The organism is Alsobacter sp. P4_H11, assembly GCF_056400925.1.
In genome coordinates this window covers 1-115,343 of record NZ_JBFUKI010000007.1, presented here as the reverse complement: position 1 = coordinate 115,343, position 115,343 = coordinate 1, and the positions used below count along the sequence as shown (strand labels likewise).

Here is a 115,343-nt window from a genome sequence, read left to right as displayed (position 1 = left end):
GAGCCATCAATCGTGTGACCACCTGCGAACGTGGTGCTCTCTTCAAACCTGTTAGTAGGCAGGCTTTGGCCAGCGGAATGGTGGGGGCGGAGATGAGCACAGCCGCCGTCCGGTTGCCACTGAGAGCCGGAGCGAGATGTCGGAGGCTCGTTACATTGGCCATGATACATTCCTCCGTTTCCGGATGTCCTGGGAGAGCCTCTCGCATCACAACAGCGGCTTGATGCTGCCAATTTGGCCGCCCGGATCGGGCTGATGCTGGTTCAGTCTCGAATCAAAATTTTTGACTGGTTGTCCGGTTCGATCATTATTTCTGATCAATTTTAAATAATCCCGGTATTCCTTGGTGTTCGAAGCCGACTGGTATGTGGATCTACGTATGCGGATACGAGGCCTTTTCTTTGGGTTTGGCTTGGAAGGCCTCGAGAAACACTGTCGAACCGGTCGATCTATGCCGAAGGTGAACGGCTGAGCTACCTTTAACATCCTTCCTAACAGATCAACTTTCATTCCAAATGCCCAGCGCTTTCGCTGGAACCAGATCACTGACTTAATTTCGGCGACATCCGCGACGAGGAGGCGGGAGAATACATCTCCTCTCGTTCAATGATGCCCCCCGTAATATCTATCATTATCGTCCACCTTTGCGGGTCTGGCCTGCCTCACCGTCGTTGTTCTCAGTTGGTTCAGGTCCATCTTCGATAAATAGGAGGTGGATATGAGCGGGGACTTGTAGCAGTGGGGTACTCGTCCTCCTTAAAAGTTCGGCGCGGCTGATCCGCCGGTGCAATCCCGTTGGGGTACGACTGGAGTGAGCGAAATACTGTCCCGAGGTTCCCGCCCAGCGGGACCTCGGGACGATGCCAGCATGGCTGTTTGCGGTAACCGACGCGTTGCAAGCCCAGCGCGCTTGGTTGGCGAAACGCCTTGTTTGGCCGCACGACTTGGGAGGAAAGACCCCAACCAGTAGCTTTCAGGCAGGCCGGGCATCCGGCGGCGGCAGCTTGAGCAGTCGCGAGCCCCGCTACCGGAGCCATGGCGGGAAAGAAGGGCCAGCTCGGGTTGGGTGAGGTCAACCATGATCAGTCTACTTTCCGCGACATGAGGGCAAAGATGCAGGGAAGCGGGACAGCGGGTCGAGACCGCGAAGGCACTGCCGAAGTTTGACCAGTGATTTCGCTTCAAAGACGTCATCGTCCCGAACGTTGGCGTAATGCCCATCTCGTTCGTTGATCACGAACGTGCAACCGAACGCTGCGGCCAGATCTGCATTCAACGAGAGATCCAGGACAATGAGGTTGCTCCCAGGAACGATCGCCATCCAGACACGGTCGGAATCGTCGTTGTAGGGGTATGGCTCCCACAGGAGTGGCCACCACCAGCTATCGTCGGCGTCCGCCACCACTAAGCCCCCGCCCAGCGGCGCTGTTTTTTACCCAAGCCTCGGGCTATGAACTGGATTTCAGCCACTACGGTAAGGCAGGATTTGTATCGAAACACGGTCATATCTGGCTTCCGCCTTATCTAGCCGGATTTTTTGACGGGGGGTGCCCACCCTCTGCACTGCATGATGCGACTGATGGTGCGGTACATAGCGACGCTCCTAAGCAGGACTGCGCGGCCGCCCTACAAAGAAAAATAGTGCGCCCATGTAGTTCGGGAAGACGTGGAGTGGTGCGAAACTGAGCGGCTCAGCTATCGCCCGCATTTCGGCCGTCGCCCACCCCCGTGCGGAGCTTGCTCCGCCACCGCCTCCGACAGATTGTAGGCATTCCGGAAAAGTCCAGCGAAGCGCCACATCCTCCGGACTGAGCACATGATGATTACCAGACGGCAGAGACGTGCCGTCTGTGAGGCGTAACGGTGGAGGATGACATGGAGGCAGAAGCTAAGAACTATAGGGGTACCCCGGTTCTCATCAAGCAGGGGAACCATTCCTGCAGGGGGCTTTCCGGAGTCTTGCGGCAGCTTGGGCTGGAAAGGGTCGGCCGCATAGCGGTTCAGGCTCCGTTCCCAGTCTTCGAGATCGACAAGGAAGCGCGCCAACGGGTAGGCTCCGTCTATGTCTGGGCAATCGCTGACCAGGAGGGCATCAAGGAGGTGCTCTACGTCGGCAAGGCAGGTCGCCAATTTATCAGCCGTTGCAAGCAGCACCAGGGCGGGTTCCGGTATAGCAACACGGGCAAGCACAATCTCGCCCGCATCCTTGTAGAGCACGAGGCGGGCAACTCGATCGAGGTCTATGCCCGGCAATCCCCAACGGCGGAGGTGCTTGGCGAGATGGTCTCGATGTGCGGTGTGGAAGAAGACGCTCTGATCAAAAAGCTGCAGCCGACGCTCAACGGCTACAAGGGCGCTTTCCGCACAAAACAACAGGGGGCGTGAATGGCTCAACAAGCTGCTTGGACAGTCAAATTCAAGCTTCCAGGTGACCAGGTGCGGACACCGCGCCAAGAAACGGTGCACGCCGCCACACCCTTCGACGCTGAGAAGGTGTTCAAGGCAAGGTATCCCACCGCGACGGTGCTGGGGCAGCCGCAAAGAGCGCGCTAAATCCCGCCATCCGACGCACCAAGAAGGAGATCACGCCGGAAATCAGTTCTGATTTCCGGCCGCTGACGATCACGAAGTGGGGGGCGCCTCGATGACAGGCTGATCCGGTAACGGCGTCTCGAACTTCTTCGCCTCCTTGCGAACGCTTTCCTCGTTCCACTCCTTGCCCGTCTTGGTCGGAATGCCTCTGATTTTCAGTGCTTCCGCGATCAGGCGGTAGCGTCTGTCTCCCTCGTATTGCTGGAGCATGATCGGCATCACCAGAGCGATCATCTCTGTGCGGTCCCGGCTGCTCTCGCGGTCCCTCTTGCGCCACTCGGAAAAATGTTCGGCGGGTTCGAACCTTCGCCCGTCGAGCAGAATGCCCTCGGCCGGCAGATCCCGGTTGGGTATTTGCAGTTCTCTCATCATTGCGCCCATGGAATTATGAGCGCGCCAGCGCGTGGAATCTCTGAAGTTGATCCACAGCAGCACGGCCGAATGCTTGTCGCAGCTCTTCTTCGCCGCAATCAGCGCGTCCCTGACGTACTCAGTCCCGCGATCCGGGCGCAATTCCATGAACACGACTTCATCCACCAGTTCCGCGTTAAATTCGCTTGCGTAAGCGCGGGCCAAGGCACGTTGATACCTGATGGTCGTGCTTTCCCGAGCTGCTCCGTCCGCATCCGGTGCAATGTTCGTGAAGCCCGCCCAACGGACCGGCAACGTCCAGTAGAACCCTACATACCGCCGTTCATCCATGATGCGCTCCCCACTCGAAGCCGTAAGAAAGCACGCCCGCGGGAAATCCGGAAAACTCCGACATCAAACCACGCCCGGCCGGCGATGCGCGAAGGTGTCTCCATCAACCAGGGAGATGCCAATGACGCACCAGACCGCCTCCACCTCCGCCGACAACACGCTCCGCATTGATGCCGTCCCCGCTGCACGGGGCTCTATCGGGATCACGTTCGCCCCCGGCAAGAAGCAGTCCAACGGCCTCTCGGGCGCGCACCGGCGCGACCTTGACGCAGACCTCGACGTGATCGCCGGCTGGGGCGCCTCCACCGTCGTCACCCTAGTCACGCAGTCAGAGTTGCGGATGCTCGGCATCTCGGATCTTGGCACAAAGGTCCGCCAGCGCTTCATGACCTGGCGCCACTTCCCCGTCGAGGACGTCCAGACCCCGACAGCGGCGGACGAGCCTGCGTGGGAGCTGCTGTCGCAGGATCTCCGCGACCTGCTCTCGTCCGGCGAACGTATCTTGGTGCACTGCCGCGGCGGCATTGGTCGGGCCTGCATGGTGGCTGGCCGGCTGCTCGTAGAAATGGGTGCAGACCCGGAAAAGGCGATCACTGCCTTGCGCCAGGCTCGCCACCCGAACGCGGTCGAAACCCGGGAGCAGGAGGACTGGGTTCGCGCGGGCCAGACTATGGCCATAAAGTCCGCCCTGCGCGGGATCGACGCTCGGGATCGGGCGCTCGGATCCATGCTCGGGTTGGCCGTGGGCGACGCGGTCGGCACCACACTGGAGTTCTCGGCGAAGCCGCGGCAGCCCGCTCTCGAGGACCTCGTCGGGGGCGGCCCGTTCAGTCTCAAGGCCGGACAGTGGACCGATGATACGGCCATGGCGCTCGCGCTAGCGGACAGCCTGATCCACGAGGCCCGGCTCGATCCGTACGATCTGATGGACCGCTTCGTGGACTGGGCTCGGAACGGCAGCTACTCGTCCACGGGGACCTGCTTCGACATCGGCGTCACTACCGGCCGAGCGCTTAACGCGTATCTTCGGTCCGGAAACCCGCTGGCTGGCTCCTCCGACCCCGAGCAGGCTGGCAACGGCTCCATCATGCGGCTCGCGCCGGTCGCGGTACGACACTGGAACGACCCCGCCGAGCTCGATCGGGTGGCGCGCCTGCAGTCCCGGACGACCCACGGCGCCGACGAGGCGGTCGAGGGCGCCGCGACGCTAGCCGCGCTTCTCGCAGAGGCCATCGCGGGCAGGAGCCTGCCGGAGCTCGTCGAAGACCATGGACCCAAGGTCCGCAGCTACCGGCCCGCTCAGCCGCGCCACGAGGTACGCGGAACGGGCTATGTGGTTGCCTGCCTGCACGCCGCGTTGTGGGCGGTGGCCCGGACCAGCAACTTCCGGGATGCTGTCCTGATGGCGGCGAACCTCGGCGAAGACGCAGACACCACGGCCGCGGTTGCCGGACAGATCGCCGGCGCGATCTACGGCCGGTCGGGGATCCCCGCGGTATGGCTTGAAAAGCTCGCTTGGCGCGAAGAAATCCAGGCGAAGGCGGCGGCGCTGTTCTCAGCCACCCAGTCAAAGCCGATCTAACACCGCATTGGAAGCGGCTCTTCAGGTGCCCTTGGACACCCTGGCCGGGAGCGGGTGAAAAGTTTCCAGGTAAGCAGCTCCGCTGCATAGACCGTCTCGAAACTAAGATTTCAGGGCCGACCACCCGAACGTATGTCGGCCGCTCGGTCACATGCAGGGGACCCGCTTCCGCTTACACCGGCGGTGAAACTCCAGCACTGCAAAGCTGGGGCCGAGTAGTCCGGGCCGGCGGCGGAGACTTGGGCCTCCGGCTACTGCAGCGGGGTAGTGGGCAACGCCGTGACCTTCGGCTCACTATTCAAAATCTGTCCACCTTCTGGTGGCGACCACGGTGAAGCCAAGCAAGTGAGCTAAGCCACGCGCAGCGGCCGGGGCTGCTCAAAGGGGGAGGAGATCGAGATGGGCGAGATCCCTTCCTGGGCCATGGTCGGTTGAAGACAGCGACGGCATGTTCCGGGTGAACTCGCCTGGCTACGCGCTCGCATGCGTCCACTAAGCCGACCGCCCGGCAGGGGATCTCACGTGCGACGAGGCGCGGCTGATAACCTGGATAGCGCGGTTGCCAGCATCATCCTAAGCTTGATGGTAAGCCCGGGATCCGAATGGCTGACACAAGCGAGCTTAACGAAGATAGCCGTGCAAATCTCAACACAGGGTAGGTCTATGGCATCGAATCGAAATCAGATCGCCTTGCTGTTTAAACAGGTTTCCCAAGCCTACACGGCCGACATGGAAAAGGAGGGCAGGCGCTTTCCGATTCAAGAAAAACAGCTTCAGAAGCTATTTTCAGCAGAATTGCACAGCCGAAACATCCCCCACGAGCGTGAGATTACCTATTCTGGCAATGGCCGTATGCGCGTTGATTTTCGGGTCTACGGCGCATCCGCTATGGAGGTCGAGCTCGAGTGGGAAGCCAAACAAACAGATGGCTTCGCAAAGCGCACCTTCGAGGATCTCCGCAAGCTAGATCACCTTCAGCCTGGTGAATGGGGTATGTTTTTAGCACTCAACATTGGCAATAAATATGCAAGGGTAGACGAAGAACAAATCTATCGAAGCCCAGCATCCTTTTCGATCTCGCCTTCGGGCAGGAAAACGTACCTGACCGGTGAATGGGAGAGATCCCAGACGGGAGATTTGCTCCGCTGCAACCCAAAATTTTGGCGCTGGTCGCACAACGCGGATCACTGCGCGACTGTGCTCTCGTGTTACGGGCTGAAAACCGCAGCCGGTGGTTGGGTCTCGGCAGGCTAAAAGCCAGTCAGAGGAACGCCGATCCGGCATGGCCTTTGAACATGTTCGCCCGGCGGATGTAGCCGCGGACGGTGCAGGTGCCCTAGTGCCGGGTCACGTCCATGATGCGCTCGCTCACGTCGCGATCGGCGGCGGTGGTGACGAAACCGGCGCGCAGGCTGTGCGCCCCGAAGTCTGAGGCGTCAAGCCTGACCGTTTCGGCGCGGCTCTTTACGATTGTTAGCAACCGAGCCGTCTGTCAGGCGAGCGCCCTGGCGCACATGGTCGGAACGATTGATCGGCGGATCACGGAGTAATCCCGGCTGCGAGAGCCATTTCTTAACGAGCGTGACAGGCTTGATGTACCGGCCGTGGGTGCAGGGACCTCCTGGCCGGCCGCTTCCTGATCGGTCTTGCTATGCGGGATAATAATGCGCAAGCCGTCGCGATCGTCGACAAGGTCGGCGACCTCGAGCGCAACCAGCTCTGGCCTATTCGCCCGTGCTGCAAACACATGATCGAATTTGATAATAATCCATTAACGCGGGCAATTCTCCGGTGAGCACCTTTGCATTGAAAATTGCCTTCAAACGATCGTGTTCTCAGAGTGTCGGACGGAGAATTCAGGGAGTGTTGCTGCGCAGCGCAACCGTCACTGTTGCCATCCCCTGTAAACCTGTTCACGATCAAGGCCTCGACTTATGCCCTCCGCGCCGATCAGGTTCTCTGGAAGCACCAAGTCAGTTCGGGAGGGTACAAGTGTCGTATGTCGCTGCCTATGAGCGTCCCCGTTGGCTTCGGGACTTGTCGCGGTTCCTGCCGCTGAAGTCGCAATTCGTGATTTCCGGGAACGTTCGCGACCTGCAACTATCCGAGATTGCGGCGGGCAGCATTGCGGCCGTCCCCCTCGGTGCAAGCATCGCCGCTGAGTTGAGGCAGGCGGGATATGCGCATGTGATCGGCTATGATCCCGTGACGGGCTTCCGCGTCATTCAAAGTCCTGGCGAACCTCACACGGGTTCACGCGAAATTCTGTCTCAGCTCGGGCTCCAGGCGGGATCGGATGGAAATTGCCCCGCAGGATTGGAGCTGTTTTCCGAGGTTCTGCAACGCGTCGTGACTTGGAGTGGTCCTGCGCCCATCGCGCTTCTGGCCGACTTCGCGTCACGTATGGTTGTAAGAAATGACGTGCTTACGGGGGCTGAGCACCAGGCGTTCACGCGCGCCCTTGTCCTGTCGCACCAGGCGAAGCCTCGCCCATTTGGAACGCCCCCACGTCCGTTCTTCAACTCGGTCATTTGGGTAGTCGACAAGGAGGGTGATCTTCCGGATTGGCTCGTGGTGGATAATCCGCGTGTCCGACATATTCCTATTTCGAAGCCTGACCACAGGATCAGGCACCAGCTCGCCTCAACACTTGTGCGAAACCTTGAAGGCGGGAGGGATGCTACGGCCGAGCAAACGGCCCAGTCGCTTTCGGACCTGGTCGAGCAGACGGAAGGACTACTGCTGCTCGACCTGCTGGCTATTGCGCAGTTCGGCAGAACCGAGGGACTGAGCCTTGATCGCATCGGTGATGCAGTGCGCCGGTACAAAGTTGGTGTCACTGACGACCCTTGGGCGAGCATAGACCGGGAGAAAATCAGGGGCGGTAAAGAATACGTTCACACCAGGGTCAAAGGGCAGGATCATGCAGTGACCCATGTAATGGATATTGTGAAGCGCGCCGTCACGGGTGTCGGCGGCAGCAGGCGAGGGGGCCGCCCCCGAGGTGTAGCGTTTTTGGCTGGGCCGACCGGCGTGGGAAAGACCGAACTTGCAAAGACGCTGACGAGCCTTCTTTTCGGAGACGATTCCGCCTACATCCGTTTCGACATGTCGGAATTTTCCGCCGAGCACTCGGACCAGAGGTTGATCGGCGCTCCTCCTGGCTACCTAGGTTACGATGTTGGCGGGGAACTGACCAACGCCATCCGTGAAAAGCCCTTCTCAGTTGTGCTGTTCGATGAAATCGAGAAGGCGCACCCCCGGATACTCGATAAGTTCCTCCAGATCCTCGATGACGGCGTCCTAACGTCCGGTCGCGGCGACCGAGTCTACTTTTCCGAAGCCTTCATCGTGTTCACATCGAACCTTGGAATTTATCGGCTTGAAGCGGATGGCTCGCGGGTGGCGAATGTTTCGCCATCTGATCCTTTCCATGATGTCCAGACGAGGGTCCGCTCCGAGATCGATAGGTACTTCAAAACGGTGATCAACCGACCCGAAATCCTGAACCGCATCGGTGACAATGTGCTGGTCTTCGACTTTATCCGGCCCGAGATTGCGTCGGCAATCTTTGAAGGAATGGTTAGCGGGATCCTGGCGGACATTGCAGCTACACAAGACATTAAGTTGACCCTCACGGGGACCGCACAATCGCAACTGGCGCTTAATTGCATTGCGGATCTCTCCAACGGTGGGCGCGGGATTCGCAACAAGGTCGAGACCCACCTGATAAATCCCTTGGCGCGGGCGCTGTTCGACTCCGGTGCCCGCCGGGGTGACCAGTTCTCAATCGAAAGCCTCCGGTCGGATGCCGCCGGTCCTACGACTCTGGTTCTCCGTGCAGCCGCGGGCGCGGCCGACCTATGATTGCCACAGTCATCAGGCTCTCCCGCCTACATTTTCCCGTCACCACCCTTGGCCCTGGTGATCGGATCGGGATTTGGCTGCAGGGCTGCTCTATTCGGTGCCCAGGCTGCGTCTCGATGGACACGTGGGACGTTCAGCGTGGCGGAACCACCGTAGAGAGCGTGCTGGACGCAATGGGGGATTGGTTTAGCCACGCCAACGGTGTCACCATTTCCGGAGGGGAGCCGTTTGACCAGCCCGACGCCCTTCTCGTGCTGCTCCAGGGCCTTCGTGACCGCCATTCCGGCGACATTCTCGTTTACTCTGGGTATCCGCTGGAGAGCCTGCCACTTCAGCGGTTTTCTGGATTGATTGATGCAGTGATCTCGGACCCGTTCGATGTAGATGCACCCCAGTTGCTCGCTATTAGAGGCAGCGACAATCAGCGTCTCACGGCGCTCACGCTCTTAGGGCGTGAGCGGTTCGGCCTATTGGCCGAGGCTTCGGATGACGGTTCTTCACACCTTGATCTCTTCTTCGACAACGAAGCCGGCGAAGTCTTTATTGCCGGCGTTCCGCGCAGGGGCGACCTCCTGCGCCTTCAGCGCCTCCTCGTGGAGGCCGGGCATCGCGCCGCCACGACCGAAGATCCCCGGAACTCATGACCTTACACACCAAATACCTGTTTCGCCGCTGCTCCAATTGCGGATCGAAGCGGCCCGTAACGGAAAACGTCTGCGAGCAACCTCTTGACGGTCAGCTATGTGCTTGGCCCCTCACAGAACTTGAGATCCTGGAGGAGGGTGCAGAAGAGCAGGAGCTTCCCGCTCCTGCTCACCGCCGTCGCTCGCTGGAATGTCTCAACGGCCATCCGTTAGAAGATGGAGACGAGATCTGTCTCGTCTGCGGGTCCGATGTCGCTGCGACCAGCAGGCCTGCTGACTCGGCGCAGGCTACGCGGATAGGCAATTGGGAAGTTGTTCGCGAACATATAGTCCCATCAGAAGACCCACCGGTCCGCACTTTCGACGCGCGGGGCTCCGATGGACGAGTGGCACTGCTTACGCTTTACAGGCCTGGCGCGGAGCCCGACCCCGCGGTGCACGACGTGCTCAGGCGGATGGCTCTTGATCACATCCCGGAAATAATTGAAACGGGACGATACGAGGGCCAGGCCTATGAGGTAGTTGAGAGGATTGACGGCGGCTCTCTAGCGGACGCTGGCTTTGTTGTGTCGGGTTCTCTCGATAGATTGAGACGCATCGTAGACGAATTAGGCCGTGCACTGGCGAGCTTCGCTGAGGTCGGCCTTCGGCACCGGGACCTCAGCCCTGGGACAATCCTGCTGCGTTCAGCCGATCCTCTCGATCTCGTTATCACCGGCTTCGGTTCAGCCCGCTTGTCCGACTTCGACCTCGAGGCCGTCGCCCCTCTGGAGTTGACGCGTTACTCCGCGCCCGAAGCGATTGTCGGGGCGGTGAGCGCATCCTCGGACTGGTGGTCCCTCGGAATGATTATTTTGGAGCAGGCGACAGCAGGCCGCTGCTTCCAGGGTATCGACGACCAGGCATTCCGACTCCACGTAGTGACGCGTGGTGCCTCGCTACCGGAGGACCTGGACCCGCAGGTCAATCTGCTGCTCCGCGGTCTTCTTGCGCGTGACCCGCTTAGGCGTTGGTCCGCGGTTGAAGTGAGGGCGTGGCTTGCTGGCGAAGCTGTTGAAGCTCCCGAGCCGGAAGCACGCGCCGGAGAGGCTGACGGCCCGACATTGTCTTTGGCAGGTCGCGACCATTCACGTCCCGAAATCTTCGCCTTAGCTGCAGCCGAGGCAGGATCGTGGGATGCGGCCACACATCTCATTCTGCGCGGTTCCGTCACGACATGGCTAGAGGAGCGCCAATCCGACACGAAGCTAGTTGCCGAGGTAAGAAGGCTGGCGGCCGACGAGGCTCTCGAGGATGACTTGCGTCACGCTCTCGTTCTGATGGCCATGAACACTGCTCTGCCGCTGATCCTTAGGGGAGAGATTGTTACGCCCGCCTGGCTTCTGGCCCATCCGCTCGAAGGCTATCGGATCGTCACGGGAGACGTCCCACGCCATCTCCAGCGCATGGGGCGAGAGCAGTGGCTGATCCGGTTGCGAACACGTGCGGAGGCTGTCCGGGAACGAGCCAGGATTCTCGAGGTAGAGCTCGACGAGGAACGCGCCAGGATAGCGTTGTTGGCAACGTCTCGTGCCAATCTAGAGGCCGAACGGGACGCGATCCGCAAAGTTTATCCAGATTCCGACCACGCTGGGCTCGCCTCGATTATTGAGCGGGGGAGATTGAGCGACGAAGATCTGATTGTCCTAGTCGGCGCCGCGTCACACCAATTCATTCCGCTCGCCTCCCTTATAGCAGCAACGTCTGATCTCGCCACGAAGACCGGCGTGGTCTTGAATGCTGAAGTCACCGAAAGCCTCTTCTCGAACTCGCGGCGCGAAGCGTTCGCCAGGGTAGACGATCGGACCGCGAACTTCGCCCGCTGCGGAGTGCAGCGGGTCGACGAGTGGGCGGATTCGTTTCGTGTTGAGAGACGCATGTCGTTGCCGCGGGCTGCAGTTTTGCTGTCTGTCCCTGCGGAGCGCTGGAAAGAGCCGCCGAAGCAGCAGTATGTCGCCACGCTTCTCGCCCATTTCGAGAAACGGGTGTCGGGCGCAGTCACCAGAGGACCTCTGGCGCGTTTCACAATCGGAAAGACAACCCCGAGGCTGGACCTCGTGGAGCTAGGGACTGCAATAAGACCTGCCGAAGCTATGCTTAACCACGTTCTTTCGAGAACTGAAGTTCCCATTCAACTCGATCCCCAAGGCTACCTTTCGGACGAAAACAGGGAGAGCCGCCTTCGTCGGCTGGTGAGCCATGCTGCGACTTTCCGGCGCGACACGGGCCTGGACGGACGCACTTTAGGATTTCCTTTTCTCGTCGCACGCGACGCTAGGGCAACAACTGAAAACGAAGCGAGGCCTCGGGTGGCGCCGGTACTGCTTTGGCCGGTGATCCTGGACCTCCAGCCCGGGGCGGGAGCTGGACTCCTTGCGTTCGATCGAGAAAGGGAAGAGGTGCGCCTCAACCCAGCGCTGGAAGGAATACTTGGTGCCACCGTTTTCCAGAGATGGCGGTCAGCCCGCGATGAACTCCTAGGGCGTTCGTCCATCAGGTTTAGCGACGTGATCGACATATTCGGCGCTCTCGCGACACCTCGATCACGTACTCTCATGCGCCTCCCGCCCAAGGAAGCGAAAGTGCCTCCCGGCACCTTTGAACTCGTCGCTGCGGCAGCCGTATTCAATGCGGAGTTTAGCGGGCAGTCTGTGGCCGAGGACTTGCGTCAGATGGCCCGGATGCCGCCCGGCGGAACTGGGCTCGATGCAGCGCTCCGGATTTCAGCGGAACCTCTTGCGACTTCGCCGCTGCCTCGTTTGCGCGAGCGTGATCGGTTCATCGTGGTCGAGAGCGATCCGTCCCAAGACGCTGCAGTGCAGCGTTCCCGCATCACACCCGGACTTTTGGTCGAGGGGCCTCCGGGCACGGGCAAGAGCCAGACCATCGTCAATGTCGTGGCCGACGCCATCGGACGAGGAGAGAGCGTTCTTGTCGTCTGCCAGAAACAGGCTGCTCTTAAGGTGGTCAGGAAACGTCTCGATGCAGAGGAGCTTGCGGATAGGCTCTTCATGGTTGTCGATGTTAACCGAGACCGGGAAGCGCTCCTCCGCGAGTTGCGCGACCAACTCACTGCGGCTCGTCAACACCCCCGCGACCGGGTTGCCGGCCTAAATCGCCAGCGCGACGACGTCGCTGCAAGCATTGAGGTTCTCGAAGGTGAACTGGACAGTCACCATGAGGCCAGTCGCTTCCTTGATCAGGCCACAGGTCTGAGCTATCGCGACTTGTTGGCGGACCTCTTGGCCATTGATGAAGCCGGCTCGACAATTGATGCGGCGGGGCTCCGCTCGGTCCTTGGGCACCTCGACGGTGGAAAGCTGTCAGGCATTGAACAAGTTTGCTCGTCCCTCTCTCGGCTATGGCTTGAATCCGGCTACGAGGACAGCCCGCTAGTTGTGCTGAAACAGTTTCAGGTCGACACCTCCACTGCGCAAACTCTGCAGGAAGACTTCAAAACGCTGCTCGGTTTAGAAGCAGAACGGCAGACGGTTTTGTCTGAGCATGCCAACAGCTTCGATGTTGCCGATCCGGCCGCTCACGCCGCCTGGCTGCAGGTGCACGGCGCTATGCTTGAGAAATTGTCGGAGCCTATGCGCAAGGTCGTGGCCGCTTGGTTCGACCTATTTCGCCCTGTGTCAGGCGGCGCAACTGGGACGAAGGCAATAACAGAACTCGAGAATGTCGGGTCTGAGGTTGCGGCTCTAGTCACCGACGGCCAGGGCAGAGGGCTGTATGAGGCCCTCGTTAAGGAAACCACGGCCTCGCTTACAATTCTTCGCGCGGATGCCGAAAATGTGAGCGCGCCCCTAACACTCTTTGGCCGGCTGAGTTTACGCCGTTGGCGCGGCCGCCGGCGCATACTGAAGTACCTGGTAGGGATCGGAGAGGCGCAGGACGATGCTCGAATTGTCGCGTTGAGAGACGCGGCGAATTTAGAGCTACAGCTCCGACCGCTCAGGCAGCGAGTGATCGCGGTGCGCGATACGTTTCGGCTCCCAAAGTTGGCAGATCAAACCACAGCGTTAGAGCTCGCCCGCGACGTCCGCTCTCTCCTTGGAGGCCTGCAGCGGATTGCAGCGGCCTGTGCTGCGGTTCTCTGCTGCCCACAACCTCTGGAAGCAGAAGCGGCCGCTCGCGGGGGCAGTGTGGACGCTTTCCAAGCGCTGCGCCGACAATTCGAGGCTGCCTTCAAGCGCTACGAAGCTCGCGAGCGAAGCAAGGCGTCTGTGCAAGCATTGGCTGGCTGGTTCAAGGAAGATTGGGTTACGCAGGTTCGAACCACCATTGACGGCAACGGCGACAATCTCCCTATTTTGAACAAGATCGCGGCGGCGATCAGCAGGTTGACCGCCTATCAGCGCTTTAGAGCGCGCGCCGGTCAGCTCGATCCTGATGTTCTTCACACCTTCCGAATTTTGCGCAAGCAGGAGGCCCGTTTGTATCCGCTCGATCCGCCCGAGCTAACCGGCGTTGTGCAAAGGACCATCCGACGTGAAGCGCTTCTCGCCTGGAAAGGGCGACTGGAAAACGCCGCGCCGGAGCTCTCTTTCGAGCGAGAAGAGATAGAAGGAAAGGTCCACAAGCTCGCCACTCTTGATCTCAGTATACGCAGGCTCAACAAGGACCTGCTGCGATACAACATTGACTCTGCACGCCTTGGCACGCCAACCGCATGGGACGACATCACGCGGCTACGCGGGCCCAGGGCACGCCGCTTGCGTGAAATCATCGACCAGGGGGCGGACCTTGGCCTAATGCATTTGCGTCCGGTGTGGTTGATGAACCCTGATGTCGCCAGCCGCATCCTGCCGCTCAAGGCAGGCCTCTTCGACCTTGTGATCTATGACGAGGCGTCGCAGATGCCCGTTGAGTACGCAGTTCCGACCCTGTTCAGGGCGAAGCGGATACTTATCGTCGGCGATGAAAAGCAGATGCCGCCCTCGAATTTTTTCTCCGGACGCATCGATGAGGATGAGGACGAGGCGAGTGACGAAAGCTTTGATGACGGAATCACCGAGGCCGAACGCGCGGCTCGCGAAGAGACCTGGAACCGCCGCGAGGTGAAGGATTGCCCAGATCTTTTGCAACTCGGGCGTGGCGTCCTGCCCGCTGCGACCCTGCAAATTCACTACCGCTCTAAGTATCGCGAGCTCATCCGCTATTCCAATGCAGCCTTCTACAAGGGTGGGCTGAGCGTGCCCGCGCGGCACCCGGATGCAGAAGTCCGGCGTGCCCGCCCGGTCGAGGTCGTGAGGGTCGATGGAAAGTATGAAAGCCAGACAAACCGTGCGGAAGCTGAGCGGGTCGTCGAGTGGCTGTCCCAGGCCTGGGCTAAGATTGAAGAGCCTCCGAGCATTGGCGTTGTCACCTTCAACCGGAAGCAGGCTGATCTCGTCGAGGAACTCGTTGAGAAGCAGGCCGAAGCAGACCCCGCCTTCCTTCGCGTTTATCGCCGCGAACGCGACCGGAAGCAGGGTAGCGAAGATATGGGCTTTTTCGTCAAAAACGTCGAGAACGTGCAGGGGGACGAGCGGGACGTGATTGTATTTTCGACGACCTTTGGTCGGGATCGGCATGGCACGTTCAGGCGGAACTTCGGCGTGCTCGGGCAAAGCGGAGGCGAGCGCCGTCTGAACGTGGCCGTCACCCGCGCAAGAGAGAAAGTCGTGCTCGTAACGTCGATGCCGGTTGGTGATGTGTCCGACTGGGTTGCGAGCGGCCGGGCCCCGGACAAACCCCGGGACTATCTCCAGGCCTATATGGAGTATGCAGAGCGTATGAGCGCTGGTGACGTCTCGGCAGCGCAGGGCATCGCGGGACGCTTGGCGGCTCCCGCGTCTAGTCGGGCACGGGTGCACCACGCTGCTGACGATGGTTTTGTGCGGTCGGTCGCCGCCTATGTGGGAAGCCTCGGCTACTCTCCCGTCCCTGCGTCGGATGGGGACGCATTCGGAATCGATTTAGCGGTCGAGGATCCCCGTACTGGATTGTTCGGGATCGGGATTGAATGCGACTCGCCGCGGCACGAGTTGCTCGAGCGGGCGAGAGCGCGGGAAATCTGGCGGCCAGCGGTCCTGCGACGCGCGATTCCCGTCATTCACCGCGTATCTCCCCATGCCTGGTATCACCGGCCCGACGAGGAGCGTGGGCGATTGAATACGGCATTGCGCACTGCCCTAGCTTGAGGAGACCGACATGTCTGGACCGAAAGTCGTTCGTATCGTGACTCGAGAAGAGGTCGAGGCGGTCTGCCGGCGGGAAATCGCATTCGCACGCGCGGCGGCCGACGATCTGATGCGGGTATATGATCGCGGTGGACGCCTCACTCCGGAGGTAGAACAGGGAATCCGGGCCAGCATCGGGCGACTAACCACGCTTCTGTCCTCCGGGCGCTACCTCGAAGTTCAGAAGCAGGCACCGGAGGTTGCGGCGTTCTTGAAGTCGGAAGCTGAACGCGTGACGCGCGAAGCGATCTCGGCAGCCGAGACAGACCGTCAGCGCCGGCGGCGGCTTGCTGATTCAGCGACGAGCTTAATCCAGGCCTTCATGGCTGCCGGCAAAGATGTTCCGGCCGAACTCTCGGCAGTCCCTCAGAAAGTCGGAGGCGCAGATGAGGCTGCGCTGTCAGAGCTCAGGACATTGCTCGACAGATGGCTGCGAGATTTGGCGGCCGTCCCACGTCCGGATCAGCGCACGAGCCCGGATCTCGAGCAGCTCGCGGCCCGTCTCGGCAATGCCGGTCCGCCGGTCACGCTAGATCAATGGACGGCGGCGAACGCTCCCGCACACCCCAACGACGCTCGGATCGACATCGCACTCGCAACGATTGATGCGCTCGGCGATGTCGAGCTCGTCGAGGCCCTGCGAGTCCGGCTTGAAGCCGTACGTGCCGCTCCCGCAGACAGGCGTGCCGTCCTAACCGATTCCCTACTTCTTGAAGCATCCCGGGAAGCTCAGCGCGTTCGAAACGAGGGTACCCTCCGTGCTCGGCTGCGTCAGATGTTGGCTGGCCTCGAGGCCATTGGCACGAAAGCATGTCTGGTTCAGGCTGGGGAACTCAAGGCGATGCTCGGAAACGGCGATTTATCCACCGCGGAAGGCCTGCTTATCGAGGCGAGCGCCGTGTCGGAGCGTGAAGTGGCCCAAGTGGCGGCCGACGGCCGCCGCAGGGCCGTGCTCAGTGGGCTGGCAACTCTCGGCTACGAAGTCCGGGAGGGAATGGCGACAGCGTGGGTCCGGGATGGTCGCATTGTCTTGCGCAAGCCGGGAACAGCGGACTACGGAGTGGAGATCGGTGCGCCCGGAGACGTCTCACGTATGCAAGTGCGAATTGTCGGCTCGGACCAACCAGCTATACCTCGAGACAGCGTGCGCGACCGAGATCAAGAGGTCCTCTGGTGCTCCGAGGTATCGCGGCTCCAGGAGTTGGTTCAGCAGGCCGGCGGAGCGCTCGTCGTGGAGCGTGCTGCCGAGCCGGGAGTGCAGGCCGTGAAAACGGTCACGTTTGAAGACGCCGCGGTCACGAGCACTTGTGGCAACGAACGCCCGATGAGAGGAAGAACTCGCACGTAGGCGTCCGGCTCATTTCACTGAAGTGCTACCTCCCGCCTCGGCCAAACCTTAATTCCGCAACGCGGCTGAACGTGCTGTTGAACACGGTGGGTGTCGAAATCTGTCAGCGACGGATGCGTCGCAGCACGCCTGCTCTAGACCCATGCAGACCTTCTGCGCGCGTCAGCATTCCGGTACTAAGCCGGCGAATTGCTGCGGCTCGTTTAGGTGCATATCCTTACGAAATACGTGCAGAGTAGTGTGATCCGGGAACAAGACAGACAGTTTAAGACACTGTAGCTCGCAGATTTGCCGCTGTGCGCAACAGTCGTAGCTGATGATCCGCTTTCGATTCGGGAGGTTCGTTTGGCCGGTGTTCGCAAGACGTTAATCGCACACGGCCGACTCGCAATTCGCGAGATCCGTCTCGCACTGGCGAAGAACGGAAGCTTTGGTGCCGCAGTCATGACCTTTGAACAGGCCGCCGCGCGTCTCGCCGGCGGCTTCAGCCGCCCTATCGACCAGGACACGTTGCGGCAGACAATTCATCGCGTGCTCCCGACGACGAACCTGGGCGAACTCGACGGCATTAAGTTGCTGCCCGGGATGACGGGGGCCGCCGCTGACACCCTGCACAAGGCCTGGCGCGCCGGCATCGACCTCCAGGCACGCGCGACGGAGAACCCGCGCCTCAACGCCGTCGCAGCTTTGGAGCAGGCGGTGGTTGCTGCGTTGCCGCCCGGCATGCTTCGTCCGTGCGACCTCGCTGCCCTGGCCGTCAAGCGCCTCGACCACGCTCCAGCGGTGCTGGGCCGGATCGAGGTCGTCGGCCTGACCGAGATGTCGCCGTGCTGGCGCCCTCTGCTGACTGCGCTCGCCGGCAAGTTGCCGGTGACCTGGATGGCAGGTCCGCGGCACGTCCCGGATTGGCTCGGCGAAACAGGTGCCGTCGTGTCGAACACTCCTGCCCTGTCTCCATCCGTCGCCATTGAGAGCGCCGCGACGGCGCTGCACGAGGCCATCGAGGCCGTGCGCTGGGCCCGCGAGCTGGTCGCGAGCGGACGCGCCCGGCCGTCTGAGATCGCGATCGCCGCGGCCAGCCCGGCCGAATACGATGACCATCTCCTGACGTTGCGGTCGGACGCCAACATCGACATCCGCTTCGTGCACGGCACCAGCGCGATGGCGACCCGCGACGGACAGGCCGCAGCCGCCCTCGCCGACGTTCTCGCGAGGGGCCTGTCGCAGGTGCGTGTCCGGCGCCTGGCCTCGCTCTGCCGCGACTGCGGTCTCTTCGACGGACTGCCGGACGGCTGGACCCGCGTGCTGCCCGTCGACGCGCCTCTGACTTCCGTCCGGGCCTGGGACAGGATGATCGGGTCCCTCGCCGCGAGCGACTGGCCGGACCGCGTCGACCATGGGCCGAAGCTCCGCGCGGTGGTGGACGTTCTTGGCAAAGGTTTGGACGAGGCCGAAGCGGTCGGACGCGCCGTTCTGGGGAAGCCGGCCCTGAAGATCTGGCTGAAAGGCCTGCAGAACGGACCGGCCGCGGCCCTGCCTTTGACGCTCTTGGCTCTTCGCATCGACGACAGCTCCGAGGCTCCCGCCGCCATTGCCTGGATGCCGGCCTCCGCCCTGGCGGCGAGCCCGCGCCCGTTCGTGCGCCTGCTCGGGCTGACGTCGCGTGCTTGGCCCCGCCTCGCCTCGGAGGACCGACTTCTCCCCGACCACGTCGTCCGCGCCGAGGAGCTCGACCCGCTACCCATCGGCGCCGCCGACAGGCGCGACTTCGACACAATTCTGACGACGACCGCCGCCGAGGTGGTTCTCTCGCGCCCGCGCCGCGACGGTGAAGGCCGGCTGCTCGGCAAGAGCCCGCTGCTGCACGGCATCGCCGCCGACGAGGCATATCTTCGGCGCAACCGCACGCCGCTGCATGCCATGAGCGAGGCCGATCGGCTCGCGGCCCGGATGGACGAGCACCGCGCGTCGCCGCTCGCGATCTCGGCTGAGGGGTGCTGGATAGACTGGCACCGGGCCGAGGTGACGCCGCACGACGGTCTAGTGCGAGCCGGACATCCGATGGTCGCCCACGTGCTGGGACGCGACCAGTCCGCGACATCGCTGCGCAAGCTGCTGCGCGATCCGCTGGGTTTCGTGTGGAAATACGGGCTCGGCTGGAAGGCCCCGTCAATGGGCGGAGAGCCTCTGACGCTCGAACATCGCGAGTACGGCGAGATCCTGCATCTGGCGCTCGAAGGCGCGGTAAAGCGGCTCGAGGCGGCTGGAGGGTTGGCCGCGGCTACTCCCGCCGCCGTCGAGGCAGCGGTTGCCGAGGCGCTCGCGGCGGCAGCCGCCGGGTTCGAGGCGGAGCGCGCCGTTCCCCCGCCCGCCATCTGGCGCCGGACGCTTGGCGAGGTGCGCGAGCTGGCGGGCGACGTGGTCAGGCCCGACGGCGAGGCGCCGCTCCCCGGCCAGCGCAGCTTCGCCGAGGTGCCGTTCGCACGCGCCGATCATGCCGACGTCGGGAACCTGCCGTGGGACGCCGCCGCGCCCGTCGAGATCCCCGGCACGGCCTTCCGCACGTCTGGCGCCATCGACAGGCTCGACCTCTCCGGCGACGGGACGCTGGCCAGGGTGTCGGACTACAAGACCGGCCGTCCACCAAAGGACGGCGAACCCTACGTGCTGGCCGGCGGCAGGGAACTCCAACGCTGCATCTACTCGTTCGCCGTCAAGGCGCTGCTCGGCGCACACGTCCAGGTCGAGGCGGCGCTGCGCTATCCGCGCTTCGGCCGGTTCCTGCCGCTTGAGAACGGAGACACCGTGCTCGCCGAACTGACGGGTTACCTCGTCGCGTCTCGTGACAGCCTCCGCGCCGGGCGTGCGCTCGTGGGGCCAGACACGGCGGACAAGTACAATGACCTCGCCTTTGCCCTGCCGGCAAACGCCGCCAAGGCCTATTACCGCCGAAAAGCAGATGCCGCGACCGAGGCCATGGGCGACGCCGCGCTTGTCTGGGAGGCGATCTGATGACCGCGATCTCCAGGACGCTGACCGACGAGGCGGCTCGCATCACCGCCATGACGGCCCACGACCGCTCCATGTTGGTCGAGGCCGGCGCCGGATCGGGAAAGACGGCGGTTATGGCCGGCCGCATCGCCATGATGCTGGCCTCCGGCGTCAGGCCCCGCAACATCGTCGCGGTGACCTTCACGGAGCTCGCAGCCAGCGAGCTGCTCGCCCGGGTACGTGACTTTGTCGAGGAGCTGCTCGCCGGCCGCGTCCCGGTGGAGCTGCGCATCGTCCTTCACGGCGGCCCGGACTCCTCCCAGACGGCGGCGCTGCGGACGGCCGGTTCCGAGATCGACGAGATCACCTGCTCAACGATCCACGGCTTCTGCCAAAAGCTGATTAAGCCCTATCCCGCCGAGGCGGACATCGACCCCGGCGCCTCCGTGGCGGACCGTAACGAAGCCGACTTGGCCTTCGCGGACCTCCGCGACGCGTGGATCCGCGAGCGACTCGGCGACGCCGGCAGCCCGCTCCTCGCCGAGATGGTCGCGGTGGATCCCGTCGAGACGGTTGGTGCGGTGACCCGCGTCTCGGATTGCATGCGCCGCTCCCGCGACGTGCAGCCACCGCCCGTGCGGCCCCTCGCCGTAGCAGTGGGCGCTTTCCGCGACCGCGTCGCCGAGTTCCGCGCGTTCATGGACGGGGCCAGTTGCGCTGAGGCCGACACGGCCGCATGGCTTGGCTGCTTCGAGGCCATGGCAGCGGCCTCGGCTTCGGCTCTGTCGGATGATGGTCCCGCCGTCCTCGTGCGCCTGGTCAACACGGCCGCGCACGAGGATCTGTGCACGAAGACCGGCTTCAAGGCTTACAAGAAGAAGGGCCCCTGGAACACTGCCGCGAAGGCGGCGGGCTTGTCGAAGACGGAGGGCGAGCGCCTGTTCGACGCCGCCGAGCGCCACTACAAGGCGGCCTGCGAGGCCTGGACGGCCACCATCACCAATGCGTCGGCCCGTTTGCTGTCCGACCTCATGGCCGAGCTGCGTCCGCTGATCGGCCGCTTTGCGGCCTACAAGCGCGCCGCCGCGCTTCTCGACTTCGACGATCTCGTCTATGCCGCGCGGGACCTGCTGCGCCGACATGAGCCCGTCCGCCAGGCGCTCGCCGCCCGCTATGCGCGGGTGCTCGTCGACGAGTTCCAGGACACCGATCCGATCCAGTCGGAGATATTCTGGCGCCTGTGCGGCGAGGCCGCGCCGGGCTCCGATGACTGGCAGGCGCGCGTGTTGCGGCCCGGCGCGCTCTTCCTGGTTGGCGATCCCAAGCAGGCCATCTACCGCTTCCGCGGGGCGGATGTGCGGGCCTACGTAGCGGCGCGGGAGGCCATCGCCGCGCAGGATTCGACGAGCGTCGTCGCCATCGCGACGAATTTCCGCTCCTGCCGCTCGATCCTGGAGTTCGTGAACGGCCGCTTCGAGACGCCGCTTTCGGTCACCAACAACCAGCCGGGATTCACCGCCCTCGACCATTGGCACCCGGACCGGGGAGAGCATCCCTGCGTGGCCGCGCTCGACGTCGAGGTGCCGCCGGGCGGGGAATCGGACGCGCAGCGCTCGGCCGAAGCCGAGGCCGTGGCGGAGTTCTGCGCCCGTTTGATTGGCAGCCACCAGGTCTACGACCACAAGCTCGACGCCCATCGCGTCTGCCGTCCGGGCGACATCGCCCTATTAGCACCGACCGGAAACGACCTCTGGCGCTTCGAGGAGGCGCTGGAACGCCGCGGCGTCCCCGTCGCGACCCAGGCGGGGAAGGGCTTCTTCTGGCGTCAGGAGATCCAGGACCTGATCGCGCTGACGCGCGTTTTGGCCGACGCCCGCGACACGCTTGCCTTGGGGGCGTTGCTGCGCGGGCCGCTCGTCGGCCTGACTGAGGAGGAGCTGCTCGACATCGTCTGGGCGCTGCCGCGCGATGCCGGCGCGACCGGCCCAGCCCGCCTCAACCTGTGGACCGATCCGGCCCATATCGCGCACCCGGTCGCCTCGGACATGCTGTCGCGGCTGCAGGAACTCGCCAAGCGCGTCAACGGTACCACGCCGCACGACCTGCTCTCGCGGGCCATGGCCGAGATGCGGGTCCGCGCCACGATCCTCGTGCGCCACCGCGGCCAGGCCGAGCGTGCCTTGGCCAACGTCGACATGTACCTGAACCTTTCCCGACCCTACGCCATCCGAGGACTGCGCGCTTTCGCCGAGGCGATGGCGGTGGCATGGGAGGACGAGGCCAAGGCCGGCGAGGGTCGTCCGGACGCCCAGGAGGAATCCGTCTCCCTTTACACAATCCACGCCGCCAAGGGCCTGGAGTGGCCGGTGGTGGTGCCCGTAAACACCTCGACCAAGCTGATGGAGGGCGTCGGCGCGGTGATCGACCGCCAGTCGTCCTGCTTGTTCTGCAAGGTCTTCGGCGTTGCTCCGGCCGGATACGAGGCGGCAGCCGACGACGAGAAGGCCGAGATCGCCCGCGAACGCGTCCGGCTCTGGTACGTCGCCGCGACCCGGGCCCGCGAGCTGCTCGTCGTGCCGCGCCTCTCGACGGGAGTGGGCGGCCGCAGTTGGCTAGGCGTGGTCGAGCTAACACTCGACGAGCTGCCGGCCGTCGGCGTGTCGCACTATCCGGACACCCTGTCGGCTCCGGCGGCGCATGCGCCAAACGCCCAGACCCGCACCGTCTTTGCGGCCGAGGCCTCCGTGGTGCTCGCCGCGTCGCGCGGACTCGCCTGGAAGTCGCCCAGCCGCCACGAGGACCGCGACAAGCCGACGGCCGTGGCGCAAGAGCCGGAGGTCCTGGTCGCCTCTGAGGAGACCGGAGGCGAGGATGCGATCGAGGACGAGGAAATCCAGGGCGGACGCGAGCGCGGTCTCGTCATGCACAAGCTCTTCGAGGAGGTCCTGAATGGCGAGACGTCCGACGGCGAGGCTGCGCTTGCGGCACGCGCGGCTGTGCTGATCGCCGAGCTGGGCTACATGCCGGCGGAGGACCCGAAGTACGGCTGCTCGCCACGCGAACTGGCAAGAACGGTACGGCGTGCGCTGGCTCTGCCAGAGATCGCGGCCGTGCGCCCCACCCTTCTCCCTGAGTGCCAGGTGTACGGCTTCTCCGCCGAAGCCTCGGTAGACATGATCGTCTACGGCATTGCCGACGCGATCGCATTCGATGGCATGGCACCCACCCTGGTGGTGGACTGGAAGAGCGACGTGGATCCGTCGGAGAGCATCGTGTCCGGGTACCGAGACCAGGTCGGCGACTATCTGCGCGCAACCGGTGTGCCCGAGGGCCTAATCGTGTTCCCGACTAGCGGACGCGTCGTCCGCGTTGTCGCCTAATATTGGAAACGTGCGAACACGCGTTTCCAACCAGGCAGTCAGTTCCTGCTTTTTGGCGAACACGCGGTATCGATAGTCCGCATTTGGCGTCCGGAGCACACCTGCGTCTCCAAACAGGTTTTTCAAAATTTCTGGGCGACGGGATCTGACAACCACGCGTTCAGCGTTGTTGCGGTCGGCCACTGCGGAGATAAAGCCGTCGTTGAAGCAAACCCACATGCGCGCTCCCTCAGGATCGCGCGATGTTGGCGACGACGTCGCCGGTGTAGTGGTGCTCTTCACTCCATTCCGCGTCATCCAGCTTGATACGGAGGTGCGGCTGTTCCGGCGGTTGCTCTCCGAACCAGGTAGCATTTACCTTGACCCGGCATCCCATGCCGTTCTGGACGAATGCATCCGGCTCGTTTGCGATCAGAAACGTTCCATTCGCTAGCCCGGAACGGTAGGTCCCGCCTTTTCGGATGTGGATCACGCGGGCGTTCTCGACAAACTTCGTCGAAACGGGTTTCGCATTTTGGCAAGTGTCAGGGGTGGTCGTATTTTTCCAGCCGATTTTCATGAGCCTACCTCCGTAAATGATCGAGTAAGTAAGTTCGGTACTATCTATTCACCCATACATATCTATCGTTTGAGGCAACGATATCGCCTTGTGTTTTAATGGCATTGATATTTGCGTAGACGGTCGCACGGTTTGAATCAGGGAAATTTGCGACGATCTCAGCCGACGATAGGCCTGAGTCCCCTGCCTGCTTCAGCAACTCGCGGATGCGCCCACGTTGGCTGCTTGCTCGACGCTTGCCCTCCTTTTCACCGGATTCGCTTAACCCTAGAGCTTGCAGAGATTGAATGGCCTTGGTTAGCTTTTCTAGCCGGCTGCGAACCTCTTCTCGCTCTACGATAAGCCTGGAGAGCGCCGCGTTGATGTCTTCGCTGTTCATTGGATCCCTCGTTTTCAGTACCAAGACCATAGCTGAACTATCTATTTTTTTCAACATAAAAATATGAATTTCGTAAGTTTTTCTAGGCGTGTGTAGCGACCGTTGCGCTCTGGGCGGTCGTCTGGACGCGAACCAGAAGGCACGACGCTTTGCCGCCCTCGAAACACACGGCGGGCGCCAGGACCAGTATCGAGCAACCCCAAGTTGCAGCTGGTCGCCATGGTGCGGACAGCAGTGTCTGCAGGCTGGGTCTCGGCTGATGCGAGCCATGCGGCACGATGCCGGGCCGCGACCGGCTACAGCCAGGCCCACGACGCCTATAACCAGATCTCGCCAGAGACGCCGGTGCCGCCTTGTTCGTCCAGGACGACGATGCATGCGGCCCCCGGCAGTGGTACTCGCCATCAGCCGTCGAGCATTCTCGGAGCGCCCTCTATGTGCCGGAAGGGTTCTCGCGGCGGCCTGCGTCGCCGAGGGTCGAGCGCGCTTGGGACCGCATGCGTGAAATCGTGGCCGCCGCGAAGGCTCACGAGGAGGAGGATCATCAGGCGCAGGAGATAACCGGCCTCATCGCTGCTGATAGGGCGATGGATCAGGCGTTCGCGAGTGTGAGCGCGTATGCCCTTCGGATGCGCGTGGAGAGGGCGACAACCCCAGCCGGTCTCTCGGTCAAGGCCGCCATGATCGCATCCCTCCACGCAGAGATGGACGAACTGCGCCAAGCCCGGGATGGATACGATCCGAACAACCGGAGCCCGTTTCCGGACCTGTGCTCGCTGCTCTTGGACCTGATCGAAGCGGGCGAGCGCGGCGGCGCAAGTGCAGGGGAGGGAGTCTAGGAACCGAGGAGGTTGACGCGCGTCCTCTGGCCAGCAAGAGCGATCAAAGATTCAGCCCCGAACGAGGCCCCGCAGCATGCCCCCGCTGCGGGGTCTTTTTCTTTCTAGAGAGCCAGCAGGGTTCACCCCCCGCTGCGGTTCGCATACCGATCCTTCTTCTGCCTGTTTGTCTGACCTTCCTGCGTTTTAGCAGGAGCAATAATCAGCTTGAACCGGACCGTGTTCTGTTTCCAAGAAGGGCGCTTGCGGGCTTTATGGCTCATGAATGCCGTCTCCGTTGCAGTGGAGCGGATGCTACTCGAAAGGGCGCTTGCCGGCTTCACCGAAACGCCGACAACCCGCGCTGTCAAAGTCAGGCCGATTCTTCACGAGCCAGTGAAGCGGCGAGCTTCCGCCGCAGCATATGCAATCGCTGGGCTGCTTCGGCGAAGTTTGGCGTTTCGCTCATCCATCGCAGCTCGCATGTAAGCCATCAAGTCGCCGATCACTCTCTCTATCGCCTGCCGCCGGATTCCGGCCTTGTCGGCAGCAACCAAGCATTCAAAACCTAGGCGACACGCCTCCGCATCCATCCGGCCGGGCGTGACGAGTGTTTGCGGCAGATTTTCAGAAATCCACGCGGCCAAAAACGTTCGAACGCGCTGCGCCAACTCCGCCTGTGGCTTGGTCACTTCAGTACCAGCTTTGTTGAAAAGGACGGCTTCTCATAAGCCCAGGGTCGGCGCGCTGTCACCAGAACCGTCTATAATTCGGCCCAACAAATCGGGTCGTTCTGACTCGACCAGACTTCCACTGGAGTGATGCGGGACGCCAGGCTCTCTGACGTGATGCCGATGTTGCCGGGTGCCTGCACGGTGCTCGCTAGCGGAAGAGTCCGGCCACAGCGAGGGTTACACCGACTGCCAGGGAAGTGACGATGAGCAGGGGGCAGATCCAAATGCACGTCATCGTTCCGCAGGAACGCGCGCCTTTGTCCGCGTCTGACTATATGGCTGCCGCCAGCGTGCAATGTGGTTGGGTATCGAGGCCCCTTCGAGGCGGTTCACTCGTCACACAGCAGAGGTCCTGATGTTCCCGTACTCCACCAGCAGCATCGATAGCTGTCGCACTAGAGCCTGCCGACCGAATGAGCCAGCCGCCCCGCAGTAAGATGAACCGAAACGGCCACCTACTGACGACCGTTCTAAGAAGCCCTGCAGCATGCCAGCTGCAGGGCTTTGATTAACCGCCATCACGCTCAGGCGTGCCCGGAGTACCGCACAGCGGTCATTTTGAAAAAACTAGAACCGAGAAGCTGTTTTCTCTAAATGTGTTTGGATAGAACGGGCTCACGGCTGTGTTTATCTTCTTGCCAAAATCAGCGGCCCCCTCGGCAGTCATAGAATACAGCTTCTGATGCTCTTCGTCATAGGCAAGAACCTTCACCATAGCCCTTGTCCCTAGAGCTTCGACCGGCTTGTAGGAATCAGCGTCGACCTGCTCGAAGACGTTCAGATTGGCGCTGAGGCCATTCGCGGCAAATAACCGCTTACTTTTCGGGTCGAAGACCAGGCCGTCGTTGCCGCCGCCAATCTCGGCTGTGTAGCCGACGGACCCGTTTTCCGTGTTCATAACAATGAGCGATGGCTTGATCCGGTCATTTCCCCGGCACGCCACAAACAGGCGCTTGTTGCCAGCGTCCAGCGCTGTGCTGTTGGCCTGCCCGCAACCTGTGGTTGGCCACTGAGCCGAAACCGTCATGCCTTTGGTGTCGATCCGATAGACGAGGTCGAGATCCCTGGCGGCCAAGAACATCGTGCCCGCTTCGTCGAAGGCGGCATGCTCCAGCTTCTTGCTTGCGAGTTTGATCGAGCCAATCTTTTGAAGCGACGGCGTTTCGAGGACGACAATTTCTGAACCGGTCGCGCCCGCGGCCATGTTGACAAAAAGCCGCTTTGTGGCGGGATCGTAGTGGCTGGTGTCGAGTTCCTCACCGATCTTGATCGGCTCGCTTGCCTCCAGAGTGGAGAGTTTGAACGGCGTCAGTGTTCCATTCTCGTTGTTCGAGACGCCGAGATCGAACTCCGGGATGAGAACCGCGCCGTTCGAGCTCGCTGCCGGCGTGCCTTGAACCGTGGTGAGCAGACCTCCGGTTTTCGCATCGACGACCTGCAGGCCATTTTTCCTGTGGCCGAGAAAAAGGCGGTTCGCACTGCTGTCGAACGTGATGTAGTCAAAAGCGGCCGTACCGCTGGTCACCGGGATCGTTCGTTCGAGGTGCCAACCATCATAAGGCAGCGCGGGCGTGACTGATAAGGCCGTTAGCAACAGAAATACGGACGCACGCATAGTACCTCCCATGTGGCCGATGCCCGTTTTGGGTCGTTCGTTCACGTGCAGGCTACTCCTGGACCAAGGCGCAGTACAGCAGGCGCTACCATTAGCGCCGAGCACCGCAGGCTGCTGCGCCAACCAATGTCTGTGACGTTTGGAGGCCGGCGAGACCAGGCAGTGCTGCGGAAAGCGTCGTTTCCCAAGCCGTGGCCAGATCTATCCCTTGTAGGCGACGAGGACTGCTCCGATTGCGATGAGCGCCACCCCAAGCCAATTCAAGGTAGCCAGGCGCTCGCCGAGAAAAGCAGCCCCAAAAACCGCAACGAGCACAACGCTCAGCTTATCGATCGGGGCGACGCGAGCGGCATCCCCGAGCTTCAGCGCCCTGAAATAGCAAATCCAGGATGCCCCGGTGGCCAAGCCGGAGAGCGTCAGGAAGGCATAAGTCTTCCCCGATACAGAGGCTAAGGGTTGCCACTGTCCGGTGCCCGCCAGGATCGCCCCCAAGGCGCAGATGATGACGCATGTGCGAATGAAGGTCGCAAAATCCGAGTTGACGTTCTCGATCCCCACCTTCGCGAAAACCGCAGTCAGGGCGGCAAAGGTCGCTGAAAGCAAGGCCCAGAGCTGCCAGGATTGATTAAACGTCTTCATCCAGCCATCTCCGCCACGTCTGGGTGACGATCAGCTCTGCGTGTTCACTTCGTCAAGCTGACCTGTCCAGAAAGAGGCCCCACGCCCTTCGGCACGGGCACGTCAGAGGCTGCGTAGCTGAAGGTATGCTTCGGGTAGCCCGGTCTACTGAGGAACCCGAGCCGGCCCAACTCGTTATCGGCCCAAGTTTGGATGATCCATCCATGTATCGACCAACCCCTGCAGCGTGCTCCCGCTGCAGGGGTTTTTATTATGCGCTTGCGCTTCGGGCCGATAATAGCGGCGAACCCGCCCCTTGGGGCAAGCGGCCGCGGCTTCTCAGAACTTGTAGTTCAGGCCGACACGGACAACGCCCGCATCGTTGTTCTTGCGCGTGGAGACGACCACGCGATCGCCGACGCCATTAAACACCTCGGTGGCGTTGTGATTGCCACGATCGATGTTCACGTAGAGACCTTCGATCTTGGCCGTCCAGTTCGGGGTGAAGGCGTACTCGACGCCGCCGCCGAGGGTCCATCCGGCCTTCACATCGCTGTTCCTGCGGAAAAAGTCGTTTCCGCCGAAGCCCGCATAGGCCAGACCGCCAGTCACGTAGATCAGGGCGCGATCAAAGGCGTAACCGATGCGGCCGCGGACGGTCCCGAACACGTTGTTCGAGTTGGAACGGCCAACGCCAACGGGGTTTCCGAAAGCGTCGACGTAAACAACGCCCACGTTGCGGCGATTGCGGCCGATGTCGGCATAATCGATGTCAGCTTCGACGCCAGCCACGATCTGGCCGAACTGCCAGTTGTAACCAGCCTGAACGCCGCCAATGAAGCCAGACGTGTCGCCGTTGCTCGTTGTCGTCGTCACGCCAGTGACGGTGTTCGCGAACGTGGTGCTCTGGTTTTTCGCAAAAGCGCCGCCCGCATTCACGCCGACATAAAAGCCCGTCCAGGTAAACACCGGGGCGTAGACGATCGGCGCCATCGGAGCGCCCTTTGACGTCGGAAGGTCAGCTGCCATAGCGCCCGAAGCGGCGAGGACGCCAGCTGCGGCAAGAGTGAAAGATCGCATCATGTTAGGGGCTCCTAGGGTTGGAGCCAGTATCTGCTCCCCTTTTAGGACATTTGGCTAGGGCAAAAGAGCAACACTGGCGCGGCTCAAAAATATGCGTGCGCTGACAGCTTGCCAACCGGCAAAAAATTCCCGACACTATCCATTATCTTCTTCCGGCTTGAGCCCCTGAGGAGGATAAAACGGCCGCCGTTTCGCATCCGGCGGCCGTTTTGTTTGGGATTTTGTATAGTTGGCTCCGTGAATATTGAGAATTTGTATATTCCACTGCTGCAACCAACATCTACGCCCTGCGATCCCGCCAGGGCGCGCCGGCCGGGCCGTGTTGATGGCGTTCGATCTGCTGGAACGTTATGGCCGAGATCTCCGGCCGCTGCCGCTCGTGGAGCGCCGCGCCGAGCTGCAGCGCCTTCTGGCCGAACCCGTAGATCGTATCGTGGACGCCCACGACGAACACGGGCCGGACCTGTTTCGGCACGCCTGCGCGATGGGGCTTGAGGGCATCGTCTGTAAGCGGAAGGACAGCGCCTATCGCTCGGGAATCTCGCCGGCCTGGTTGAAGGCCAGATGCCCGAGAGCCGATAAAAGCCTCCGAGTGTCACACGCTCGACTTGTTGAGCAATCCCGTGATGGCCGTGATGATCTGGGCCGGTACGAAGGGCTTTTGAACCAAGATGCTGTTTGGAACGCCGTTTGCCGACCATTCGCCACTACCCGCGCCCGTCATGTAGATGATTGGGATTTCGGGGACGAGTTCGCGAGCACGGTGAGCCACCTGCCACCCGTCAGGTCCAGGCCCTAGGTGGACGTCCGTGATTACTCCGCTGAACCGGGCCATATCTGCTTCGACTTCCTTGAAGGCAGCCGTGCCATCTCTAGCCAAGATGCAGGTGAATCCTGCCTCTGAAAGCGCGTCCTCTAACTGCAAAGCGATGAGGGGTTCGTCATCAACCAGAAGAAGCAGGATCGTTGTGCCGTCATTCATCAACTGCCGCCTGTATTTGATCTGCCCTCACAGTACGTGGTTGAGGATGATCCGGATCGAGGGAGCCGGGCCGTGCGGGTGTTCATGACCTCCGGCGCACATTCCAGGACGGCCAACAGCGCATCGTCAGGAGCAATGGCGGATGTAAGCGGCTCAGTGGCTGCATTGCGAAGAGCAGCGAGCCTCAGGGTTGCGCTCATTCTCGGCCCAAGTCGAATCCCGAACTAACGAGCCCCGGAAAGGGGGGAAGCTGGCTACGGCGAAAGCTTGTACGAGCAGCCTGTGTGTGCCCCTCTCGCGTGAGAGGAAGCCCAGATGAAAACCACCTGCTGCACGGCATGCTACAGGCAATTAGGGGCCACCAGGTTGGACCTGCCACATCAGGATCTCCGCGAGACGGCCACCCAGAAATTCGGTGCTGGGTTCTGGGGCTGGAGCGAGACCAGTTTCGTTTGTTCCGTCTGCGAACAGAGCATCCAACATACCAACAGCAAAACGCACCCGGGCGCATGCTGGACACGGAGCGACGCCCGTATCGTTCGCGTGACTGGCCTGTGAGAGCTGGTGGCCAACGGGGCGGCAGTTTGTGCCAACCTCGCCGAGCGGCCCCGATAACGCCGCCTAAAAAAGGGTAGGCGAGTGGGCTATTGAGGCGCAGCGTCCTTTAGGCCACGAGGGCGGCAATCCGCCATGTCCCGTTGCTCCGGGATGCGGCCATGCCCTCTTACTTTTTTCGCTATGCGAACGGAGTACCTATAATCGAAGCAGACCCCCTCATCCTTGAAAACGAGACTGAAGCCCTGTCAGAGGCCAATTTGGCTGCAGTGGACATTTGGGCCGAGGGAAAGCGCCTTGGAGAAGATCGTTCGCATTGGCGGGTCGAGGTGTACGATGACGCAGACCACCTGCTTTTCACTGTTCCATTCAGTGAAGCGCTGGAAAGCTCGTGAGCGCCTGACAGGGCTGGTTAAAGCAGCAGCGCGAAGTGTGGGGCCTTCTCCGGCTTTGGAATGATCATCACGCAAAAGCTCGGAACGAAATGAGCCCGCCGTTGCGCCGCCGGCGGGCTCAATACGCTGCAGGTACACTGGAGGGGACTTTCCTGCCCCGCCAATATGCGCCGGTACGGTTAAGGCGCGCCTAACATCAGGAAGGCCCACCGCAGCTGGCTTCATGACTCGACGCTTTCATGCCCCCTGGTCGACCTCCCGCATCCCCGGCGGCTTCCTCGTGTCCGACGCGACAGGCTGCCGGCTGATCTACTGCTACGCCGACTTCGAGGGCCGTAGCTCCGTGATGGGCCAAATGGACGCCGCGACGGCAGAGCGCGTTGCCCAAGCCATCGCCCAGCCGCCGGCGCTGCTGAAAGGCGAGGGGGGCGAGGTTTCAAAGTTCTCATCTGTAACGTTGATCCCGGCCGGCCCGTGGAGCGTGGAGGACAGCGACGGCATGTTCCGAGTGAACTCGCCGGGCTATGCGCTCGCCTGCGTCTACTACGCCGATCGCAGGGCAGGGGATCTCACCTGGGACGAAGCGAGGCGGATCGCGGCCAATGTGGCGAAGCTTCCGACGCTATGCCAAACCAGGGCATGACCTTCGTCGTTTACGCCGGAGCGGCGCTCGCCGAGATCGCTGGCTGTTTCGCTTTCTGGGCTTGGCTGCGCCTCGACCGATCGCCCGCGTGGCTCCTGCCCGGAATGATGTCGCTTGCCTTGTTCGCCTACCTGCTGACGCTGGTGGAGAGTGAAGCCGCAGGACGGGCCTACGCAGCTTATGGCGGGATCTACATCGTCGCGGCGATCCTCTGGCTATGGGGCTTCGAGGGACACCGGCCAGACCGATGGGACCTAGCTGGAGGAGCAATCTGCCTCGCGGGGAGCTGGCTCATTCTGTTCGGCCCTCGCGGCAGCGCCTGATCTGCAGAGAACCCGGGCAGCTGCCTCTGAATGTCCCGCAAGGTACAGCCACGATCGATGCGTGGACCTGTTCAAGTGGCCAGCCGACACGTCGCTTGATGCCGCTCAGTTAGGCAGTCCAAGCGCCCTTCTGATCTCGTCGCGCGCTCCGGCATAGTCGGCCTTGAACTCGGCATTCGACATGATTGCTGCACCCAGGGCCGAACCGGCCCGGAAGCCTGCTTCAAGGTCCGAACGATAATGGAGACCCGCAACAACCCGGCTCTCGGCGTATTCTCCAGCGCGTCTCCAGATCTCGTCGTGCTTTTCCGGGAGCATCATCGTGAGAACTGCCGCTACGGCGGTCACCCGCGTCGTATGGCCGGACGGGTAAGAGCCGCTCTTGCTTGGCCTTCCGAGTGACTTGATCTCGGGATTGGCCAGATAGGGCCGGATTCGCCCAAAAAAGGGCTTGGCCGGATCAACCGATGCATCCTCGCTTTCACCAACTCGCGCAAAGAGGTGGGAAGCCTTGGGGAGCGCTTCGGCCTTGAACGCCGGGCCAAAGGTGCGGGCGTACATGTCGAAGACGCTCTCTTCGTCGTCGGCGGCCGCTAACGCAGCGCGCTCGGGAGGCGCTGCTTTCTGAACAGCCAAAACCTCGGCCGATTGCTCTTTTGCGGCATCGCTATCGTTGGCGACCGGCCGCGGCAAGAAAACCCGCAGATCGATGTCCTTGGCCGTCACGTACGGTGCCTCGCCGGCAATCACGGGTGAGGCCAGAAGCATGAGAGCGAGAGCGGTGCGCACAAGCATGGATGCGGTCTCCTGATGCATGACCAAAACGATCAGCGCTGCCTCTAGAGGCAGCGCTGCGAGACTTGTCGAGCGGCACGAAGCCATTGGCTAAGCTGGACAACGCTTACGTTCACCAGCTCTCGAGTGGAATGGTGAGCCATCCGCTGAGCAGCAAGACGACACCTGCCATCAGCCCCAAGGTGACGAACAGCAGCACGGGAAAGAACCCGGAACTGGTTGGCTGGGCAACGACGGTATGAGTGGATGGTGAGAACACGCTGGCAATAGCCATTTCATTTCTCCCAGTGGGAACTGCGCCAAAGCTAGAGTGCGCCTAAGCAGCATGCGCCGTGGTGCGAAATGACACGCGGGGAAGTCTTAGAGCGCCAGGAGCAAGCCTGCCTAAGTGGCAGGTCCACGGGTTCGGCTTGTTGCACGGCTGCCGGAGCCTCGACAGGAAAAAGCCCCGCGGCTGGCGGGGCGTTAGAGTTGCCTCAGGAAGGGTGCTGTCGGTGAGGTCGCTTTTTATTGCATATGGCGAGCGACAAGGCTGTGACTTGCTGCACACGGCTTGCTGAAGGAGTGGCGATCAGCGGCCTGGCTGGCCCGTTTACCTGTTTCACGGCCTGTTTTCTGTAAGCGTGCTATGATCATGCTCGGACTTATCTGGGCGTCAACGCCTTGACGAAGTCGAGGGTGGGACCAAGGCCGAGGTCCTGGACAGGTGCCGACGTGACGAGAAGACGGGCCACGACGCCGCAATAAGACGCAACGCGTGCTCGTGAGGCAAAGCCAACGCTTATATGGCAGCGCTCAGGGTGCGGCTTCGGATCGTTGATTCGTGAATACGTCGCATTCAAGATTGGTCAGCGGTAAGTGGGATGATTGCGCGAGCCGAAAGCTCATCAAGTGCGTCCACTATGTACCTTGAGTAGTGCCTTTCAATCATCGTTGAACTGGTGTCGTGGAGAGCTGCCACCAACCGCGTCGGCAAGCCCGCCCGAAGCCCTCGTACTATCGAGCTATGTCTTAGCGCATAGGGGACCGTGTCAGACGAAAGCCCCGCTCGGGCGATGATTTTTGCCCAGGGGCGGGTGAACTCGGCTGCCGAGCTCCATGGTGCGCGGCGGTCACGCACCCATTTCACGAGCTGAACCTGCCGCCACCGCCAGCGCTCAAGGAGGCATTCGTTCGCAGCTCGCTGTTCGACCGCCGGCCGGAGCGCTGCGATTACATCCGGTCCCACCCTGAAAGGTGTACGATCAACACGCTTCGTCCCCCGACCCTTGCGGCTGGTTGGAATCAAAAGTCGCTGGCTATCAATCTGGACGTCGGCAACGGTCATCCGGATGACCTGAGAAAAGCGTGCACCTGTTGCTGCGAGCGTGACGACGAGGCGGGCAAGATCGCCCCCCCATTCGGTTTCCGCATCAATCTGCCAAGCACCAGCAATCAGCCTGCGAATCTCCTCGTCCGTCAGGACCTGCTTTCTCGCGGCGGCAACATGCGCCTCCTCCGAAGCAAGACCCTCCTTGATCGTTCCGGCCAACTCGATCGGCATGCGGGCACGATGGGCGCGACCGCTCGCATTGAGCGCCGCTTTTAAGTCGTTCACCAAACGTCGGACTGACGCCGGGGCCAACTGTGGTAAGCGCCCGAGCCAACTGCGGAGGTCATCCTCTGTTAATCGATGCAGCGGAGTGGAGGATAACTCGACGTCTCTGAGAACATGCTTAGTAAGGCGCGAGCGAGCGTCCCGTTTCAGGCCGGTAAATTTGCCTTTGATGGCAGCTTCTCGGGCCTCGCGCACGCCGATGTAGGCGTTCACAGCGTCAGCCACCGCGAGGATTGGCCCGGCCCCTGCCGCTTTCTGGTCAGAGCGTTCGCGCTCGACAGTGACCCGCGCCTTTGTCACCGCTTGTTGAAAGGAAAAAGCATGCTGGCCGTCGGGTTCAAGTGCGTCGTCCGCGGTGCCGAGCGTCACCTGCTTGTAGGCTCGGTTCGGCATGTACCAACGCACGACCCACCGCCCGCCCCTGAGCCCGCGCCGGTAGCCCAGGTGTACGTCCGGATCGATGCCACGCCAGTGCATGCCGAGGGGAAGCTTGGACCGCGCGCTACGGGTCGTAATGGGTGCCTCATTGAGTGTGCGTGCCATTCGCGATGTCCAGCTCGTCGAGAATGCGTCTAATATACACTGATGCGCAGCAATAGACAGAGGCATACAAAAATCAGATTAATCAACGCATCCACTGGGTTCCAGTGTTGCCTCGCGTTTCAAATAATTCGCCCTCTCACGGCGAAAACTGGGGTTCGATTCCCCATGGGAGCGCCAATTTTGGCCTGAGCGCCTGCAAACCGGTAATCGGTTCTCAACGCGAAATGTCCGCCGTATCCCCGAACTGATCAGCGCGGCGCTCGACGGATTGCAGGATCTTCTTGAACGCCTCACCGGCCGGAGACAAAGTCCGGCCACGCTTCGTGATGAAGCCGTAGCTCACCTTGAGCCAAGGGAGTTCGAGCGGAAGGATTGCACAAGCTCCATCCGCGAGCTCTCGTCCGATCTGCGAAGGATGTGCGGCGGACAGGGCGTCGCCGGCGATGACGACGTCCTTGGCGGCCGTGAAGGTGTGGGTCAGGACGCGGGGGCGCAAGAGATCCGTGGCAGGATCGACGGCGCCGAAAGGCCCTTCGAGATTAGGCAACCGGGCGCGCAGTGGCTCCGGAAGCTGGGGACCCGCCCAGGGAAACGCCATCAAGTCTTCCATCGTCAGCGGCGTCCGGCCCACCAAAGGGTGCCCGGACCGGCAGAAGAAGTGGAGTTGGGAGTCCCGTATGGGGTCGACCGTGAATTCGGGACGGCAGGACGCCTCGGCGGCGTCCGCGATCCCGACCTCCGCGCGCCCTTCCGCCACATCGGCGTAGACATCCGGCCATCGCTTGACGTCGAGCCGCACGAGCAATCGCGGATGCATCGTCACGAGTTCGCCGATCGCTCCCGCCACCGAGATGTCGGCGGGATAGATGCCGGACGACACGTTGAGCTCACCCTGCTCCACGCCTTTCAGCAACGCGATCTCACGCATGGTCTCGACGACGACGCCAAGGACCTGCTCGCCGCGGGCGACCAGGATCTCGCCGAACGCCGTCGGCGTGACCTGCCCGTCGCGGTCGAAGAGGCGCACGCCGAGGTGGTCCTCGATGTGCTGGAGCGCCCGCGTCAGGGCCGGTTGGGACACGCCGAGCTCCGCAGCGGCGCGACCGAAATGACGGTGCCGCGCGAGCGCCCGGATCAGCTCGAACTGCCTGACGGAATGGATGATGCACTCCCATTATCGGTCGATGTCGCAAATGGTATTGGACGCCTCCGGGTAAGTATGCAACCTATAGCTGTGCAGATCAACTAGAAGTACATATGGAATGTGCAGTAACAATCAAATGACTGATCTGCGAGTAAAGCGTTTGTAGACACGAGCGCCGCGCGCTTCCCCCGCTAGATAAGCATAACAGCTGATTGGTCCTGCTGAGGATCGGTAGCCGGATTCTTTCTAAGTCAACGCAGCTAAAAGTTGCGAGGGAGGTATTGTACATGAAAAAGCCCGTGATATGCAGCGTAGCACTCGGCCTTCTCTTCAGCCTGGCGGCAGCTCCGCCATCTCAGGCGCAGCAGCCCAAAAAGCCCAACATCCTCGTGATCTGGGGCGACGATATCGGGCAGTTCAACATCAGCGCCTACAATCGGGGGATGATGGGCTACCGCACGCCCAGCATCGATAGCATCGCCAACGAGGGTGCTCTGTTCACGGACTGGTATGGGCAGCAGAGTTGCACGGCCGGGCGAGCCGCCTTCATCACCGGCCAGTCGCCAATCCGCAGCGGGCTGACCAAGGTCGGGCTTCCCGGCGCGCCCGAAGGAATGAAGAACGACGATCCCACCATCGCGACCTTGCTCAAGCCGCTCGGCTATGTGACGGGTCAGTTCGGCAAGAACCATCTCGGCGATCGTGACGAGATGCTGCCGACCGCCAACGGTTTCGACGAGTTCTACGGCAATCTCTATCACCTCAACGCCGAGGAGGAGCCCGAGAACGCCGACTATCCAAAGAACCCCGAATTCAAGGCGAGGTTCGGCCCACGCGGCGTGATCCACTCATGGGCCAATCCGGATGGTTCGCAGAGGATCGTGGATACCGGCCCGCTGACCCGCAAGCGCATGGAGACGGTCGACGAAGAGGTCACCAAGGGCGCGCTGGAGTTCATGGATAAGGCCAAGAAGGACGACAAGCCGTTCTTCCTTTGGTGGAATTCCACCCGCATGCACATCTTTACCCACCTGAAGCCGAGTTCGGAGGGCAAGACGGGGCTTGGGATCTATGCCGACGGCATGGCCGAGCACGACGCCATGGTCGGCCAGCTTCTCGCCAAGCTGAAGGAGCTCGGCATCGAGAACGACACGATCGTGATGTACTCCACCGACAACGGCGCCGAGACCTTCACCTGGCCGGACGGCGGCACCACGATGTTCCGTGGAGAGAAGAACACCAATTGGGAGGGCGGCTACCGCGTCCCCACGGTGATCCGCTGGCCCGGCGTCATCAAGCCCGGCACGGTCGTGAACGACATCGCGGCCCACGAGGACATGCTCTCGACATTGCTGGCCGCGGCCGGCGACACGACCGCCAAGCAGGATCTGCTGACAGGCCGGAAGATCGGAAATCGCAACTACAAGGTCCACCTCGACGGCTACGACCTCGCGCCCGCCTTGAAAGGCCAAGCTCCCTGGCCGAGGCACGACTTCATCTATTGGACGGATGACGGCAGCGTCGCGGCCCTGCGGTACGACAACTGGAAGATCACGTTCCTGGCGCAGAAGGCCGAGGGGCTGAAAGTCTGGCAGGAGCCGTTCACGCAGCTGCGCGCGCCGCTCATCACCAACCTTCGCATGGACCCGTTCGAGCGGGCCGAAGCCGAACATGCGATGGGCTACCAGCGCTTCTACATGGAGCACATGTTCGCCATCGCGCCTGCAGGCGCCTTCGTGGGCGCCTGGTTGCAAAGCTTCCGCGAGTTCCCGCCCCGCCAGAAGCCCGGCAGCTTTAATCTCGAGCGCGTCATGGAAGCCGTGACTGCACGCAGCGACCGCTAGCGACGGATCCGGCCTCACAAGGCCGGATAGCCTCCGGGGCGCAAGCGGCGGGAACGTCTGCTTGCGCCTCTTTCTCGTACGACTGGCGCTGGGGCCTTCCACACGCAAGCCCTCACACCGGCCGCTGCACGCCTCTCCCGAGTTCGAGCGATGACGCCATCACTGACGTTCGATCTATGGCGCCTCAAAGAAGATCAGGCTTAGCTGGATCGCTTCCTATTCACCCGCCACTTGACTTGGCGAGCGAGGGACCCGGAATCGGACTGGCCTACCGAATGGGTGCGCTCTCGCATGTTCTTCTTTTCCAAGTGGTCGCGGCGAGAAGGCAGGACCGGGCTCCTTAGCTTTGGGTCCGAGCGTCAAATTGGCGAAAGAGTCGCGCTGCCGATCTTCGGCGGCATCCTCGCAACCATCGTCACGGCGCTGGCGCTCACCTTGGCCGATCCCGGCCGTGGACAGATAAACAACGGGCCGTCTGCCGCAGGCGGCATAGGGGAGCTGTCGGCGGCGGCCCCGGCCGACCACGCCGGATCAACGGCCTGCGCCGAATGTCACCCCCGCGAGCACGCGGCTTGGCGATCGTCGCATCACGCGCGCGCAATGGCGCAGGCGACGCCCGAGACCATCCGGGGCGACTTCTCGGGCCTCAACGCTGCGGCCGGTGGCGCGACCGCGCGATTCTTTCGGGACGGCGACCGCTTCCTGGTGGAAACGGAAGGCCGTGACGGCAAGCCGGCCGTTTTCGCGGTGAGCCACAGCTTCGGCCTGGAGCCGCTCCAGCAATATCTCGTCACCTTCCCGGACGGCCGCCTGCAGGCGCTTCCATGGGCGTGGGATACACGTCCGCGCGAAGCGGGCGGGCAGCGCTGGTTCCACGTCTATGGCGACGATCCCGTCCCGCCTTCCGACAGCCGGCACTGGACGCGTTACCTGCAGACCTGGAACCACATGTGCGCCGAGTGCCACTCGACCGCGCTGGACAAGGGCTATGACGCGGCCAACAACACCTACCGGACCACCTGGTCGGAGATCAGCGTGGGCTGCGAGGCGTGCCACGGTGGTGGACGGGCGCATGTCGCGTGGGCCCGCGAAGGAGCGAAGCCGGGCGTATCGCTGAAGGGCTTCGCGGCCGCCGCTGCCGTCCGCGGCCCGGGCGACTGGGCGCAGGATCCCGCCACGGGCAGTCCGAAGGCCGGCGTCGCGCGCCAGGCGAACGGCGAGCTGGAGACCTGCGGGCGCTGCCATTCCCGGCGCGGGCAGGTCTGGCCCGTCTGGGCGCCGGGGCGGCCGCTGGCCGACACGCATCGACCCGCGCTGCTCACGCCAGAACTCTTCGAGGACGATGGCCAGATGAAGGACGAGGTCTTCAACGACCACTCCTTCCGCCAGAGCCTGATGTTCGAGAAGGGCGTCACCTGCGGCGACTGCCACGACGTTCATTCCGGGAGCCTCAAGGCCAACGGCGCCGCCGTGTGCGGCCAGTGCCACGCGCCGTCGCGCTTCGGGCAGGCCGCCCACACGGGGCATGCCGCCGGGCCGACAAGTCCCACTTGCATCGACTGCCACATGCCGGCGCGCACCTACATGGTCGTGGACCGCCGGCATGATCATTCTTTCCGCATCCCGCGCCCGGATCTCACCGCGAGCCTTGGGACGCCCAACACCTGCAGTTTCTGCCATTCCGACCGGCCGGCGTCCTGGGCGGCCGAGGCCGTCGAGCGCTGGCACGGCCCCGTCCGCAAGGGGCATCAAACCTACGCGGCGGCCTTCTCGGCGGCGCGCCGTCAGGAGGTGGACGCCGGTGAGAAGCTGCTGGCCGTGGCCCGCGATTCCGCCACGCCCGCGGTGGCGCGCGCCACCGCCATCGGAGCCCTGGCGGGCTGGCCCTCGATCGCGGCCGACGACGCCAGAGGAACCGCGCTGTCCGATCCAGACCCGCTCGTTCGCATGGCGGCCGTGGGGAGCTTTGAGGGCGGCATCCCCGATGTCCGGCGCCGGCGGCTCATTCCTTTGCTTGCGGACCCGGTCCGCACGGTGAGGCTCGCCGCCACGGCGGCTCTGGCTGATCAATCGCCGGAGAGCCTGCCCGCGCAGGACCGGGCTGCGCTGCTGGCGGGCTTCGCCGAGTACGAGGCGGCGCTGCGCCTCGACGCCGACCGGCCGGAGGGACGGGCCGCCATGGCCAGGTTCCGCCTTCACCAAGGCCGGGTGGCGGAGGCTGAGGCGGAGTATCTCGCGGCGCTGCGGCTGGAGCCGACCGCCGTCGCCGTCTCGGTGAACCTCGCCGACCTCTACCGCCAAACGGGACGGGAAGCCGCCGCGGAGCAGACGCTGCGGGCCGCGATCATGCTGACACCGGACGCCGCGGCGCCCCGCCATGTGCTCGGGCTCGCGTTGGTGCGGGCCCGTCGCATCCCGGAAGCGATCGACAATCTGGCCGCGGCCACGCGGCTCGATCCCGGCAACGACCGTTTCGCCTATGTGTACGGCGTCGCCCTGAATTCCACCGGTCGGCAGGCGGAGGCCTCGGCCGTTTGGCGGGCCGCCCTGCAGCGCAACCCCGCGAGCGTGGAAATCCTGTCTGCGCTGTTGCAGCAGGCGATCCAGTCGCAAGACGCCCAAGCGGCGCGATCCTTCGCCGAAACTCTCGCGAAGTTGCGCCCCGATGATCCGGAGTTCGCCCGGCTGGCGGCGAGGTTCCGATCCTCTCCCTGACGCGCGGCGAAGCGCCGGCAGCTTTGCGGCTGAAGCCTATGGCCGGGGCGCGACGCCGCACGATCGGACGCGGGACGCCTGCCCAAGACTCTGCCCATAGACGGCAGGCGGGCTCTAACCTCAGGGAAATGGGGCGGATGAGCGCGTGCTCATCGCGGCGTCAAGGCGCCCAGGAAAGCGCGCAGGTAGCCGCCGAGATGCGGACTGAGATAGCCGCCCTCCTGCACCAGCAGCGTGGGCAGGCGCAGGCCGGCGAAGCGACGCGCGGCTTTGGCGAAGCCGCCATTGGTGATGCGGAACGCCGCGACCGGGTCGTGCTCGGCGGCGTCGAAGCCGAGCGAAACGACCAGCGCGCCCGGCGCGAAGGCGTGGACGCGGGCCAGCGCGCCGTCCAGCGCGTCCAGCCAGGCGGGGTCCTGCGTGCCCCAAGGCAGCGGCTGGTTGTGGTTCAGCCCAGCGCCGGCGCCCTCGCCGCACTCGTCGGCGTGGCCGGCGTAGTAGGGCGCCGTGAGCGTCGGGTCGACATGGATGGAGCAGACCAGCACGTCGCCGCGCTCCCAGAAGATGAACTGCGTGCCGTTGCCGTGATGGACGTCAACGTCGACCAGGGCGACCTTGCCGTGCGTGGTCGTGAGCCGATGCGCCGCAATGGACGCGTTGTTGAGAAAGCACGCGCCCGTCATCAGGTCCGGATAGGCGTGGTGGCCGGGCGGGCGGCATAGCGCATAGACCGGCCCCGTTCCACCCGCGAGCCGGTCGGCCGCATGGATGGCGACTTGCGCGCTGGCGTTCACCGATCGCCAGGTGTCGGCCGTGATGGGGCAAGACGTCGAATTGGAGTACCAGCCGAACTCGCCGAGCAGTTCGGTCGGCTTTCTGTGCATGCGATGGGTCGGGTGCACGTTGGGGATCGCGACGGGACCGTAGTCCGGATGCTGCGACCAGCGCTCATGCACGGTCTGCAGAAACGCCACATAGCCAGCGTCGTGCACGGCGAGGATCGGCTCCAGCCCGCCCAGCGGCGCCTGCTCAATCCGGTGGCCGCCCTCGCGCAGCACATCGGTGAAGACGCGGTAGCGCTCGGCGCGGTCGGGCTGGGCGATGAAGCGGCCGGTGCGGAACACCAGCTCGGGGTCGTGCAGCGCCTGGTCGGGGTGGTGAATGGCCAGCATTGCGCGGCTCCGGGCTTGATCTCAGTCGGCGAAGTGGCAGGCGGCCCAATGGGACGGGCGCACCTCGCGAAGCGGCGGCGCGACCTGGGCGCAGATGTCCTGCGCCATCCAGCAGCGCGTCCGGAAGGGGCAGCCGGAGGGCGGGTTGAGTGGGCTCGGCACGTCGCCCTTGAGGATGATGCGCTCCTGGCGGCCTTCGCCGGCGCCGCCCGGGATCGCGGACAGCAGCGCCTGCGTGTAGGGCATGCGCGGATCGGCGTAGAGATCCTCGGCGCTGGCGATCTCGACGAGCTTGCCGAGATACATGACGCCGACGCGGTCGGAGAAATACTCCACCACCGCGAGATCATGCGCGATGAACAGGTAGGTGAGGCCGAACTCCTCCTGCAGGTCGGAGAGGAGGTTCAGCACCTGCGACTGTACTGAGACGTCGAGCGCCGACACGGCCTCGTCGGCGAGCACGAATTTGGGCCGCAGCGCCAGCGCGCGCGCGATGCCGATGCGCTGGCGCTGGCCGCCCGAGAACTCGTGCGGGTAGCGATCGAGATGCTCCTTGCGCAGCCCCACAACCCGGACGAGATGCTCGACCCGTTCGTCGCGCTCGTCGCGGCCGGCCTCGCCCTGGATCACCAGCCCTTCGGCGATGATCTGGCGGATGCTCATGCGCGGGTCGAGGCTGCCATGCGGGTCCTGGAAGATGACCTGCATGTTGGGCCGCAGCGCCTTCAGCCTGGCCGGGGAGGCTGCCAGCACGTCCTCGCCCTCGAACAGCACCTGCCCGGAGCGGGGCTGCTCAAGCCGCACGATGGAGCGGCCGAGCGTGGACTTGCCGCAGCCGGACTCGCCCACCAGCCCGAAGGTCTCGCCCTTGCGGATCGCGAAGGACACGTCGTCAACGGCCTTCAGCCATTCGGTCGTTTGGCTGAAAACGCCGCTGCGGACCGGATACCAGGTGCGCAGGTTGCGGATCTCGAGCAGCGGCTCGCCGGCGGCGGCCTGCGTGGTCTCGCCCTCGCGGCGAACGTTCTCGGGGCTTGGGGAGCCGGGTTGCGTGCTCATGCGCGCTCCTCGTAGAGCCAGCAAGCCGCGAGGCTGCCGCTGTCGGTGCGGCGCAGGCTCGGCATGGTGGCGCAGACCGGCATGGCGTGCGGGCAACGGGGCTGGAAGGGGCAGCCGGGCGGCATGCGCAGCGGGCTCGGCACGGAGCCCCCGATGGCGTTCAGCCTCTGGCCCTTCATGCCGGGGCTCGGAATCGAGGCGAGCAGCCCCACCGTGTAGGGGTGGCGCGGCGCGCCGGTGACCTGCGCGGTGGCGCCGCGCTCCATCACGCGGCCGCCATACATCACCACCACCTCGTCGCACGTCTCCTTCACGACGCCGATGTCGTGCGTGATCAGCAGCACGGCCGTGTTGATGCGCCGGCGCAGGTCGCGCACGAGGTCGAGGATCTGCGCCTGGATGGTGACGTCGAGCGCCGTGGTGGGTTCGTCAAGAATCAGGAGGTCCGGCTCGTTGGCGAGCGCGATCGCGATGGTGACGCGCTGGCGCATGCCGCCGCTGAGCTTGTGCGGGTAGTCGTCGACGCGCCGCTCGGGGGCCGGGATGCCGACCATGCGGAAGAGCTCGATCGCCCGCTCGCGGGCTGCGCGTCCGCCGATGTTCTGGTGCGCCTGCAAGGCTTCGATCACCTGGTCGCCAACCCTGTAGACCGGGTTCAGGGCCGCCATCGGGTCCTGGAACACGAGGCAGATGTCGCGACCGCGCAGGTCCCGGATCTCGCGCTCCGAGAAGCTCACGAGGTCCCGGCCCTTGAACAGGATGTGTCCGCCGGCCACGAAGCCGGGCGGCTCGACGAGGCGCATGATCGACAGCGAGGTCACGCTCTTGCCCGAGCCGGACTCGCCCACGATGCCGAGGCTGGAGCCGGCCTGGATGTCGAAGCTCACGCCGTCGACGGCCTTCACGGTTCCGGCTGCGGTGCGGAAGTGGGTCTGCAAATCCCGCACGGACAGGAGGGCCGGGGCGTCGGACGCCCCGCCGGTCCCGGCCGCTGCGGAGGGCGGCGCAGCGCTCATCGGCCCGCCTGGGTCGCGGCGGCCCGGCTGCGCACGACGCCGTCCTGCATCACGAGGCGCAGATCCTCCAGGGCCTTGAGGTCGGCCGTGGGATCGCCGCCGACCACGATCACGTCGGCGGCGAGGCCCGGCTTCAGCGTGCCCACCTTGTCGTCGATGCCGATCACTTGCGCCGCGAAGCCGGTGCCGGCCGTGATCGCCTCGTCGTTCGGCATCCCGCCGTCATGCATGAGCTGCATCTCGAACGGCAGGCCGTCAAACGGCGTGAAGCGCCACCCCGCGTCCGTGCCGGCGACGAAGCGCACGCCCGCTTCGCGCATCTTGCGGAAGTGGAGCAGGTTCTCGTCGCACATCTTGATCCAGCGCGTCAGCAGGGCCTCCTCGGCGGGCGTGCGCCGGGCGATCGCCCGCATGGTGCGCAGCACCGCGCCGCCCACCGCCAGCGTGCTGGTGACCGGGATGCCGGATTTGGCCAGCCTGTCCACCACGGCGGCGTCGTAGCGCTGGTTGCCCTGCGCATCCGCGATGAAGCCTGCGTGCTCGATCTGGTCGACGCCGGCCTCCACGGCGTAGTCGGTCGACTCGGCGCACAGGCAGTGCACCGTGATCTTGCGATCGAGCCGATGGGCTTCGTCGGCCAGCGCGATCATCTCCTCGCGCCGGTAGGAGGGCTTGTACGAGATGGTGTTGAGGGTGCCGCCGCCGCTGCCCATCACCTTGATGAAGTCGGCGCCGAGCTTGACCATGTGGCGCACCTTGCGTCGCAGGCCGTCCTCGCCGTCGGCCTCGCCGCCCATGTACCAGGTGTGGCCGCCCGTGATCGTGATCGGCTGGCCGCAGGCCAGCACGCGCGGACCGTGCCCGTAGCCGAGCTGGAGCGCCCGGCGCACATGGATCGCGGTGCTGCCCACCGCGCCGACGTCGCGCACTGTGGTGATGCCCGCCGCCAGCGCGCGCTGGGCGGTCATCACCGAGGTCGCGACGAGCACGCCTTCCGGCTCGCGCACGGCGTCCTCCAGCGACGTGCCGTCGCCGGGCAGGTTGAGGTGGACGTGGGTGTCGATCAACCCCGGCATCACGGTGCAGCCGGGGAAGTCGAGCACCTGCGCGTCGGCGGGCGCGAGCCCCTCGGGCGCCCGTCCCTGGTGGACGCTCACGATCTTGCCCGCCTCGACCACGAGAACGGCGTCGCGCACCGGCGCCGCTCCCGTGCCGTCGATCAGCCGGTCGGCTTTGATCAGCGTTGTCACTGACATCATCCTTATCGTTGCGGGTCAGTCGGCCAGCGAGGCGGCCCAGAGATATTCGAAGCCGCCGCCCGCATAGGTGACGCCGGTGAGCTTCTTGGACGTCATCACGAGGTCGATGTTCTCGCGGATCGGCATCATCACGGCCTGGTCCATGATGATCTTCTGCACCTCGTGGTAGATCTTGGTGCGCTTGGCCGGGTCACGCTCCTGCTGGCCCTCGGTGATCAGCTTGGTGAGCTGCGGGTCCGAGAACTTGCTCCAGTTGAAGTACTCGTTGGGCAGGAACCAGAAGTGGAGCGCGTCGGGGTCGACGCCGATATATTGCAGCGGCGTCATCGACATCTCGCCGCTCGTGTTGGCGGCCAGCCAGGCCGGCGTGGCGAGCTGTTGCACCTGCACGTCCATGCCGATCTTGCGCAGGTAGCCCTGCATCGCCTGGGCGAGCAGCGGGTAGGACGGCACCGTCGCGATTGCGTTGATCGTGAAGGCGAGGCGCTTGCCGTCCTTCTCCCAGAACTCGCCGGTCTTGGTCCAGCCGCCCTTCTTCAGCGACTCCTCCGCCTTGGCGGGATCATACGGGTAGGAGTTCTCCAGCGAGGCGTCGTAGCCGGTCATGCCCTTTAGCAGGGGCGTGTTGCTGGGCGGAAAGACGCCGGCTTCGGCGAGCTGGATCACGCCCTTCTTGTCGATGGCGTACTGGATGGCCTTGCGAACGTTGATGTCGTCGGTCGGCCATTTGGACGCGTTGATGGGCGCGAAGATGCCGAGCCCGCTGATTGGCACCGGGATGGCCGTGTAGGTCCCTGCCTTCTGGAAGGCGTTCCAGTAGACGCCCGGCGTCTGCTGCATCATCTGCGATTGGCCGCTCTGGAACTGGCTGACGCGGGCCTGGGAGTTCGGGACGATCTGGAACTTGATCTCGGCGATGTTGGCCGGGCCCGAATGCTTCACGGCCGCCGGGCCCCAGTTGTAAGCCTCGTTACGCTTCAGCACGAGGCTCTGGTTCGGCTCGTAGCTCACGAACGAGAACGGCCCTGTGCCGGTGGGATGCAGCGCAAGGTCCTTGCCGAACTCCGTGATGGCCTTGGGCGACTGGATGCCCAGATAGGGCTCGCCGAGTTGCGCCAAGAAGGGCGCGTATGGCGTCGCGCAGGTGAACTTCACGGTCATCTTGTCGACCGCTTCCGCCGTCCCGCAGGGGCCAAGCAGGCCGAGCGAGATCTTGGACTGCGTGGTTTTGTCGGTGATGTACTTGATGTTGGCGACCACCGCCTCGGCGTCGAAGGGCGTGCCGTCGTGGAAGGTCACGCCCTCGCGCAAGCTGAACGTATAGGTCTTGCCGTCGTCCGACACGGTCCATTTGGTGGCGAGGTGTGGCGTCACCTCGAATTCGGGCGTCAGCCAGACCAGCGTGTCGAAGATGTTCATCGCCAGCGGGCCGACATTGCGGGCGCCCGTGGTCGCGGGATTCAGCGAGTCGATGGGCTCGGCCCAGCCGACCGTCAGCTTGGCGTTCTTGTTGGGGGCCTGCGCGGCCGCGCCATGCAGGCCGAGCGACAGGGCGCCGAGCGCCACGGCGGCGGCGAGGGATTGCTTGAACGCGGCGGTGCTGGTTCTCGACTGCATGATCCGTCTCCGTCGTAGCGCCGGCTGGGCGCGGTGGTTTTGAGTGGCTGCTAGCGTCGCGCCAGCGTGGGATCGAGCTCGTCCCGCAGGCCGTCGCCGACGAGGTTCACGCCGATCACGAACAGCGACAGGAAGGCGCCGGGAAACACGGTGATCCACCACGCGAGCGTGATGTAGTTCTGGCCGTCGTTGAGGATGCTGCCCCATTCGGGCGTGGGCGGCTGCACGCCGAGCCCGATGAAGCCGAGCGCCGTGATCCACAGCGCTGCGATGCCGAGCCACGTGGTGGTGAGCACGATGACGCCCGACAGCACGTTGGGCAGGATGTGGCGCGCGATGATGCGCCACGGGCCGGCGCCCAGCGTCACGGCGGCGTCCACATAGGGGAGGTTGCGCACCTCGGCGGTCGCGCCCTCGACAAGGCGCGCGTAGACGGGGACGAGGATCACCGCGATGGCGATCACGCCGTTGATGAGGCCCGGGCCCAGGATCGCCGTGACCGTCAGGGCGAGCAGGATGCCGGGGAACGCCAGGAGCAGATCCACCAGCCGCATGATCGTGAAGCCGACCGCGCCGCCGAAATAGCCGGCGATCAACCCGATCGACGTGCCGAACACGCAGCCGAGCACCACCACCAGCAGGCTCGCCAGCATGGTGGTGCGGCCGCCATAAAGCACGCGGGCAAAGAGGTCGCGCCCGAAAGCGTCGGCCCCCATCGGGTGCTCCCAGGAGGGCGGGCTGAAGGTCGCGAGCGGGTCCTGCAGATTGGGGTCGATGGCCGTCAACAGCGGCGCGGCCGCGACCAGCGCGGCCAGCGCGACGCAGATGATCACCCCGGCCAGCAGGCTGCGATGCCGCAGGGCCCGCAACACAAGCCGGCCGCGCGAGACGCGGGGCGCGACTGCGTCCTGCAGCTCGTCCAATGCGGCGGGGACGCGATCGGCGGAGGCGGCCTGGCCTTGCATGCTCATGTTCGTCACCGGCTCGCCACGCGCGGGTCGAACACCGGGTAAAGGAGATCGACGATGAAGTTGGTCAGCGCGTAGATGCCCGCGATGATGAACACCACCGCCTGCACGGTGAGGTAGTCCTTGGCCAGGATGGCCTGCACGAGCAGCCGCCCGATGCCCGGCCGGGAGAACACCGTCTCGACGATCACGGTGCCGGAGAGCAGCTGCCCCACCTGCAGGCCCACGATGGTGAGGATCGGCAGCAGCGCGTTGCGCAGCACGTGTTTCAGGAACACGCGCACGCGGCTTATTCCTTTCGCGCGCGCCGTGATCACGTGCCGCTGCGTCTGCGCGGCGATGATGCTGGAGCGCACGAAGCGCGCGTTGAAGCCCATGGAGCCCAGCGCCAGCGTGGCGGCCGGTAGAACGAGCCCTTTCAGCGTCGTGCCGCCCACGACGTCGAACCACGGCAGCGTCACGGCGAACAGAAGGATCAGCAGCAGCCCCAGCCAGAAGCTCGGGATCGACATGAAGGTGAGCGCCACCGTCATCGCGACCGTGTCGGTCGCCTTGTTGCGCTTCACGGCCGCCAGCACGCCGAGCGCCATGCCAAGGGTGAGCGACACGATCAGCGCCGCGATGGTGAGCTGGATGGTGGCCGGGAAATTGGCGGCGAGCAGCGATGTGACGGATTGCTGGTTGCCGTAGGAGTAACCGAAATCGCCCCGCAGCAGCGCCGTGAGCCACTGCCAATATTGCACGTGCATCGGCAGATCGAGCCCGAGCTGGGCGCGCAGCCGGTCGGCGACCTCCTTGTCGCCCGCGCTGGTGCCCAGCAGCGCCGCAACGGGATCGCCCGGGATCAGCCGGATGATCAGAAACACGATAACGCTGATGCCGAAGGCGAGCGCCACGATGGCGAGCAGGCGTCGCAGGACGTAGCTGCTCATGTCAGGCCGCTCCCGCTTGGCCGGCGTCACCGGCCTGGCGGACCTTGCCCGGGGAGGTGAGCGGAGGCCGCATCGCGCTCAGCCCCAGCCGCTGCTCGAGCGCGCAGGCGGCGTCCAGGATGGCGTTCTCGGCCAGCGGCGCGCCCGCGAACTGGATGCCGGTCGGCAATCCGCCTTCGCCGAAGCCATTCAGGATGGAGACCGTCGGCGTGCCCGCCAGCACGCCAGCGAGGTTCAGAGATCGGCGTCCGGACGCGCGCGGCAGGCCGTATTCGAAATCCTCGTCCACTGGCGTGGCGACGACGCCGAGCGAGGGCGCCAGCAGGGCGTCGTAGCGCCCCGTGAACGCCGCGACGTCATCGGCGAGGAGCCGGCGGATGCGCTGGGCGCGGATATAGTCGTGCGCCGGCAGCACGGCGGCGGCCAGGCGATGGCCCGCGGCTTTGCGGGCCTTCAGCTCCACGATGCGGCCGCTGGCGATGAACTCGTCGAACGCCGCGTAGGCCTCCGCCGACGAAATGGTCTGCGTGACGGCTCCGTAGGGATAATCGGGCAGCTCCACGGTCTCGACCGTTCCGATCTCGCGCAGGATGGCGAGCGAGCGCTCGAAGTTCTCGGCGACCTCGGGCTCGGCGCCGTCGAGGCAGCCGTCCACCACGGCGAAGCGGAAGCCCTCGCGGCGCGGGCTGGAGCGATTGTAAGCATAGGGCTGCGTCAGGCTGGAGCGGTCGCGCGGGTCGGGGCCCGCGATGGCTTCCAGAACGAGGCCGCAATCGTCGGCCGTGCGGCACATCGGGCCGAGACGGTCCAGCGTCCAGCACAGCGTCATCGCGCCGGCGCGGCTGACGCGGCCATAGGTGGCCCGCAGCCCCGCCGTGCCCGTGAAGGCGGCCGGAAACAAAATTGAACCGCTGGTGTCGCTGCCGATCGCGAACGGAACCGCGGCCGCGCTCACCGCGCCGGCGGGGCCGCTCGACGAGCCGCTGGTCCAGCAGCCCGTGTCCCACGGGTTCGCGGCAGGCCCCGTCGTGGACGCGTCCGGGTTGTCGTAGCCCATGCCGCCCGCGATCTCGATCGTGGCGAGCTTGGCGGCCAGCACCGCGCCGGCGTTCCGCAGCCGGGTCACCACGGTCGCCTCGCGCTCGAAGCGCTGGTCGGCGAAGACGCCCCAGGTGGTAGGCGCGCCCGTGGCGGCGATGATGTCCTTCAGCCCATACGGGATGCCGTGCAGCGGGCCGCGATCGAGCCCGGCGGCGAGTTCCTCGGTGGCGAGGCGGGCCTCGCGCAGCGCGACGTCGTCCAGCACGGTCACGACCGCACGGATCTCGCGGCCAACGCCGTTGAGGCGCTCCAGGTAGATGCGCGCCAGATCGAGCGGCGTGACGTCGCCACCGCGGAGCAGCGCGCCCAATTCGCGGATCGACAGGAACGCGATGTCTCCGCTGTTCAAGACAGCTGACCCGCGGTGGCGCCGAACATGAATGCGGGCTCGTCGGCGTTGTTGAGCGCGAACCTGTGGAGAGCGTCGCAGTTGGCAATCTGCACGCTGAGGCTGAGCTTCATCTCGGCGATCTGGAGCTCGGTCAGGGCGTCGCCGAAGAGCGTTTTCAGAACGTCCTCCTGCTTGCGGCACAGCGCCTTGAGCGTGGCGTCGTCAGGGGCCGGGTAGCCACTTCGGGGCGCTTTCCCGTCCGCATCGCCCGGCGAATTGGGAGCCATGATCGTGTTCCGCAACCGTGAACTGTAATAGTCACGTATAACGGTTTCACGTCACCCTAGGGGTGTCAACCTGGAGTTGTGCAGCAATTTCCGGCAAGCGGCGCCGTAGCTTTCGGCCAAACGGGCGCAAAATGATCCATTCGTGATGATGGCTTAGGACAGTTCGCAAAAATTTGGGCGTTTGTTATGCAGGGTAGCCCGCCCGTGCGCCCCCACCTGCGTTTTTAACGCGGGATCGTCTCGCGCTGCGCCTGTCGGGCGCGTGCTCCCAATTCTTGGCGCCTGGTGCGAGGAGGCCCGCGGAGGCAGCGGTATTTCACATCGGCGACCTGCTGTATCGTTGCTTACTTTAGAGCGAAACCAAACTGCAGTTTAGAAATGTTACAGAAGAACATCTTTCTTTTGACAACCAATTTTCGATCGTTATTACAGCGCCTCGTTGGTTCAGTACGCTCAACCTTGACTGGGTGGTCCATGAAGTCTTTTGCATTCCCCTTGCTGTCGGCGCTGTTCGTCGGAGCTGCCACGTTCACGAGCCTGAGCTCCCCGGCGGCCGCGCAGACGCAAGCGAAATCGATCGTGGTCTACAATGCCCAGCATGAGAGCCTGACGCAGGCCTGGGCCGAGGCTTTCACCAAGGAGACCGGGATCAAGGTGACGCTGCGCAACGGCGGCGACACCCAGCTCGGCAACCAGATCGTCCAGGAAGGCGCGAATTCGCCCGCCGACGTGTTTTTGACCGAGAACTCGCCCGCGATGACGCTCGTGGACGGCGCCGGGCTGTTCGCGCCGGTTCCGGCCGACACGCTGGCGCTTACGCCCGACACGTTCAAGCCGTCGCATGGGCGCTGGGTCGGCATCGCGGCGCGCTCCACCGTGTTCGTGTACGACAAGCGCAAGCTCGGGGCCGACAAGCTGCCGCGTTCGCTCGCCGAGCTGGCCGAGCCGCAGTGGAAGGGCCGTTGGGCCGCGTCGCCGGCCGGCGCTGACTTCCAGGCCATCGTGAGCGCCATGCTGGAGCTCAAGGGCGAGCAGGCGACGCAGCAGTGGCTCAACGCCATGAAGCAGAACGCGGTGGCTTATCGCGGCAACAGCGCCGCCATGAAGGCCGTCAACGCCGGCGAGGTCGAAGGCGCGGTGATCTATCACTACTACTACTATGGCGACCAGGCGAAGACCGGCGAAAACAGCGCCAATGTGGGCACGCATTACTTCCGCAACCAGGACCCGGGCGCGTTCGTGTCCATCTCGGGCGGCGGCGTGCTGAAGACCAGCAAGCATCCCGAGGAGGCGCAGGCCTTCCTGAAGTGGATCGTCGGCAAGGGCGGGCAGGACATCCTGCGCACCGGCAACTCCTATGAGTATGCGGTGAGCAAGGGCGCGGCCTCCAACGACAAGCTCGTGCCCCTGCAGGACTTGCAGGCCCCGAAGGTCGATCCGGCCAACCTGAACAGTCGCAAGGTTACGGAGATGATGACGGCCGCTGGCCTGCTATAAGGGCCGCGCAGCCCGCAGGGCGCTCACGCGACACTGGTGACATGTCCATATCCACTCCCCAGGCCCTGGCTGCGTTTGAACCGCAAGCCGGGGCCCGACGCGAACCTCTCGGCCGCCTGAGCCGGACCCGCAACGGTCCGGTTTTGGCGTTCGCCGCGCTGGTCGCCGCCCTGTCGCTGCTGCCGATGGGGTTCGTCGGCTGGATCGCCTACCAGACGGGCTGGGACGCGGCGTTTCACCTCGTCGTCCGGGTGCGGGTGGCGGAGCTGCTGTGGAACACGGCGCTGCTCGAGCTTTGCGTGCTGCCGCCCGCGATCGTGGTCGCGCTCGCGACGGCGTGGCTGACGCAGCGGACGAACCTGCCATTCGCGCCATTCTGGTCGTGGCTGGCCGTCGCCCCGCTGGCGATCCCGGCCTTCGTGCAGAGCTACGCCTGGACGACCGTGGCGCCGAGCTTCCACGGCCTTCCGGCCGCCGCCCTAATATCGGTGCTGGCCTATTCGCCGTTCCTTTACCTGCCGATCGCCGCCCAGATCCGGCGGCTCGATCCGGCCCAGGAGGATGCGGCGGCCTCGATGGGGCTGGGGCCCTGGCAGGTATTCTTTCGGGTGGTGCTGCCGCAACTGCGGCTCGGCATCAGCGGCGGCGCCCTCCTGGTCGCGCTGCATCTCCTGTCCGAGTACGGCCTTTACGCGCTGATCCGCTTCGACACCTTCACGACAGCGATCATGGACCAGTTCCAGTCGGCCTATAACGCGGCGGCCGCCAACATGCTGGGCGGCGTTCTGGTGCTGGCCTGCGTCGGCCTCATCGGGTTGGACGTGGTCCTGCGCGGGCAGGAGCGCTACGCCCGGATCGGGTCCGGCGCCGCCCGCATCGCGGCCCGGCGCGACCTGGGGGCGTTCAAATGGCCGGCGCTGGCGGGCCTGACGATGCTTGGCGTGCTCGCCATCGGGGTTCCGTGCGGCATGATCCTGCGCTGGCTCACTGTCGGCGGCGGCGCGGTCTGGACTGCGGGCGTTTTCTCGGCGCTGGGCGAGACGATGCTGCTGTCGCTCGCAGGAGCGTTGCTGACCACCGTGGCGGCCGCGCCGATGGCCTGGATATCGGTGCGGTCGCCCGGCCGGACGCAACGCATCCTTGAGGCCTGCCATTATTATGTCGGCTCGCTGCCGGGCGTCGTGGTCGGGCTCGCGCTGGTGTGGATCACCGTCCAGGTGGCTCTGCCGCTCTACCAGACGATGTTCACCGTCATGATCGCGTACGCGCTCCTGTTCCTGCCGCGCGCGATGGCGGGACTGCGCCCGAGCCTCGCGCAGGCCCCGGTGGAACTGGAGCAGGCCGCCATGGCGCTGGGGCGCACGCCCTTCCAGGCTGTCTCGTCCGTGACGCTACGCCTCGCGGCGCCGGGCGCCGCCGCCAGCATCGTGCTCGTGTCCCTGGGCGCAGCCACCGAACTGACGGCGACGCTCATGCTCGCGCCCAATGGCGTGCGCACGCTCGCGACCGCGTTCTGGTCGCTGACCGGCGAGATCGACTATGCGGCGGCGGCGCCTTATGCCGCCATGATGATCATCGCGTCGCTGCCCTTGACCATCATCCTGCATGCCCAGTCGCGACGGATCGCCGGCCGATGAGCGATCTTCGCATCCGCGGGCTGGTGAAGCGGTACGGCAATGTCGTGGCGCTGGGCGGCGTCGATCTCGACGTCGCGGCCGGCAGCCGCACGGCCGTGGTGGGCGCGTCCGGCTCCGGCAAGTCGACGCTGCTGCGGCTCGTGGCGGGCTTCGAGGCGCCGGACGAGGGCACGATCGCGTTCGGCGACGAACTGCTCGCCAAGGGGCCGCGCATCATCCCGGCCCACAAGCGCGGCATCGGCATCGTGTCGCAGGACGGCGCGCTGTTTCCGCATCTCGACATCGCCGACAATATCGGCTTCGGCCTGCCCAAGGAGCTGAGCGGGAGCCGTGACCAACGCATCGGCGAACTGCTGGACGCTGTGGAGTTGAGCCGCTCGCTCGCGAGCCGGCGTCCGCACCAGCTCTCGGGCGGGCAGCAGCAGCGCGTGGCGCTGGCCCGGGCGCTGGCGTGCCGGCCTCGGTTGATGCTGCTCGACGAGCCCTTCTCGGCGCTGGACGCCAGTTTGCGCCAGAACGTGCGCGAGGTCGTCGCGCATGCGCTGGAGGCGGCCGGGATCGCCAGCATCCTGGTGACGCACGACCAGGCTGAGGCGCTGTCCTTCGCCGACCAGGTGGCGGTGATCCGGCACGGCGAGTTCGCCCAGGTTGGGCCGCCGGACGTGCTGTACCTCCGCCCGCTCACGCGCGAGACCGCGGTGTTTCTCGGCAAGGCGATCCTCCTGCCAGCGCGCGCGGGCGAAGGCTTCGTGGATTGCGCGCTGGGACGCATTCCGGCCGACACGGAGGGCAAGACCGGCGCCGTGGACGTGATGCTGCGGCCCGAGCAAGTGCTGCTCCACGCCGCGCAGCCGTCTCCGGTCGGCCGTGACGGCCGCTCCATCCCGGCGACCGTGAAGACCGTGCGCTTCGAAGGCGCCGACTGCGCCATCGTGGTGGAGATCGCCGACCAGGCGCTGCAGCTCGCGCTCAAGCTGCCGAGCTTCGGCGCTCCCAAGCCGGGCGACCTCGTGCACCTGCTCGTGGGCGGCGAGGCGCACGTGTTCTGAGCCGCGGCTACTTGCTCAACCGCAAGCGTCCGATCCCTTGGCCGATGGCCTGGAACGCCGCGATCAGGGCCGCCGAGTCGGTAGCCACGAAAGCTTGGCTGGCCACGCCCGCGCAGTCCTTCAGCAGCTGCAGGCCCAACGCGTCGATCGGGTCGGTCGGGATGCTGAACCCGACCGTGTAGATCTTGATGCCGGCCGCGCGGACATTCTGGCAGGCCTCGCGGGTCAGCGCGTCCATGGCGGCGCGGGCGGTGGCGTCCGTGCTCGGATTGGCGTTGGCCGGCGGCAGGCGGCTGTTGGGCGTGCTGCCGTCCGCGTTCCGGAAATAGCCATAGGCGGAGTAATAGGACTTCAGCACCGAGTTGCCGGAGTTGGCCGTCCAGGTGTTCATCCCGTCCGTCATCAGGACCATGATCTTGTTGTTGGCCTGCTTCGTGTAGGCCGCGCCGTCGCCGAAGATGCTGAGCGGCGAGAGGGTGCGCCAGCCCCAGGCCACGCCTTCGTGGATGTTGGTGTTGCCGTTGGCCTGCATGGCGGCGATTTCGGCGATGATCTTGTTGGTGTCGGCGGTGAGCCGGGTCAGCGGGCGCGACCGGCACATCCAGTTGGGCCCGCGGTCGCCGGCGCTGTCGGCATTGGTCGGCTTGGCGTATTTGCAGGCGCGCAGCATGCGCGTCGCATCATCGTTCGGGGTGGTGCTGCAGCCGGTCGCCGAGGTGGCGTCGTCGATGTAGCTGTTCGGCGTGCTCTGGTTTTTGCCGCTGCTCTTTTCCGTGTGGCTGGTGGAGCCGCCATTGCCGGCCTCGTCGGGGGCGAACATCGGCACCAGGAAGCTGTCGGGATCGGCGGCGTCCGGCTTGCCGTCCTGGACGTTGCGCGGGTAGGGCAAGGATTCAAAGCAGCCCGCCCAGGCCCAGTCGGTCGCCTTGGGGGCGAGCTTGGCGAAGATGTCGAGGCGATTGGCGAAGCCCGACGCGCCGGCGTTCGACACGTTGGGCCAGTGCAGGCTCGATTGGCCGGCCATGTCGATGGAATTCACGAGCCCGGGCGTCGCGGGGTCGACCGCGACGGCGGCGGAGAACGGCACGAGCGAGAGGCGCAGATGGCCGCTCAGCGCGGTGGAGCCCGCCAGATAGGTCACGAAGTCGGTGGCGGCCTGCTTCAGCGCGGCGATCTTGGTGACGCCGTTGCTGGAGTTCGCCATCGAGCCGGTGTTGTCGAGCACCAGCGCGACTTCGAAATCCTGCTCGTTGGCCGAGCAGGTGGAACTGGCGGACAGCGGCACCGTGGTGGCGCCGATCAGCCCCGAGAAGAGAACCTTGTAGTCGGCCCGCGCCGTGAGGGACACGGAGCGTGGCGCCTCCACCACGACCGGCGTGTCCGCGGTTGCCGCGCCGACGCCCATGTTGGTGTCGAGGATGCGCTGCGCGATGGCGCGCAGCTGATCGGCCGACAGAGCAGCCGAGGCCTTGCACAGCGGCAGGCTGGACGCGTCCGTGCTCAGCTGCAGCCGGTCATGGAGGCGAGCGAGGGCCGTGTAGTCCGCCGCCACGCCCACGATGGCGGCGAGCGGTAGCAGCGCAAACGCCAGAATGGGCGCGAGAACGCCGTCCTCGGCGCGCGCGAAGCGTCGAAGCAGGCGCATGGCTCAGGGCGCCGAGGCGACCCGGCTGCCGCTCGCCAGGGGCGGGCCGCCGCCCGGCACCGAGTATTCGGCGCGCTGTGTCCCGCGCGTCACCCGGATGGTGACGGCTGCGTCCGCGTTGTTGGTCTGGCGGCCGAGGTCGGACGAGGACAGGCGGCGGCTCGGCCGCTCGCTCGTGTCGCCGGACTTGCGCAGCATGAGGCTGAGGCTGCCGACGCTGGCGGCCAGCGCGAGCTTCTGGCCGTCCGCCTGGTTGGCCTCCAGCGTGACGGCGTTGACGATCGAAGGCTTGTCGGTCTTGTCATCCGCCAACTGGCCGACCGCCAGCACGCGGGCGTTTTGCAGCACGACGTCCGAGAAGGCCTGCTGCGGCTGGCCGCCGTTTTCGCCAAGGCGAGGCTGCCGCGACAGGAACACGTCGACACGATCGCCCGGGAGCACGAAGCCGCCGACACCCACCACTTCGTTCACCGGCACCGTGACGGCGCCCATGTCTTCGTCGAGCAGGTTGGAGAGCGTGCCGCGCTGGCCCGAGCCGGTGATCTTGCCGGCCAGCACGGGTTCGTTCGGCTCCAGCGCGGAAAGAACCACGCGCTTGCCGCCGGCCAGCAAGGCCTTCACAGTCGGGAAAGCGCCGGGGGGCAGGTCGTCGCCCGACCAGGGAATTTCCCGCAGCCCACCGGTCGAGAGTTCGGCCCCGTAGCGCAGCGGCTTGGCGGCGACCACGATAGTCTTGAACTCCGGCGCGCGCGGGGCGACGATTTGCGCGACCCGCGAGTTTGCGGCGAAGCGTGACTGGATGATGCTGCGGCCGATCGCGACGGAGGCGCCTCCGGCCAGAACCGCCAAAACCAGCATCGTGACTACTCTGCCCTGCATGAGACGCGGCCCCGCATCGATCGTGTTCGCAGGACATCATCACGAGGGCTGAGTTGATCGTGTTACGGAAATCTTTCGTTTTTTAGATGAGCCAAGTTTCCGGGCATTGAAGCGCGGTGGCGCATGTAAAGCTCGACTTGGCGGGCCGCGCCGCGCGTCTTTCTGAGTGGCCACCTGACGCGCGGTGAAGAAGAAACACACGCGTAAGCTGCAATTTGAGGAGAATTTTAAGGTTCTCGGCCGAGGTTGAGCTTCTTTTTTCGTCGACGCCGGCGCCCGCCGGCCAAGCCAGGATAGCTCGCCCGTGAACCTGTTCCCGACTTCCGTCCGCGGCTACCTGCTGGCCACCATGGCGTGCCTCAGCCTCCCGGCGCTCGGCGCCGTCGGCTACCTGGCGGTCGACGCCATTCACGACATGCGGGAGAACCGGCGGCTCGCCGAGCTGGTGGCGGCCGACCAGGCCGTGCTTCTGACCGGCAACACCATCCGGACCAATCGCGGGCAGGCGCAGACCGCCATCCAGGTCGCGGACGATCCGCGCTCCACCATCGAGAAGGTCGAGCAGGCGAACGCCGCCGATATCGCGGCCGCGACGAGCCGGCTGGCGCAGACGGACCTGCCGGATCGGGCCGTGCTGGTCGCCGCCGTCGAGGCCGCCGCCAAGGGCGCGGCCGCCTTGATGCCGAGCGTCTACGCGGAGGGGGCAAAGCCCAAGGCGCAGCGCAGTCTCGCGCCCACGATGCCCTGGTACAACGCCGTCGGCGACGTCGAGGGCGCTCTCGTGAAGGCCTCCGACGCCACCTCGAACGCGGTGCGGCTCGGCGACCCGGTGCTGGCCGACCTGCAGGCCTTCAAGCAGGCCGGTTGGCGGGTGCGTTCGTCCTACGGCTCCACCTGCTCGCTGCTCCGGTCATCGATCGCGTCCGGCAAGGCGCTCGAGCCGGCGCAGTGGCGCGCGCTCGGCGAAGCGCGCGGCGCGGCGGGAGCAGGCGTCAGCCAGTTGCGGCAGCTCAGCGCCCGCGCGGGCGTTTCGCCGTCACTCGCCGGAAAGGTCGACGCCATGGCGGCGGCCGTGGAAGGCGCCAACAAGCGCATCGACGAGGCGCTCGGGAAGCTCGGATCGGGCTCCGGCCCGGTGGTGGCCGCCGAGGAGTGGACCCGGCTTTGCAACGCGCCCTTCGTTCCGATCCTGGCCGCCGTGCAGGAGTCCCTGGATGGCATGCAGGCCTTCACGCAGGCGCGCCTGGCCGAAGAGACCCGCAACTCGATTGCGCTGGGCGGCCTGTTTCTCGGTCTCATGCTGATGGCCGGGCTCACCTGGCGCGGCGTGCAGCGCCGCATCGCGACCCCGCTGGTGTCGCTGAAAGGCGCGCTGGACGTGATGCAGGGCGGCAAGTTCGACCAAAAGGTCCCGGTCGCCCCTTGCCCTGACGAAGTCGGGGCCCTCAGCACGGCGCTGGAGGCTTATCGGCAAAACGCCCTGGCGCTGGACGCCAGCCGGATCGAGCGGGAGACCGCGCATTTCGCGGACGCCGAACAGGCAGCGCGCGTTCAGGCGGTGGTGCGCGAGGTCGCCAAGATCGTGGCGGCGGCGCGCGACGGCGACTTTTCCGGCCGCGCCGATGCGGGCACGATCACGGGGCCGATGCGCGACCTCGTGGACGGCGTGAACGAGATCAACAGGCTCGTGAACGACGCCACGGAGGAGTTCGCGCGCGTGCTCGACGGGCTGGCGCAGGGTGACCTGACCCATCAGGTCCAAACCACCTATAACGGCCGCTTCGGCGAACTGAAGGACGCCCTGAACGGCACCATCGAGCGCCTGTCCGATACGGTCGCGACCATCCAGAACACGGCCGTGGAGAGCGGCAACTCGGCCCAGGAGATCAACGCCGGCGCGGACGACCTCTCGCGCCGGACCGAGGAGCAGGCTTCCTCGCTGGAGCAGACGGCCGCCACCACCGAGGAACTCGCCGCATCCGTGAAGGCGTCGGCGGCCTCTTCGCGGCAGGCCGTCGATCTCGCCGACGAGGCCAAGGCAGTCGCCGAAGAGGGCGGCTCCATCGTGCGGGACGCGATCATCGCCATGGAGAGCATCGAGGCGGCCTCGGCCAAGATCACGGACATCACCTCGGTGATCGACGACATCGCATTCCAGACGAACCTCCTCGCCCTGAACGCGGCCGTCGAGGCGGCCCGGGCCGGCGAGGCCGGCAAGGGCTTCGCGGTGGTGGCTTCCGAGGTGCGCACCCTGGCGCAGCGCTCCAGCCACGCCGCCAAGGACATCACGGCGCTGATCAGCACCTCCACGCAGGAGGTCGCCAAGGGCGTGACGCTGGTGCGTTCCGCCGGCGAGGCGCTCGGCAAGATCGTCGGAGCGTCGCAGCGGGTGGCCACCACCGTCACTGAGATCTCGACCGCCGCGGCCGAGCAGGCCAACGGCATCGACGAGATGAGCCAGGCGGTCGCGCACATGGACGAGATGACGCAGCAGAACGCCGCGCTGGCCGAGGAGAGCGCCGCCTCGGCGGCGTCGCTCGCCGGACAGATCCAGCGTCTCAACGACCTCGTGTCGGCGTTCCAGGTGCGTGGCGGGCGAGGCGGCGCCTTTGAGGCTCCCATGCGGGAGCCAGCCCCCAGGCTCGTGGCCGCCGGCGGACGGCGGGGCTGACGCAAGCCAAGGGCGTGAGTCGCGATAGGACCTTGCGGCTTCGGCTGACGGCGCGATAGTCCGGGGAGGTTAATCGCCGGACGAGGACCGCCATGTCGCCTGCTGACAACCCCTGCATCATCGCGGTGGCGATCACCGGATCGCTGCCCACCAAGGAGAACAACCCGGCGGTTCCGATCACGATCGCCGAGCAGGTGGAGAGCACCCACGAGGCTTTCGAGGCGGGAGCCTCCATCGCGCATTGCCACGTGCGCGACGACGCCGGCAAGCCGACCTCCGACCCCGACCGGTTCGCACGGCTGAAGGAGGGCATCGAGCGGCATTGCCCCGGCATAATCGTGCAGCTCTCCACCGGCGGCCGCTCGGGCGCGGGGCGCGAGCGCGGCGGCATGCTGCCGCTGCGGCCCGACATGGCCTCGCTGGCCGTGGGGTCGAACAACTTCCCGACGCGGGTCTATGAGAACCCGCCGGATCTGGTGGACTGGCTCGCCTCCGAGATGCTGGCCTACGACGTGAAGCCCGAGATCGAGGCCTTCGATCTCGGCCATGTCGTGCAGGCTGCGCGCATGCAGGCGGACGGGCGGCTGAAGGGCCCGCTCTACGTCCAGTTCGTCATGGGGGTGAAGAACGCCATGCCGGCGGACGAGCGCATCCTCGACATCTACATCGAAACGTTGCGGAGGTTGGCGCCCGACGCGCTGTGGTGCGCAGCCGGGATCGGGGCCAACCAACTCGTTCTGAACGAATGGTCGATCGCCCGCGGCGGCCACACGCGCACCGGGCTGGAGGACAATGTCCGGCTCGACCGTGATCGCCTCGCGCCGTCCAACGCCGCGCTGGTGCGGCGCGCCGCGGACATCTGCGAGCGGCACGGCCGCCCGGTCGCAACATGGCGGCAGGCGCGCGCGATCCTGGGATTGCGCACGCCGGCTTGACGCGTGGCGTTCAGCTGCCCTGGCGCCGCGAAGGCGAGATGGCGCGGCCCGCTCAGTCCCGATCCGGCGCGCCGAGCGGGAAGTAGCCGCGGAACGGACGCGCTTCCTCGACGCAGCGCGCGAAGCTCGGCCTTTCCAGCAGGCGAGCGCGGTAGTCCCGCAGGCGTCCGTAGCGCTCCGCGACTGGGTGCACCCAGTCGGCGTAGAACAGCGCCGGCGCGGCGGCGCAATCCGCCAGCGTGAATGCATCGCCGGCCGCCCAGGCGTCGCCCACGAGCGCGTCGTTCAGCCATGCGTAGGCGACGTCCAGCTTGCGACGCGAGTCCTCCAGGGTTTCGTCGAGGCGCGTCGGGTCTGGCCGGAGAGATTCGGCGACGGGCTTCTGCATCGGCGTCATCACGTGATTGTCGAACACCCGGTCGAGAAAGCGCACGCGGAGGGCGGCTTCGGGGTCGGCCGGGATGAGCCGCGCGGGCCCGGGATGGCGCCTGTCCAGGTGCTCTATGATGGCGGTGGATTCGGCCACTGTTTCGCCGTCGTCGACCAGCACCGGGAACTTGCCGAAGGGCCAGAGCGCCCGCATCTCGGCGCCGGCGGCGGGGTCTTCGAGCGAGCGGTACTCGAACGCAACGTCGCTCTCGTAGAGCGCCGTCAAGACCTTCTGGCAATAGGACGAGAAGGGGTGGGCAAAGAGCGTCAGCGCCATGGCGGTCTCCGGGCGGGGGCGTCCCGACGTCAACACCTAGCAGGCGCTTCCGCGATCCAGAAGCCTCCCGCGAGTGGCGCGCCCGTTCAGCCCGCGCTAACGTCACATTTCCTCGCCGGACCCGTCCCGATGTTGCAGCTGTCGCCCCGCCAAAACGAAATTGTCATGCTGGCGCGGACGCGCGGGCGGGTCAGCGTCGAGGACCTGGCGCTGCGATACGAGGTCAGCCCGCAAACGATCCGCAAGGACCTGAACGACCTGTGCGAGCAGCGCATCCTGTCGCGCGTGCATGGCGGGGCGGTGGTGGCCTCCAGCGTCGAGAACCTGGCCTATGAGGCGCGCCGTTTCATCGCCCACGACGAGAAGGTGGCGATCGGCAGGGCCGCGGCCGCGATGATCCCGGACAACTCCTCGCTGTTCATCAACATCGGCACCACCACCGAGGAGGTGGCGCGCCAGCTGCAGAACCACGCCGGGCTGCTGGTGATCACCAACAATCTCCATGTGGCGACGCTGCTGTATCCGCATCCCAAGATCGAGGTGATCGTGGCGGGCGGGCCGGTGCGGCGGTCGGACGGAGGCGTCGTCGGGTCGGCGGCGATCGACCTCATCGGGCAGTTCAAGGTGGATTACGCGGTGATCGGCACGTCCGCGATCGATCCCGAGGGGGCGTTGCTGGACTTCGATTACCGGGAGGTTCGAGTTTCACGCGCAATTATGGAAAATGCGCGCAAAGTGATGCTCGTCGCCGACTCTCTCAAATTCGAGCGGTCGGCGCCGGTGCGTATCGGGCATCTCCGCGACGTCGACGTGTTCGTGACGGACCGGGTTCCAGACGATTCGCTCCGCGATTTGTGCAGCCGGGAGGCCATCCAGCTTATCGAGACGCTTACGGAGGCTCCGGAAGGCGCCTCTGACCCGCTCGACTGATTTTCGCTTTCGGTTTCGTTTTGTCGTTGCACGCAACAGGATCAATCCCTAGGCTGCAACCAACGATCGAGAAGCCGATTTCGGGAGGCCAGCGCGTGACCGTCGAAACGTTCGACCTCGCCATCATTGGCGGTGGCGTCAACGGGACCGGCATCGCGCGCGACGCGGCCGGCCGGGGCGCTTCGGTCGTCCTCTTCGAGCAGCACGATCTCGCCAGCGCCACGTCGTCGGCCTCCACCAAGCTCATCCATGGCGGCCTGCGCTACCTCGAATATTACGAGTTCCGGCTGGTGCGCGAGGCCTTGGCCGAACGTGAGGTCGTTTGGGGGATAGCGCCCCATATCGTGTGGCCGCTGCGCTTCGTGCTGCCCCACCATGCGGGGCTGCGGCCATCCTGGCTGCTGCGGCTCGGCCTTTTCCTGTACGACACGATCGGCGGCCGCAAGCTGCTGCCGGCCACCCGCACGCTCGACCTGGCGCGCGATCCGGCTGGGCAGCCGTTGAAGCCTGAATTCGCCCGCGCGTTCGAGTATTCGGACTGCTGGGTGGAGGATGCCCGCCTCGTGGTGCTGAACGCCAAGGATGCGGCCGAACGCGGCGCTTCGATCCGGACCCGGACGCGGGTTCTGTCGGCGACACGCGAGAACGGGCTATGGCGGGTTGAAACCCAAGCCGCGACAGGCGAGCGCCTGACGACGCATGCGCGCGTGCTCGTGAACGCCGCCGGCCCCTGGGTGGCGGAGGTGGCCAACGCGACGCTCGGCTCCAATTCGCCGGCCGCCGTGCGGCTCGTCCAGGGCAGCCACATCGTGGTGCGCAAGCTGTTCGAGGGCGAGCAGTGCTACATCTTCCAGAACGCCGACAACCGCATCATCTTCGCGATCCCGTATGAGCGCGATTTCACGCTGATCGGCACCACCGACAAGGATTTTCAAGGCGATCCGACCAACGTCCAGGCCAGCCCGGACGAGATCCGATACCTTTGCGAAGCCGCCAGCGAATACTTCAAGGCGCCGGTGGCGGTGAACGACGTGGTGTGGACCTATTCGGGCGTTCGGCCGCTCTATGACGACGGCGCGTCCAAGGCCCAGGAAGCGACGCGCGACTATGTGCTGACGCTGGACGCGCCGCAGGGATCGCCGCCGCTGCTGTCCGTTTTCGGCGGCAAGATCACGACGTTCCGGCGCCTTGCCGAAGCTGCGTTGGCCAAGCTCGAGGGTCACCTGCCGGCGGCCGCGAAACCCTCCTGGACCGGAACCGCGCCCTTGCCTGGCGGCGACTTCTCGCGCGTCGGCTTCACCGCGCTGGTGGACGAAACGCGCAAGCGGCATCCCTGGCTGGACGCCGGGCTGGCGCGGCGCCTTGTGCGCGCCTATGGCACGCGAGCCGAGCGAATTTTGGCGGGCGCGAATGGGCCGGCCGATCTCGGCCGCGTCTTCGGGGCGGACCTGACGGAGCGCGAGGTGCGCTACCTGATGGACGAGGAATGGGCGGTGGAGCCCGCCGACATCCTGTGGCGACGCAGCAAGCTCGGCCTGCGGCTCGACAAGGGGCAGCAGGCGGAACTCGGCGCCTTCATGGCCGAACGTAGCGGCGCTTCGACCGGAACGCCCAGGAGGGTCGCCGCGCCATGAGCATCGTCCTCGAAGGCGTCGGCAAGGATGTCGGAGCCGAGACCCATCTCGACGGGATCTCGATGGCCCTCGAGAATGGCTCGCTCAACGTGCTGCTCGGCGCCACCTTGGCGGGCAAGACATCGCTGATGCGGCTCATGGCCGGCCTCGATGCGCCAACCCGCGGCCGCATCCTGGTGGACGGCGTGGATGTAACTGGCCAGCCCGTGCAGCGCCGCAACGTCGCGATGGTCTACCAGCAGTTCATCAACTACCCGTCCATGACGGTTTACGAGAACATCGCGTCGCCCTTGCGCGTCTCCGGCCGGGGCGCGGAGGTGGACGCCAAGGTTCGGCGGGCGGCGGCGCTGTTGAAGCTGGAGCCCTACCTCAAGCGCAAGCCGCTGGAGCTCTCGGGCGGCCAGCAGCAGCGCACCGCGATCGCGCGCGCGCTGGTGAAGGACGCCGGTCTCGTGCTGCTGGACGAGCCATTGGCCAATCTGGACTACAAGCTGCGGGAAGAGCTGCGCGAGGAGCTGCCGCGCATCTTCGCCGAGTCCGGCGCGGTGTTCGTCTACGCCACCACGGAGCCCTCCGAGGCGCTGCTGCTCGGCGGCAGCACCGCGACGCTGCATCAGGGGCGGGTCACCCAGTTCGGCCCGACGCCGGAGGTCTATCGCCGCCCCCAGGATCTCGTCACCGCCCAGGTGTTCTCCGACCCACCGTTGAACGTCGTCTCGGCCCGCAAGGCGGCGGGGCAGGTCACGCTGGAAGGCGGAGCGCCGATCCCGGCCGCAGGCGTGTTCGCGTCGGCGCCGGACGGAGACTACATGGTCGGGTTCCGGGCGCACCACCTGTCGCTGGAGCCCGCCGGCGAACATCCGATCGCGCTGCCCGCAACCGTGTCGGTGGTGGAGATCACCGGGTCGGAGAGCTACGTGCATCTCGAGGCCGGGCAGAACCGCTTCGTCGCCCTCGTGCCCGGCGTGCGGCGGCTCGACCCGGGGTCGCGTCTCACCGTTTATCTGGAGCCACGCCGGCTCTATCTGTTCGACCGGGCAGGCCGCGCCGTCGCGGCCGATGTCGCGCTGGCCGCGTGAGGAGCATCGCATGGCCCGCATCACGCTCGACCATCTCGCCCATAGCTACCACCCCAATCCGCAGGGCCCGCAGGACTTCGCCCTCAAGGAGATGAACCACGTCTGGCGCCAGGGCGGGGCCTACGCCTTGCTGGGCCCATCGGGCTGCGGCAAGACCACCCTGCTGAACATCATCTCCGGCCTCGTCGTGCCGACGCGCGGCCGCATCCTGTTCGACGACCGCGACGTCAGCACGTTGCCCACCGAGGCGCGCAACATCGCCCAGGTGTTCCAGTTCCCGGTGGTCTACGACACCATGACGGTGCGCGAGAACCTGGCGTTTCCGCTGAAGAACCGGGGCGTGGACGCCAAGACCATCCGCGCGCGCGTCGACGAGATCGCGGGGCTGCTCGACCTCACCCGTTCGCTCGACCAGAACGCGAGCGGCCTGACGGCGGACGCCAAGCAGAAGATCTCGCTGGGACGCGGCCTGGTGCGGCCGGACGTGAACGCCATCCTGTTCGACGAGCCGCTGACCGTGATCGACCCGCACCTGAAATGGCGGCTGCGCTCCACCCTGAAGGAGCTGCACCGCAAGCTCGACCTGACGATGATCTACGTCACGCATGACCAGACCGAGGCGTTGACCTTCGCGGACACAGTCGTGGTGATGCACGACGGCGCGGTGGTGCAAACCGGTACGCCCGACGAGCTGTTCGAGCGGCCCGAGCACGTGTTCGTCGGCCATTTCATCGGCTCGCCGGGCATGAACGTTCTGCCGTGCCAAGTGGACGGCGCAACCGCCTATGTGGACGGAATCGCCGTGGCGCTCGGGCGCGGTTATCCGAAGCTCCCGCAAGGCGGGCGCATCGAGCTCGGGGTGCGGCCCGAATTCGCCGTGCTGGAAGCTCATGGCGACGGCCTGCCGGTGCGCATCGCGCGGATCGACGATCTCGGCCGGACCCGCATCGCGCGCGTGATGCTGGGCGACCGCCCGATGGCGGCCACCGTGGGCGAGGACTCGGCGTTCGATTCCGACCGCGCCGTGCTGCGGCTCGATCCGGCTCGCATCCACATCTATGCGGATGGCCGCCGGGTCGACGGGGAAGGGGCCTCGGCATGATCAAGCCCGTCAACCAGAAAGCCTGGTTCCTGGTCGCGCCGGTGCTGCTGATCGTGGCCTTCTCGGCCGTGATCCCGCTGATGACGGTGGTCAACTACTCGGTCCAGGACACGTTCGGAAACAACCAGTTCTTCTGGAACGGGGTCGGCTGGTTCTCGGAGTTGCTGGACCGCAGCACGGACCTGGGCGGACGCTTCTTCGACTCGCTTGGTCGCAACCTGCTGTTCTCGGCCATCATCCTGGCCATCGAGGTGCCGCTCGGCATCGTGATCGCGCTGTCGATGCCGCGCGAGGGCTGGCGCGTGGCCGCCACGCTGGTGCTGATGGCGCTGCCGCTGCTGATCCCGTGGAACGTGGTCGGCACCATCTGGCAGATCTTCGCGCGCGGCGACATCGGCCTGCTCGGCGCCGCCGTGAACGCGCTCGGGATCGACTACAACTATGTCTCAAATCCGTTGCACGCCTGGATCACGATCGTGACCATGGACGTGTGGCACTGGACGTCGCTCGTGGCGCTGCTGTGCTACGCGGGGCTGAAGTCGATCCCGGACGCCTACTACCAGGCGGCGCGGATCGACGGCGCGTCGCGCTGGGCGGTGTTTCGCACGATCCAGTTGCCCAAGATGCAGCGCGTGCTGCTGATCGCCGTGCTGCTGCGCTTCATGGACAGCTTCATGATCTACACGGAGCCCTTCGTGGTGACGGGCGGCGGGCCGGGCAACTCCACGACGTTCCTGTCGATCGAACTCGTGAAGCTCGCGCTCGGCCAGTTCGATCTGGGAAAAGCGGCGGCGCTCTCCATCGTCTACAACCTGATCATCCTCGCGGTGTGCTGGGTGTTCTACACCGTGATGACGAAAGCCGACGCCAGAGCGGGAGCGGCATGATGCGCGGCGGCCGGGCCATCATCCTTCTCTACCTGCTCTTCCTGATGCTGCCGATCTATTGGCTTATCAATATGAGCTTCAAGACCAACGCCGAGATCACCAGCGTGATGACGCTGTGGCCGCATACGCTCACGTTCGACAACTACAAAAAGATCTTCACGGATCCGAGCTGGTACAACGGCTACATCAACTCGCTGAAATACGTGATCCTGAACACGATCCTGTCGGTCGGCTTCGCGCTGCCGGCCGCTTACGCGTTCTCGCGCTACCGGTTCCTGGGCGACAAGCACCTGTTCTTCTGGCTGCTGTCGAACCGCATGGCGCCGCCGGCCGTGTTCGCGCTGCCGTTCTTCAACCTGTACTCGGCGATCGGGCTGTTCGACACGCCTTGGGCGGTGGCGCTGGCGCACTGCCTGTTCAATGTTCCCCTGGCGGTCTGGATTCTCGAGGGCTTCATGTCGGGCGTGCCGCGCGAGATCGACGAGACGGCCGCGATCGACGGCTACTCGTTTCCGCGCTTCTTCCTGAAGATCTTCACGCCGCTGATCGCCAGCGGCATCGGGGTCGCGGCCTTCTTCTGCTTCATGTTCTCGTGGGTGGAGCTCCTTCTGGCGCGGACGCTCACCTCCGTGAACGCCAAGCCGATCGCAGCCACCATGACCCGCACGGTGTCGGCGGCCGGCATGGACTGGGGCGTGCTGGCGGCGGCGGGCGTTCTGACGCTCATCCCCGGCGCGCTCGTCATCTGGTTCGTCCGCAACTACATCGCCAAGGGCTTCGCCCTGGGGAGGGTCTGATGGATCTCGCCTGGATGGCCTGGACCTGGCAGACGGGCCTGTTCTTTATCGGCATCGCGTCCGCGCTGGCGCTGATGACCACGCTGGCGGCGGTGCGGCCGGAGCAGCCTCGCGTCGGCGTGCTGTCGCTGTCGACGACGCGAGGCGACCGCCTGTTCATCACGCTGCTTGGCAGCGCCTTCATCCACCTCGCCTGGCTCGGCATCGTCGGCCCGGACGTCTGGTGGGCGTCGGCCCTTTCGCTTTTCTACGCAGCGGCCGTTTTCCGCTGGGTTTGAGTTTCGGCGTTTCGCCCAAGACCGCCCAAAGGCGGCGCACGACAACGACAATCGAGATGGAGGAAACCAGATGAGCAAGCGCAGCAAAAGCGTTTGGATTGCGGGGGCGAGCCTGTTCGCCCTGACGCTCGGGGCCGGTTCCGCCCTGGCGGGGATGGACGAAGCCCGCAAGTGGGTCGACCAGGAATTCCAGCCTTCGACGCTGACCAAGGATCAGCAGATGAAGGAGATGGAGTTCTTCGTCAACGCCGCGAAGCCCTTCGCCGGCATGGAGATCAACGTCGTCTCCGAGACGCTGACCACGCACGAATACCAGTCCAAGGTGCTCGCCAAGGCGTTCAGCGAAATCACCGGGATCAAGCTCACGCACGACCTCATCCAGGAGGGCGACGTCGTCGAGAAGATCCAGACGCAGATGCAATCCGGCAAGAACATCTATGACGGCTGGATCAACGACTCCGACCTGATCGGCACGCATTTCCGCTACAAGCAGGCCGTGAACCTGACGGACTGGATGGCCGGAGAAGGCAAGGACGTCACCAGCCCGACGCTCGACATCGCCGACTTCATCGGCACGTCATTCACGACCGCGCCGGATGGCAAGCTCTACCAGCTGCCCGTGCAGCAGTTCGCCAACCTTTACTGGTTCCGGTACGACTGGTTCCAGCGTCCCGACTTCAAGCAGAAGTTCAAGGCCAAGTATGGCTATGAGCTGGGCGTGCCGGTGAACTGGTCCGCCTATGAGGACATCGCCGAGTTCTTCACCAACGACATCAAGGAAGTCGATGGCGTGAAGGTGTTCGGCAACATGGACTACGGCAAGAAGGATCCGTCGCTCGGCTGGCGGTTCACGGACGCCTGGCTGTCCATGGCCGGCAACGGCGACAAGGGCCTGCCGAACGGCCTCCCGGTCGACGAGTGGGGCCTGCGCATGGAGGGCTGCCGCACCACCGGCTCCTCGATCGACCGCGGCGGCGACACCAACGGACCGGCGGCCGTCTACTCGATCACCAAATACATCGAGTGGCTGAAGAAGTACGCCCCGCCGCAGGCGCAGGGCATGACGTTCGGCGAGGCCGGCCCGGTTCCCGCACAGGGCAACATCGCCCAGCAGATGTTCTGGTACACGGCCTTCACGGCCGACATGGTCAAGCCCGGCCTGTCGGTGATGAACCCGGACGGAACGCCGAAGTGGCGCATGGCTCCTTCGCCGAAGGGCGCCTACTGGAAGGAAGGCATGAAGCTCGGCTACCAGGACGTGGGCTCCGGCACGCTGCTGAAGTCCACCCCGGTGGATCGCCGCAAGGCGGCTTGGCTCTACCTCCAGTTCATCGCCTCCAAGTCGGTGAGCCTGAAGACCAGCCATGTCGGCCTCACCTTCATTCGTGAGAGCGACATCTGGGACAAGACCTTCACCGACCGCGCGCCGCAGCTTGGCGGCCTGATCGAGTTCTATCGCTCGCCCGCGCGCGTGCAGTGGAGCCCGACGGGCAACAACGTGCCGGACTACCCGAAGCTGGCGCAGCTCTGGTGGCAGAACATCGGCGACGCCTCCTCGGGCGCCAAGACCCCGCAGGCCGCCATGGACAGCCTCGCGGCCGCCCAGGACGCGGTGCTGGAGCGCCTGGAGAAGTCCGGCGTGCAGGGCGAATGCGGTCCGAAGCTGAACCCGAAGACCTCGGCCGAGGAGTGGTACGCGAAGGCCGAAAAGGCCGGCACCATCGCGCCCCAGCGCAAGCTGGCGAACGAGAAGCCGAAGGGTGAGACGATCGACTACGACACCCTGATCAAGAGCTGGCCGGCCACTCCGCCCAAGAAGGGCTGACGCCGATCTCCAGGGCCGGCCCTCCGGGGCCGGTTCTCCGTGTCACCAGAAGGCCGCGGCGGCGTCTCCGGACGCCTCGCGGCCTTTACGTTGATCATCGTCGTCGTGGATTTCACAGCCCGTGGCGTGCGTCGACGCACAGTGCGGCCCGCGCCGTGAGCGCAGCTTTCGCCTTCGAGCGGCCGGCCATCCCGCAGGCCGCAGTTCGGAGATCGCCATGACGCTTCGCCAGTTCATCATCGAGCGCGACATTCCCGCAGCCGGCACGATGGGCCGTGAGCAGCTTCAGCAGGCCGCCGGCAAATCCAACGACGTGCTCCGCCAGCTTGCCCCCGATATCCAATGGGTCGAAAGCTTCGTAACCGACGACAAGCTGTTTTGCGTCTATCTCGCCGACGATCCCAAGACGATCCGCAAGCATGCGGAGATCAGCGGGTTCCCGGCCACCAAGATCACCGAAGTCCGCAAGCGCATTGATCCGATGACGGCGGCTCGCTGACTGGGCGAAAGTGGCGCGGCGGCTCTTTCCGCCGCGTCAGCTGATGCGGCCGCGCGCCGCCACCGGCAGTTCGCCGATGACCTCGGCGCCGCGCACCGCGACGAGGCGGTCCACCATGTTGACCACCACGCAGACATGATTGGGCACGATCCGCACCACGTCGCCGACGCTCGGCCTGTCGTTGCAGGCGCGCAGGTCCAAAAAGCCGTGCTCCTCGGCGAATTGCGCGATGCGAGCCTCGGGGTGTTCGAGGATGAGGCCGTGGCCGTCCAGCCCGCCGCCGGTGTCGCTGGTGAGCGTCTTGGAGCCTGAATCCAGGATGCCGCGCTCCGGGCCGGCCCGGCTCACCACGGTGGCGTAGACCGTGAGGGCGCAATCCTCCAGCGTTGCCATGCCGGCACGCATCATCATGCGGTCGTTGAACACGCAGGTGCCGGCGCGGTGCTCGGTGACGCCCGTGATCTTGCCCAGATTGGCGAGATTGGGCGTGCCGCCCGACGAGATCGCGCGCGCCTCCAGCCCGTGGGCGCGCAGGCCGGCGAGCGCCTCGTCGAGAAACGCCTGCGTCTCGGCCATGCGGGTTTCTGGCGGATAAAGCATCAGCCCCGCGAAGGAGAGACCCGGCCGGCTCGCGATGTCGCGGGCCAGCGCCACCGCCTCGGCGGGCGTTTCCACGCCGGCGCGCTTGCGGCCGGTGTCGCACTCCACCATCACTTCCAGGTCGCGCCCGCCGATGCGCGCCGCCTCGGGCAGGCCCGCCACCACGGTATGGTTGTCGGCCGCGACCCGCATGCGCGTGGTCTGCAGGAGATGGCCGAGGCGGCCCATCTTCTCCTCGCCGAGCAGGTTGTAGGTGATGAAGATGTCGTCGAAGCCGGCCTGCGCCATCACCTCGGCTTCGCCGATCTTCTGGCAGGTGATGCCCTGCGCGCCCGCGTCGCGCTGCAGGCCGGCGATCACCGGGCTCTTGTGCGTCTTGATGTGAGGGCGATTGGCGACGCCGGCCGCCTCGCACATCGCCTGCACGCGCGCGATGTTGCTCTCCACCACGTCGAGGTCGATCACCACGGCGGGCGTGCCGAAGCGGCGCGCCACTTCGGCCTTCAATGTCGCGATACCGGCGTCCGCCATGGCGTTATCCTCAGTTGCGGATCAGCAGGATGGCCTCGATCTCGACCGCCATGCGGTTCGGGAGCGAGCCCATGCCGACGGCCGAGCGGGCGTGGCGGCCGGCCTCGCCCAGCACCTCGACGAGAAGATCCGAGCAGCCGTTGATGACTTTGGGATGATCGCCGAAATCAGGCTCGGCGTTGACCATGCCGAGCAGCTTCACGACGGCCTCGATGCGCGAGAGCTCGCCCAGCGCCTGCTTGGCTACGGCCAGCATGTTGAGCGTGGTCAGTCGCGCCTCGGCGTAGCCGTCCTCGATCGTCATGTCGCGGCCGAGCCGGCCGGCCTTGTAGGTGCCGTCCGTCCGCTTCGGGCCCTGGCCCGAGAGGTAGAGCAGGTTGCCGGCCCAGCGGAACGGCACATAGTTGGCCACCGGCACGGGCGCGCTCGGCAGCGTGAGGCCGAGGGAGGCGAGTTTCTCTTCGGGGGTCATGCGGGGCTCTCCTGCTGTGTCGATTTGAGCGGATCATGCTTGCGCCGTCATCCCCGGCGACCCGCGAAGCGGGTCGGGAAGGGGATCCAGGGGTGAGCGCGGCGGCCCTGGATCCCCTTCCCCTCCGCGGCTGCGCCGCTCCGGCCGGGGATGACGGCGTGCGAAACCGAGAACTGCTATCTCACCCTTCGTGCCAGAGCTTGCCGGCGATGACGACTCCCTTGGCGACCAGGCGCTGCTCGCCGCGCAGATGCTCGCCGGTGGAGTCCACATAGTCGTGCGCGCCGTGGTCGAGCGACAGGATGGAGGCGTCGCCGGCCGAGCCGGGCTTGAAGGTGCCGAGATCGGGGCGCTGCAGGGCGGCGGCGGCGTTCTCCGTCGCGCCCTTGATCACGGCCGGCAGGTCGACGCCGAGGCACAGGAACTTCGACAGCGTGGTGAGGAGATCGAAAGCCGGGCCGTCGATGCACAGCGCGTGGACGTCGCTCGAGATGGTGTCGGGCATGAAGCCGTTGGCCAGCATCACGCGCGCGGTCTTGAACGAGAACGACCCCATGCCGTGGCCGATGTCGAACAGCACGCCGCGCTCGCGCGCCTCCAGCACGGCCGGCAGCACCTTGCCGTCGCCGGTGGCGGGCGTGTTGGGGAAGGGGCGGAAGCAGTGGGTCAGGATATCGCCCGGACGCATCAGGGCGAGCACGTCCTCAAGGGTCGGCGGCGGCACGTCGATGTGCACCATCATGGGCATGCGGATGCGGTCGGCGACCTGCCGTGCGATCTGCAGGGGCACGAGCCCGGAATTACCCGACGCGTTCATGCCGACGCGCACCTTGATGCCAGCAAGCGTATCGCGGTTCGCCTCCGCGACCTCCACGGCGTCGATCGGCGCCATCAGGCGCAGGTCGCCGCTCTCGCCCACCATGATGCGCTTGGAGAAGCCGTAGATGCCGGCGAACGACACGTTGAGATACGCGATGATGCGCATCGGCGCCGGCTTGATGACGTGCTCCAGGAAGCCCGGGTAATTGCCCGGCCCGGCGCTGCCGGTGTCGATCAGCGTCGTCGCGCCGCCGCGCGCCAGCACCAGCGGATCCACGCCCAGCGAGGTGCCGCCCCAATACACGTGCGTGTGCAGGTCGATCAGCCCGGCCGTCACAATGCGGTCCGTCGCGTCGACGCGCCGCCCGGCCCGCGCCGCGAGGCCATCGCCGACGGCCGCGACTTTACCGCCCGAGAAGGCGACATCCGTGATGCGGTCGATCGACTGGGACGGGTCGATCACCCGGCCGCCGCTGACGACGAGTTCGTAATCCATGGCCTCAAACCTTTGTCGCGCGCCGCAGCGCTAGCGGAAAAAAGTTACATCCTCGCCGCTCTTGTGGTCAATCTCTCAAGGTTCCATTCGCCCGTAAACGTTGTTTGCACTGCAACATCGCGCAATAAGCGTTGACAGCCAGATTTGCCGCTTAATAAAGTTACATCATTCAGGGGCGCGCTGCGGGAACGGCGGGCTCCGGCTCGACGGGAGGGATGCATGACGGATTCCGGATCATTCGGCTGGGCGCCGACGCGCCGCGGCTTTCAGGCGGGCATGGGCGCGCTTGCGGCGACCCTTCTCGGGCCGCAGATCGCCTCCGCGCAGGGCGCGCAGAGCGCCAATCTCGCCATGGTGGGCGAACCGCAGTCGCTGGACCCGATGGCCTCCACGGCCGACCTCGTCAGCATCATCATGCAGCACGTCTACGAGCCGCTGTTCACCTTTGACGCGAATGGCGCGGTCCAGCCGATGCTCGCGGCCGAGATGCCCAAGATCGCGGCTGACGGCAAGCTTTACACGATCGAGCTGCGCAAGGGCGTGAAGCTGCACAACGGCCGCGACCTCGACGCCGAGGACGTGGTGGCGTCGCTGAAGCGCTGGGTCGAGATGACGCCGCGCGGCAAGGCGCTGTCCAAGAGCATCGCGTCCATCGCCGCGAAGGGCCCGGGCACGGTCGAGATCGCGCTCAACGACCTGCAGCCCGCCTTGCTGGCCCATCTCGCGCTGCCGTCCGGCTATGCGGGCATCATGGCCAAGGAAAGCATCGCCAACCCGCTGGTCGAGTTCGTCGGCACCGGCCCGTACAAGTTCCGCGAGCGCAAGCCGGACCAGTTCGTGGTGCTGACCAAGTTCGACGGCTACGTGTCGCGCACCGAGCCGGCCAACGGTTACGCCGGCAAGAAGGAAGCGAAGATCGCGGAGCTGCGCTTCATCCCGGCGCCCAACGCCAACACGCGCGTCGAGGGCGTGGTGGCCGGCCAGTACCATTTCGCCGACCAGCTGCCGGTGGAAGCCAACAAGAAGCTGTCGTCGTCCACCGCCGCCAAGGCGGTGCTGACCATGCCGTACGGCTTCCCCTACTTCCCGACCAACACCAAGCAGGGCCCGATGGCGGACCTGAAGGTGCGGCAGGCCTTCCAGATGGCGCTGGACGAGGAGGAGATCCTGCTCGCGGGCTTCGGCGATCCGAAGTTCTTCGCGCTGGCGCCCTCGCACTTCCCGAAGGGCTCGCCGTTCAACTCGGACGCGGGCGCGGAGCGCTACAGCAAGGCCGATGCGGTCGGGGCCAAGAAGCTGCTGGCCGAGGCCAAATATGACGGCGCGCCCATCCGCATCCTCAACTCCAAGCAGTACGACTTCCACCACCGCATGGCGCTCGTGATGGCCGAGCAGCTCAAGGCGGCCGGCTTCACGGTCACCCTCGACGTGGTGGACTGGGCGACGCTGGTGCAGCGCCGCAGCGACCCGGCGCTGTGGGACGTCTACATCACGCATTCTGCCTTCTTCCCCGAGCCCATGCTGTCGCCGCCGCAGCTCGGCGACGGCGCGCCCGGCTGGTGGAAGACCCCCGCCAAGGACGCCGCGCTGGCGGCCTTCAACGGCGAGCCGGACCCGGCCAAGCGCGGCCCGCTCTGGGCCAAGGTGCAGCAGGTCATCTACGACGAGGTCCCGTACATTCGCGCCGGCAATTTCGGCTCGCTGGCGGGCGTCTCGTCCAAGATGAAGGGCTACACGCCCATGCCGTTCCCGGCCTTCTGGAACGTCGAGCTGAACTGAGACGGTTCGGCGGGGGCTTACCTCCCCGCCGTCATCCCCGGCCGGAGCCGCATCGCGGCGGAGGGGAAGGGGATCCAGGGGCCACACGCGTCGCTGCTGGGCGCTGGCTCCAGTCCTCCATTCCTGACGAGACGAAGCGTTTGCCCCTGGATCCCCTTCCCGGCGCTTCGCGCCGCCGGGGATGACGGCGACAGACTGCGAACCGTCAAACTGCCAGACCAACTGGAGCACCAAGACCCATGTGGCTGACTTTGGGGCGGCGGATCGGCGGGCTCATCATCGTGATGCTGCTCGTTGCCACCATGGTGTTCTTCCTCACCCGCCTCGCGCCGGGCGATCCCGCCGCCCTGATGCTGGGCGACCAGGCCACGCCCGAGGACGTCGCGCGGCTGCGCGCCGTGTACGGGCTCGACAAGCCGCTGCTGGTGCAGTTCGGGCTGTGGCTGAAGGAGGTCGCGAGCGGCAATCTCGGGCAGTCGATCTTCCTGCAGCGGCCCGTCACGCAGGCGCTGGCCGAGCGGGCGGAGCCGACGTTCTTCCTCACCCTGTTCTCGGTCTCGATCGCGGCGCTGATCGGCATTCCGGCCGGCGTCGCCTCGGCGGTGTGGCGGGGCAGGGCGGTGGACCAGATCGTCAGTGGCCTCGCGATGCTGGCCGCCAACGTGCCGAGTTTCTGGCTCGGGTTGATCTTCATCCAGCTCTTCGCCGTGCGGCTCGGCTGGTTTCCGGTGGCGGGTTACGGCGACCCCGGCGCGCCGCTGGCGGACAGGCTCGGCCATCTCATCCTGCCAGCCTGCGTGCTCGGCCTCGTCAACTCGGCGCTGATCACCCGCTTCACACGCGCCAGCATGCTGGACGTCCTGAACGAGGACTATGTGCGCACGGCCCGCTCCAAGGGCGTGTCCGAGACCCGCGTGGTGCTGCGCCACGCGTTCGGCAACGCGCTGATCCCGATCGTCACCGTGGTGGGGCTCACGGCGGCGCTGCTGGTGGGCGGCGCGATCGTGACCGAAACGGTGTTCGGCCTGCCGGGCGTCGGCAACCTCGTGGTGTCGGCCGTGCTGCGCCGCGACTACCCGGTGATCCAGGGCGCGCTGATCGTGGTGGCGGCCGTCTACGTGCTCATCAACCTGGCGATCGACGTGATCTACACGCTGGTCGACCCGCGCGTGCGGACCTGAGCCGATGTCGCCCGCGCTGCTGTTCTTCCGCCGCCTGTTTCGCCGCAAGCTGGTGCTGGCCGCCGCCCTCGTGCTGCTGATCCTGCTGCTCGGCGCGCTGCTGGCTCCTTGGGTGACGCCCTTCAAGCCGGACGCGATGCGGCTGGCGCGCCGTCTGAAACCGCCGAGCGAGACGAACTGGCTCGGCACTGACGAGTTCGGCCGCGACATCCTCTCGCGCATCATCTTCGGCGCGCGCGCGTCGCTGGGCATCGGCGCCGCCGTGGTGGCGGTGTCGATGACGATCGGAACCACGATCGGGCTGTTCGCGGGCTATTTCCGCCGTCTGGATGCGCCGGTGATGCGCGTGGTGGACGCCATGATGGCGCTGCCCGACATCCTGCTGGCGATCTTCCTGGTCGCGGTGCTCGGCGCGTCGGCGTTCAACGTCGTGTTCGCGCTGTCGATCGTCTACACGCCGCGCGTCGTGCGGGTGGTGCGCGCCTCCACGCTGGTGGTGCGCGAATTGCCATTCGTGGAGGCCGCGCGGGCGCTCGGCGTCTCGACGGCGCGCATCCTGGGCGTCCATGTGCTGCTCAACGTGGCGTCGCCCGTGCTCGTGCAGGCCACGTTCATCTTCGCCTATGCAGTGCTGGCCGAGGCGGGGTTGTCGTTTCTCGGCGCCGGCGTGCCGCCCGAGACGCCCACCTGGGGCACCATGATCGCGTCCGGCCAGCAATTCGCCGACGACGCGTTCTGGGTCGTCCTGTTTCCGGGGATCGCCATCGTGCTCGCGGCCCTGTCGCTTCAGGTGCTGGGCGACGGCCTGCGCGACATGCTCGATCCCAAGCTCCGGAAGGCGCTCTGATGACGGCGACCCACCCTGAGCCGCTGCTTGCCATCAACAATCTCGAGGTCAGCTTCCGCACCGAGGACGGGACCGTCACGCCGGTGCGGGGCGTCACGCTGTCGGTGAACGCCGGCGAGACGCTGGCGCTCGTGGGCGAGTCCGGGTCCGGCAAATCGGTGACCAGCCTCGCCGTGATGGGGCTGCTGCCGCGCCCGGCCGGGCGCATCTCTGGCGGCAGCATCCTGTTCCGGCGCCGGGCGGGCGGGGCGATCGATCTCGCGCAGGCGTCGGCCTCCGAGGTGCGGCGGCTGCGCGGCGCCGAGATCGCGATGATCTTCCAGGAGCCGATGACGAGCCTCAACCCGGTGCTCACCGTCGGCGAGCAGATCGCCGAGTCGGTGCGCCTCCACCGCGGCGTCGGCCAGGGCAACGCGATGCGGCGCGCGCGCGAGATGCTGGACCTCGTCGAGATCCCGGACGCGGGCAGGCGCGTGCACGACTACCCGCACCAGATGTCCGGCGGCATGCGCCAGCGCGTCATGATCGCGCTCGCGATGGCGTGCGACCCGGCCCTGCTGATCGCGGACGAACCCACCACGGCGCTCGATGTCACCATCCAGGCGCAGATCCTGGCGCTGATCGAGCGGCTCAGGCGCGAGATGGGCATGGGCGTGTTGTTCATCACGCATAATCTCGGCGTGGTCGCTGAAGTCGCCGACCGCGTGGCCGTGATGTACGCCGGCGAGGTCGTCGAGAGCGCGCCGGTGCGGCCGCTGTTTCACGCGCCGCGCCATCCCTATACGCGCGCGCTGCTGGACTGCCTGCCCGCGCGCGCGGCGCGGGGCGCGGATGGGCGACGCGTGGTGCGCTCCATTCCGGGCACGGTGAGCCGGGTCGCGGAGGGATGCGGATTCGCGCCCCGCTGCGAGTTCGTGCGCGACCCGTGCCGCGTCGGCGCCATTCCGCTGGAGAGCGAGCCCGATCGGGTCGTGCGCTGCCTGCGCTGGAGGGAGATCGCGTGAGCGGGGCGTTGCTGGAGGTCCGGGGCCTCACCAAGCATTTCGGCGGCGGCGCCCATCCGGTGCGCGCCGTGGAGGATGTGAGCTTTGCGATCCAGCCCGGCGAGGTGCTGGGCCTGGTCGGCGAGTCCGGCTCCGGCAAGAGCACCATCGGCCGGCTCATCCTGCGGCTGCTGGATCCGACGGCGGGCTCCGTCCGGTTCGGCGGCGACGAGATCGCGACTGCGCCGGAACGCAAGCTGAAGGCGCTGCGGCGCCGCGCCCAGATGGTGTTCCAGGACCCGTTCGCGAGCCTCAACCCGCGCCTGCGGGTGCGCGACATCATCGGCGAGGCGCTGGACGCGCATGGGCTGGCGCGCGGCCGGCGGACGGAGCGCATCGGCGAGTTGATGGAGACCGTGGGCCTGCCGGCCGCCCACATGGCCCGCTACCCGCATGAGTTCTCCGGTGGGCAGAGGCAGCGCATCGGCATCGCGCGGGCGCTTGCGGTGGAGCCGGAGCTGATCGTCGCGGACGAGCCCGTGTCGGCGCTCGACGTCAGCGTGCAGGCGCAGGTGCTCAACCTCATGCAGGACCTGCGCGCCCGCTTCGGGCTCGCGATGCTGTTCATCTCGCACGACCTCGACGTCGTGGAGCTCATGTGCGACCGCATCGCGGTGCTCTATCTCGGCCGCGTGATGGAGATCGGCCCGGCCGAGATCGTCACGTCCCGGCCGCGGCATCCCTACACGCAGGCCCTGCTGGCAGCGTCGCCCAAGGCGGACCCCGACGCACCCAAGCTGTCGCGCACGTTGAAGGGCGACATCCCGTCGCCGATGGCGCCCCCGTCCGGCTGCGTGTTCCGGACGCGGTGCCCCTACGCCATGCCGGCCTGCGCCGAAGTCGTGCCGCCGCTGCGCGACGCCGGCGAGGGCCGGGCCTATGCGTGCATCCTCGACAGCCTGCCGCCCCGGCCGGAGGCCGCATGAGTGGCCGGCCGGAGGCGCTCGACCTCGCCCAGGCGGAGCAGAACGCCCCCGACATCCTGCGCGCCATCCGGCTCGGGCTCGCCGGCATGTCGGAAGGCCAGCAGCGCATCGGCCGCATGATCCTGGATGATCCCCATTGGGCCGTGCAAACCAATGTCGAGGACCTCGCGGCGCGCGCGGGCGTGAGCGCGCCCACGATCGTGCGCTTCGCCCGCGCGGTCGGCTGCGACGGGCTGAAGGATTTCAAGCTCAAGCTCGCGGGGGCCCTGGCGCTCGGGACGCCGTTTCTGCATCGCGGCGTGGCGGCGGGCGACAGCACCGGCGACGTGGTGCGCAACGTGGTCGGCAGCCTCACCTCGGTGCTGGCCGAGTGGCAGCGCCGGCTGGATCCCGCCGAGGTGGAGCGCGCCGCCGCCGCGATCGACGCCGCCCGGCGGGTGGACTGCTACGGCACGGGCGCGACCTCCAACTTCCTCGCGCAGGACCTGCAGGCACGGCTGTTTCGGCTGGGTCTCGTCACCAATGCGTTCTCGGACGCGCATTTCCAGCTCGTCGGCGCGGCCACGATGGAGCCGGGCGACGTGCTGTTCGCGATCTCGTTCGTGGGCCGCATGCCGGCGCTGCTGGAGGCCGTCCAGCTCGGGCGCTCGCGCGGCGCGACCGTGATCGCGTTGACGCGCACGTCCACGCCGCTGGCCGACCTCGCCGACATCGTGCTGAGCACGGACGTGCCGCGCGACGCCACCATGCGGGTCGGCACCGAGGCCTATGTGGTGCAGCTCCTGATCATCGAGATCGTGATGGTGATGGTGGGCCTGCGGCGCGGCCCGTCCGTGAACGCACGGCTGAAGACGATCCACGAAGTGCTGCAGACGCATGGCGTCGACAACGACGACCCGTCATTGATGCACTGGGGCAGCCGCCCCCTCGGCAGCGACGAGTAGGGCCGGAACCCTAGATCGTCTTCAGCCGCGACAGGAACTGCCCGACCAGCTCGGAAATGTCCGCCGCCGCCCTGTCGACCTGGCGCGACGCGGCGTCGAGGTCGCGCGAGCGTTCGGCGACTTCGCCGATCGCGGTGCGCGACCGCTTGGCCGAGGACAGGCCGGCGCCGGCCTGCTCGGCCACCGCGCGCGCGGCGGCGGCGATCTGGGCGGTCGCGATCGACTGGTCCGAGACCGTGGCCGAGATGGCGGAGGACGATTGGTCGAGGCTCGCGATGGTCGCCGAGATGGCCTCGACGGAGCCCACGCAGGCCGCGGCGGCGTCCTGCACGGCGGCGATCTGCCCGGCGATGTCGTCGGTGGCCCGGGCGGTCTGGCTGGCCAGCACCTTCACCTCGCCGGCCACGACGCCGAACCCGCGCCCCGCCGCGCCCGCGCGGGCGGCCTCGATGGTGGCGTTCAGCGCGAGGAGGTTCGTCTTGGTGGCGATCTCCTGGATCAGCGTGACGATGGAGCCAATGCGCGCCGTGGCGTCCGCGAGCTTGTTGATCCCGTTTGCGACCGAGCGGGTGTGATCCACGGCCGCGCTGGTGATCTGGCGCGACCGCCGCGCCTCCGAACTCACCTGCTCGAGCGCCTGGGCGAATTCTTCCGTCATGCGCGCCGCGCTCGCGATCCGGGTGGCGCATTCCTGGGATGCTTCCTCGGCCAGCGTGGCTTCCTGGCCGGCCAGCCAGCCGCCTTCGGCGCTTTCGCCGGCGGCGCTGCGCAGCGATCCGGCCGCATCGTGGAGGCCCGTCGCCAGGGCGGCGATCTCGTGCTGCATGGCGGCCGCAGCCTGGTCGAGCTGGCCCTTGCGGGCCGACAGGCTCCAGCGGCCGGCGCGCTGGTGGCAGACTGTGGCGGCCAGCGCGTCGCTGAACAACAGCGCCGAAACGGCCTCGCTCTCGCGTACGGCGCGCCACGGCGTGAAACGGTTGCGACGCCTGATTTCCGCATGCAGGGCCGGCAGTACGCGGACCACGGTGCCAAGCCGGGTGCGCGCGCCGAGCGCCTCCGCGTGCCGCGTCGCCGTCGCCTGATTCAGGGCCGCCGCATAGGCGCCGCCGAGGTCGCCCGAGAACAGAACCTCGAAATGCCGGAGTTCCTCGGCGACCATTTCTTCCCGAAAGGTCTGCACCGTGGCCCGCATGTCCGGGACGGACTGCTCGAGGTGGTCGCAATAGGCGTGAACCGCGCCCGGTACGGCGGCGAGCACGATGTCTCGCAACGCCCGCGTCGTGGCCTTCGCGCTCTCGGTCACCCCTGACACGCTCAGAAGCCGCTCGAGAGCAGGCAGCGTGACCGGATTGGTCTGCTGCGGAAGCGAAGGCGTGTTGACCGGGGACACTGCAAACACCGTGGCGGGGGAACTCACGCCCGAATGCTTACAGAGGATCAATAATAAAAGGTTCCATGCATTTACTATCGTCATTTGACGTTTTATTGCGACCAGACGAATCGGCTTGGCGCCGAAACGCTCAGCCGCCTGCCGGACGAAAAGCGCAACCGACAATTCGGCTGGCAACAGTTCGTCCGTTCGCCACCGAACCACGCGGGACGTGTCGAAATGCGGGAAGCGAGATTGCCCGCCCGGGTCCTCAACAGAGTTCGCGGAGCGTTCTCGACGCACCGCCATACAGCTTCATCTTCGGTTAACCATACGGGATCTGGGCCTGAAACCGCGCCGCTCGCACGGTCGTTCATGGCCCATGACAAAGCGATCGAATGGCACGACCTCCGTACCCCGTCCGCTCAGCGCGGCCTGGGCTGAAGTTCTTGGCCCTAGCAAAGGCGCTTTCATCGTCACGCATTTCACCGACGGAAAACTGACGCAGTCGTCCCTCGAAAGCTTTCGCCGGCGCGGCTCCGCCGACCCCGCCCGGGCGGCCGCGCTGACCACGCTCGCGGACGCGTCGTTGCCCGACTCCGCCCTCTGCGCGCGCAGCTGAGGCTCGGATGGCGCGACGGCGCGGCCCTCAGAAGCGAGGCCGGGCCGGATTGAAGGCGGGGTCGTATTTGCGCATCTCGGTCGCGTCGTCGCGCTTGCGGATGCCGCAGTCGCGGTAGTTCTTGCGCAGCCGCGCCAGCGCGCCGTGGTCGAGGCGCACGCCGAGGCCGGGTCCTTGCGGAACCGCCACCATGCCGCCTTCGATCGGCAGCTTGCCGCCCTCGATGACCTCGTCGGTCTGCCAGGGATAGTGGGTGTCGCACGCATAGGCGAGGTTCGGGATCGTCGAGGCCACATGCGCCATGGCGGCGAGGCTGATCCCCATGTGCGAGTTCGAGTGCATCGAGATGCCGATGCCGAACACGCGGCCGATCCAGGCGAGATGCTGGGTGGCGCGCAGCCCGCCCCAATAATGGTGATCCGACAGGATCACCTGCACGGCGTTGAGGCGGATCGTCTCGGGAATGTGCCCGAACGCGATCGTGCACATGTTGGTGGCGAGCGGCATGGTGGCGAAGCGCGCCACTTCGCCCATCTCGGCGAGGCTGTTCACCGGGTCCTCGCAATATTCCAGCAGGCCATCGAGGCGCGGCATCAGCCGCCGCGTGGTCTCGACCGACCAGCCGCCATTCGGATCGATGCGCAGTGGATGTTTTGGAAAAGCGGCCCGCAGGGCGTCCAGCGCGTCGAGTTCGCGCTCGGGCTCGAAGACGCCGCCTTTCAGCTTGATGGAGCCAAAGCCGAACTGGTCCACCATGCGGCGGGCCTCGCCCACCATCTGCTCGGGGGTGAGCACCTCGCCCCAGTCGTCGCCGGGATCCGGCGCGTCGCGGTGCTGGCCAAACTTGTAGAACAGGTAGGCGCTGAACGAGACGCGGTCGCGCACCGCGCCGCCCAGGATCTGGTGCAACGGCTGCCCGAGGATCTGGCCCTGGAGGTCCAGCATCGCGACCTCGAAGGCGCCCACCGCCGTGGCGCGCGCCTTGTCGCCGGCCGGCGGGAACATCGCGGCGGGATCACCCTGTGGCGCCACGGCGCCGTAGATGCACCGCGTGAGGGCGTTCAGGTCGAACGGTGAGAGACCGATGAGCGCGGGCTTCACGCGATCCAGGTCGGCCAGGGTGGCGAGGTCGCCGTAGCTCTCGCCGAGGCCGACGAGGCCGTTCTCCAGCTCGATCTCGATGATGCTGCGCAACGCCCAGGGTTCATGGACGCCCGCCACGTTGAGAAGGGGCGGATCCCTGAACGCGATGGGGTGGATGCGAACATCCGCGATACGACCAGCCTTGTTCATGCTGCCTCCCGGCTTCTTGTTTGGACGCCATCAGATCCCATCATCGGGGGCGATTGACAGCGTCGTCTCGGCTTCCTACCGTGAAATCTGAAATATCAAGGACGCTGGATCAAGCTTTTGCGCGTGACCACAGCCAACCATGCTCCGGGGAGCGAAACGGATCGGGAGACGGCGCCGCGGCCTATGCTGGCCGCGGGAGCGCTGCGGGCGATTCTCGCGCCGATGCAGGGTGGCCGGGTGGCGGCCTTCTGGCGCGAGACGGATGGGGCGCCTGAACCGATCCTCATTCCGTTGAAGGACGCGGCTTTCGATCCGTTGTTCTGGCCCAAGGCAGGCTGCTACCCGCTCGCGCCGTTCTCCAACCGCATCCGCGACGGGCGCTTCCGCTTCGGCGACCGGGAGGTGCAGTTGCCCGCGCACCCGGCTTGCCCGCCGCACGCCCTGCACGGATTTTCGCAGCTGCGCGCGTGGAGCTGCGCGCTGGAGAGCGCATCGGAAGCCGTGATGACCTACGCGCACGAGCCGGACGCCTGGCCGTGGCGCTTCACCACAACCCAGATCGTCAGCCTCTCGGAAACGGCGCTCGCCATCACGGTTGCGATCCGCAACGAGGACGTGACGCCCATGCCGGTCGGGCTCGGGCTGCACCCTTATCTGGTCGCCCATCATGGCGACCGGGTCCGGTTCAACGCCGGGATCGAGTGGTCGCAGGATGAGGCCGGGTGCGGGATCGCGCCGCAACGGCTCCCGGCGAGCGAAGCCGCCCATTACCAGCGGCACGGCGCCGCCGGGATGACGCGCTATTTCGCAAATTGGGACGGCCGCGTGTCGATCGACCGGGCCGACGGCGGGCGGATCGCGATCAGGAGCGACGGCGCGCTGGACCACCTCGTGATGCATGCGCCGGAGGGCGGGGCCTATCTCTGCGTCGAGCCCGTGAGCCATGTGGCGGATGGGTTCAACCTCGCCGCACGGGGCGTCCAAGGCGCGGGCATGCGTGTGGCTGCGCCGGGGGAAACGATCCGCGGATGCATGACGATCGCGCTTGAATGATCAACCGGAACCACTGACCATCGGCTTCAGCGAAGCCGGACGGCTTGCATAAGAACAACGGCGCAACGACGCCGGCCAAAGGGGAGGACACGCCATGACCGACACCAGGGATCCGTTTGGGCCGAGGCTCGCGCGCCGCACCGTTCTGCAGGGATTAGCGGGAGCGGCCGCTATGACGGCGCTGCCCGGCCCGCTGCGGGCGCAGGCGGCCGGCAAGGAAGCGCCGGCGCTGGCCAAGCTCGTCGGCGAGGGCAAGCTCGCCGCGCTGGCGCAGCGCCTGCCCGAGAAGCCCATGGTGGTGACGCCCTTCGAGAAGGTGGGCGTCTATGGCGGCTCGCTGCGCCGCGGGCTGCGCGGCAGCGCCGACCACAACGGCATCCTGCGCATGGTCGGCAACCAGGGCCTGGTGCGCTGGAACCTGCAGTTCACCGAGCCGCTGCCGAACGTGGCGGAGCGCTGGGAGGTGAACGCGGACTCCACCGAGTTCACGTTCTACCTGCGCAAGGGCATGAAGTGGTCGGACGGCAAGCCGTTCACGGCCGACGACATCGTGTTCGCGGTGGAGGACTGCGCCAAGAATTCCGAACTCTACAAGTCCGTCCCGAGCCCGCTCGTGATCGCCGGCAAGGCCGGCACGGCCACCAAGGTGGACGAGACGACGGTGAAGTTCACCTTCGCGAGCCCCTACGCGCTCTTCCTGGACCTGATGGCGACGCCGCTCGGGCAGCACCCGACGCTGTTCCCCAAGCACTATTGCGGCCAGTTCCACCCCAAATACAATCCGGCCGTCGCCGACCTCGTGAAGCAGGCCAACGTCTCCGACTGGGGCGCGCTGTTTCGCATCAAGTGCGGCGACATCGAGATCCCGTCGCGCTGGGGCAATCCGGACAAGCCGACCATCGATCCCTGGGTCGTGAAGGAGCCCTACACGGGCGGCGCGACGCGCGTCACCATGGAGCGCAACCCGTTCTTCTGGCAGGTCGACACGGAGGGCAACCAGCTTCCCTATATCGACCGGATCTCGTTCTCGATCTCGCAGGACGTGGAATCGTTGATGCTCGACGCCGTGTCGGGACGCCTCGACATCCAGGACCGGCACATCGACACGCTGCAGAACAAGCCGACTTTGTCGCAGAACATGAAGAAGGGCGGCTACAGGCTGGTCGAGCTCATCGCGTCCTCGTCGCAGCAGTGCCAGATCTACTTCAACATCACGCACAAAGACCCGAAGATGCGCGAGATGCTGGGCAACAAGGAGTTCCGGCAGGCGCTCTCGCTCGGCATGGACCGCAAGGAGATCATCGACATCGTGTATCTGGGCCAGTCCGAGCCCTACCAGGCCGGACCGCGGCCGGGGCATCCCTGGTTCAACGAGAAGCTCGGCCGCCAGTACACCGAGTTCGACAAGGCCAAGGCCAACGCCATGCTGGACAAGCTCGGCTACGGCAAGAAGGACGCGCAGGGCATGCGCCTGCGGCCGGACGGCCAGAAGGTGTTCTTCGCGATCGACGTGATCCCGACGCTGTATCCCGACCTCGTGGACGTGCTGGAGCTGGTGAAGCGCCACTGGGCCGACATCGGCGTCGACATGAAGGTCAATACGATCGAGCGGGCGCTCTACTACACGCGCGGCGACAACAACGACCATGACGCGGCCGTGTGGCCGGGCCCGGGCGGGCTCGATCCCATGCTCGATCCGCGCGACTACTTCGCCCAGCATCCGCAGGGCTCGCGCTACGCGGTGCCGTGGACGCTCTGGTACGTGTCTGGCGGCAAGGACGGGCAGGAGCCGCCGGAGGGCCAGAAGCAGCGCATGAAGCTGTTCGACGACGCCCGCGCGACGTCGGACCTGAAGAAGCGCGGCGAGATCATGAAGCAGGTCTTCGATCTCGCGGCCGACGCCTTCGAGACCATGGGCGTGTGCCTGGCGGTCAACAATTTCGGCGTCGTCAAGACGAACCTGAAGAACGTGCCCGAGAAGTACCCGAACGCCTGGACCTGGCCGAACCCCGGCCCGGCCCTGCCGCAGCAGTTCTACTTCACGACGTAACAACCCCTCCGTCATCCCCGGCGGCGCGAAGCGCCGGGAAGGGGATCCAGGGCAGCCGCGCTCACCCCTGGATCCCCTTCCCCTCCGCGGCTTCGCCGCTCCGGCCGGGGATGACGGCGGCAACAGTTCATCGGTCCACCGAAGGGCCTCGCATGCTCAAATTCATCGCCAAGCGCGTGTTGTGGATGATCCCCTCGCTGGTGGTCATCAGCTTCATGGCGTTCGTGCTCATCCAGCTGCCGCCGGGCGACTACGTGACGACCTACATCGCCACGCTGGCGGCCTCCAACGAGGTCGTGGACCAGAACACGGCGGCGGACCTGCGCGCCCGGTTCGGGCTCGATCAGCCGATGATCGTCCAGTACTGGAAATGGATCAGCGGCATCCTGCTGCGCGGCGATTTCGGGCTGAGCTTCGAGTGGCAGCAGCCGGTGGGCGACCTGATCTGGGAGCGCATGGCGCTCACGCTGGTGCTGACCTTCGCGACCCTGCTGGCCACCTGGGGGCTCGCTTTGCCGATCGGCATCTTCTCGGCCGTGCGGAAGTATTCGATCGGCGACTACATCGCGACGTTCTTCTCCTTCCTGGGCCTCGCGATCCCGTCCTTTCTGCTGGCGCTGGTGCTGATGTATCTCGCGGCCGTGGAGTGGGGGCAGGAGGTCGGCGGGCTGTTCTCCGAGCAGTATCTCGCGGCGCCCTGGAGCCTCGCCAAGGTGTGGGACCTGATGGGCCACCTCTGGATCCCGGTGATCATCCTGGCGGTGTCGGGCACCGCGAGCCTGATCCGGGTGATGCGCGCCAACATGCTGGACGAGCTCAACAAGGCCTATGTGACGACGGCGCGCGCCAAGGGGCTGTCGGAGTTCCGGTTGCTGATGAAGTATCCGGTGCGGCTGGCGCTCAACCCCTTCATCTCCACCATCGCGTGGCTGCTGCCCAACCTCGTGTCCGGCTCCATCATCGTCGCCATCGTGCTCAGCCTGCCCACCGCCGGGCCGCTGCTGCTGCAATCGCTGATGAGCCAGGACATGTACCTGGCCGGCGCGTTCATCCTGCTGATCTGCACGCTCACGCTGATCGGCTCCCTGATCAGCGACATCCTGCTTGCGCTGGTCGATCCGCGCATCCGGCTGGAGTAGGCGCATGACGGACGTCGCTTTCGCGGCCATCGACCAGCGCAAGGTCGCGGTCGCGTCGCAATGGCAGCTGGTCTGGTGGGCGTTCAAGCGCCACAGGCTGGCGATGATCGGGCTGTGGGTGACGGCGTTCTTCTACCTGATCGCCGTGATCCCGGGCTTTTTCGCCATCAACGACCCGTCCCAGCAGAACGCCCGCGCGGCCTACCAGCCGCCGCAGGGGCTGCATTTCATCGACACGGCGCCGGACGGGAGCTGGGCGTTCCGGCCCTATTTCCATCCCACGACGCTGAAGCGCGATCCGCAGACGCTCGCTGCCGTCCATGTGCCGGACACGAGCCGCAAGATCTACGTGACGATGTTTGGGCAGGGCTACGAGTATTCGGTGCTCGGCCTGTTCAGCGCCCGCACGCATCTCTTCGTCTCCTCCGAGGCGCGGCAGCCGCTGTTCCTGCTCGGCGCGGACCGGCTCGGCCGCTGCGTGTGGAGCCGCATCATGCAGGGGACGCAGATCTCGCTCTCCGTCGGCCTCGTGGGCGTGTTCCTGTCGCTGCTGCTCGGCATCGTGCTGGGGGGAATCTCCGGCTATTACGGCGGGCGGATCGACTTCGTGATCCAGCGCACCATCGAGTTCATCCTGGCGCTGCCGACCATCCCGATCTGGCTCGCGATGGCGGCGGCGCTGCCGCAGGATTGGCCGGCGACGCTGAATTACTTCATGATTACGGTGATCCTCAGCCTCACCGGATGGGCGCAGCTCGCCCGCGTGGTGCGCGGCCGGTTCCTCAGCCTGCGCACGGAGGAGTTCGTCACGGCCGCGCGGCTCGACGGCGCGTCCGAGGGGCGCATCATCTTCCGCCACATGCTGCCGAGCTTCGCCAGCCACATCATCGCGTCGATCACGCTCGCGATCCCGGCCATGATCCTGGCCGAGACGTCGCTGTCGTTCCTCGGCCTCGGCCTGCAGCCGCCCACCATCTCGTGGGGGGTGCTGCTGCGCGAGGCGCAGAACATCCGCTCCATCGCGACCGCTCCCTGGCTGTTCGCGCCGGGCGTCGCCGTCGTGATCGCCGTGATCGCCCTCAACTTCCTGGGAGACGGACTGCGCGACGCCGCCGATCCGTACAACAAATGACCATCGTGGACCTGTCCTCCCGCCGCACCGACGCCGCCGCGGCTCCGCTCCGCGCGGTGCTGGAGGTGCGCGACCTTGTCACGCATTTCCCGACCCGCACCGGCGTCGTGAAGGCGGTCGACGGCGTGTCGTTCACGGTGGAGCGCGGCAAGACGCTGTGCGTCGTCGGCGAATCCGGCTCCGGCAAGAGCGTCACGGCGCGCTCCATCCTGCAGATCGTCGACCAGCCCGGCCGCATCATGAGCGGCTCCATGCTGCTGCATCGGCCGGACGGCTCGTCGGTGGACCTCGCCACGCTCCATCCGCGCGGCCGCGAGATCCGGGCCGTGCGCGGCGCCGAGATCGCGATGATCTTCCAGGAGCCGATGTCCTCCTTGTCGCCGGTGCACACGGTCGGCGACCAGATCATGGAGGTGCTCCTGCTGCACCTGCGCCTGTCCAAGAAGGAAGCGCGGGCGCGCACGGTGGAGCTCCTGCGGCAGGTCGAGATCCCCAATCCCGACAAGGCGGTGGACCGCTACACATTCGAGTTCTCGGGCGGCATGCGCCAGCGCGTGATGATCGCGATGGCGCTCGCGTGCAATCCATCCATGCTGATCGCCGACGAGCCCACCACGGCGCTGGACGTCACCACGCAGGCCGAGATCCTGGACCTCATCAAGCGACTGCAGCAGCAGCACGGCATGGCGGTGATGTTCATCACGCACGACATGGGCGTGGTCGCCGAGATCGCCGACGAGGTGCTGGTGATGTTCCACGGCAAGGTCATGGAGGCCGGGCCGGTCGACCAGATATTCCACGCGCCGCAGAACGACTACACCAAGATGCTGATCGGCTCCGTGCTGAAGCTCGAGCAGAAGGCCGAGATCCGGCTGAAGCGCGCGCCCATCGCCGAGGATGCGCCCTCGGTGATCGAGATCGACAATCTCAAGATGCATTTCGGCTCGCCCGCTGCGCCCATCCGCGCCGTGGACGACGTGTCCCTGCAGGTTAAGGCCGGCGAGACGCTCGGCATCGTGGGCGAGTCCGGCTCCGGCAAGACCACCATGGGGCGCTGCCTGCTGCGCATCTACCAGCCGACGGGCGGCGCCATGCGCTACCGCAAGGCGGACGGGACGGTGGTGGACCTCGTCACGGCCGACAAGGAGACGCTGAAGCTCTGCCGCCGCGAGATCCGGATGATTTTCCAGGACCCGGTGGGGTCGCTGAACCCGCGCATGACGGTGGCGCAGATCATCGGCGAGCCCTTGCTGGTGAACGGGATCGCGAAGGGCTCGGAGTTGGACGACCGCGTGTCGGTCCTGATGGACCAGGTGGGGCTGAACCCCGACTGGCGCGAGCGCTACCCGCACGCGTTCTCGGGCGGCCAGCGCCAGCGCGTCGGCATCGCGCGCGCCATATCGCTGAACCCGCGCGTGATCGTGGCCGACGAGGCCACCTCGGCGCTCGACGTGTCGCTGCGCTCGCAGATGCTGGACGTGATGATGCGCCTGCAGGACGAGCTGAAGCTCTCCTATGTGTTCATCAGCCACGACATCGGCGTCATCCGCTACATGTGCGACCGCGTGTCCGTGATGTACCAGGGCAGGGTGGTTGAGACGGGCGCGACCGACCAGGTCTGCGACGCCCCGCAGCACGCCTACACGCAGGCGCTGCTCTCCGCCATTCCCCGCCCGGACCCGCGCCTGCGCAGCATGCACAAGCGCCACCGGTACATCGCGTGAAGCACTTGCACTCCCTCTCAACTGTCATCCCCGGCGGCGCGTAGCGCCGGGAAGGGGATCCAGAGCAGTCGCGCTCACCCCTGGATCCCCTTCCCCTCCGCCCCTTCGGGGCTCCGGCCGGGGATGACGGCTCACTTGTTCGAATCGAAAGCAGGGGAAACCCGCCGTGAAAATCACCGACGTCAAGACCTTCCTGATGCACGCGGGCGCGCCCAACCTGAAGAGTTGGGCGGCGGACGGCTCGTTCGGGACGCAGAGCTATTCGGGCAACCTCACGGGCACGCGCAACTGGCTGTTCGTGAAGGTCTACACGGATGAGGGGATCACCGGCATCGGCGAGTGCTCGGGCTGGCCGCGCGTGATCGAGACCGCCATCAAGGACCTGCGCGCGCTGCTGGTGGGCGAGGACCCGACCCATATCGAGCGGCTCTGGCAGAAGATGCAGATCGCCATCATGGGCCACGGCATGACCGGGACGGTCGGGGCCGGCGCCATGACGGGCGTCGACATGGCGCTGTGGGACATCAAGGGCAAGGCGCTCGGCGTGCCGGTCTGGAACCTGCTCGGCGGCAAGGTGCGCGACCGCATCCGCATCTACGCGCACGCCAACACGCCGGAGGTGGCGCTCAGCCTGAAGGAACGCGGGATCACGGCCATCAAGTGCGGCGGCGTATCCGATCCGGTCCGCAAGGTCGCGGGCCTGCGCGAGGCCATCGGCGACGAGATGGACCTGATGATCGACCTCCACGGCCCGCCCTGGATGACGCCCGGCGACGCCGCCCGGCTGGCGCGGGCGCTGGAGCCCTATGACCTGATGTGGATCGAGGATCCGATCGCGCCCGAGAACCTGGATGGCTACCGCCGCATCCGCGACGCCGCCCATGTACCGCTCGCGGCCGGGGAACGCTCCGCCACCATCTTCGGCCTGCGCGAGCTGATCGAGCATGACCTCGTGGACGTGGCCCAGCCAGACACCGGCCGGGCCGGCGGCATCACGCAGATGAAGAAGATCGCCGCCATGGCGGAGGCGCATCACATCATGATGGCGCCCCACTCGGGCTCGCTCGGCCCGGTGGCCGAATACGCGGCGCTCCACGTCATGGCCGCCATTCCGAACGCGCTGATCCTGGAGCGGATCGAGGACGACTGGGACGGGCGCGCCCGCACGGTGATCCCGCATCCGCAGCAGGTGGACGGCTACCTCAAGGTTCCGGATGCGCCAGGCCTTGGCGTCGACATCGACGAGGCGTTCGTGGCGCAGTTTCCGAGCAGCCAGAACCTCTCGGTGCCGATCGGCAAGGACACGACGTCCTACGCGCCCGGCACCTTCGACGAGCACGTCTATGTGCAGACGCGGCTGCGGCGGGGGCGGCATTTCCGCCCGGACTAGAAATCGAAACCCCAGGCCGTCATCCCCGGCGGTCCGCATCGCGGACCGGGAAGGGGATCCAGCGGACGGCCGGAACAACGCTGGATCTCCGTCCCGGCCTGCTGCGCAGGCCGCCGGGGATGACGGCATCGAGGAGACCCCCCAATGAAGATCGAACGCCTGCGCGCCTTCATGTCGCGCGACAAGGACCGCCCGCGCGTCGTGATCGCGATCGACACCGACGACGGGCTGACCGGCTGGGGCGAGTGCTACAACCACGGCCCCGACAAGGCGCTGCTGCCGCTGCTCGACTACATGATGGACTTCATCCGCGGCGACGATCCCCGGCGCATCGAATACATCGTGATGAAGCTGATGCAGCAGACGCGCTTCCCGCCGGGCGCGCTCGGGCTGGCCGCCATCTCGGCCATCGATCACTGCCTGTGGGACATCTCCGCCAAGGCGCTGGGCGTGCCGGTCTACATGCTGCTGGGCGGCAACGCGCGCGACAAGGTGCGGGTCTATGCGGGCGTCTACACGGCGCCGGACCCCGGCGCGGCGCGCGAGCAGCTAGATAGCCTGAACGAGCAATGGGGCATCACGGCCTTCAAGCTCAGCCCCTACCGCATCGACATACACCGCAACCGGTGGGGCGAGGTGGTGCGCACCAGCGCGGAGTATTTCCGGCAGGTGCGCGAGACGGTTCGCAACGACTACGAGATCGCGTTCGACGCGCACGCCAAGATCTTCGAGCCGCAGCAGGCCATCCAGCTCGGCAACGCGCTGGCGCCCTATGATCCGCTGTTTTTCGAGGAGCCGATCCGGCCGGAGAATTTCGAGGCCTGGGGCGAGCTGAAGCGCGGGCTCACCTGCACGCTGGCGACGGGCGAGTCGCTCTACAGCCGCTTCGAGTTCCTGCGGCTCTTGCAGGTGCGCGGGGCGGACATCATCCAGCCCGACATCTGCGTGGTGGGCGGCCTCCTGGAAATGCGCAAGATCGCCGCCATCGCGGAGGCGCACTACGTCACGGTCGCGCCGCACAACCCGATGGGGCCGCTGGCCTCGGCCGTGAACGTCCACTTCTGCGCCGCGCAGCCGAACTTCCGCATCCTCGAATACCGGCTGCCGCGTGGGCCGGGCTACGTGTTCGGCACGGGGGGCGGCGAGGCGCCGTCGAGCGAGCAGAAGCTGCAGGGCGCCTGGTACGTGAAGGACCCCTACCTGCCGAAGGATGGCTACCTGGAGCTGCGGCCGGATCGGCCGGGCTGGGGCGTCGAGATGGACGAGGAGCTGCTGGGCACCGAAGACTACGTGAACTGGAGCCGCAAGGTGCCGGTGCGTCCGGATGGTTCGACAGGCTATGTCTGAGTGACGGAGCGCAATCGTCCACGCGATGGCTGAAACTCGACCGCGTGGACTATGCAACGCCTAGCGTTTTCAGGCATTCCAAGTGAGGATGCGTCTGCGCCAATCTGGCGGCGCCCGCTATGCACTGGTGCCGATGCCTTTTTCGTCGAGTTCCGTCCGGCTCTACCGCCTTCTGCTTGCGGCCTCAGTGCTCGTGCCCATGGCCGTTTTCATAGCCGCAGGCGCGTGGAACCGGGCTGACGTGCTGCGGGAGAACCGTGAGGTCACGGTGCGCACGGCCGCGATCATGCACGAACATGCCCGCAAGGTGTTCGACACTGTCGAGCTCACGCTGGCGCTGATCGACGATCGCGTGCGCGGCATGAGCTGGGACGACATCGCCAAGCCCGAGACCAGCGCCTTTCTGCGCGACCTGAAAGCGCCTCTCGAACAGGCCGTTTCGGTCTGGCTCACGGACGCGAACGGCTTTGTCCGGGCCGGCAGCCAGAGCTGGGATCCGCAGGGCTCCATCGCGGAGCGGGAGTGGTTTCAGGCGCAGAAGGAGCGGGATGGCGGGTCGCATGTCAGCGCGGCCTTCCGCGGCAAGGCGACCGGCATCGCGTCCTTCGCGGTGAGCCGGCGCCGGACGACGGCGGACGGGCGCTTCGACGGCATCATCCACGTGGCGCTCAGCCCGGAATATTTCGCCCGCTTCATGGCCGAGGCCGCGCCGGTGGGCGCCATCGCGGGCGCGCTGTTGCGCGAGGACGGCGAGATCCTGGCGCGGCTGCCCTATCGCTGGCCGAACCCCCGCGTCGATCCGAGCACGGACATCATGCGGGCCATCGCGGCGAACCCCTTCTCGGGCGCTTTCGAGGGGTTCTCAAGCGTCGACAAGCGCGACCGCTTCTACGCCTACCGCAAGGTGGCTCCCTATCCGATCTACGTGGTGTTCGGCGTCGACGCCGCGCAGGTCAACGCGCAGTGGCTGCACAATCTCGCGGCCTATGGGGCGGTGGCGCTGGCGTCGGCGCTGGTTCTGGCGCTCGTGTCGTGGCTCGCGTTGCAGCGCGCCCAGGCCGAGCAGCAGGCGCTCATCCGGCTGCGCGCCGAAAGCGAGCAGCGCCTGCTGGCCGAGCAGCGCCTGCTGCAGGCGCAGAAGATGGAGAGCCTGGGGCAGCTCACGGGCGGCGTCGCGCATGATTTCAACAACCTCCTCGCGGTGGTGATCGGCAACATCGATCTGGTGCGGCGCAGGCTCAAGGACGACGACCGGGCAAAGCGCCTGCTCGACACCGCGATGCAGGGCGCCCAGCGCGGCGCGTCCCTGACGCAGCGTCTGCTGGCCTTCGCACGCCGGCAGGATCTGTCGCCCCAGTCCGTCGATGTCGGCGGCCTTGTGGAAGGCATGACCGACCTCATGACGCGTTCGCTGGGCGCCGGCATCCGGATCGAGACCGTTTTCCCGGCCGAGTTGCCGCCCGTGAGGGTCGATCCCGGTCAGCTCGAGATGGCGTTGCTGAACCTGGTGCTGAACGCACGCGACGCCATGCCGGCCGGCGGAGCGATCACGATCTCGGCCGAGGCGCGGGACATGGCGGGCGCGGATCGTCCGATGCTGCGGCCCGGCGCCTATGTGTGCATCCGCATCACCGACACCGGCATGGGCATGGACGCCGAGACGCTGGCCCGCGCGGTGGAGCCGTTCTTCACCACGAAGGGGGTCGGCAAGGGCACGGGGCTCGGCTTGTCGATGATCCACGGCTTCGCGGTGCAGTCCGGCGGCATGCTGCGGCTGGACAGCGAGCGCGGGCGCGGCACCACGGCGGAGCTCTGGCTGCCAAAGGGCGAGGTCGAGGAGCGCATCCCGGAGGCCGAGCCGTCGAACCCCGAGTATCGGGCCTGCCTGGTGCTGCTCGTCGAGGACGACCCTCTCGTGATGGCGGGAACCACCGCGATGCTCGAGGATCTCGGCCATACGGTGCTGCAGGCGACATCCGGCGACGCGGCGCTCACGATCCTGGAGGAGCGCGAGGTCGAGATCGTGATCACCGACCAGGCCATGCCGGGCATGACCGGCGTCGAGCTGGCGGAACGCATCCGGGCCCGCGACCCGAGCATGCCGATCCTGCTGGCGAGCGGCCACGCCGAGATCGCGACCCGCTCCGCCCTGAACCTGCCACGGCTGGCGAAGCCCTATCTGCGGCAGGAACTGGCGCACGCCATCGCGGGCGTGGTGACGCCGAGCTGCGAGCCGCTGGTGGCCGAGATTTCCTGAACGGCGGCTGCTGTCGGAGCCGACCTCAGAGCCTGACCGAAAAGTCGCTCGAACACACCTTCGATACCCTCATCCTGAGGAGCCATGCGAAGGTCGCATGGCTCCTCAGGATGAGGGGCGTTGAACGAATAGTCGGCCAGGCTGTCAGGCCGAGACCCAGCGATCAATATCCGCCTGCGCGCCGATCAGCGCCAGGCCCGAGGCGATCGATTCGAACTGGTCCGAGGAGGTGAGCTTCTGCTCGCCAAAGCGGTCCACGAACACCTTGCGGATCGCCGGGATGAACGACGACCCGCCGGTGAGAAACACGCGCTCGACGCTTTTCGCCGTCACGTCCGACCGCCGCAGCGCTTCGTCGAGCGCGCCGCCGATCTTCTCGATGTCGGGCGCAATCCAGCCCTCGAACTCGGCGCGTGTGATGCGGGCCGCGATGTTCACGCCGGCCTCGCTGAACCGCAGGACCGTTTCGTCCGAGGAGGACAACGCGATCTTGGCGGCCGAGACCGCGCGGTAGAGCGCGAAGCCGAGATCCTGCTCGATGATCTCGATGAAGCGCTCCAGCGGCTCGGGGTCCACGGCCGAGCGGGCGAGCTGCCGCAACTCCTTCAGGTCGCCATTGGCCTTCATCATCGCGAGCTGGTTCCAGCGCGCGAAATTGGCATAGTAGTGCGTGGGCAGCGACAGGAGCTTGTCGAAGGACTTGTAGTTCTGACCCTTGCCGAGCCGCGGCGACACTACCTTGTCGATGATGCGGTAATCGAAGGCGTCGCCGGCGACGCCCACGCCAGCGTGCCCGAGCGGCCGCGCCCGGCGCACGCCGTCCTGCGTCTCGAATCGGATCACCGAGAAGTCGCTGGTGCCGCCGCCGAAATCCGCCACCAGCACGGTGGCGTCATGGGCGAGGCGCTGGGCGTAGAAGAACGCCGCCCCGACGGGCTCGTAGGCGTATTGGGCCTGCTCCAGCCCCACCTTGGCGAACGCCGTCCGATAGCGCCGCATCGCCAGGTCCTCGTCGGGGTTCCCGCCAGCGAAGCGTACGGGACGGCCGACGACGAGCTTGGTGTGTGCGGGATCGATGCCCGCATGGCCGAAGACGTTGGTGAGGAACGACGCCAGTAGATCCTCGAAGCGATATTTCGCCCCGAAGATGCGGGTGTCCTGGAAAGAGGCGCTCGCCGCGAAGGTCTTGAACGACTGGATGAAGCGATGCGCCGAGAGGCCCTCCAGGAACTCCTCGACGGCCCAGGGTCCGCCCTCGCAGCGCGTGCGGCGGCCCGCCGACGAGACGTCTTCCCAAAAGCACAGAGCCGAGATGAATGCGCTGGAATCGCTCGGATGGCGCCCCTGATGTCGGAACCGGGCCACCTTGGCCGGCGCGCCGCCGATCGAGGCCGCCACCACCGTGTTGCTGGTGCCGAAATCGATGCCGATCGAAACGGGTTCGGTGGTCACGCGCTATCTCCGGATCGCAGAAAAACAAACGGACGCACTCGGCGAATGCGTCCGTCGAAAGGTCGGCCGGCCAGGGAGGCGACCGGCGGCGGCGAGCGTCAGCTGACGGAAAGCAGCTCGACGTCGAACAGCAGCGTGGCGTTCGGCGGGATCACGCCGCCGGCGCCGCGTGCGCCATAGCCGAGCTCGGCCGGGATCACGAGGTTGCGGCGGCCGCCGACCTTCATGGTCGACACGCCCTCGTCCCAACCCTTGATGACCTGGCCCTGGCCGATCGTGAACGTGAAGGGCTGGTTGCGATCACGCGAGCTGTCGAACTTGGTCCCGTTCTCGAGCGTGCCGGTGTAGTGCACCGTGCAGCGCTGGCCGGCCTTGGGGCTCGCGCCGGTTCCGACGACGACGTCCGTGTAGGACAGGCCCGAGGGGGTCTTGGTCATTTTCTTCTCCGTCTGGGCCGAGGCGACGGCCGGGATCAGGGGCAGGGCGAAAAGCGCAAGCGCGGTGCGCCGGGTGAGCGCCTGGCCGGCGTTTGCGGGAGCGGCGTTGAGGTCCTGCATGGTGCGTCCTTTCAGGATGGCGCACCCGCAGTAAAGCGCGCGCAGGCCGCCCGCAAGCGCGAGCGCATCCGTTGGTCGAGAACGGATTCGCTTTTTGGGTGGGCGAAACCCGCTTTTCTGGTAAACCGAGGGTCAGCCAATTCGGACGAATCGTTCGCGTTGGTTTTTCCGACGCGGACAGCCCGCCAAGTGGGCTGTTTGCGCCCAGGTTTTCTAGCTCACGCAGGTCGAATTGGGGCGCCGGTCAAGGGCGCGTCGATTATGGGATCATGACGCCCCAGGGCGATTCAGCCCGGGACGGCGCTTTCTGTTCCTGAGAGGAACAGGAACGTCGCCAATTTTGCGCGCCAGCCTCGTGATTCCAGTTGACCCAAAGCCCCGGACCAGTCATTCACCATGAGTATTGAATGCGGCAGGTGGCGCACTATGGGCAAAGGTTGGGATCGCGGACCGAAGGGTGGGGGCTGGGGCCAGGAAGAATGGACGCCTCCGCGTCCGTCGTCGGCTCCTTCCGCTCGTCCGGCTCCGGCGAGGGCGGTTTCTACGGGACCGGACGTTGAAGCGCGAGTGAAGTGGTTCAACGGTGAAAAAGGCTTCGGTTTCGTCGAGATGACGGACGGGTCCGGCGAGGCGTTCCTGCATATCCGCGCCGTCGAGGCGGCGGGTCACACGGCTCTCGAGCCGGGCACGACGCTCCAGGTCAAGATCGGCCAGGGCCAGAAGGGTCCGCAGGTAACCGAAGTCGTTTCGGTTGACGCCAGCACGGCGACGCCTCAGGCGCCGCGCGGTCCGCGTCCCGGCGGTTTCGGCGATCGTCCCGGCGCGGGTCCGCGTCCGGGCGGCGGCGGTCGCTTCCAGCGCGACTCCGGCCCGACCGAGCCCAAGAGCGGCGTCGTGAAGTGGTATTCGCGTGAGCGCGGCTTCGGCTTCGTGACCCCGGATGACGGCGGCCCCGAGATCTTCGTGCACGCCACCGCGCTGGAGCGCGCCGGCATGCGCGAGATCGACGTTGGCCAGCGTCTGCAGCTCGACGTGCGCCAGGGCCAGAAGGGTCCCGAGGCCGCGGCGGTTCGCTCGGACGACTGATCGCGCGAGGCCTGCGGGCTCGTGATCGAGATTTAAACGAGGCGCTTCGCAGCTGCGGAGCGCCTCGTTTCGTTCCGGGGTTGCGGTGGCGTCCGGCCCCGAGGGCGCGTTAAGCTCCCGCCATGTCTTCCTCCCTCATGACCCACTGGGCGTTTTGGGCCCTCCTCTCGGCCGTTTTCGCGGCGTTCACGGCGATACTGGCCAAGATCGGGGTCGGCGGCGTGGATTCGGACCTCGCGACGTTTATCCGCACGCTGGTGGTGATCGCTGCGCTCGGCCTGATCCTGGCCGGCACCGGCGCGTGGCGAACCTTGCCGGACGTACCCGGGCGCGCGCTGCTGTTTCTGGTGCTGTCTGGCCTCGCCACCGGCGCCTCGTGGCTCTGCTATTTTCGCGCGCTGAAGCTCGGCCAGGCGTCGCAGGTCGCGCCGATAGACAAGCTCAGCGTCGTGCTGGTGGCGCTGTTCGGGGCGCTCGTGCTCGGCGAGAAGCTGTCCCTTCTCAACTGGGCCGGCGTCGCCCTGATCGCGGCCGGCGCCCTGCTGGTAGCCCTGCCGTAGCCGGAGCCGTGGAACCGGCGGCCCTGATGGCGATTGGTTTCGCGCTATCGGGAGGACGCCATGACCAACGAAAAAACGACCAACGACAAATCCACCCAAGACGACCGCCAGCCGGAAGCGCTGCGCACCTTCGAGGCCGCGAGCCGCGCCGGCGGCAAGAAGCCCGACGGCCAGGGACTGACCGAAAAGTCCGACACGGCCGCCAAGAGCGACGATCCGGACCGGAAGAACGAGACCGCCACCAGGGTGCTGCAGGCCGGCGTGGATCACGATCCCAAGGCGGCCACCCAGGCGGTTCAGGACAGCAAGGACCCGCGCATCCCGCGCTGATCTCAGGCGATGCGGGCGGCCGGACGGCTTGCCCGCACGACGTCCTCGAGCGCGGCCCAGCGATCGCGGATCTTGCGTTCCCAAACGTCGGGATTGGGCGAGCGCTCCGCTTCCTCGATCATGACGTGGATCTCCACGATCATGTAGCGCAGCTTTGTCGCGATGGCGCCCTGCTCCATGGTGGCCAGGATCGTGCGCAGGACCGCGTAGTCGATCGGGCTGGGGAGAAAATCGGCGTCCGTCATTGTGGGGGCCCCATTCCGCGCGAGATGCCGCTTTCCGCAAGCTCCTGCAGAGCCTGAGGACGCCCCACCAGAGTGGGAGCCGCCAGCTCGTAGTGCACCGGCGATGCATCCTTTGCGGCGTCCATCAGTGCCACCAATGTTTCGATCCGTGCAAACTTGAAGACCATATAGGGCGGATACCCCTTGATCCGTACAGTCCAGCCGGAATCGGAAGCGTCATAACCGACAACGAGAACCAGGGGCGGCATCCATGTCGCTCCGTCCATCAATCGCGCTTTCGTTCAAACATCGAGGCCCCTCCCGGCTGCCCGGAAGGGGCCTCGGCGGCGTCGCCTGCGCCGTTCCAGTATCGTCTCTCAATTTGTTCGTAAACGCGCTATGCTATGAGTTGTTCCGCGCTCAAGTGCCTCAAGATTGCAGAAATGTATAAAGACCAGTTCAGTGGAAGTAGAACGGCAGTCTGTCTTGCTGTTCAAATCACGACCGGCAATCTCGTGCCGGTCGTTGGTTTCGAGCGGCCGGCGTGGCTGAGAGCGCCGGGCCTTCTTCAACTTAGCTGATGAATGCTCAGCAGGAAGACTTGGACTTCGTGACGGTGTCACCCATGTCGTTGGTCTTCTTCACCGTCTTGGTGCTGCAGCCGACCGAGCCGGTGCGGACCACCGTCTTGCGGCGCACGGACACGTCGGAGTCGTCGCCGTGGCGGATGACCTTGGTGGTCTTGTTGCCCATCATGCCTTCCTTCTTGATCACGGTGGTGTCCTGGGCATGAGCGACAGTGGCGGCGAGCGTCGCCGCGAGAGCGATTGCGAAGATTTTCATAGGTTACGTCCTCCTTTGAAGATGCCGGTCAACGCTGCTCAAAGTTGAACCGTTCCAAAGCACGTCATCGATAACGTCGGGATGTTTAATCACGGGCCGATTGCTGGCGGTCGTCTGGCCGTCGTGCATGGGAGCAGCGCTCCCCAGGCGCTTTGATCATGAACTTACCTGAGGCCGGGCGCGGTTCACGGGATCCGGCGAGGGCGGCCGGCGGAAGGATTGGTAAACCGTAACTTGGATGCGGCGGGGCCTCTGGTAGCCTTCGGGTGTCACGGAAGTGGCGATTGCTTCAACTCCTCAAGAGCCCTGCGCAAGCAGGGCTTTTCTTTTTCGTCCGCCGCTCGGCGCAGGCTGGACGCGTTCGCGCCGCTCGGCCATCGTCGTGCCGGGGCAGCTCGCGAGGAGACCATGGAAGCTTCCAAGACGCCGGACAGCGCCGCGTTGAAGCGCATGATCGAGGCGGGGCGCGGGATCGCGCCGGCCGATCTCGTGATCAAGGGCGGCCGCGTATTCGACCTCGTGACGGGAGACCTCACGGTGGGCGACGTCGCCATGTGTGGCGACCGCATCGTCGGGACGGGCGGGGCTTATCATGGCGCCCGTGAGATTGACGCGCGCGGGAAGACGGTGGTTCCGGGCTTCATCGACACGCACCTGCACGTCGAATCGTCGCTGGTGACGCCGGGCGAATTCGACCGCTGCGTGCTGCCGCACGGCGTCACCACGGCGATCTGCGATCCGCATGAGATCGCCAACGTGCTGGGCGCGGAGGGGCTGCGCTACTTCCTCGACTGGTCGACCGCCACCGTGATGGACCTGCGCGTCAACCTGTCGAGCTGCGTGCCGGCCACCCATCTGGAGACCGCCGGCGCGGCGCTGGAGGCCGCCGACCTCGCGCCCTTCGCCGAGCACCCGCAGGTGATCGGCCTCGCCGAGTTCATGAATTTCCCGGGCGTCCTCTTCGGAGATCCCGGCTGTCTCGACAAGCTCGTCGCCTTCCAGGGGCGCCACATCGACGGCCACGCGCCGCTGGTCACGGGGCGCGACCTCGACGGCTATTGCGCGGCCGGCATCCGCACCGACCACGAGGCCACCAGCGCCGCCGAGGCGCGCGAGAAGCTCGGCAAGGGCATGACCGTGCTGGTGCGCGAGGGCTCGGTCTCCAAGGACCTCCACGCGCTGGCGTCGCTGATCACGCCCGACCACGCCCCTTACATGACCTTCTGCACGGACGACCGGAATCCGCTCGACATCGCCGAGGAAGGGCATCTCGACTTCATCATCCGCACCGCCATCGCGCTCGGCGCGCGGCCTCTGGACGCCTACCGGATGGCGTCCATCTCGGCGGCCCGCGCCTTCGGGCTGCGCGACCGTGGCTTGGTCGCGCCCGGCTGGCGCGCCGATCTCGTGCTGCTGGACGATCTGGAGCAGTGCGCGGTGTCGGCCGTGATCAGCGCCGGCCGCGTCGTCGACGACGCGCTATTCGCGGCGAGGCGCGAGGTGGCCCCGGTTGGCCGCCGCAGCGTCAAGGCCCGGCCGGTGTCGGCCGGCGATTTCGCCAGCCCCGGGCCGGGGCCGACCACGCCCGTGATCGGCGTGATCCCGGGCAAGATCATCACCGAGCATCTCACGCTGACGCTGCCCTACCGGGGCGGCGAGCGCGGAGTGGACCTCGCCCAGGATGTCGTGAAGGTCGCGGTGGTGGAGCGCCACGGTCGCAGCCAAGCCGGCGAGGGCATCGGGCGCGGCTTCGTGAAGGGCTTCGGCATGCGGCGCGGCGCCATCGCGTCGTCCGTCGGGCATGACAGCCACAACATTACGGTGGTGGGCGTCGACAAGGCCGACATGGCGCTGGCCGTGAACCGCCTGTCGGAAATCGAAGGCGGCTTCGTGGTGGCGGATGGCGGGCGGGTGCTGGCCGAGCTCGCCTTGCCGGTCGCCGGGCTGATGAGCCTGCTGAGCTTCGAAGAGGTGCGCGACGGGTTGATCCCGCTCCGGGCCGCGGCCAAGAGCCTCGGCGTCGTGCTGGCCGAGCCCTTCCTGCAGGTCGCCTTCCTGCCGCTGCCCGTGATCCCGCACCTGAAGATCACCGACAAGGGCATGGTGGACGTGGATCGGTTCGCGCTGATCGAGGAATAGCTCAGCCCTCCCGACGCCGCCTCCGGCGTCCGCCGTCCTCGCCGGCCGCCGCCACTTTCGGCGCGGGGAAGCGCACGACCTTTTCGAGCTCCGGGAAGGCGTCCTGCTTGTTGGGCAGCGCCATGGCGTTGACGAAGTGCTCCTGGAAGGCCGGCTCCAGCGCGGTCTCGATCTTCTCGATGCGGCGCACCACGTCCTGGATCTCCAGCCGCGACGCCGCGTTCAGCAGCGCGATGCGCGCGCCCGTGCCGGCGGCGTTGCCGGCCGACGCCACCTTGGCGAGGTCGCAATCCGGGATCAGGCCCAGCACCATCGCGTAGGTGACGTCGATGTGGCTGCCGAACGCGCCCGCCAGCGTGATGCGCTCGACCCGGCTGACGCCATAGCGGTCCATCAGCAGCTTGATGCCGGCATAGAGCGCCGCCTTGGCGAGCTGGATGGCGCGCACGTCGTTCTGCGTGATGGCCAGGCGCGGCTCGCCCTCTCGCACCAGGTACGAGAAGGTGCGGCCATTGCTCTCGATGCGCGGCGAGCGCGCCGCCATGCCGCCGTCCACCACGCCATCCTGCGTGATGATCCCGGCCAGCCACATCTCGGCGATGATCTCGATGATGCCCGAGCCGCAGATGCCGGTGACGCCCGTCGCGGCGGTGGCCTCGGCAAAGCCGGGCTCGTCCGACCACAGGTCGCAGCCGATGACCTTGTAGCGCGGCTCCAGCGTGTCGCGGTCGATGCGCACCCGCTCAATGGCGCCCGGCGCGGCGCGCTGGCCGCAGGAGATCTGCGCGCCCTCGAAGGCCGGGCCCGTCGGCGACGAGCAGGCCAGCAGCCGCTCGCGGTTGCCCAGCACGATCTCGGCGTTGGTGCCGACATCCACCAGCAGGGTGAGCTCGTCCTTGAGGTAGGGCCCCTCCGACAGCACTACCCCCGCCGTGTCGGCGCCCACATGCCCGGCGATGCAGGGCAGGGCGTAGACGAAGCCGCCTGGCGCGATAGTGATCCCGAGGTCGCGCGCGCGGGCCTCGTAGGCGCCGTCGATGGTGAGCGCGAAAGGCGCGCCGCCGAGCTCGACCGGGTCCAGCCCAAGGAAGAGGTGATGCATGATCGGATTGCCGACCACGGTCAGCTCCAGCACGTCCGTGCGGGCGATGCCGGCCTCGCGCGCGACTTCGCCGACGAGGCTGTCCAGCGCCTCGCGCACGGTTGCGGTGAGCTCGCGCTCCCCGCCCGGGTTCATCATCACGTAGGAGACCCGGCTCATCAGGTCTTCGCCGAAGCGGATCTGCGGGTTCATGAGGCCGGCCGAGGCGACGACCTCGCCGGTGATCAGGTCCGTGAGGTGCGCCGCGATCGTGGTGGAGCCGATATCCACCGCCAGCCCATGCGCGGCCTCGCGGAAGCCCGGCCACACCGCGACGATGTCGCCGCTCCGGCGCACCGCGGCCGTGACCTTCCACTCGCCGGCGCGCAGCGTCTTCTGCAGGCCCGCCAGCACGGCGAGGTCGGCGCGGGCATCCGCTACGTCCCACTGCGCCGCGAGCGCATTCTGCAGGCGACGGAAATCGCTGGAGGGATCGTGCATGTCGGGCTCGGCGACCTCGACATAGTAGAGGCGCACGACGGGATCGATCTCGATCGGGTGCGCCTCGGCGCGCTTGCGCACGACCTGCCTGTGCACCTGCGAGTCCGGCGGCACGTCGACGACGACATCGCCGCACAGGCGCGCCTGGCAGCCGAGGCGGCGACCCTCCGCCAGCGCGCCGCGCTTGGACGTGTAGCGCGCCTCCACGGCGTTCCATTCGGTGACGTGGTCGGCGTGGGATTCGATGCCGTGCTTGGAGAACGAGCCCTCGCCGACCTGCACCTGGCAGCGCCCGCATATGCCGCGTCCGCCGCACACGGAATCGAGGTCCACGCCCAGCTTGCGCGCCGCCTCCAGCACGCTCACGCCTTCGGCGAAGCGCCCGCGCTTGCCGGAGGGGGTGAAGACGACGAGGTGATCGGGGGTGTCGGTCACGGATGGCTTTCGGGGATGAGCTTAGGACAGAGCCGCTTGGCTCGATGCGGATCCCTCTCCCGCGCAGCGGGAGGGGGCAGGGAGGGCGTGGGCCTTAACCTCTCAGCCGTCATCCCCGGCGCGCCGAAGGCGCGGGAAGGGGATCCAGAGCAACCTCCGCCATCAGGCTGGATCCCCTTCTCGGCGCTCCGCGCCGCCGGGGATGACGGCAGACCGTCATGCCTGCTCGCGGGCCCGGCGGCGACCGCCTTCGCGGCGGCCACGGCCGCCCTCGCCGGCGCCGCCCTCGGGGGCGGGCTCGCGGAACTTGCGGATCCAGGCGCCGCAGTTCGGGTCGGCCCCCATCACCACGTCGGCGCCCAGGATGGCCTGGATGTCCTCCAGGTGCAGCGGGTTCATGATGGCCGAGGTCATGCCGGCGCCGATCATCATCGGCAGAAACGAGGCGTTGAGGCCGCGGCGGTTGGGCAGGCCGAACGAGAAGTTCGAGGCGCCGCAGGTGGTGTTCACCTTCAGCTCCTCGCGCAGGCGGCGCAGCAGGTAGATGAGCTTGCGGCCGGCGTCGTTGATGGCGCCCACCGGCATCACCAGCGGGTCGACCACAATGTCCTCGCGCGGGATGCCGAAATCGGCGGCGCGCTCGACGATCTTCTTGGCCACGCCATAGCGCACGTCCGGGTCCTCGGAGATGCCGGTCTCGTCGTTGGAGATCGCCACCACGGCGGCGCCGTATTTCTTCACCAGCGGCAGCACCTGCTCGAGGCGCTCTTCCTCGCCGGTCACCGAGTTCACCAGCGGCTTGCCCTTGTAGACGGCGAGCCCGGCTTCCAACGCGGCCACGATGGAGCTGTCGATTGAGAGCGGCACGTCCACGGTGCTCTGCACCAGCTTGATGCACTCGGCCAGGATCGCGGGCTCGTCCACCAGCGGGATGCCGGCGTTGACGTCCAGCATCTGCGCGCCGGCCTCGACCTGCGCGACCGCGTCGGCAATCACGCGGCTGTAGTCGCCGGCCGCCATCTCGGCGGCCAGGAGCTTGCGGCCGGTGGGGTTGATGCGCTCCCCGATCATGACGAAGCGATGCTCGAACCCGATCACCACCCTCTTCTTGTCCGAGGTGATCACAGTTTCCGTCATGTCGATCCTCCGTAGGGGCTTCGAGGGCCCGGGGCCCGGCCATTCGGGCGCGTTATTAGCACGACGCGTTCGCTATGAGAAACAGAGCGTTTGTTATGTCACTCCGCGCTGTCCCCGCTCCTGCGGGTCAGACGCTGAGGCTTTCCACCGCCTGCATGCTGGGCTGGAAGTCGCGCCGCCAGGGCGTGCGCCCGCGCAGCACGCCGGATTCGTGCACGATCTCGGAGACGTATTCCTCCTGCCGGTAGGCCATCACGTGCACGCCCGAAACGCCCTTCACCTCGCGCAGCTGCTGGATCATCTCGATGCAGATCTTCTTGCCCTCGGCCTTCTGGTTCTGCGCGCCCTCCAGCCGGGCGATCACGGCGTCCGGGATGTGGACGCCGGCCACGTTGGCGCGCATCCACTTGGCCGTGCGGGCGGAGGCGAGCGGGCCGACGCCGACCAGGATGAAGCATTCCTGGTCGAGCCCGTCGTCGCGCACACGCTGCATGAAGCGCTCCAGCAGGGGCAGGTCGAAGCAATATTGCGTCTGGCAGAACTGCGCGCCCGCCGCGATCTTCTTGGCCAGCCGGATCGGCCGGAAATCGTAGGGCGGCGCGAAGGGGTTTTCGGCCGCGCCCAGGAACATGTCGGGCGCGGTGGTGAGCTTGCGGCCGGACAGGAACCGCTTCTCGTCCCGCATGGTCCGGATGGTGGCGAGCAGCGACGTCGAGTCGAGGTCGAAGACGGGCTTCGCCTCCGGATGGTCGCCGCATTGCACGCCGTCGCCCGTGAGGCAGAGCACGTTGCATACGCCGAGCGCGGCCGCGCCCAGCACGTTGCCCTGGATGGCGATGCGGTTGTAGTCGCGGCAGCTGATCTGCATGATCGGCGAATAGCCGATGCGGGTCAGCAGCGAGCAGATCGCCACGCTCGACATGTGGCAATGCGCCCCGGAGCCGTCGGTGGCGTTGATGCCGTCCACCCAGCCCTCGAAGATGTGGGCGCGGTCATAAACCTCCTCGGGGTCGGCCGAGTCGGGCGGGTTCAGCTCGGCCGTCACCGCGAACTCGCCGCGCCTGAGCACGCGCTCCAGCCGGCCGCGCGAGGAGTGGCCGGGAAGCGGCGGCAGCGGGGCGTGCGGCTCGGGGCCGATGTCGTCGGGGTGCGGGGCCATCCGGGCGTGATCGTCGCGGTTCATGGCGCAGCCTCAATGCGGCCGTGGCGCGGGAGCGGCCGCGCCATTTTTCTCGCGGGCCACGCGCAGCCAGCTCGACTCGCCCTTGCGGCGGTGGTCGATCGGCGGCTGCACGTCGGCGATCCTGTCGCCGTCGCGCATCAGGCGGCTGCCTTCCCAGGCCTTCACCCACACGCAGGGCATGTCCGGATAGACCTCGCAGTTGCCGTCCTGCCGCACGCCGCCGCAGGGGCCGTTGCGCAGGTTCTTGGGGCAATTCATCGGGCAGGACATGCCGGTGGAGGACAGGATGCACTGGCCGCACATGCGGCAGTCGAACAGCGCGCCCTTGATGGCGGCCTCCACGGCGGCGGCGGGCCGCTCGATACGCTGGTAGCCGAGCTTCGCCCAGACGGGATGCAGCCGCACCACGATCGGCTCGAAGGCCGCATAGAGGCTCTCCATCAAGCGCGCATGCCGGATGGAGAAGAAGCGCAGGCGCCCGCGGTCGCCTTTTGGCGGCAGCTTGCCTCGTGGTTCGAATGCGGCGGGGATCATCGGGTCACTCGGCGGCCCTCGGGACGCTTCGAGTTGAGCCGATCCGCAGCCGCGCGCCGACGCTCCATGCGCCGAAAAAAGCTCTACGCGCGACCTTGGTTGTCGATCAGGGCTTTCAGCGCGGCCTTGTCGTAGCGCGCCTCCAGCCGCTCGGCCTCGGCGGCGGCCTCGGCCTCCAGGTCGGCCCCGCATTCCACGGCTTCGCCCTTGCGCCAGTCGGCGAGATAATCATCCGTGCTGGCCGCGCCGGAGCGCATCGCCGCCATGTCGACGGCCTCGATGAACCGCTTCGACAATTCCCGCTTGGCCGCCGTGCGGCCCTGCTTGGCGATCACCTGCGTGGGGATGTCGCGCCAGTAGAGGATGGTGAGCTGGGGCATGGTGGGATCTCGGTGGTTTGATCAGATGATCGTGCGCGACCCTTCTCCCCCCGGGAGAAGGTGGCCCGACAGGGCCGGATGAGGGTCTGGAGTTGGAAATCAGGCCGCCTCTGGTTAGCTGCTAGTCCCTCATCCGGCCGCTTCGCGTCCACCTTCTCCCGGGGGGAGAAGGGCGCGCCCTATGGTGGAGGTTGGCGTCACAAACCGGGCGATCCCGCTTAAGCCCGTCACCCGCTTCTCATACGCCAGCCCCAGCCGCTGCGCCGCCGCCTGGGCCTTGGCATCCAGCGCCGCGTCCTCGACCTGCGCCAGGTACACCACCCGCGTGTAGTTGCCGAAATACGTCGGCAGCAATTGCGGGAAGCGGTCGAGGCCGAGGCCCTTGATGATCAGCCGGTCAAAGTGGCGCACGAGGTAGTCGGTGAGGAAGAATGTCGCCGGGTCGGCGTCCGTGAGCGCGGCGAAGTCGGGCGCGCCCATGAAGAACTCGTAGCAATGCGCGCCCTCGATGCGCGCCACGCCCTCCTCGGCCAGCACCTCGTCCAGCAGGCCGCCGGTGCCGCAATCGCCATAGAGGCACAGGATCTCGTCGTAGCGCCCCCGCGCCGCCCGGATCTTGCGGCGCACCTCCGCGGGGATCTTTTCCGGCCGGTTATGGAGGATGGCGGGCAGGCAGGTGACCTCGAGATGAGTCAGCCGGTTCGCCTCGATCACGGCCAGCAGCTCGCGCGCCAGAGCCCCGCACGCGATCACGAGGGTCTTTGCGCCGGGCCGTGGACCGCGAGCCTCCTGGCTCGCCTCTTCCGGCGCCGCCAGATGCGAGCCAGGAGGCTCGCGGTCCAGGGCGGGGCGCCTCGTCATAGGCCTCAGGCGCTCTTCGACTGCACCGAGCCCTGGCGCTTGGCCATGAAGCTCTTGGCGGTCTCCACCGCCACGGCGGCGTCGCGGCAATAGGCGTCCGCGCCGATCGCGTTGGCGAAGGTCTCGTTCAGCGGCGCGCCGCCGACCAGCACCACGTAGTCGTTGCGCATGCCCTTCTCGCTCAGCGTGTCGATCACGACCTTCATGTAGGGCATCGTGGTGGTGAGCAGCGCCGACATGCCGAGGATGTCGGGCTGGTGCGTCTCGATGGCCTGGAGGTAGTTTTCGACCGGGTTGTTGATCCCGAGGTCGATCACCTCGAAGCCGGCGCCCTCCATCATCATGCAGACGAGGTTCTTGCCGATGTCGTGGATGTCGCCCTTCACGGTGCCGATCACCATCTTGCCGATCTTGGGCGCGCCGGTTTCCACCAGCAGCGGGCGCAGGATGAACATGCCGGCCTTCATGGCGTTGGCCGACATCAGCACCTCGGGCACGAACAGGATGCCGTCGCGGAAGTCGTTGCCGACGATGCGCATGCCCTCCACCAGCGCGTTGGTGAGCACGTCGTAGGGCGTCCAGCCGCGATCCAGCAGGATGCGCACGCCGTCCTCGATCTCCTCCTTGAGCCCGTCATAGAGATCGTCGTGCATCTGCTCGACGAGTTCGTCGTCCGAGAGCGTGGAGAGGTCGAGATCGTCGCCGGCCATCAGCGGATACCCTTGCGTTCCGACCCGAAGCGCGGGCCTTCGCATCAGCTTGTCGACGATCCGTATAACGCATTGTCGCCCGCGAGACACCCGGTGGCGCGGGCGCGACGTGCGTGCCGATTCGGCATGGGCCAGCGGGGCCCGGCGGCTGTGCGCCGCCCCCGACCGCGTCGACCGGAGGCCAGCATGGGTCGCCCCTGAGGCAATCGCCGCGCTTGCGTTCCGCAAGACTGACGAACGTCAAGACGGCGCGCGGCCAGTGTCGCGGCCTTGACCGCAGGAGCGACCATGTCCGATGCCGCGACGGAGAACCGGGGTCGCCGCCGCCGAGGACGCGAGAGCGGCGAGCCGACCGGCCCCGCGCCCGTGCGGGCGCAGCCGCGCCTGCCTTTCGCTCCCGTGGCCGCGATTTCGGCCGATGCGCTGGAGGCGATCCACGACGCCTCGCTCACCATCCTGGAAGAGATCGGGATGGACTTCCTGCATGAGGGCGCGCGGACTCTCCTGAAGGGGGCCGGCGCGGATGTCGATCCCGCCTCGCAGCGCGTCCGCATCCCGCGCGAACTCGTCGAGAGCCGCATCGGGCTGGCGCCGCGCTCCTTCACGCTGCACGCCCGCAACCCGGAGCGGAACCTGCAGATCGGCGGAAACGCGGTGGCGTTCTGTTCCGTCGGCAGCGCCCCCAACGCGGCCGACCGCGACGGCGGCCGCCGGCCGGGCAACCGCGTCGATTACCAGAACCTGATCCGGCTGGGGCACACGCTGGACGCCGTGCACCTGTGGGGCGGCTACCCGGTGGAGCCCGCCGACGTGCACGCCTCCGTGCGCCATCTCGATGCGCTGTGGGACATGCTGACGCTGTCCGACAAGGCCATCCACGCCTATTCGCTGGGGCGCGAGCGCAATCTCGACGCCATCGAGATGATCCGCATCGCGCGCGGGATCGACGACGAGACGCTGGAGCGCGAACCCTCGGTGTTCACCATCATCAACTCGTCCTCGCCGCTGCGGCTGGACGGGCCGATGCTGGAGGGCATCATCCAGATGGCGAGGCGCAACCAGGTGGTGGTGCTGACGCCCTTCACGCTGGCGGGCGCGATGGCGCCGGTGACGCTGGCGGGCGCTCTCGCGCAGCAGAACGCCGAGGCGCTCGCCGGGCTGGTGGTGGCCCAGACGGTGCGGCCGGGCTCGCCCTTCGTGTATGGGGGCTTCACCTCCAATGTCGACATGAAGACCGGCGCGCCGGCCTTCGGCACGCCCGAATACATGAAGGCGGCGCTGATCGGCGGCCAGCTGGCGCGGCGCTACGGGCTGCCCTACCGCTCCTCCAACGCCAATGCGGCCAACACGCTGGACGCGCAGGCGGCCTATGAGAGCGTGTTCTCGCTCTGGGGCGCGATCATGGGCGGAGCCAACCTGCTGATGCACGGCGCGGGCTGGATGGAGGGCGGCCTGCACGCCTCCTTCGAGAAGATGGTGCTCGACGCCGACCTGCTCGACATGGTGGCCAACTTCCTGCGGCCCGTGCAGGTGGACGCCGAGGAGCTGGCCCTCTCGGCGATGCGCGAGGTGGGCCCCGGCGGCCACTTCTTCGGCTGCGCGCACACGCAGTCGCGCTACCGCACGGCGTTCTTCGCGCCCATGATTTCGGACTGGCGCAACTACGAGAGCTGGGAGGAGGCCGGCGCGCCCACCGCCTACGACACCGCCAACCGCCTCTACAAGCAGCGCCTCGCCGCCCATGAGCCGCCGCCCATGAACCCGGCCATCCGGGATGAGCTCGAAGCCTTCGTCGCCCGCCGCAAGGCCGAGGGCGGCGCGCCGACGGATTATTGAGGGGCTTGCGGTGAGTCAGCCGCTCAGCCCTGCCGCTCGGCTACTCGGCGGCGATGGGCGCATGATCGCGCTCGTCGCCCGGAACGGGCAGCAGAACGAGCACGTCTCCCGCCGCCAAAGCCGCGCGGATCGCGGGTTCGTCGCGCAAGGTCTCGATCGGCGTCGGCTGGAGCGCGTTCGCTTTCAGGTACTCTTCGTCGGAAAGCAGGTCTTGCAAGGCCTCGGTCGCGCTCGCGATAGCGTCTTCCGGCGTGGGCCCGCCGCCGTAGCAGCCGGGCGCATCGGGAACACGCACGCCCCAATTATCCGCGCTTCCGTCCAGAAGTCCCACGAAGGCCTGCATGCCGATTGTCCTCACATCCAGCCCGCTCGCTTGGCGATGTCGAGCGCGACGCCAAGCGACAGGCTGCGGTGCCGTGGAACCATGATCCGCACGCCCGGAAACAGCGGATGCGCGAACTTGTCGTGCCGCGCGCCGCCCATCGACCGCCAGCCGTCCCGCTCCAAACGCGCGATCACGTCCCGCGTGTTCTGTTCGACCTTCGCCACGAGGGTCCCCGGATGATCCGCCAAATCCACTTGCACCGCAACGGCGACCGCCGAAGGCTCGCATGCGCGCGGCGCCGTCGCCACGAACCGAGAGTTGCGCCATGAAAACCCAAGCCCAGGCCGTCATCATCGGGGGCGGCGTCGTCGGGTGCTCGGTGCTCTATCACCTCGCCAAGGCGGGCTGGACGGATGTCGTGTTGGTGGAGCGGGCCGAGCTCACCTCCGGCTCCACCTGGCATGCGGCGGGCGGCTTCCACACGTTGAACGGCGATCCCAACGTCGCCAAGCTGCAGCAATACACGGTGGAGCTTTACCGCGAGATCGAGGCGCTCTCGGGCGTCTCCTGCGGGCTGCACCTCACGGGCGGCGTGATGCTGGCGGGTACGCCCGAGCGCATGGACTGGCTCAGGATGGCGCACGCCAAGGGGCGCTATCTCGGCATGCACACCGAGATCATCTCGGCCGGCGAGGCCAAGCGGCTGATGCCGCTGATCGACGAGAGCCGCTTCGTCGGCGCCATGTACGACCCGCTCGAAGGCCACCTCGATCCCTACGGAACCACGCACGCCTACGCCAAGTCGGCCCAGCTGAAGGGCGCCGAGATCGTGCTGCGCAACCGCGTGGTGGACACGATCCAGCGGCCGGACGGAACGTGGGACGTGGTCACCGAGCAGGGGACCATCCACGCCCAGCACGTCGTCAACGCCGGCGGCCTCTGGGCGCGCGAGTGCGGCCGCATGGCCGGGCTGGAGCTGCCGGTGCTCGCCATGGAGCACATGTACCTGCTCACCGAGGACATGCCCGAGGTGGCGGAGGTCAACGCCAGCACCGGCAAGGAAGTGATCACGGCGCTGGATTTCGAGGGCGAGATCTACACCCGCCAGGAGCGCGGCGGCATGCTGATGGGCACCTATGAGCGCGCCGGCAAGGCCTGGTCCGAGACGCAGACGCCCTGGGATTTCGGCCAGGACCTGCTGGAGCCGGATCTCGACCGCATCGCGCCCTCGCTGGAGGTCGGCTTCGAGCATTTCCCCGCCTTCGCCAAGGCGGGCATCAAGAAGATCATCAACGGCCCCTTCACGTTCGCGCCGGACGGCAACCCGCTGGTCGGGCCGGTGCGCGGGCTGCGCAACTACTGGGTGGCGTGCGGCGTCATGGCGGGCTTCAGCCAGGGCGGCGGCGTCGGGCTGGCGCTCGCCAACTGGATGATTCAGGGCGATCCGGGCTTCGACGTCTGGGCCATGGACGTCGCCCGCTATGGCGACTGGGCGACGCTCGCCACCACAAACGCGCGCGTGAAGGAGAACTACTCCCGCCGCTTTCGCATCCGCTTTCCCAACGAGGAGCCGGAGGCGGGACGGCCGCTCCGCACCACGCCGCTTTATGACCGGCTGAAGGCCGACAACGCCGTGATGGGCGAGAGTTATGGCCTCGAATACCCGCTCTGGTTCGCCCCGAAGGGGACGGAGCCCAGGGACGTGTTCTCCTTCCGCCGCTCCAATGCGTTTGGCCCCATCGGCGAGGAATGTCGCACGGTGCGCGAGCGCGTCGGGGTCCTGGAGACCTCCGGCTACGCCAAATACGAGGTCACGGGGCCGGGCGCGGAGGCGTTCCTGTCGCGCGTGCTGGCGGGCAAGATGCCGGCCCAAGGCCGCATCACGCTCACCCCCATGCTGAACGAGCGTGGCAAGCTGATCGGCGATTTCACGGTCGGCCGGCTCGGCCCCGAGCGCTTCCTGGTGATCGGGTCCGGCCCTGCCGAGCAACACCACATGCGCTGGTTTCTCCAGCACGCACCCGCCGCCGGCGTGCGGATCGACGCGCTCGGCCAGCGCATGCAGGGCCTCAGCATCGCGGGGCCGCGGGCGCGCGAGCTCCTGCAGAAGCTTGTAAGGCAGGATCTCTCCACCGCCGCGTTCCCGTTTCTGTCGATCGCCGCCATGGATGTCGGCCCCGTGCCGGCCATCGTGGGGCGGATCTCGTTCACGGGCGATCTCGGCTACGAGATCTGGGTCGAGCCCGACTGCCAGCGCGCCCTCATGGACGCGCTCTGGGGCGCCGGGGAGGAGTTCGGCGTCGGCCATTTCGGCCTGCGGGCGCTGAACGCCCTGCGGCTGGAAAAGAGCTTCGGGACCTGGGCGCGCGAGTACCGGCCGATATACGGCCCGGTGGAAGCCGGGCTCGGACGCTTCATTCGCTGGAGCCGGCCGGACTTCGTCGGCGCCGAGGCGGCGCTGGCCGAGAAGGCCACGGGCGGTGCGCTCCGGCTCGTCACCTTCGCGCTCGAGGCCGGAGACGCCGACGCGATCGGGGACGAGCCCATCTGGCGCAATGGCGAGGTCGTCGGCTGGATCACCTCCGGCGGCTATGCGCATGCGTCCGGCGTCTCTGTCGCGATGGGCTATGTGCCGGTCGCGCTCGCGGACGCCCGGGACGGGTTCGAGGTCGAGGTGATCGGCAAGCGCGTGCGCGCCACGCCGCTGCCGGAGCCGCTGTTTGATCCCTCGGGAGCCCGCCTGCGGGCGTGAGGCGCCGGGGCGCCGCCCCGCTGCGTTTGCGGAAGCCAAGCATGGCGCCACCGCCTCGCCGTCATTGCGAGCCGGAGGCGAAACAATTCAGTCTAAAGGCCGGGCGCTATGCCCGGCGCCGAGGCTGTTCCCAACCGCCTGGATTGCTTCGCTGCGCTCGCAATGACGGCGAGGCGCTGCATTGTCGTGCGCGTCCCTCTCCCGCCTGCGGGAGAGGGGCAAGGGTGAGGGCGCCGGGCTACCCCTGCATCTCTCCGTCATTGCGAGCGCGAGGGAAGCAATCCAGCTGATGCTGGGCATTTCGCCCGGCGCCGGGCCTAATCCCAACCGCCAGGATTGCTTCGCTGCCCTCGCAATGACGGCGAGGGGCTCAATCGTCGTGCGCGTCCCTCTCCCGCCTGCGGGAGAGGGGCAGGGGTGAGGGCGTCCGTGCGCCTGCATTTCTCCGTCACTGCGAGCGCCAGCGAAGCAATCCAGCTGATGCCGGGCGTAACGCCCGGCGCCGGGGCCAACTCCAACCAACTGGATTGCTTCGCTGCGCTCGCAATGACGGCGAGGCGCTCCATCGTCGTGCGCGTCCCTCGCCCGAGGGGAGAGGGAACGCGCCCGTAATATGAAAATAATCCTTAACATTTCGCCCCGTTTCCCGCACTCTGCGCCCACTCTCGACCCAGGGAGGGGGCGCTTCCGGAGCGGTCCGTTGCGGGGTCGGGGCGCGGCGCCTGCGCGGGTGGGGATACCGGACCCACCCTCCCGGGAGGCCTTTCCGGAGCGGCCGGACGGCGGGTTCGAGGGGTAACAGCCTCAGCCGACCCTAAGTCAGGCAGTCAGCCCGCCCGCCCCACACTATGGTGGGGCCGTGGACGCGGCCACCTTAACACCCTCGCGGTTGCTGTG

General features: G+C 66.3%; 92 protein-coding genes and 1 pseudogene. 50 read left to right on the top strand and 43 right to left on the bottom strand.

Features of this window, described 5'->3' with window-relative positions; genetic code table 11:
* Window positions 1-1,875: 1,875 nt before the first annotated feature.
* Complete coding sequence (locus AC1DSZ_RS13970; protein WP_476838961.1) at window positions 1,876-2,385, top strand: GIY-YIG nuclease family protein; 510 nt, start codon at window positions 1,876-1,878, stop codon at window positions 2,383-2,385.
* Between the two features lie 237 nt (window positions 2,386-2,622).
* Here AC1DSZ_RS13970 and AC1DSZ_RS13965 read toward each other — a convergent pair whose 3' ends face one another.
* On the bottom strand, window positions 2,623-3,294 hold the full coding sequence (locus AC1DSZ_RS13965) for a hypothetical protein (protein WP_476838960.1): 672 nt from the start codon (window positions 3,292-3,294) through the stop codon (window positions 2,623-2,625).
* A gap of 121 nt (window positions 3,295-3,415) precedes the next feature.
* Here AC1DSZ_RS13965 and AC1DSZ_RS13960 point away from each other — a divergent pair, with 121 nt between their 5' ends.
* The 8 genes from AC1DSZ_RS13960 to AC1DSZ_RS13925 all read left to right on the top strand — a co-directional run bounded on the left by AC1DSZ_RS13960 (window position 3,416) and on the right by AC1DSZ_RS13925 (window position 23,372).
* Window positions 3,416-4,876: an ADP-ribosylglycohydrolase family protein gene (locus AC1DSZ_RS13960; RefSeq protein WP_476838959.1), complete on the top strand. Its 1,461-nt coding sequence runs from the start codon at window positions 3,416-3,418 to the stop codon at window positions 4,874-4,876.
* 663 nt (window positions 4,877-5,539) lie between these two features.
* Window positions 5,540-6,130, top strand: a complete 591-nt coding sequence (locus tag AC1DSZ_RS13955; RefSeq protein WP_476838958.1) for a hypothetical protein — start codon at window positions 5,540-5,542, stop codon at window positions 6,128-6,130.
* A gap of 738 nt (window positions 6,131-6,868) precedes the next feature.
* Window positions 6,869-8,743 (top strand): AAA family ATPase, encoded by a 1,875-nt coding sequence (locus AC1DSZ_RS13950; RefSeq protein ID WP_476838957.1) that lies wholly within the window; start codon window positions 6,869-6,871, stop codon window positions 8,741-8,743.
* Window positions 8,740-9,387: a 4Fe-4S single cluster domain-containing protein gene (locus AC1DSZ_RS13945; protein WP_476838956.1), complete on the top strand. Its 648-nt coding sequence runs from the start codon at window positions 8,740-8,742 to the stop codon at window positions 9,385-9,387. Before AC1DSZ_RS13950 ends, AC1DSZ_RS13945 begins: the two co-directional genes overlap by 4 nt.
* Window positions 9,388-9,821: 434 nt before the next feature.
* On the top strand, window positions 9,822-15,614 hold the full coding sequence (locus tag AC1DSZ_RS13940; RefSeq protein ID WP_476838955.1) for an AAA domain-containing protein: 5,793 nt from the start codon (window positions 9,822-9,824) through the stop codon (window positions 15,612-15,614).
* A 10-nt stretch (window positions 15,615-15,624) separates the two neighbouring features.
* The gene (locus AC1DSZ_RS13935) at window positions 15,625-17,001 is read left to right on the top strand and encodes a hypothetical protein (RefSeq protein WP_476838954.1); all 1,377 of its coding nucleotides are present in this window, start codon (window positions 15,625-15,627) and stop codon (window positions 16,999-17,001) included.
* A gap of 345 nt (window positions 17,002-17,346) precedes the next feature.
* Window positions 17,347-20,013 carry a PD-(D/E)XK nuclease family protein gene (locus AC1DSZ_RS13930; protein ID WP_476838953.1) on the top strand — a complete coding sequence of 889 codons (2,667 nt, stop codon included), beginning with the start codon at window positions 17,347-17,349 and terminating at the stop codon, window positions 20,011-20,013.
* Window positions 20,013-23,372, top strand: coding sequence for a UvrD-helicase domain-containing protein (locus AC1DSZ_RS13925; protein ID WP_476838952.1), 3,360 nt, complete (start codon window positions 20,013-20,015; stop codon window positions 23,370-23,372). The genes AC1DSZ_RS13930 and AC1DSZ_RS13925 overlap by 1 nt, the downstream gene beginning before the upstream one ends.
* A 229-nt stretch (window positions 23,373-23,601) precedes the next feature.
* Here the strand turns inward: AC1DSZ_RS13925 and AC1DSZ_RS13920 are convergent, their stop codons facing one another.
* Both AC1DSZ_RS13920 and AC1DSZ_RS13915 read right to left on the bottom strand, forming a co-directional pair.
* Window positions 23,602-23,931 (bottom strand): hypothetical protein, encoded by a 330-nt coding sequence (locus AC1DSZ_RS13920; protein ID WP_476838951.1) that lies wholly within the window; start codon window positions 23,929-23,931, stop codon window positions 23,602-23,604.
* Window positions 23,932-23,971: 40 nt separating this feature from the next.
* Entirely contained in the window at window positions 23,972-24,310 is a 339-nt protein-coding gene (locus tag AC1DSZ_RS13915) for a hypothetical protein (protein WP_476838950.1), read from the bottom strand.
* A 497-nt stretch (window positions 24,311-24,807) separates the two neighbouring features.
* Here AC1DSZ_RS13915 and AC1DSZ_RS13910 point away from each other — a divergent pair, with 497 nt between their 5' ends.
* Window positions 24,808-25,149, top strand: coding sequence for a hypothetical protein (locus AC1DSZ_RS13910; protein WP_476838949.1), 342 nt, complete (start codon window positions 24,808-24,810; stop codon window positions 25,147-25,149).
* 365 nt (window positions 25,150-25,514) lie between these two features.
* Here the strand turns inward: AC1DSZ_RS13910 and AC1DSZ_RS13905 are convergent, their stop codons facing one another.
* The 4 genes from AC1DSZ_RS13905 to AC1DSZ_RS13890 all read right to left on the bottom strand — a co-directional run bounded on the left by AC1DSZ_RS13905 (window position 25,515) and on the right by AC1DSZ_RS13890 (window position 29,124).
* Window positions 25,515-25,820, bottom strand: a complete 306-nt coding sequence (locus AC1DSZ_RS13905; RefSeq protein ID WP_476838948.1) for a hypothetical protein — start codon at window positions 25,818-25,820, stop codon at window positions 25,515-25,517.
* 595 nt (window positions 25,821-26,415) lie between these two features.
* On the bottom strand, window positions 26,416-27,522 hold the full coding sequence (locus AC1DSZ_RS13900; RefSeq protein WP_476838947.1) for a YncE family protein: 1,107 nt from the start codon (window positions 27,520-27,522) through the stop codon (window positions 26,416-26,418).
* Between the two features lie 156 nt (window positions 27,523-27,678).
* On the bottom strand, window positions 27,679-28,116 hold the full coding sequence (locus AC1DSZ_RS13895; protein WP_476838946.1) for an EamA family transporter: 438 nt from the start codon (window positions 28,114-28,116) through the stop codon (window positions 27,679-27,681).
* 318 nt (window positions 28,117-28,434) lie between these two features.
* Window positions 28,435-29,124, bottom strand: coding sequence for an outer membrane protein (locus AC1DSZ_RS13890; protein ID WP_476839164.1), 690 nt, complete (start codon window positions 29,122-29,124; stop codon window positions 28,435-28,437).
* Window positions 29,125-29,503: 379 nt separating this feature from the next.
* On the opposite strand from AC1DSZ_RS13890, the pseudogene AC1DSZ_RS13885 reads away from it, so the two are divergent.
* A pseudogene (locus AC1DSZ_RS13885) lies at window positions 29,504-29,680 on the top strand (hypothetical protein); the annotation flags it as partial.
* 93 nt (window positions 29,681-29,773) lie between these two features.
* Here AC1DSZ_RS13885 and AC1DSZ_RS13880 read toward each other — a convergent pair.
* Entirely contained in the window at window positions 29,774-30,160 is a 387-nt protein-coding gene (locus AC1DSZ_RS13880; protein WP_476838945.1) for a response regulator, read from the bottom strand.
* Window positions 30,161-30,876: 716 nt separating this feature from the next.
* Between AC1DSZ_RS13880 and AC1DSZ_RS13875 the strand changes: the two genes are divergently transcribed.
* The 3 genes from AC1DSZ_RS13875 to AC1DSZ_RS13865 all read left to right on the top strand — a co-directional run bounded on the left by AC1DSZ_RS13875 (window position 30,877) and on the right by AC1DSZ_RS13865 (window position 32,076).
* Window positions 30,877-31,110 (top strand): DUF6894 family protein, encoded by a 234-nt coding sequence (locus tag AC1DSZ_RS13875; RefSeq protein WP_476838944.1) that lies wholly within the window; start codon window positions 30,877-30,879, stop codon window positions 31,108-31,110.
* Between the two features lie 280 nt (window positions 31,111-31,390).
* Window positions 31,391-31,753, top strand: coding sequence for a hypothetical protein (locus AC1DSZ_RS13870; RefSeq protein WP_476838943.1), 363 nt, complete (start codon window positions 31,391-31,393; stop codon window positions 31,751-31,753).
* Window positions 31,750-32,076 carry a YnfA family protein gene (locus tag AC1DSZ_RS13865; protein WP_476838942.1) on the top strand — a complete coding sequence of 109 codons (327 nt, stop codon included), beginning with the start codon at window positions 31,750-31,752 and terminating at the stop codon, window positions 32,074-32,076. Before AC1DSZ_RS13870 ends, AC1DSZ_RS13865 begins: the two co-directional genes overlap by 4 nt.
* Window positions 32,077-32,181: 105 nt before the next feature.
* Here the strand turns inward: AC1DSZ_RS13865 and AC1DSZ_RS13860 are convergent, their stop codons facing one another.
* From AC1DSZ_RS13860 to AC1DSZ_RS13845, 4 genes are all read right to left on the bottom strand, one after another.
* Window positions 32,182-32,871: an acid phosphatase gene (locus AC1DSZ_RS13860; RefSeq protein ID WP_476838941.1), complete on the bottom strand. Its 690-nt coding sequence runs from the start codon at window positions 32,869-32,871 to the stop codon at window positions 32,182-32,184.
* Between the two features lie 112 nt (window positions 32,872-32,983).
* Window positions 32,984-33,145, bottom strand: a complete 162-nt coding sequence (locus AC1DSZ_RS13855; RefSeq protein WP_476838940.1) for a hypothetical protein — start codon at window positions 33,143-33,145, stop codon at window positions 32,984-32,986.
* Between the two features lie 564 nt (window positions 33,146-33,709).
* A complete protein-coding gene (locus tag AC1DSZ_RS13850) occupies window positions 33,710-35,011 on the bottom strand; it encodes a tyrosine-type recombinase/integrase (RefSeq protein ID WP_476838939.1) in 1,302 nt (433 codons plus the stop codon).
* Between the two features lie 214 nt (window positions 35,012-35,225).
* On the bottom strand, window positions 35,226-36,149 hold the full coding sequence (locus AC1DSZ_RS13845; RefSeq protein WP_476839163.1) for a LysR family transcriptional regulator: 924 nt from the start codon (window positions 36,147-36,149) through the stop codon (window positions 35,226-35,228).
* A 293-nt stretch (window positions 36,150-36,442) separates the two neighbouring features.
* On the opposite strand from AC1DSZ_RS13845, the gene AC1DSZ_RS13840 reads away from it, so the two are divergent.
* Window positions 36,443-37,999, top strand: a complete 1,557-nt coding sequence (locus tag AC1DSZ_RS13840; RefSeq protein ID WP_476838938.1) for an arylsulfatase — start codon at window positions 36,443-36,445, stop codon at window positions 37,997-37,999.
* A 291-nt stretch (window positions 38,000-38,290) separates the two neighbouring features.
* Window positions 38,291-40,714 (top strand): tetratricopeptide repeat protein, encoded by a 2,424-nt coding sequence (locus AC1DSZ_RS13835; protein ID WP_476838937.1) that lies wholly within the window; start codon window positions 38,291-38,293, stop codon window positions 40,712-40,714.
* Window positions 40,715-40,863: 149 nt separating this feature from the next.
* Here the strand turns inward: AC1DSZ_RS13835 and AC1DSZ_RS13830 are convergent, their stop codons facing one another.
* Genes AC1DSZ_RS13830 through AC1DSZ_RS13790 form a run of 9 tightly spaced genes read right to left on the bottom strand, consistent with a single transcriptional unit; the run spans window position 40,864 to window position 50,456 of the window.
* Window positions 40,864-41,886 carry a histone deacetylase family protein gene (locus AC1DSZ_RS13830; protein WP_476838936.1) on the bottom strand — a complete coding sequence of 341 codons (1,023 nt, stop codon included), beginning with the start codon at window positions 41,884-41,886 and terminating at the stop codon, window positions 40,864-40,866.
* Window positions 41,887-41,907: 21 nt separating this feature from the next.
* Window positions 41,908-42,945 (bottom strand): ABC transporter ATP-binding protein, encoded by a 1,038-nt coding sequence (locus AC1DSZ_RS13825; RefSeq protein WP_476838935.1) that lies wholly within the window; start codon window positions 42,943-42,945, stop codon window positions 41,908-41,910.
* Window positions 42,942-43,961, bottom strand: a complete 1,020-nt coding sequence (locus tag AC1DSZ_RS13820) for an ABC transporter ATP-binding protein (protein ID WP_476838934.1) — start codon at window positions 43,959-43,961, stop codon at window positions 42,942-42,944. Before AC1DSZ_RS13820 ends, AC1DSZ_RS13825 begins: the two co-directional genes overlap by 4 nt.
* Complete coding sequence (locus AC1DSZ_RS13815; RefSeq protein ID WP_476838933.1) at window positions 43,958-45,211, bottom strand: amidohydrolase family protein; 1,254 nt, start codon at window positions 45,209-45,211, stop codon at window positions 43,958-43,960. Before AC1DSZ_RS13815 ends, AC1DSZ_RS13820 begins: the two co-directional genes overlap by 4 nt.
* A 24-nt stretch (window positions 45,212-45,235) precedes the next feature.
* On the bottom strand, window positions 45,236-46,837 hold the full coding sequence (locus AC1DSZ_RS13810; protein WP_476838932.1) for an ABC transporter substrate-binding protein: 1,602 nt from the start codon (window positions 46,835-46,837) through the stop codon (window positions 45,236-45,238).
* A 50-nt stretch (window positions 46,838-46,887) separates the two neighbouring features.
* Window positions 46,888-47,808 (bottom strand): ABC transporter permease, encoded by a 921-nt coding sequence (locus AC1DSZ_RS13805; RefSeq protein WP_476838931.1) that lies wholly within the window; start codon window positions 47,806-47,808, stop codon window positions 46,888-46,890.
* 5 nt (window positions 47,809-47,813) lie between these two features.
* Window positions 47,814-48,737, bottom strand: a complete 924-nt coding sequence (locus AC1DSZ_RS13800; protein WP_476838930.1) for an ABC transporter permease — start codon at window positions 48,735-48,737, stop codon at window positions 47,814-47,816.
* 1 nt (window position 48,738) lies between these two features.
* Window positions 48,739-50,187 carry an amidase gene (locus tag AC1DSZ_RS13795; protein WP_476838929.1) on the bottom strand — a complete coding sequence of 483 codons (1,449 nt, stop codon included), beginning with the start codon at window positions 50,185-50,187 and terminating at the stop codon, window positions 48,739-48,741.
* Window positions 50,184-50,456 carry a hypothetical protein gene (locus AC1DSZ_RS13790; protein WP_476838928.1) on the bottom strand — a complete coding sequence of 91 codons (273 nt, stop codon included), beginning with the start codon at window positions 50,454-50,456 and terminating at the stop codon, window positions 50,184-50,186. The genes AC1DSZ_RS13795 and AC1DSZ_RS13790 overlap by 4 nt, the downstream gene beginning before the upstream one ends.
* A 474-nt stretch (window positions 50,457-50,930) precedes the next feature.
* Between AC1DSZ_RS13790 and AC1DSZ_RS13785 the strand changes: the two genes are divergently transcribed.
* Genes AC1DSZ_RS13785 through AC1DSZ_RS13775 form a run of 3 tightly spaced genes read left to right on the top strand, consistent with a single transcriptional unit; the run spans window position 50,931 to window position 54,639 of the window.
* Window positions 50,931-51,953, top strand: a complete 1,023-nt coding sequence (locus AC1DSZ_RS13785) for an iron ABC transporter substrate-binding protein (RefSeq protein WP_476838927.1) — start codon at window positions 50,931-50,933, stop codon at window positions 51,951-51,953.
* 41 nt (window positions 51,954-51,994) lie between these two features.
* Entirely contained in the window at window positions 51,995-53,590 is a 1,596-nt protein-coding gene (locus AC1DSZ_RS13780) for an ABC transporter permease (protein ID WP_476838926.1), read from the top strand.
* Entirely contained in the window at window positions 53,587-54,639 is a 1,053-nt protein-coding gene (locus tag AC1DSZ_RS13775; protein WP_476838925.1) for an ABC transporter ATP-binding protein, read from the top strand. The genes AC1DSZ_RS13780 and AC1DSZ_RS13775 overlap by 4 nt, the downstream gene beginning before the upstream one ends.
* A gap of 7 nt (window positions 54,640-54,646) precedes the next feature.
* On the opposite strand, the gene AC1DSZ_RS13770 is transcribed toward AC1DSZ_RS13775, so the two are convergent.
* The gene (locus tag AC1DSZ_RS13770; RefSeq protein WP_476838924.1) at window positions 54,647-56,284 is read right to left on the bottom strand and encodes a hypothetical protein; all 1,638 of its coding nucleotides are present in this window, start codon (window positions 56,282-56,284) and stop codon (window positions 54,647-54,649) included.
* A gap of 3 nt (window positions 56,285-56,287) precedes the next feature.
* Window positions 56,288-57,163, bottom strand: coding sequence for a Flp pilus assembly protein CpaB (cpaB, locus tag AC1DSZ_RS13765; RefSeq protein WP_476838923.1), 876 nt, complete (start codon window positions 57,161-57,163; stop codon window positions 56,288-56,290).
* A gap of 304 nt (window positions 57,164-57,467) precedes the next feature.
* Between cpaB and AC1DSZ_RS13760 the strand changes: the two genes are divergently transcribed.
* A complete protein-coding gene (locus AC1DSZ_RS13760) occupies window positions 57,468-59,834 on the top strand; it encodes a methyl-accepting chemotaxis protein (RefSeq protein WP_476838922.1) in 2,367 nt (788 codons plus the stop codon).
* 92 nt (window positions 59,835-59,926) lie between these two features.
* Window positions 59,927-60,769, top strand: a complete 843-nt coding sequence (locus AC1DSZ_RS13755; protein ID WP_476838921.1) for a 3-oxoadipate:acetyl-CoA acetyltransferase — start codon at window positions 59,927-59,929, stop codon at window positions 60,767-60,769.
* A gap of 52 nt (window positions 60,770-60,821) precedes the next feature.
* Here the strand turns inward: AC1DSZ_RS13755 and AC1DSZ_RS13750 are convergent, their stop codons facing one another.
* A complete protein-coding gene (locus tag AC1DSZ_RS13750) occupies window positions 60,822-61,475 on the bottom strand; it encodes a glutathione S-transferase family protein (protein WP_476838920.1) in 654 nt (217 codons plus the stop codon).
* 129 nt (window positions 61,476-61,604) lie between these two features.
* Here AC1DSZ_RS13750 and AC1DSZ_RS13745 point away from each other — a divergent pair, with 129 nt between their 5' ends.
* The 9 genes from AC1DSZ_RS13745 to AC1DSZ_RS13705 all read left to right on the top strand — a co-directional run bounded on the left by AC1DSZ_RS13745 (window position 61,605) and on the right by AC1DSZ_RS13705 (window position 70,506).
* Window positions 61,605-62,405: a DeoR/GlpR family DNA-binding transcription regulator gene (locus tag AC1DSZ_RS13745; protein WP_476839162.1), complete on the top strand. Its 801-nt coding sequence runs from the start codon at window positions 61,605-61,607 to the stop codon at window positions 62,403-62,405.
* A 95-nt stretch (window positions 62,406-62,500) separates the two neighbouring features.
* Complete coding sequence (gene glpD, locus AC1DSZ_RS13740) at window positions 62,501-64,039, top strand: glycerol-3-phosphate dehydrogenase (protein WP_476838919.1); 1,539 nt, start codon at window positions 62,501-62,503, stop codon at window positions 64,037-64,039.
* On the top strand, window positions 64,036-65,118 hold the full coding sequence (locus AC1DSZ_RS13735; protein ID WP_476838918.1) for an ABC transporter ATP-binding protein: 1,083 nt from the start codon (window positions 64,036-64,038) through the stop codon (window positions 65,116-65,118). The genes glpD and AC1DSZ_RS13735 overlap by 4 nt, the downstream gene beginning before the upstream one ends.
* A 10-nt stretch (window positions 65,119-65,128) precedes the next feature.
* Window positions 65,129-66,220 carry an ABC transporter ATP-binding protein gene (locus AC1DSZ_RS13730; RefSeq protein ID WP_476838917.1) on the top strand — a complete coding sequence of 364 codons (1,092 nt, stop codon included), beginning with the start codon at window positions 65,129-65,131 and terminating at the stop codon, window positions 66,218-66,220.
* Window positions 66,217-67,107, top strand: a complete 891-nt coding sequence (locus AC1DSZ_RS13725; RefSeq protein ID WP_476838916.1) for a carbohydrate ABC transporter permease — start codon at window positions 66,217-66,219, stop codon at window positions 67,105-67,107. The genes AC1DSZ_RS13730 and AC1DSZ_RS13725 overlap by 4 nt, the downstream gene beginning before the upstream one ends.
* On the top strand, window positions 67,107-67,904 hold the full coding sequence (locus tag AC1DSZ_RS13720) for a carbohydrate ABC transporter permease (protein WP_476838915.1): 798 nt from the start codon (window positions 67,107-67,109) through the stop codon (window positions 67,902-67,904). The genes AC1DSZ_RS13725 and AC1DSZ_RS13720 overlap by 1 nt, the downstream gene beginning before the upstream one ends.
* Complete coding sequence (locus AC1DSZ_RS13715; RefSeq protein ID WP_476838914.1) at window positions 67,904-68,182, top strand: DUF2160 domain-containing protein; 279 nt, start codon at window positions 67,904-67,906, stop codon at window positions 68,180-68,182. Before AC1DSZ_RS13720 ends, AC1DSZ_RS13715 begins: the two co-directional genes overlap by 1 nt.
* A 154-nt stretch (window positions 68,183-68,336) precedes the next feature.
* Window positions 68,337-70,007 carry an ABC transporter substrate-binding protein gene (locus tag AC1DSZ_RS13710; protein WP_476839161.1) on the top strand — a complete coding sequence of 557 codons (1,671 nt, stop codon included), beginning with the start codon at window positions 68,337-68,339 and terminating at the stop codon, window positions 70,005-70,007.
* 217 nt (window positions 70,008-70,224) lie between these two features.
* A complete protein-coding gene (locus tag AC1DSZ_RS13705) occupies window positions 70,225-70,506 on the top strand; it encodes a DUF4242 domain-containing protein (RefSeq protein WP_476838913.1) in 282 nt (93 codons plus the stop codon).
* A 36-nt stretch (window positions 70,507-70,542) separates the two neighbouring features.
* Here the strand turns inward: AC1DSZ_RS13705 and AC1DSZ_RS13700 are convergent, their stop codons facing one another.
* From AC1DSZ_RS13700 to AC1DSZ_RS13690, 3 genes are all read right to left on the bottom strand, one after another.
* Window positions 70,543-71,637: a D-TA family PLP-dependent enzyme gene (locus tag AC1DSZ_RS13700; RefSeq protein WP_476838912.1), complete on the bottom strand. Its 1,095-nt coding sequence runs from the start codon at window positions 71,635-71,637 to the stop codon at window positions 70,543-70,545.
* 10 nt (window positions 71,638-71,647) lie between these two features.
* Entirely contained in the window at window positions 71,648-72,109 is a 462-nt protein-coding gene (locus AC1DSZ_RS13695) for a RidA family protein (protein ID WP_188519369.1), read from the bottom strand.
* Window positions 72,110-72,290: 181 nt separating this feature from the next.
* Window positions 72,291-73,424, bottom strand: a complete 1,134-nt coding sequence (locus AC1DSZ_RS13690) for an amidohydrolase/deacetylase family metallohydrolase (protein WP_476838911.1) — start codon at window positions 73,422-73,424, stop codon at window positions 72,291-72,293.
* A gap of 219 nt (window positions 73,425-73,643) precedes the next feature.
* Between AC1DSZ_RS13690 and AC1DSZ_RS13685 the strand changes: the two genes are divergently transcribed.
* From AC1DSZ_RS13685 to AC1DSZ_RS13660, 6 genes are all read left to right on the top strand, one after another.
* Entirely contained in the window at window positions 73,644-75,203 is a 1,560-nt protein-coding gene (locus AC1DSZ_RS13685) for an ABC transporter substrate-binding protein (RefSeq protein ID WP_476838910.1), read from the top strand.
* A gap of 239 nt (window positions 75,204-75,442) precedes the next feature.
* Window positions 75,443-76,384 (top strand): ABC transporter permease, encoded by a 942-nt coding sequence (locus AC1DSZ_RS13680; RefSeq protein WP_476838909.1) that lies wholly within the window; start codon window positions 75,443-75,445, stop codon window positions 76,382-76,384.
* 4 nt (window positions 76,385-76,388) lie between these two features.
* The gene (locus AC1DSZ_RS13675; RefSeq protein WP_476838908.1) at window positions 76,389-77,231 is read left to right on the top strand and encodes an ABC transporter permease; all 843 of its coding nucleotides are present in this window, start codon (window positions 76,389-76,391) and stop codon (window positions 77,229-77,231) included.
* Entirely contained in the window at window positions 77,231-78,235 is a 1,005-nt protein-coding gene (locus AC1DSZ_RS13670; protein ID WP_476838907.1) for an ABC transporter ATP-binding protein, read from the top strand. The genes AC1DSZ_RS13675 and AC1DSZ_RS13670 overlap by 1 nt, the downstream gene beginning before the upstream one ends.
* Window positions 78,232-79,200: an ABC transporter ATP-binding protein gene (locus tag AC1DSZ_RS13665; RefSeq protein ID WP_476838906.1), complete on the top strand. Its 969-nt coding sequence runs from the start codon at window positions 78,232-78,234 to the stop codon at window positions 79,198-79,200. Before AC1DSZ_RS13670 ends, AC1DSZ_RS13665 begins: the two co-directional genes overlap by 4 nt.
* On the top strand, window positions 79,197-80,144 hold the full coding sequence (locus AC1DSZ_RS13660; RefSeq protein ID WP_476838905.1) for a MurR/RpiR family transcriptional regulator: 948 nt from the start codon (window positions 79,197-79,199) through the stop codon (window positions 80,142-80,144). Before AC1DSZ_RS13665 ends, AC1DSZ_RS13660 begins: the two co-directional genes overlap by 4 nt.
* Window positions 80,145-80,154: 10 nt before the next feature.
* Here the strand turns inward: AC1DSZ_RS13660 and AC1DSZ_RS13655 are convergent, their stop codons facing one another.
* The gene (locus AC1DSZ_RS13655; RefSeq protein ID WP_476838904.1) at window positions 80,155-81,561 is read right to left on the bottom strand and encodes a methyl-accepting chemotaxis protein; all 1,407 of its coding nucleotides are present in this window, start codon (window positions 81,559-81,561) and stop codon (window positions 80,155-80,157) included.
* A gap of 601 nt (window positions 81,562-82,162) precedes the next feature.
* Window positions 82,163-83,428 (bottom strand): glucarate dehydratase family protein, encoded by a 1,266-nt coding sequence (locus AC1DSZ_RS13650; protein WP_476838903.1) that lies wholly within the window; start codon window positions 83,426-83,428, stop codon window positions 82,163-82,165.
* Window positions 83,429-83,611: 183 nt separating this feature from the next.
* Between AC1DSZ_RS13650 and AC1DSZ_RS13645 the strand changes: the two genes are divergently transcribed.
* From AC1DSZ_RS13645 to AC1DSZ_RS13610, 8 genes are all read left to right on the top strand, one after another.
* Window positions 83,612-84,481 carry an aldose 1-epimerase gene (locus AC1DSZ_RS13645; RefSeq protein WP_476838902.1) on the top strand — a complete coding sequence of 290 codons (870 nt, stop codon included), beginning with the start codon at window positions 83,612-83,614 and terminating at the stop codon, window positions 84,479-84,481.
* Window positions 84,482-84,575: 94 nt separating this feature from the next.
* Entirely contained in the window at window positions 84,576-86,531 is a 1,956-nt protein-coding gene (locus AC1DSZ_RS13640) for an ABC transporter substrate-binding protein (RefSeq protein ID WP_476838901.1), read from the top strand.
* 152 nt (window positions 86,532-86,683) lie between these two features.
* A complete protein-coding gene (locus tag AC1DSZ_RS13635) occupies window positions 86,684-87,670 on the top strand; it encodes an ABC transporter permease (protein ID WP_476838900.1) in 987 nt (328 codons plus the stop codon).
* A gap of 4 nt (window positions 87,671-87,674) precedes the next feature.
* Complete coding sequence (locus tag AC1DSZ_RS13630; RefSeq protein ID WP_476838899.1) at window positions 87,675-88,802, top strand: ABC transporter permease; 1,128 nt, start codon at window positions 87,675-87,677, stop codon at window positions 88,800-88,802.
* On the top strand, window positions 88,799-90,526 hold the full coding sequence (locus AC1DSZ_RS13625) for an ABC transporter ATP-binding protein (protein ID WP_476838898.1): 1,728 nt from the start codon (window positions 88,799-88,801) through the stop codon (window positions 90,524-90,526). Before AC1DSZ_RS13630 ends, AC1DSZ_RS13625 begins: the two co-directional genes overlap by 4 nt.
* 166 nt (window positions 90,527-90,692) lie before the next feature.
* On the top strand, window positions 90,693-91,916 hold the full coding sequence (locus AC1DSZ_RS13620) for a mandelate racemase/muconate lactonizing enzyme family protein (RefSeq protein WP_476838897.1): 1,224 nt from the start codon (window positions 90,693-90,695) through the stop codon (window positions 91,914-91,916).
* A 144-nt stretch (window positions 91,917-92,060) separates the two neighbouring features.
* On the top strand, window positions 92,061-93,263 hold the full coding sequence (locus AC1DSZ_RS13615) for a mandelate racemase/muconate lactonizing enzyme family protein (protein WP_476838896.1): 1,203 nt from the start codon (window positions 92,061-92,063) through the stop codon (window positions 93,261-93,263).
* A gap of 199 nt (window positions 93,264-93,462) precedes the next feature.
* The gene (locus tag AC1DSZ_RS13610; RefSeq protein ID WP_476838895.1) at window positions 93,463-95,520 is read left to right on the top strand and encodes a hybrid sensor histidine kinase/response regulator; all 2,058 of its coding nucleotides are present in this window, start codon (window positions 93,463-93,465) and stop codon (window positions 95,518-95,520) included.
* Between the two features lie 144 nt (window positions 95,521-95,664).
* Here the strand turns inward: AC1DSZ_RS13610 and AC1DSZ_RS13605 are convergent, their stop codons facing one another.
* Entirely contained in the window at window positions 95,665-96,972 is a 1,308-nt protein-coding gene (locus tag AC1DSZ_RS13605; protein ID WP_476838894.1) for an Hsp70 family protein, read from the bottom strand.
* Between the two features lie 98 nt (window positions 96,973-97,070).
* Window positions 97,071-97,409, bottom strand: a complete 339-nt coding sequence (locus AC1DSZ_RS13600) for an FKBP-type peptidyl-prolyl cis-trans isomerase (RefSeq protein ID WP_244643987.1) — start codon at window positions 97,407-97,409, stop codon at window positions 97,071-97,073.
* A 687-nt stretch (window positions 97,410-98,096) separates the two neighbouring features.
* Here AC1DSZ_RS13600 and AC1DSZ_RS13595 point away from each other — a divergent pair.
* The 3 genes from AC1DSZ_RS13595 to AC1DSZ_RS13585 all read left to right on the top strand — a co-directional run bounded on the left by AC1DSZ_RS13595 (window position 98,097) and on the right by AC1DSZ_RS13585 (window position 99,505).
* Entirely contained in the window at window positions 98,097-98,615 is a 519-nt protein-coding gene (locus tag AC1DSZ_RS13595) for a cold-shock protein (RefSeq protein WP_476838893.1), read from the top strand.
* 122 nt (window positions 98,616-98,737) lie between these two features.
* The gene (locus AC1DSZ_RS13590; protein ID WP_476838892.1) at window positions 98,738-99,175 is read left to right on the top strand and encodes an EamA family transporter; all 438 of its coding nucleotides are present in this window, start codon (window positions 98,738-98,740) and stop codon (window positions 99,173-99,175) included.
* A gap of 60 nt (window positions 99,176-99,235) precedes the next feature.
* Window positions 99,236-99,505 carry a hypothetical protein gene (locus AC1DSZ_RS13585; RefSeq protein ID WP_476838891.1) on the top strand — a complete coding sequence of 90 codons (270 nt, stop codon included), beginning with the start codon at window positions 99,236-99,238 and terminating at the stop codon, window positions 99,503-99,505.
* Between the two features lie 2 nt (window positions 99,506-99,507).
* Here AC1DSZ_RS13585 and AC1DSZ_RS13580 read toward each other — a convergent pair whose 3' ends face one another.
* The 3 genes from AC1DSZ_RS13580 to AC1DSZ_RS13570 form a co-directional block, all read right to left on the bottom strand.
* Entirely contained in the window at window positions 99,508-99,750 is a 243-nt protein-coding gene (locus AC1DSZ_RS13580) for a hypothetical protein (RefSeq protein ID WP_476838890.1), read from the bottom strand.
* A complete protein-coding gene (locus AC1DSZ_RS13575; RefSeq protein ID WP_476838889.1) occupies window positions 99,747-99,998 on the bottom strand; it encodes a hypothetical protein in 252 nt (83 codons plus the stop codon). Before AC1DSZ_RS13575 ends, AC1DSZ_RS13580 begins: the two co-directional genes overlap by 4 nt.
* Window positions 99,999-100,317: 319 nt before the next feature.
* Window positions 100,318-100,572, bottom strand: coding sequence for a hypothetical protein (locus tag AC1DSZ_RS13570; RefSeq protein ID WP_476838888.1), 255 nt, complete (start codon window positions 100,570-100,572; stop codon window positions 100,318-100,320).
* A gap of 408 nt (window positions 100,573-100,980) precedes the next feature.
* Between AC1DSZ_RS13570 and ade the strand changes: the two genes are divergently transcribed.
* Window positions 100,981-102,711 carry an adenine deaminase gene (ade, locus tag AC1DSZ_RS13565; RefSeq protein ID WP_476838887.1) on the top strand — a complete coding sequence of 577 codons (1,731 nt, stop codon included), beginning with the start codon at window positions 100,981-100,983 and terminating at the stop codon, window positions 102,709-102,711.
* A gap of 1 nt (window position 102,712) precedes the next feature.
* Here ade and AC1DSZ_RS13560 read toward each other — a convergent pair whose 3' ends face one another.
* The 7 genes from AC1DSZ_RS13560 to AC1DSZ_RS13530 form a co-directional block, all read right to left on the bottom strand.
* Window positions 102,713-104,728: an ASKHA domain-containing protein gene (locus tag AC1DSZ_RS13560; RefSeq protein WP_476838886.1), complete on the bottom strand. Its 2,016-nt coding sequence runs from the start codon at window positions 104,726-104,728 to the stop codon at window positions 102,713-102,715.
* A 216-nt stretch (window positions 104,729-104,944) separates the two neighbouring features.
* Window positions 104,945-105,865 (bottom strand): dihydropteroate synthase, encoded by a 921-nt coding sequence (locus AC1DSZ_RS13555; RefSeq protein ID WP_188519341.1) that lies wholly within the window; start codon window positions 105,863-105,865, stop codon window positions 104,945-104,947.
* Window positions 105,866-105,992: 127 nt separating this feature from the next.
* Complete coding sequence (locus AC1DSZ_RS13550) at window positions 105,993-107,024, bottom strand: methylenetetrahydrofolate reductase (RefSeq protein WP_476839160.1); 1,032 nt, start codon at window positions 107,022-107,024, stop codon at window positions 105,993-105,995.
* A gap of 33 nt (window positions 107,025-107,057) precedes the next feature.
* A complete protein-coding gene (locus tag AC1DSZ_RS13545; protein ID WP_476838885.1) occupies window positions 107,058-107,582 on the bottom strand; it encodes a methylenetetrahydrofolate reductase C-terminal domain-containing protein in 525 nt (174 codons plus the stop codon).
* Window positions 107,583-107,665: 83 nt separating this feature from the next.
* The gene (locus tag AC1DSZ_RS13540; protein WP_476838884.1) at window positions 107,666-107,962 is read right to left on the bottom strand and encodes a virulence factor; all 297 of its coding nucleotides are present in this window, start codon (window positions 107,960-107,962) and stop codon (window positions 107,666-107,668) included.
* Between the two features lie 129 nt (window positions 107,963-108,091).
* A complete protein-coding gene (locus tag AC1DSZ_RS13535) occupies window positions 108,092-108,823 on the bottom strand; it encodes a DUF1638 domain-containing protein (protein ID WP_476838883.1) in 732 nt (243 codons plus the stop codon).
* A 5-nt stretch (window positions 108,824-108,828) separates the two neighbouring features.
* Window positions 108,829-109,533 carry a corrinoid protein gene (locus tag AC1DSZ_RS13530; protein WP_476838882.1) on the bottom strand — a complete coding sequence of 235 codons (705 nt, stop codon included), beginning with the start codon at window positions 109,531-109,533 and terminating at the stop codon, window positions 108,829-108,831.
* A 288-nt stretch (window positions 109,534-109,821) separates the two neighbouring features.
* Between AC1DSZ_RS13530 and AC1DSZ_RS13525 the strand changes: the two genes are divergently transcribed.
* Entirely contained in the window at window positions 109,822-111,369 is a 1,548-nt protein-coding gene (locus tag AC1DSZ_RS13525; RefSeq protein WP_476838881.1) for a trimethylamine methyltransferase family protein, read from the top strand.
* A 40-nt stretch (window positions 111,370-111,409) separates the two neighbouring features.
* Here the strand turns inward: AC1DSZ_RS13525 and AC1DSZ_RS13520 are convergent, their stop codons facing one another.
* Both AC1DSZ_RS13520 and AC1DSZ_RS13515 read right to left on the bottom strand, forming a co-directional pair.
* A complete protein-coding gene (locus tag AC1DSZ_RS13520; RefSeq protein WP_476838880.1) occupies window positions 111,410-111,712 on the bottom strand; it encodes a type II toxin-antitoxin system HicB family antitoxin in 303 nt (100 codons plus the stop codon).
* An 11-nt stretch (window positions 111,713-111,723) separates the two neighbouring features.
* Entirely contained in the window at window positions 111,724-111,918 is a 195-nt protein-coding gene (locus tag AC1DSZ_RS13515; protein WP_476838879.1) for a type II toxin-antitoxin system HicA family toxin, read from the bottom strand.
* A gap of 101 nt (window positions 111,919-112,019) precedes the next feature.
* Between AC1DSZ_RS13515 and AC1DSZ_RS13510 the strand changes: the two genes are divergently transcribed.
* Entirely contained in the window at window positions 112,020-114,446 is a 2,427-nt protein-coding gene (locus tag AC1DSZ_RS13510) for a GcvT family protein (protein WP_476838878.1), read from the top strand.
* The last annotated feature ends 897 nt before the right edge of the window (window positions 114,447-115,343 follow it).

What these genes read in the sequence shown, in the direction of transcription:
- AC1DSZ_RS13510 (WP_476838878.1), top strand. Translation starts at nt 112,020, where the DNA reads ATGAAAACCCAAGCCCAGGCCGTCATCATCGGGGGCGGCGTCGTCGGG.
- AC1DSZ_RS13850 (WP_476838939.1), bottom strand. Translation starts at nt 35,011, where the DNA reads ATGGCACGCACACTCAATGAGGCACCCATTACGACCCGTAGCGCGCGG.
- AC1DSZ_RS13715 (WP_476838914.1), top strand. Translation starts at nt 67,904, where the DNA reads ATGGATCTCGCCTGGATGGCCTGGACCTGGCAGACGGGCCTGTTCTTT.
- AC1DSZ_RS13920 (WP_476838951.1), bottom strand. Translation starts at nt 23,931, where the DNA reads ATGAAAATCGGCTGGAAAAATACGACCACCCCTGACACTTGCCAAAAT.
- AC1DSZ_RS13720 (WP_476838915.1), top strand. Translation starts at nt 67,107, where the DNA reads ATGCGCGGCGGCCGGGCCATCATCCTTCTCTACCTGCTCTTCCTGATG.
- AC1DSZ_RS13965 (WP_476838960.1), bottom strand. Translation starts at nt 3,294, where the DNA reads ATGGATGAACGGCGGTATGTAGGGTTCTACTGGACGTTGCCGGTCCGT.
- AC1DSZ_RS13970 (WP_476838961.1), top strand. Translation starts at nt 1,876, where the DNA reads ATGGAGGCAGAAGCTAAGAACTATAGGGGTACCCCGGTTCTCATCAAG.
- AC1DSZ_RS13960 (WP_476838959.1), top strand. Translation starts at nt 3,416, where the DNA reads ATGACGCACCAGACCGCCTCCACCTCCGCCGACAACACGCTCCGCATT.
- AC1DSZ_RS13955 (WP_476838958.1), top strand. Translation starts at nt 5,540, where the DNA reads ATGGCATCGAATCGAAATCAGATCGCCTTGCTGTTTAAACAGGTTTCC.
- ade (WP_476838887.1), top strand. Translation starts at nt 100,981, where the DNA reads ATGGAAGCTTCCAAGACGCCGGACAGCGCCGCGTTGAAGCGCATGATC.
- AC1DSZ_RS13600 (WP_244643987.1), bottom strand. Translation starts at nt 97,409, where the DNA reads ATGACCAAGACCCCCTCGGGCCTGTCCTACACGGACGTCGTCGTCGGA.
- AC1DSZ_RS13690 (WP_476838911.1), bottom strand. Translation starts at nt 73,424, where the DNA reads ATGGATTACGAACTCGTCGTCAGCGGCGGCCGGGTGATCGACCCGTCC.
- AC1DSZ_RS13800 (WP_476838930.1), bottom strand. Translation starts at nt 48,737, where the DNA reads ATGAGCAGCTACGTCCTGCGACGCCTGCTCGCCATCGTGGCGCTCGCC.
- AC1DSZ_RS13580 (WP_476838890.1), bottom strand. Translation starts at nt 99,750, where the DNA reads ATGACGGACGCCGATTTTCTCCCCAGCCCGATCGACTACGCGGTCCTG.
- AC1DSZ_RS13535 (WP_476838883.1), bottom strand. Translation starts at nt 108,823, where the DNA reads ATGACGAGGCGCCCCGCCCTGGACCGCGAGCCTCCTGGCTCGCATCTG.
- AC1DSZ_RS13855 (WP_476838940.1), bottom strand. Translation starts at nt 33,145, where the DNA reads ATGGCTATTGCCAGCGTGTTCTCACCATCCACTCATACCGTCGTTGCC.
- AC1DSZ_RS13910 (WP_476838949.1), top strand. Translation starts at nt 24,808, where the DNA reads ATGCGTGAAATCGTGGCCGCCGCGAAGGCTCACGAGGAGGAGGATCAT.
- AC1DSZ_RS13820 (WP_476838934.1), bottom strand. Translation starts at nt 43,961, where the DNA reads ATGAGCGCTGCGCCGCCCTCCGCAGCGGCCGGGACCGGCGGGGCGTCC.
- cpaB (WP_476838923.1), bottom strand. Translation starts at nt 57,163, where the DNA reads ATGCAGGGCAGAGTAGTCACGATGCTGGTTTTGGCGGTTCTGGCCGGA.
- AC1DSZ_RS13705 (WP_476838913.1), top strand. Translation starts at nt 70,225, where the DNA reads ATGACGCTTCGCCAGTTCATCATCGAGCGCGACATTCCCGCAGCCGGC.
- AC1DSZ_RS13650 (WP_476838903.1), bottom strand. Translation starts at nt 83,428, where the DNA reads ATGAACAAGGCTGGTCGTATCGCGGATGTTCGCATCCACCCCATCGCG.
- AC1DSZ_RS13770 (WP_476838924.1), bottom strand. Translation starts at nt 56,284, where the DNA reads ATGCGCCTGCTTCGACGCTTCGCGCGCGCCGAGGACGGCGTTCTCGCG.
- AC1DSZ_RS13545 (WP_476838885.1), bottom strand. Translation starts at nt 107,582, where the DNA reads ATGATCCCCGCCGCATTCGAACCACGAGGCAAGCTGCCGCCAAAAGGC.
- AC1DSZ_RS13865 (WP_476838942.1), top strand. Translation starts at nt 31,750, where the DNA reads ATGACCTTCGTCGTTTACGCCGGAGCGGCGCTCGCCGAGATCGCTGGC.
- AC1DSZ_RS13730 (WP_476838917.1), top strand. Translation starts at nt 65,129, where the DNA reads ATGGCCCGCATCACGCTCGACCATCTCGCCCATAGCTACCACCCCAAT.
- AC1DSZ_RS13750 (WP_476838920.1), bottom strand. Translation starts at nt 61,475, where the DNA reads ATGGCGCTGACGCTCTTTGCCCACCCCTTCTCGTCCTATTGCCAGAAG.
- AC1DSZ_RS13685 (WP_476838910.1), top strand. Translation starts at nt 73,644, where the DNA reads ATGACGGATTCCGGATCATTCGGCTGGGCGCCGACGCGCCGCGGCTTT.
- AC1DSZ_RS13755 (WP_476838921.1), top strand. Translation starts at nt 59,927, where the DNA reads ATGTCGCCTGCTGACAACCCCTGCATCATCGCGGTGGCGATCACCGGA.
- AC1DSZ_RS13530 (WP_476838882.1), bottom strand. Translation starts at nt 109,533, where the DNA reads ATGGCCGGCGACGATCTCGACCTCTCCACGCTCTCGGACGACGAACTC.
- AC1DSZ_RS13555 (WP_188519341.1), bottom strand. Translation starts at nt 105,865, where the DNA reads ATGACGGAAACTGTGATCACCTCGGACAAGAAGAGGGTGGTGATCGGG.
- AC1DSZ_RS13520 (WP_476838880.1), bottom strand. Translation starts at nt 111,712, where the DNA reads ATGCAGGCCTTCGTGGGACTTCTGGACGGAAGCGCGGATAATTGGGGC.
- AC1DSZ_RS13775 (WP_476838925.1), top strand. Translation starts at nt 53,587, where the DNA reads ATGAGCGATCTTCGCATCCGCGGGCTGGTGAAGCGGTACGGCAATGTC.
- AC1DSZ_RS13630 (WP_476838899.1), top strand. Translation starts at nt 87,675, where the DNA reads ATGACGGACGTCGCTTTCGCGGCCATCGACCAGCGCAAGGTCGCGGTC.
- AC1DSZ_RS13895 (WP_476838946.1), bottom strand. Translation starts at nt 28,116, where the DNA reads ATGAAGACGTTTAATCAATCCTGGCAGCTCTGGGCCTTGCTTTCAGCG.
- AC1DSZ_RS13710 (WP_476839161.1), top strand. Translation starts at nt 68,337, where the DNA reads ATGGACGAAGCCCGCAAGTGGGTCGACCAGGAATTCCAGCCTTCGACG.
- AC1DSZ_RS13860 (WP_476838941.1), bottom strand. Translation starts at nt 32,871, where the DNA reads ATGCTTGTGCGCACCGCTCTCGCTCTCATGCTTCTGGCCTCACCCGTG.
- AC1DSZ_RS13745 (WP_476839162.1), top strand. Translation starts at nt 61,605, where the DNA reads ATGTTGCAGCTGTCGCCCCGCCAAAACGAAATTGTCATGCTGGCGCGG.
- AC1DSZ_RS13525 (WP_476838881.1), top strand. Translation starts at nt 109,822, where the DNA reads ATGTCCGATGCCGCGACGGAGAACCGGGGTCGCCGCCGCCGAGGACGC.
- AC1DSZ_RS13790 (WP_476838928.1), bottom strand. Translation starts at nt 50,456, where the DNA reads ATGGCTCCCAATTCGCCGGGCGATGCGGACGGGAAAGCGCCCCGAAGT.
- AC1DSZ_RS13925 (WP_476838952.1), top strand. Translation starts at nt 20,013, where the DNA reads ATGACCGCGATCTCCAGGACGCTGACCGACGAGGCGGCTCGCATCACC.
- AC1DSZ_RS13875 (WP_476838944.1), top strand. Translation starts at nt 30,877, where the DNA reads ATGCCCTCTTACTTTTTTCGCTATGCGAACGGAGTACCTATAATCGAA.
- AC1DSZ_RS13700 (WP_476838912.1), bottom strand. Translation starts at nt 71,637, where the DNA reads ATGGCGGACGCCGGTATCGCGACATTGAAGGCCGAAGTGGCGCGCCGC.
- AC1DSZ_RS13570 (WP_476838888.1), bottom strand. Translation starts at nt 100,572, where the DNA reads ATGAAAATCTTCGCAATCGCTCTCGCGGCGACGCTCGCCGCCACTGTC.
- AC1DSZ_RS13695 (WP_188519369.1), bottom strand. Translation starts at nt 72,109, where the DNA reads ATGACCCCCGAAGAGAAACTCGCCTCCCTCGGCCTCACGCTGCCGAGC.
- AC1DSZ_RS13810 (WP_476838932.1), bottom strand. Translation starts at nt 46,837, where the DNA reads ATGCAGTCGAGAACCAGCACCGCCGCGTTCAAGCAATCCCTCGCCGCC.
- AC1DSZ_RS13835 (WP_476838937.1), top strand. Translation starts at nt 38,291, where the DNA reads ATGTTCTTCTTTTCCAAGTGGTCGCGGCGAGAAGGCAGGACCGGGCTC.
- AC1DSZ_RS13640 (WP_476838901.1), top strand. Translation starts at nt 84,576, where the DNA reads ATGACCGACACCAGGGATCCGTTTGGGCCGAGGCTCGCGCGCCGCACC.
- AC1DSZ_RS13890 (WP_476839164.1), bottom strand. Translation starts at nt 29,124, where the DNA reads ATGGCAGCTGACCTTCCGACGTCAAAGGGCGCTCCGATGGCGCCGATC.
- AC1DSZ_RS13610 (WP_476838895.1), top strand. Translation starts at nt 93,463, where the DNA reads ATGGCCGTTTTCATAGCCGCAGGCGCGTGGAACCGGGCTGACGTGCTG.
- AC1DSZ_RS13615 (WP_476838896.1), top strand. Translation starts at nt 92,061, where the DNA reads ATGAAGATCGAACGCCTGCGCGCCTTCATGTCGCGCGACAAGGACCGC.
- AC1DSZ_RS13735 (WP_476838918.1), top strand. Translation starts at nt 64,036, where the DNA reads ATGAGCATCGTCCTCGAAGGCGTCGGCAAGGATGTCGGAGCCGAGACC.
- AC1DSZ_RS13675 (WP_476838908.1), top strand. Translation starts at nt 76,389, where the DNA reads ATGTCGCCCGCGCTGCTGTTCTTCCGCCGCCTGTTTCGCCGCAAGCTG.
- AC1DSZ_RS13915 (WP_476838950.1), bottom strand. Translation starts at nt 24,310, where the DNA reads ATGAACAGCGAAGACATCAACGCGGCGCTCTCCAGGCTTATCGTAGAG.
- AC1DSZ_RS13725 (WP_476838916.1), top strand. Translation starts at nt 66,217, where the DNA reads ATGATCAAGCCCGTCAACCAGAAAGCCTGGTTCCTGGTCGCGCCGGTG.
- AC1DSZ_RS13935 (WP_476838954.1), top strand. Translation starts at nt 15,625, where the DNA reads ATGTCTGGACCGAAAGTCGTTCGTATCGTGACTCGAGAAGAGGTCGAG.
- AC1DSZ_RS13825 (WP_476838935.1), bottom strand. Translation starts at nt 42,945, where the DNA reads ATGAGCACGCAACCCGGCTCCCCAAGCCCCGAGAACGTTCGCCGCGAG.
- AC1DSZ_RS13645 (WP_476838902.1), top strand. Translation starts at nt 83,612, where the DNA reads ATGCTGGCCGCGGGAGCGCTGCGGGCGATTCTCGCGCCGATGCAGGGT.
- AC1DSZ_RS13830 (WP_476838936.1), bottom strand. Translation starts at nt 41,886, where the DNA reads ATGCTGGCCATTCACCACCCCGACCAGGCGCTGCACGACCCCGAGCTG.
- AC1DSZ_RS13585 (WP_476838891.1), top strand. Translation starts at nt 99,236, where the DNA reads ATGACCAACGAAAAAACGACCAACGACAAATCCACCCAAGACGACCGC.
- AC1DSZ_RS13785 (WP_476838927.1), top strand. Translation starts at nt 50,931, where the DNA reads ATGAAGTCTTTTGCATTCCCCTTGCTGTCGGCGCTGTTCGTCGGAGCT.
- AC1DSZ_RS13840 (WP_476838938.1), top strand. Translation starts at nt 36,443, where the DNA reads ATGAAAAAGCCCGTGATATGCAGCGTAGCACTCGGCCTTCTCTTCAGC.
- AC1DSZ_RS13625 (WP_476838898.1), top strand. Translation starts at nt 88,799, where the DNA reads ATGACCATCGTGGACCTGTCCTCCCGCCGCACCGACGCCGCCGCGGCT.
- AC1DSZ_RS13590 (WP_476838892.1), top strand. Translation starts at nt 98,738, where the DNA reads ATGTCTTCCTCCCTCATGACCCACTGGGCGTTTTGGGCCCTCCTCTCG.
- AC1DSZ_RS13670 (WP_476838907.1), top strand. Translation starts at nt 77,231, where the DNA reads ATGACGGCGACCCACCCTGAGCCGCTGCTTGCCATCAACAATCTCGAG.
- AC1DSZ_RS13660 (WP_476838905.1), top strand. Translation starts at nt 79,197, where the DNA reads ATGAGTGGCCGGCCGGAGGCGCTCGACCTCGCCCAGGCGGAGCAGAAC.
- AC1DSZ_RS13540 (WP_476838884.1), bottom strand. Translation starts at nt 107,962, where the DNA reads ATGCCCCAGCTCACCATCCTCTACTGGCGCGACATCCCCACGCAGGTG.
- AC1DSZ_RS13680 (WP_476838909.1), top strand. Translation starts at nt 75,443, where the DNA reads ATGTGGCTGACTTTGGGGCGGCGGATCGGCGGGCTCATCATCGTGATG.
- AC1DSZ_RS13550 (WP_476839160.1), bottom strand. Translation starts at nt 107,024, where the DNA reads ATGGCCCCGCACCCCGACGACATCGGCCCCGAGCCGCACGCCCCGCTG.
- AC1DSZ_RS13635 (WP_476838900.1), top strand. Translation starts at nt 86,684, where the DNA reads ATGCTCAAATTCATCGCCAAGCGCGTGTTGTGGATGATCCCCTCGCTG.
- AC1DSZ_RS13945 (WP_476838956.1), top strand. Translation starts at nt 8,740, where the DNA reads ATGATTGCCACAGTCATCAGGCTCTCCCGCCTACATTTTCCCGTCACC.
- AC1DSZ_RS13880 (WP_476838945.1), bottom strand. Translation starts at nt 30,160, where the DNA reads ATGAATGACGGCACAACGATCCTGCTTCTTCTGGTTGATGACGAACCC.
- AC1DSZ_RS13805 (WP_476838931.1), bottom strand. Translation starts at nt 47,808, where the DNA reads ATGAGCATGCAAGGCCAGGCCGCCTCCGCCGATCGCGTCCCCGCCGCA.
- AC1DSZ_RS13575 (WP_476838889.1), bottom strand. Translation starts at nt 99,998, where the DNA reads ATGCCGCCCCTGGTTCTCGTTGTCGGTTATGACGCTTCCGATTCCGGC.
- AC1DSZ_RS13780 (WP_476838926.1), top strand. Translation starts at nt 51,995, where the DNA reads ATGTCCATATCCACTCCCCAGGCCCTGGCTGCGTTTGAACCGCAAGCC.